We start from the raw sequence: 107,400 nt of genomic DNA, 5'->3' as shown, positions 1-107,400 counted from the left end.
GGGCGGGACAGCAGCCGCGCCCGGCTCAACTCCCCCAGCACGGCGGCGGCTTCGCAGTGCTGTGCGTACCGGGTGCGACGGCCCTCATGGCGTTGCCGGAGCTTGGACCGGCGGCCACTAACTGCTCGGGCCTCCGATGAACCCTCCGTTGCCGTTGTTGCCATTGGTGCCTGGTGACGACGACGGACTGGTCGAAGGATCGCCGGTCGGCCCGCCGGCGCCGGTGCCGCCTGGGCTGCCGCCGTTGGCGCCACCCGTGGTGCCGCATGTCCAGTCCTGCAAGGGATTGCAGGTCTGGCTCGGGTCGGGGCTGCCCGAAGGTGTGGTGGACGGCGTGCCCGACGGGCTCGAGGACGGAGTGCTGGAGGGCGTATTGGACGGCGACGCAGGCGGGCTGGAGGCGCCGCCGCCCCAGATGGCCTGGGCGTCGAGGGGCTCGGGATCAGGGAAGGTCAGCTTCGGCTTGCCCTTGAGCGCCTCCGACATGTACTTCTGCCAGATTTCGGACGGGAACGACGCACCGTGGATCGTGTCCTGGCCACCGGTGCCGTACATCTCGAGGAACCCGCGCTTATTGCCGCTCTTCTCGTTGTCGTCGAGCCGGTACATGTCGATGGCGGTCGACAACTGCGGCGTGTAACCCACGAACCACGCCGACTTGTTGCCGTCGGTGGTACCGGTCTTGCCGGCGACCTGGCGGCCGGGGAGCCGGGCGTTCTTGCCGGTGCCCTGTGGGTCGTCGACGACACTCCTCAGCACATCGGTCACATTGCTCGCGACGTCACTGGTGAAGGCCTGCTTGGGCTTGTCGTCGTGCTCGTAGACCGTCTGGCCCTTGTAGTCGACCTTGGTGACGGAGAACGGATCCATCTGCTCGCCGTTGGCCGCGAAGGTCGCGTAGGAGCCGGCCATGCGGATCGCGCTGGGATCCGAGATACCGATCGAGAAGGAGGGGACGTTCGACTTCGAGAGGGAGGAATCGAGCAGGCCTGCGGCGATAGCAGCCTTCCTGACGTTAGGAATGCCGACGTCCATGCCCAGCTGCACGAAGGGCGAGTTGGCGGAGTGGATCATGGCTTCACGCAAGTTGATGTTCTTGTACGACTCATCGCCGTCGTTGCGCTGCAGCCATTCCTTTCCTTCCTCGTTCTTCCAGACGGTGCCGTCGTAGTTCTTGATCTTGAGCTTGTTCTTGCCGTTGTACACGGTCTTGTCAGGGTCGACCTTGCGGCGGTACTCGTCCCCCTGGTCTGCAGGCTGACTCGGGTCGAGCACACCGTCCCGCATCGCCGCGGCCAGTACGAACGGCTTGAAGGTCGATCCGACCTGGGCGCCGGTCTGGTCGGCGTTGTTGGTGAAGTGTTTGGTGGCGTCCTCGCCACCGTAAATGGCGACGATCTTGCCGGTCGTCGGCTCTACCGAGGCGCCGCCGAACTGAACGAACGTGTCGGTCTCGGGGCGCTTGTCCGGCTTGATGTTGGCCGCCTGAACCTTCTTGACCGCGGCCTCGAGCTTATTGACCCTGTCCTTCTCGAAGGTCGTGTGGATCTCATAGCCGCCGCGTGCGAGGTCGTCGGCCGTGATGCCCCTGTCGTTGTTGTTGAGGAAGTTCGACTTGGCAAGGGCCACCAGATAACCGATCTGGCCCCCCAGCTGTGCGTTCTTCTTGGGCGGGGCGAGCGGCGGGAGCTTGGTGTACTTGGCGCGTTCAGCGGCACTGAGGTGGTTGTCCTTGACCATCTCGTCGAGGATCCAGTTCATGCGCGTGGTAGCGCGAGCCCTGTTGGCCGCCGGTGTCGCCGCAGGGTCGATGTCCTCGGCGCCGGCAGGGTCGAAGTAGGTCGCGCCCTTGAGGAGCGAGGCGAGGAACGCGCATTGGCTGGCGTCCAGCTCCTTGGCGTTCTTTCCGTAGTACGTGCGGGCCGCGGCCTGAATTCCGTACGCGCCGCGTCCGTAGTACGAGGTGTTCAGGTAGCCGGCCATGATCTGCGGCTTGTCCATGTCCGTGCCGACCCTTATGGAGATGAACAGCTCCTTGAACTTACGGGTCAGGGTCTGGGACTGGTCGCCGAGCATCGCGTTCTTCACGTACTGCTGGGTGATGGTGGAGCCACCCTGGGTCTGCCCGCCCTTGGCCATGTTGAACAGGGCTCGGCCGATGCCCATCGGGTCGATGCCCGAGTCGGTCCTGAACGTCTTGTTCTCCGCCGAGATCACGGCGTTCTGCATCTCAGCGGGGATCTGGTCGATGGGGACGATCTGCCGGTTGATCTCGCCACCGGTGGCCGCCATCTGGGAGTCGTCCGCCCAGTAGTAGACGTTGTTCTGCGCCTCGGCCGTCTTGTCCGGGTTGGGAACATCCACCATCGCGTACGCAATGGTCGCGGCGGCCATCAGGCTGCCGACGAAGCCCAGGCAGAGTCCGGTGGCCAGCTTCCAGGACGGTACCCACCGGCGCCATCCGTACTTGTTGTGGCGCGGGTAGTCGATCATCCGCTTCTGGGACGGCCGCCCGCCGCGACCACGGCCGGGACTGTCATGGCCCCCGCCGCCGCCTCCCCGGCGGCCGCCTCCCCGGCCTCCGTGGCCGGCGCCCGCGCCTTCGTCCACGCGCCGGCGACCACCTCCGTTGCGCTGTGCGGCACGGCGGGCCTCGGCCCGGCCGCCGTACGAACGCTCCTCGCCGGACGAAGCGGAAGGAGACCCTGAGGTGGTGCCCCGGGACGGGGCTGCGCGGCGGCCAGACGGCTGCGGGGCAGCGCGCCTGGCCGCGGCACGACCGCCACCTTGCGACTGCGGCGGTTTGCGACGGTGCTCGCTCATCGAACGACTACTCCTCGGGCAGGCGAGACGCCTGGAAGCGGCAGTTGTGTTCCGGTCCCCCCGAAATGGATACGGACCAGCCCCGCGAAGGGCTCATCCGCTGTGCATCCCCGGCGATGACGCTCTCAGGCGTCCCGTGGTTCCCGGTGGTCTGCATGGCGCACAGACTACGCACGGTCAAAACCCACCTAGGGCCAAAGTTCACCCCAAATCAGGCAACTTGCCCGCTATGAATTGACGATGTGACGCCGTTCACCATGCCCCCCCTTGTCGCAGCAGGAACGTCGTTCTATCGTGCTGATGTATCGAGTCGATACATCAGCACGACATAAGCGACCGGGACGGCGAGGGAGGCGACGATGAGCAGGCGCTCCGGCATCCTCGAATTCGCCGTGCTGGGTTTGCTCCGTGAGGCGCCGATGCACGGGTACGAGCTGCGGAAACGGCTCAATACCTCGCTGGGAATCTTCCGGGCCTTCAGTTACGGCACTCTCTACCCCTGCCTCAAGACGCTGGTCGCCAACGGCTGGTTGATCGAGGAGCCGGGTAGCGCTCCCGAGGATGCGCTCGCCGCTTCACTCGCAGGGCGCCGCGCCAAGATCGTCTACCGATTGACGGCGGAAGGTAAGGAGCACTTCGAGGAGCTGCTCTCCCACACCGGCCCGGACACCTGGGAGGACGAGCACTTCGCTGCCCGTTTCGCCTTCTTCGGGCAGACGGAGCGCGAGGTGCGGATGCGGGTGCTGGAGGGCCGCCGCAGCCGGCTGGAGGAGCGTCTGGAGAAGATGCGCGCCTCCCTGGCTCGTACCCGCGAGCGCCTCGACGACTACACGCTTGAGCTGCAGAGACACGGCATGGAGTCCGTGGAGCGCGAAGTGCGCTGGCTGAACGAGCTCATTGAGAGCGAGCGGGCGGGGCGGGATCAGCGACAGCCCGCCCCCGAGAGCTCAGCTCAGCAGGACGACACATCTGGAGAGACGGGCGGCCTGCCCCGGCACAGGGGTGCCGAGCCCTCCGGGGGAACACCCCCCGGGCACTCCACCCCGCCGGATCCGTCCGACGACACCGCCAAGTGAGGCCTTGCGGTCCGCAGGGTTTCATCCGGAATACCGAGATCAAACAGGGAGCAACCGGAATGGGTTCGGTTCGTGTAGCCATCGTCGGCGTAGGCAACTGCGCCGCCTCGCTGGTGCAGGGCGTCGAGTACTACAAGGACGCCGACCCGGCCGCCAAGGTGCCGGGTCTGATGCACGTCCAGTTCGGCGACTACCACGTCTCCGACGTCGAGTTCGTGGCCGCCTTCGATGTCGACGCCAAGAAGGTCGGTCTCGACCTCTCGGACGCCATCGGTGCCAGCGAGAACAACACCATCAAGATCTGCGACGTGCCGAACACCGGCGTCACCGTGCAGCGTGGCCACACCCTCGACGGCCTGGGCAAGTACTACCGCCAGACCATCGAAGAGTCCTCCGAGGCGCCGGTCGACATCGTCCAGACCCTCAAGGACAAGCAGGTCGACGTCCTGGTCTGCTACCTGCCCGTCGGTTCCGACGATGCTGCGAAGCACTACGCGCAGTGCGCCATCGACGCCAAGGTCGCGTTCGTCAACGCCCTCCCGGTCTTCATCGCCGGCACCAAGGAGTGGGCGGACAAGTTCACCGAGGCGGGTGTCCCGATCGTCGGTGACGACATCAAGTCGCAGGTCGGCGCCACGATCACGCACCGCGTGCTGGCGAAGCTCTTCGAGGACCGGGGCGTCATCCTGGACCGCACGATGCAGCTGAACGTCGGCGGGAACATGGACTTCAAGAACATGCTCGAGCGTGAGCGCCTGGAGTCCAAGAAGATCTCGAAGACGCAGGCCGTCACCTCCCAGATCCCTGACCGCGAACTCGGTGAGGACAACGTCCACATTGGCCCGTCGGACTACGTGGCCTGGTTGGACGACCGCAAGTGGGCGTACGTCCGCCTCGAGGGCCGTGCCTTCGGTGACGTCCCGCTGAACCTGGAGTACAAGCTCGAGGTCTGGGACTCCCCGAACTCCGCGGGTGTCATCATCGACGCCGTGCGCGCCGCGAAGATCGCCAAGGATCGCGGCATCGGCGGCCCGATCCTCTCCGCGTCCTCCTACTTCATGAAGTCCCCGCCGGTCCAGTACTTCGACGACCAGGCCCGTGACATCGTCGAGAAGTTCATCAAGGGCGAGGTCGAGCGCTAAGCGTTCGCCTGCTCGACCGAGGGGGGTCCCCTGGTAATCCGCCAGGGGACCCCCCTCGTATGTGAGGCTTGATCGCATGCCTGTCGTACGTGATCTGCGCGTACTCCTGCGCCTGAAGAACTTCCGCCGGCTTTTGGCGGTCCGGCTCCTCTCCCAGTCGGCCGACGGCGTCTATCAGGTCGCGCTCGCCACGTACGTCGTGTTCTCCCCGGAGAAACAGACCTCGCCGGCCGCGATCGCCTCGGCCATGGCGGTGCTGCTGCTGCCGTACTCCTTGATCGGCCCCTTCGCCGGCGTCCTGCTGGACCGCTGGCAGCGCAGGCAGGTCTTCTTGTACGGGAATCTGCTGCGGGCCCTCCTCGCGAGCGGAACGGCGGTGCTGATTCTCGCCTCCGTACCCGACTGGCTCTTCTACGCCTCGGCCCTGTCCGTCACAGCCGTCAACCGCTTTGTACTGGCCGGGCTCTCCGCCTCACTGCCGAGGGTGGTCGACTCCGACCGGCTCGTCATGGCCAACTCCCTTTCTCCGACGGCCGGCACACTCGCCGCGACCGCGGGCGGCGGACTCGCCTTCGCGGTACGGCTGGTGTCCACGGACTCCGACGCCGCGGTGGTCCTGCTGGGCGCCGCGCTCTATCTCTGCTCGGCCCTGTCCTCGCTCCGGATGCCACGTGAACTACTGGGTCCCGACCAGGAGTTGGTGCAGCCGCGACTGGCCGCCGCCCTGGCCTCCACCGCGCGCGGACTGGTGGGCGGACTGCGGCACCTGACCGAGCGCCGGGCGGCGGCACGCGCGATGGCCGCCATGACGCTGATGCGCTTCTGCTACGGGGCGCTGACAGTCATGGTGCTGATGCTCTGCCGGTACGCCTGGTCCGAGAAGGAGTCGGAGGGCCTGGCCTTGCTGGGCCTGGCCATCACCGTCTCAGGCGCGGGATTCTTCGCGGCGGCGGTGCTGACACCGTGGGCGGTCGGCCGGCTCGGCCAGTTCGGATGGATGATGGCGTGCGCGGCAGCGGCAGCCGTTCTTGAACCGGCGCTGGGGCTGCCGTTCGAGCCCGAGCCGATATTGGTCGCCGCGTTCATCCTGGGGCTCATCACCCAAGGCGCGAAGATCGCCACGGACACGGTGGTGCAGACATCGGTGGATGACGCCTACCGCGGCAGGACCTTCTCCCTCTACGACGTACTGTTCAACGTCGCCTTCGTGGGCGCGGCGGCCATCGCCGCGCTGATGCTGCCGCCCGACGGCCGGTCGGTCCACCTGGTGGTCGTGGTCGCGGTCATCTACGCGGCCGTCGCGGCAACCATGGCCCGTTGGTGCCGTGTTGGCGCGGCGATATAGCGTGCGCGCACCAAACGACGGATCGCGCCGGCGATGTTTCACGTGAAACATCGCCCCTTCGCTCATCGATCCGGCTCCACGTTTCACGTGAAACATGGAGCCGTTTCACGCTCAGCCCTGCGTTGCCCACCACTCCTTGAGCGCCGCGACGGCCGCATCATGCTCCATCGGCCCGCTCTCCAGGCGCAGCTCCAGCAGGAACGCGTACGCCTTGCCAATCACCGGGCCAGGGCCCACGCCCAGGATCTCCTGGATCTGGTTGCCGTCCAGGTCGGGCCTGATCGCGTCCAGCTCCTCCCGCTCCTGCAACTGCGCGATGCGCTCCTCAAGCCCGTCATAGGCCCGGGAGAGGGCGGCGGCCTTGCGCTTGTTCCGCGTGGTGCAGTCCGAGCGGGTCAGTTTGTGCAGACGCTCCAGCTGCGGCCCAGCATCACGCACGTACCGCCGTACCGCCGAGTCCGTCCATTCCCCGGCCCCGTAGCCGTGGAAGCGCAAATGCAGCTCCACCAGCCGCGAGACGTCCTTGATCATGTCATTGGAGTACTTGAGCGCAGTCATCCGCTTCTTGGTCATCTTCGCGCCCACCACCTCGTGGTGGTGGAAGGAGACCCGGCCGTCCTTCTCGAAGCGCCGCGTCCGTGGCTTTCCGATGTCATGGAGAAGCGCGGCCAGCCGCAGCACTAGATCGGGGCCGTCCTCCTCCAGATCCATCGCCTGTTCCAGGACGGTCAGAGAGTGCTCGTACACATCCTTGTGGCGGTGGTGCTCGTCACTCTCCAGACGCAACGCGGGAAGCTCGGGCAGCACATGGTCGGCCAGGCCTGAGTCAACGAGCAGCGCCAGTCCCTTGCGGGGGTGGGTGGAGAGGATCAGCTTGTTGAGCTCATCGCGCACCCGTTCGGCGGAGACGATGTCGATACGGTCGGCCATCTCCTTCATCGCGGTGACGACCTCGGGCGCCACCTCGAAGTCCAGCTGCGCGGCGAAGCGGGCTGCCCGCATCATGCGCAGCGGGTCGTCGGAGAAGGACTCCTCGGGCGTGCCCGGGGTCCGCAGGACTCGCGCGGCGAGATCCTCGAGACCGCCGTGCGGATCGACGAACTCTTTCTCCGGTAGCGCCACGGCCATCGCGTTCACGGTGAAGTCGCGCCGGGCGAGGTCTTCCTCGATCGAGTCTCCGTAGGACACCTCGGGCTTGCGCGAGGTCCTGTCGTAAGCCTCCGAGCGGTACGTGGTGACCTCGATCTGGTAGCCCTGCTTCTGGCAGCCGACCGTACCGAAGGCGATCCCAACCTCCCAGACCGAGTCTGCCCACGGACGGATGATCTTCAGCACGTCGTCGGGGCGGGCGTCCGTCGTGAAGTCCAGGTCATTGCCGAGCCGGCCGAGGAGCGCATCCCGGACTGAGCCGCCGACCAGGGCAAGACTGAACCCGGCCTCCTGAAAGCGGCGGGCAAGGTCGTCGGCGACAGGGGACACCCGCAGCAGTTCGCTCACCGCGCGGCGTTGCACCTGGCTCAGTGCAGTGGGGTTGTCTTCATTGGCGTTCGGCACAACAGAAAAGGGTACGTGCCTCGGCCGACCGCAGCGCCCCTGTTTATGACGCCGTTCCGATCATGTGGCGCACTCCGCGGCACTTCGACACAGCGCACCTCGTTACCATGCGTGGACGCAACTAGCGACACCCACCAGCGGCGGCAGACTATGAGGACGGACGAGCGCGTGGCCGAGGCGGCAGACTTCCAGGGGATGAATCCTTCTCCTGCCCGCCGGTGGCTGCGGCGCACAGCCTCCCTGATCCTCGGCGCCGGGCTTGTGGCCGGACTGCTGTGCGGCCCGGCCACACCAGCCGCGCACGCGGCCGAGGACGCCTCGAGTTCCCGCACGGTCGATGTGTCTCTCGACACTCTGACGCCGACCGCCCCTGGCAAGAGCGACACGCTCACGATCTCCGGCACAGTGATCAACAAGGGCAAGCAGACCATCACCAACGCCGAGATCGATCTACGGCTGGGGCCGAGGCTGTCCAGCAGGGCGGCCATCGACCGCGTCGCCCAGCGGACCGGCTATGCGCCAGGCACCGATGCCTCGCCGGTCGGAGACAAGTACACAGTCAAGATCCCCAGGCTCGTCTCCGACATCAGCCGCGAGTTCACGCTCTCCATCCCGGTCAATGACCTCGAACTCAACGACGACGGCGTCTACCAGCTCGGTGTGTCCCTGTCGGGCCAAACCCCGGCCGAGCCGTTCAACCAGGTCCTGGGCATCGAGCGGACCCTCCTTCCGTGGCAGCCCGAGGCTGTGCAGAAGAAGACCCAGTTGACCTATCTCTGGCCGCTGATCTCCTCGACCCACCTCACCTCGGAAACAGGATCGGACGAGCAGCAGACTCCAGTCTTCGAAGACGAGAGGCTGGCCACTGAGCTCGCCCCGGGCGGACGGCTGGACCAGCTCGTCTCCCTCGGCAGGGATCTGCCCGTCACCTGGGTCGTCGACCCGGATCTGCTGGCCAGCGTTGATGCGATGACCAGGAACTACCGGGTCAAGAACGGTGCCACCACCGTCCCGGGCAAGAACCAGGCGGTCGCCAAGCAGTGGCTGAGCGCCGTCGAGGCCGCGGTTCAGGGCCGCAAGGTGGTCGCGTTGCCGTTCGCCGACCCTGATCTGGCGTCCCTGGCGCACCGCGGCAAGAACATCTCCGGATCCCTCAGCCATCTGCAGTCGGCCACCAAGGTCGCCGAAACGACCGTGGAGACAATCCTCCATGTGAAGCCGTCCATCGACTTCGCGTGGCCCGTCAACGGCGCCATCGACTCCTCGATCGTCGATGTCGCCACCTCGGCCGGCGCCCATAAAGTGATCGCCCGCAGCGACAGCCTGCAGGACGACCTGTGGTACACGCCCAGCGCGGCGCGCCCCATCGGGGGCGGGACAACGGCAGTGGTCGCCGATGCCCGGCTCTCCACCGCCTTCCAAGGCGACATGATCAAGACCGGAGATTCCACCCTCGCGGTGCAGGAGTTCCTCGCCCAGACGCTGACGCTGACCCTCCAGGCCCCCGCCAACCAGCGGAGCATCGTCGTCGCCCCGCAGCGGATCCCGAGTGCGTCCCAGGCGCAGTCCATGGCACGCGCGCTGCAAGCCCTCGAAGCCCAGCGCTGGACGCAGCCCATCGACCTGGTTGCTGCCGCGGGCACCAAGCCCGACGCCAATGCCGCGACCAAGGTCCCCGGTACCTCTCGCTATCCCGAGCAGCTGCGCAGGCAGGAGTTGCCGCCCCAGGCATTCCGCGACATCAGGAACACGCAGAACACCCTCGACAACTTCAAGGTCATCCTCACCGCGCAGGACCGGGTGGAGACCCCGTTCGGCAGGGCGATCGACAGGGAGATGTCCACCTCCTGGCGTGGCAACCCGGTGGGGGCCCAGCTGTACCGCGACGGTGTGCGGGCCTATCTGCGGAGCCTCACCGAAGAGGTGCAGCTGATTGAGAAGTCGGCCATCACCTTGTCGGGGCGCAGTGCAACGATCCCGGTCACTGTGCAGAACAGGCTGGTCCAGGGGATCGACCGTCTGGTGCTGCGGCTGACGTCGGACAACGCCACCCGTCTCAACCTCGACCAGGACAAGGCCACCGCCCAGCAGCCGATCAAGGTCGACGGCGGCCACAGCCAGTCGGTGAAGTTCGCCGCGGCGGCCAACGCAAACGGCCCGGTGCAGATGACGGCCCAGCTCTTCACCGAAGACGGAAAGCCGTACGGCGACCCGATGAAGTTCACGGTGAAGGTCTCCGAGATCACTCCCACCGTGATGCTCGTCATCGCCGGAGGCGTGCTGCTGCTCGTCCTGGCAGGCGTCAGGATGTACACCCAACGCAAGCGGGCGGCTGCGCGAGGCGCGGCTGCGGAGGACGCGGAAGGCTCAGAGGGCTCAGAGGGCTCAGAGGGCTCAGAGGGCTCAGAGGGCTCAGAGGGCGACATCAGCAGCCCCGACCCCGGGCAGCCGAGTGACCCGACACCGGACACCGGACCGGGAAGCGGCGACCCGTCGGGCACGGGTGAGAAAGTGGACCGTTGAGCGATGTCGTGGCCGGTGGGCCGGGGACGATGAGGTGGGGTTGCAATGAACGCGCCGTACGACGGTGACCGCAGTCAGGGCGCGGACGGAGCTGTGCCTTCTCCGGGGCCGACCCCGGACCCCCGGCTGCCGGGCCAGGTTCCTCCGCCACAACCGGACCCCGACCCATACACACAGGATCCGTACGTCCAGGACGCCTACGCCCTTGATCCTTACCGGGCGCAGGATCTGTCCACCCAGGACCCCGTGACCGAGGCGCTGTACGACCGCGCGTCGCACCCGCCGCCGCCCCCCGGGACGTACCACGGGCCTCAGCCGCTGTATCAGCAGCCCCCGACACCGCAGCACGCACCGGACCCCCGCATCTGGGCGCAGACCCCGCCGCCCGAGCCCGCCGGCCCATCCCGACATCTGCCGTACGGAGACGACGCCAGGACCACCCAGTTCACGGGCGTGGACGACCTGGTCACTCGGGCCGGCGAGGAGGAGCCGGAGCCCGACGCGTTCGCACACCTCTTTCGGGACCAGCAGGCGTCCGGCCGACCCACCCCGCCCCCCGAGCCCATCCCGGCGGCACCGGCCCCCAAGAAGTCCGGCGGCCGGGCCTCCGGGCTGCTGAAGTCCAGCGCGGTGATGGCGGCCGGCACGCTGGTGTCCCGCCTCACCGGTTTTGTACGCAGCCTGGTGATCACCGCTGCCCTCGGCGCGGCCCTGCTCGGTGACACCTACACCGTCGCGTACACCCTGCCGACGATGATCTACATCCTCACCGTCGGAGGCGGCCTCAACTCTGTGTTCGTACCGCAGCTGGTGCGGGCGATGAAGAACGACGAGGACGGCGGCGAGGCCTACGCCAACCGGCTACTGACGCTCGTCATGGTGGCACTGGGCGCCATCGTCGCCATCGCGGTGTTCGCGGCTCCGCTGCTGATCCAGGTCATGTCGGAGACCATCGCCTCCAATGCGGCGGCAGACAGTGTCGCCGTCACCTTCGCCCGCTACTGCCTGCCCACGATCTTCTTCATGGGCGTGCACGTGGTCATGGGACAGATCCTCAACGCCCGCGGAAAGTTCGGCGCGATGATGTGGACCCCGGTCCTCAACAACATCGTCATGATCGCCACCTTCGGCCTGTTCATCTGGGTCTACGGCACCTCCGCCGAGTCGCAGATGGGCGTCCAGACGATTCCGCCGGAGGGCGTGCGGCTGCTGGGCATCGGCACTCTGCTGGGTCTCGCGGTCCAAGCCCTGGCGATGATCCCGTACCTGCGTGAGACCGGTTTCCGGTTCCGGCCGCGGTTCGACTGGAAGGGCCACGGTCTCGGCAAGACCGTCAAGCTGGCCAAGTGGACCGTGCTGTTCGTCCTCGCCAACCAGGCGGGCGTGCTGGTCGTCACCCAGCTCGCCACGGCCGCCGGTGAGGCGTCCGGCAGGGACGGCGCGGGCTTCATCGCGTACACCAACGCCCAGCTGATCTGGGGCATGCCGCAGGCCATCATCACCGTCTCGGTCATGGCCGCCCTGCTGCCACGGATCTCCCGCGCCGCCCACGACGACGACCCGGGGGCGGTGCGCGACGACATCTCCCACGGTCTGCGTAACTCCGCGGTCGCGATCGTTCCGGTGGCCTTCGCGTTCCTGGCTCTCGGCGTCCCGATGTCCAGTCTGCTGTTCGCCTCCAGCGGCCAAGAAGCCGCCCGCAGCATGGGCTTCATCCTGATGGCGTTCGGCCTCGGCCTCATCCCGTACTCCGTGCAATACGTCGTGCTGCGCGGCTTCTACGCGTACGAGGACACCAGGACGCCCTTCTACAACACGGTGATCGTCGCCGCGGTCAACGCCGCCGCGTCCGCCGCCTGCTACGTCATGCTGCCTGCCCGCTGGGCAGTCGTCGGCATGGCAGCCTCCTACGGTCTCGCCTACGCAGTCGGCGTAGGCATCGCCTGGCGCCGGCTCAAGAACCGCCTCGGCGGCGATCTGGACGGCGCCCACGTCATGCGTACGTACGCACGTCTCTGCATGGCCTCCATCCCCGCGGCGGCGGCCGGCGGCGCGGTCGCCTTCGTCATCGTCGAGGCGCTCGGCAGCGGCGCTCTCGGCTCGCTCGCCGCGCTGGTGGGCGGCGGGATCGTGCTGCTGGGCGTCTTCTTCGTCGCAGCGAAGCGGATGCGCATCGAGGAGCTCAACGCCATGGTCGGCATGGTGCGCGGCCGCCTCGGCCGCTAGCGGGCGCGCAGTCCCGCACAACCATCGTCGGCCGCCGTGTGTCGTGCATAGCGGCCGACTGTGGGCACAATTGGCAATGGCTGTTGGATATGCGCAACGGATGGGGAGGCAGGAACGACGGTGGCGGAACGTAGCACGGCTGCCGTCGACGTGGCCGACAACAGCGGAGACGATCCGCTGACCGCCCAGGCGGGCAAGGCCACGACCGACGGGGCGGCGGAATCCCAGGACTCGGCGGAGAAGACCGCACCGGACACGGGCAGCGAACGGCAGGGGACCGAACCCGCCATCGCCACGCCCGAACTGCACAGTGGTCACAAACTCGCCAGACGCTACCGACTTGAGGAGTGCGTCACCCGTCTGGACGGTTTCAGCAGTTGGCGCGCGGTCGACGAGAAATTGCGCCGCGCTGTCGGCGTCCATCTGCTCCCTGCCGACCATCCGCGGGCCCGCTCCGTACTCGCGGCGGCCCGCTCCTCCGCGCTTCTCGGCGATCCTCGCTTCGTACAGGTCCTCGATGCCGTTGAGGAGAACGACCTGGTCTATGTCGTCCACGAGTGGCTTCCGGATGCGACCGAGCTCACCGCGCTGCTCGCCATGGGCCCTATGGAGCCGCACGACGCGTACCAGCTCGTCGACCAGCTCTCCCAGGCGATGGCCGCGGCGCACCGTGAGGGACTGGCCCATCTCAAGCTGACGCCCGGCGCGGTGCTGCGTGCCTCGACCGGGCAGTACCGGATCCGCGGTCTCGCGGTGAATGCCGCCCTGCGCGGGATCACCGCGGATGGTCCGCAGCGCGCCGACACCGAGGCGATCGGCGCCCTGCTGTACGCCGCGCTGACTCAGCGCTGGCCGTACGAGAATGACGCATACGGCCTCTCCGGGCTGCCCAAGGGCGTCGGGCTCATCGCCCCCGACCAAGTGCGGGCCGGCGTGCACCGCGGGCTCTCGGAGCTCGCCATGCGCGCTCTGGTCAATGACGGCGCCACGGCGTCCCGCCAGGAGCCGCCGTGCACCACACCCGACGAACTCGCGAAGGCCGTCGCTGCGATGCCTCGCATCCGCCCGCCGGAGCCTGCGTTCACCTCCCCGCCCGAATACCAGCGGACCACATACCAGCAGGGCACGTATGGCCGTCCTGCCGCCCGTCCGAACGCCACGGCCCCCCAGCCAGTTCCCAGCCCGCCCGCGCCGCTCCAGAGCCGTACCGGCAAGGTCCTCAAGTGGACGGTGGCGGCTCTGCTCATCGCCGCGCTGGGACTCGGCAGCTGGCAGGTCGCCGACAAACTGATCCACCGCGACAAGGGCCCGGTCGATCCGGGCACCTCGCAGACGAACAGCGGCGAGAAGAACAGCGGGGTCGAGACCGGCAAGCCGATCGCCATCACCGGCGCCCATGACTTCGACCCGCTCGGGAGAGACGGCTCCGAGAAGCCAGCCGGGATAAAGAACAGCTACGACGGCGACTCGGCCACCTACTGGAACACCGATGGCTACCTCAGCGCGGACTTCGGCCGTTTGAAAGCAGGGGTAGGCATCGTTCTGGACCTCGGCAAGGTCCAGCAGGTCGGCACCGTGGACGTGTCCTTCCTCGGTGGCAAGACATCTGTGGAACTGCGGACCGCACCAGAGAATGCCTCGTCCGAGCCGACGACTCTCGACGGCTTCACCAAGGTCTCCTACGGATCCGGTTCGAATGTGTCGCTCAAGCCCGGCAAGCCGGTGCGGGCACGGTACGTTCTGGTGTGGCTGACCGAGCTGCCGCAGACCGACCAGGGCAACTTCCGGGGCAAGGTCTCGGAGATCAAGATCACCAGCTGACGGCATTAGGGGAGGGGGCTCACCGTTGGACGACGCGACACTCGGCGACACAAGCGACCAGGACCTTCTGGCCAGCCACGTCGCGGGGGACCCGGATGCCTTCGGTGAGCTTGTACGGCGCCACCGCGACAGGCTCTGGGCCGTCGCCCTGCGCACTCTGGGGGACCGCGAGGAGGCCGCGGACGCGGTACAGGACGCCCTGGTGTCCGCTTTCCGGGCCGCCCACACCTTCCGCGGCCAGTCCGCTGTCACCACCTGGCTCCACCGCATCACCGTCAATGCCTGTCTCGACCGGGCCCGCAAGGCGGCCTCGCGCAAGGCCTCCCCCGTCGACGACACCGAGCGCCTGGAGCAGCTTCTCGAGCCTCAGGAATCCGCCGAGGCCCCGGCGGAGCGGCAGGATCTGCACCGTGAGCTCGTCGCCGCGCTGGCAAAACTTCCCCTCGACCAGCGGGCAGCGCTGGTTCTGGTGGACATGCAGGGCTACCCGGTGGCGGAGGCGGCCAGCGTCCTCGATGTGCCGATCGGAACCGTCAAGAGCCGCTGTGCGCGCGGTCGGGCACGGCTGTTGCCGATGCTCACTCATCTGCGCAGTGATGCCGGGGATAGCACCGAGCTCAGCATGGGAAGGAACCGGACGCCGGGGGCATCCGTCCCACCGGCGTCGGGACAACGGGACGCAGGGCCAAGTGACCCTGCAGCTGTAAAGGGCGGAGGTGGGCGCGCGTGACATCCACGGCCGACACGCCTCAGCACCCGGACGTCTCGGAAATCTCCGATCTCACCGAGGGGCTACTCTCTCCGTCCCGCACAGCCGATGTGCGACAGCATCTGGACAGCTGTTCTCTGTGCGCCGATGTACGGGCGTCTCTCGAAGAAATCCGCGGAGTCCTCGGCACCCTCCCCGGCGCCCACCGGATGCCCGTCGATGTCGTCCGCCGCATCGATGCCGCGCTGGCCGCCGAAGTTCTGCTGGACTCCACCGCGCCCGAACAGACCGCGGATGTTTCACGTGAAACAGAGCCCGCCACACAGCTGGCGGAGACCGCTCCGGCCGACCGGCCGGCGGGACACGCGCGTGCTGCTACCGGTCCCGGCCGCGGCCGCCAGACCCGGCGGCGACGCAAGGCTGTCCTGGGTGCCGTCCTCGGGGCGGCGGCAGTCGGTATGAGCGCCCTGCTCCTCCAGTCGTTCCAGTCCCCAAGCAACAGCTCCGCCCAGAAGGATGCGAGCGTCAGCTCTGCAGCCGCCCACGAATTCTCTGCGTCAGGCCTCGCGGATCGCGTACAGGCGCTGGTCTCCACGGGGCCCGCCCAAGCAGAGCCACGAGTGGAGAAGGGGCCGTCCATCGACAGCCACTCCAACACCAATTCACCCAAGCGCACACCGTACGTCGTCGCGGTACCGCCCTGTATCCAGAAGGGCACCGGCCGGACCGATGCTGCGATCGCCGCGGAGCGGGGTCAGTACGAGGGCACCAATGCCTACCTCGTGGTGCTGCCGCATGCCACGAACAGCGAGCAGGTCCAGGCATATGTGATCGACGCGGCCTGCGTCGACGCCGCGCCCGCGCCCGCCGGCAAGCTGCTGCTGACGAAGTCCTATCCTCGCCGCTGACACGCGCCGCTGCGCCGCTCGGACATCCCGGGAATGCAAGCCCCGTAGGATCCGTTGGGTGGGGTGAGAGTCATTGACTTGGCCCCGTAGGCAGCAGGCAGTCCGCAGAGACGAGGAAGAAACCCGTGAGCGACGTCCGTAACGTGATCATCATCGGCTCCGGGCCGGCCGGCTACACGGCGGCGCTCTATACGGCGCGCGCTTCGTTGCAGCCGCTCGTGTTTGAGGGTGCAGTCACCGCTGGTGGTGCTCTGATGAACACGACCGAGGTGGAGAACTTCCCCGGCTTCCGCGACGGCATCATGGGTCCGGATCTGATGGACAGCATGCGCGCCCAGGCCGAGCGCTTCGGCGCCGAACTCGTTCCGGACGATGTGGTCTCCGTCGACCTCACCGGCGAGATCAAGACCGTCACTGACACTGCGGGTACCGTCCACCGGTCCAAGGCCGTCATCGTCACCACCGGCTCCCAGCACCGCAAGCTCGGCCTGCCCAACGAGGACACGCTCTCTGGGCGCGGCGTCTCCTGGTGCGCCACCTGCGACGGGTTCTTCTTCAAGGACCAGGACATCGCCGTGATCGGCGGTGGCGACACCGCGATGGAGGAAGCGACCTTCCTCTCCCGCTTCGCCAAGTCCGTGACCATCGTCCACCGCCGCGACACCCTGCGTGCCTCCAAGGCCATGCAGGACCGCGCCTTCGCCGACCCGAAGATCTCCTTCGCCTGGCACAGCGAGGTCGCCCAGGTCCATGGCGAGCAGAAGCTCACCGGTCTGACTCTGCGCAACACCAAGAGCGGCGAGACCTCTGAGCTTCCGGTCACCGGTCTGTTCATCGCCGTCGGCCACGACCCGCGCACCGAGCTCTTCAAGGGCCAGCTCGACCTGGACGACGAGGGCTACCTGAAGGTCGATGCGCCTTCGACGCGCACCAACCTAACGGGGGTCTTCGCAGCGGGTGACGTCGTCGACCACACCTACCGTCAGGCAATCACCGCTGCCGGCACTGGCTGCTCCGCCGCACTCGACGCCGAGCGCTACCTCGCCGCGCTCGCCGACAGCGAGAAGGCTGCCGAGCCGGAGAAGACCCCCGCGGCCTGACCCCCTGAACCATCCCCCCTCCCACCCCGCAAAGAAGTAAGGAGGCCGCCGTGGCCGGCGCCCTGAAGAACGTGACAGACGACACCTTCGAAGAGGATGTCCTCAAGAGCGACAAGCCCGTGCTGGTGGACTTCTGGGCCGCCTGGTGCGGTCCCTGCCGCCAGATCGCGCCGTCCCTCGAGGCCATCGCAGCCGAGCACGGCGACAAGATCGAGATCGTCAAGCTGAACATCGACGAGAACCCGGCCACCGCGGCCAAGTACGGCGTCATGTCCATCCCGACGCTGAACGTGTACCACAACGGCGAGGTCGCCAAGACGATCGTCGGTGCCAAGCCGAAGGCCGCAATTATTCGCGACCTTGAGGGATTCATCGGCGAGTAGTCCGAGCAAACACAGCTCGGTTGTTTCACGTGAAACACGAATGGGCTCATCCCTCAGGGGATGAGCCCATTCTCGCGTTCGCAGTCACAGCGGCCGCAGCACGGGCTCCTTCTGTACAGCGCCCAGCAGCCGGTCCAGAGCAAGCTCCACGTCTTCCTTCCAGGAGAGGGTGGTCCGCAGCTCCAGTCTCAGTCGGGGATACGTCGGGTGCGGACGGACCGTCTTGAAGCCCACGGCAAGCAGATGATCGGCAGGCAGCACACAAGCCGGCTCCTTCCATCGAGCATCGCCGAAGGCCTCGATCGCGCGGAAGCCTCGCCGCAGCAGATCCTTGGCCACTGTCTGCACAATGACCCGGCCCAGCCCCTGTCCCTGATAGCCCGGACTGATCCAGGCAGTCATCAGCTGGACGGCGTCCGGTGAGACGGGGCTCGTCGGGAAGGCAGTGGAGCGCGGCACATAGGCCGGAGGCGCGTACAGAACGAAGCCGACCGGCACCTCGTCGACATAGACAACCCGGCCGCAAGAGCCCCACTCCAGGAGCACGGCAGAGATCCAGGCCTCTTTCTCCAGCTCTGGCGTGCCCGCCTTTACCGCGGCCTCTCCGCTGACCGGATCAAGTTCCCAGAAGACGCACGCACGACAACGCTTGGGAAGGTCCGAAAGGTTGTCCAACGTGAGCGGTACAAGCCGACGCCCCATGAAGGTTGTTCCTCGCTTCCCTCACCTGCCGCGCTACGAGCGGCGGCCAGCGCGCTCCGCTCCTGGAGCAGGCTGCTGATAAAACCTCCGACTGCCCCAAGGCCCAAGCCTGCTGTCACCATTTGGCTGCGGCTCACCGTTCGCATTGCCTCGCCCTCCCTCTGAGGTGGATCAAGGTGGATGCGCCATACCAGAACGCATCGTATCCACCCAGCCCCGGCACGGATACTGTCCTACGGCAAAGGGCGGGTCGTGTCCGGTCAACCAGCCGGAGACGACCCGCCCTTTGCGACACTGCGCAGCCTCAGCCCTCGTCGTCCTCCTCGGGCTCTTCATCGAGTCCCTTCTCGAGGACCCGTCCCTCGCCGGGGGCGAGGGTGCCGAGGATGCGCTCCAGATCGTCTATCGAAGCGAATTCGACGACGATCTTTCCCTTCTTCTGGCCGAGGTCGACCTTCACCCGGGTCTCGAAGCGGTCAGAGAGCCGAGAGGCGAGGTCCGTGAGGGCCGGCGACAGCCGAGCTCCGGCCCGTGGGCTCTTCGGCTTGAACGTGCTCTTGGGACTCGAATTGATCAGCGTCACGATCTCTTCGACTGCCCGCACCGAGAGCCCCTCGGCCACGATCCGGTGGGCAAGCCGGTCCTGCTCCTCGGAGTCCTCCACGGAGAGCAGCGCCCGCGCATGACCAGCTGAGAGCACACCGGCGGCGACCCTGCGCTGGACGGGAGGCGACAGGCGCAGCAGACGCAGTGTGTTGGACACCTGCGGGCGGGAACGCCCGATCCGGTCGGCCAGCTGGTCGTGCGTGCAGTTGAAGTCCTTGAGCAGCTGGTCGTAGGCGGCAGCCTCTTCCAGCGGGTTCAGCTGTGCGCGATGCAGGTTCTCCAGCAGCGCGTCCAGGAGGAGCTTCTCGTCGTCCGTGTGCCGGACGATCGCCGGAATGCGCTCCAGACCGGCCTCACGGCAGGCCCTCCAGCGACGCTCGCCCATGATGAGCTCGTACCGCTCGGGCCCCAACTGCCGTACGACGACAGGCTGGAGAAGCCCCACTTCCTTGATGGACGTGACCAGCTCCGCGAGAGCGTCCTCATCGAAGACCTCACGCGGCTGGCGCGGGTTGGGCGTGATGGCGTCGAGCGGCAGCTCGGCGAAGTGCGCGCCGGCCGGCTCGGCGGGCTGTGCTGCCACCTCCGGCTCCGGTGTGATCGCCTCGGGAGCCGTGGCAGCCGCCGGTAGCGTCGTCACCTTGGCCGCTGCCACACCCCGTTCCGCGGTCAGCACCGGGGCCGTTCCCGGAGAGCTCGAAGCCCCCGAAGAGGGCACCTGCTTCTCCTGGGGAGCGGCAGGGATCAGCGCACCGAGCCCACGCCCCAATCCTCTACGTCGCTCGCTCACTGGATCCCCTCCGACATGTTCTGCTGGCTGTTCTGACTGCCCACATGGGCATGCTGCGGGTCGTAGTGAATCCCGACCCCACGCAGCGCGATCTCCCGAGCCGCCTCAAGATACGACAGGGATCCGCTGGAACCCGGATCGTAGGTCAGCACCGTCTGTCCGTAACTCGGGGCCTCCGAGATACGCACCGAGCGCGGGATGCTCGTCCGCAGCACCTCTTCACCGAAGTGGCTGCGCACCTCATCAGCCACCTGCGAGGCAAGGCGAGTTCTGCCGTCGTACATGGTGAGCAGAATCGTCGAGACATGCAGCGCCGGGTTGAGATGCCCGCGCACCAGGTCCACGTTCCTGAGCAGCTGTCCCAAGCCCTCCAGCGCGTAGTACTCGCACTGGATGGGGATCAGCACCTCAGCACCCGCGACCAGCGCATTGACGGTCAGCAGACCGAGCGACGGCGGGCAGTCGATGAGGATGTAGTCCAGCGGCTGCTCATAAGCCTGGATGGCTCGCTGCAGTCGGCTCTCCCGTGCCACCAGCGATACCAGCTCGATCTCCGCACCGGCGAGATCGATGGTGGCTGGGGCACAGAAGAGGCCTTCGACGTCCGGGACCGGCTGGACCACATCGGAGAGCGGCCGGCTCTCCACCAGGACGTCATAGATCGAGGGGACTTCGGCGTGGTGATCGATCCCCAGCGCCGTGGAGGCGTTTCCCTGTGGATCCAGGTCGACCACCAGAACGCGCGCGCCGTGCAGCGCGAGCGAGGCGGCGAGGTTGACCGTGGTGGTGGTCTTCCCTACGCCGCCCTTCTGGTTGGCGACAACCATGATGCGCGTCTGCTCAGGTCGGGGCAGACCCTCACCGGCACGCCCCAGCGCCTCCACGGCCAGCTGGGCAGCTCGGCCAATGGGGGTGTCGTCCATCGGGGGCGGTGTTTCACGTGAAACACCGCCCCCCGGCGACTCGGTACGGGGACCGGGGACCGGATCGGTCATCGGTCCCGCGATGTTGGCGTCGGACCGCAAGGATTCACTCTCCTCGACTTCAGGCTCGCAATAAGCAGAGCCTGCCATGCTTTCGGGGTCCTGAACCAGCGAGGCCCGTGGTTCTGTGGATGAATCCACCTCTGTGGACAATTCCGTAGCCCTCGCGAAGGGCTTGCGGTCCCGCATCGGGGCGGCAGCACGGCCGCGGCTGATGATTCCCTGCAGCAGTGAGCGACGTTTCACGTGAAACACGATGCACGCGACGCAGGACTACGGGCGCACGACACTCCGAAATGCGTACGTATGGAAGCTTGTATGGAGCATCGCTGATAGACAGTACGAACTGCTATGGGTCAGCGACGCCGACGGGTACGGCTGGTCCGGGCGGCCTTGGCCCGCTTCGCTGCGAAGCGCACTCCACCCGGGCTTTCCCCAACCTCCACACGCACCACGGTGGACAGCGGATCAACGAGCCCCTCACCGACATGCAGAACCGAGGTCTCCACGACGCCGAGCTTGCTCAGTGCGGCCCGGGCCCCCTGGATCTCCTCCTCGGCGGTGTCGCCCTTGAGCGCGAGCATCTCTCCGTAAGGACGCAACAGCGGCACCCCCCAGCCCGCCAGCCGGTCGAGCGGCGCCACGGCACGCGCCGTCACCACATGCACCGGAGGCAGCTTGCCCAGGACCTCCTCGGCACGGCCCCGGACCACGGTCACATGGTCCAGCCCCAGCAGCTCGACGACTTCCTGAAGGAAGTTCGTGCGCCGCAGCAGAGGTTCAAGGAGCGTGATCTTCAGATCCGGACGCACCAACGCCAGCGGAATGCCCGGGAGGCCGGCGCCCGAGCCCACATCGCAGACCGTCACACCCTCCGGTACCACCTCGGAGAGCACCGCACAATTCAGCAGATGCCGTTCCCACAGTCGCGGCACCTCACGGGGACCGATCAGGCCACGCTTGACTCCGACGTCCGCCAGCAGCTCCGCATACCGCACGGCCTCCGGAAAGAACTCTCCGAATACCGCCCGCGCCTCTTCGGGCGCCTGGGGAAGCTCTGCTTCCTCCGTCACGGGAACCGTCCTTCCGTACCGCACTGTGGACTGTGGTGGTGGCTGGCTGACTATCAGGCTGACAAAGATCGGCCCCGCCTGCGAACAGACGGGGCCGACAGAACGATGGAGGTCAGGCGGGGAGTACGACGACGAAGCGCTGCGGCTCCTCGCCCTCGGACTCGCTGCGCAGACCCGCGGCGGCGACCGCGTCATGCACGACCTTGCGCTCGAACGGCGTCATCGGGTCCAGCTTCACCGGCTGACCGGTGCCCTTCACCTCGTCAGCGGCCTTGGCGCCGAGTTCGGCGAGTTCCGTGCGCTTCCTGGCCCGGAAGCCCGCGATGTCCAGCATCAACCGGCTGCGGTCCCGCGTCTCCCGGTGCACGGCGAGCCGCGTCAGCTCCTGGAGTGCCTCCAGGACCTCGCCGTCACGGCCGACAAGCTTCTGCAGATCCCGGCTACCCGTGTCACTGACGATCGAGACCGCGGCCCGGTCGGCCTCGACGTCCATGTCGATGTCACCGTCGAGATCGGCGATGTCGAGCAGACCCTCGAGGTAGTCGGCCGCGATCTCCCCTTCCTGCTCGAGGCGGGTCAGGGTGTCGCCACCCTCGGCGGCGGCGGAGATGGTGCCTTCCGTCACGGATGGACTCCTTCTTACTTCTTGGACGACGGGTGCTTGGGCCGCTGCTGGCCCTTGCGCTGTCCGGACTTGGGCTGCTGGTGTGCGGAACCTGAGGCAGGCTTCCCCGCCGGCTTCGGCTTGGCGTCTCCCCCAGAACCTCCGGCCTGGGAGGTACCTCCGGAGCGCGCATCCTTCTCGAGCGAGGGCTTCGACTCGGAGTCGGCGGATTCGGCGCTCTTGGCCGCGCCCTGCTGCGCACCGGTGGACTGACGCTTCGATTTGGTCTGGCGCTTGGGCTGCTGCCGCCTCTGCGCGGGGCTGCCATCAGCCTCGGCGACTGCTGTGTCGCTCTTAGCCACCGTGCCGTCCGGCTGGGCGGCGAGGCCCGCCTTGGCCAGGCCCGTGATGAACCGACGCTCGTTCTCGTTGCGGTCCGTGCCCTTGGCCACGATCGCCTGGATGACATTGCGCTTGCGACGCGACCGAACCTCGCTGTGAGCGGTGACGCTCTTCAGCAGGCGCTGCAGGTAGTGGTCCTGGGCCTTGCTGCCCGGCGTCGGGTTCTGGCTGATCACGTACATCTGCTGGCCCATGGTCCACACGTTGGTGGTCAGCCAGTAGACGAGGACACCGACGGGGAAGTTGATGCCCATCACGGCGAAGATGACCGGGAAGATGTACATCAGCATCTTCTGCTGCTGCATGTACGGCGTCTTGACCGTCAGGTCGACGTTCTTCTGCATCAGCTGGCGCTGGGTGTAGAACTGCGACGCCGACATCAGGACGATCATGATCGCGGTGACGATACGGACATCGGTCAGCGAGGCGTTGAGTGCGGCGACCTTCTCCGCGCTGTCCGTGAACTTCGACGCCAGCGGGGCGCCGAAGATGTGCGCCTGACGGGCGCTGCCCAGCAGCGATTCATTGATAACACCGATGGTCTTGCCCGAGGCGATGCTGGAGAGCACGTGGTACAGGGCGAAGAAGAACGGCGACTGCGCGAGGATCGGAAGGCACGAGGAGAGCGGGTTGGTGCCCGTCTCCTTGTACAGCTTCATCATCTCTTCGGACTGACGCTGCTTGTCGCTCTTGTAGCGCTCCTGGATCGCCTTCATCTTCGGCTGGAGCGCCTGCATGTTCCGGGTCGACTTGATCTGCTTCACAAAGAGCGGGATCAGACAGATCCGGATGAGGATCACCAGCGACACGATGGACAGTCCCCAGGCCCAGCCCGTGTCAGGGCCGAAGACCGCCCCGTAGAACGTGTGGAACTGGACGATGACCCACGAAACAGGTGTGGTGATAAAGCTGAAGAGACTGGCAATCGTGTCCACTAATCAGGCTCCTTGAGCATTGGGCGAGGTCTCTGCGGCCGCACTCGGGGGTTCGGAGATCGACCCCCGGGGAGGCACATCGGCGGCGGAGTGCCCGCCCTTGCTGCCACGCAAGGCGTCGCGCAGCATTTCGTGCCATCGCGGACGCTTGCGCGGCGGCACATGATCGACGCCACCCGGCGACCACGGATTGCACCGCAGGATGCGCCAGGCGGTCAGTGCTGTGCCCTTGACCGCGCCGTGCCGGTCGATGGCCGTATACCCGTAGTGGGAACACGACGGGTAGTACCTGCAGACAGGCCCCAACAGTGGGCTGATCGTCCACTGATACAGCTTGATCAGAGCCAGCAGCGGGTACTTCATCGCGCGCCCCCTCCCAGCAGCCGCTGAAGAGCGGCATCCAGGTCTCGGGCCAGCTGTGCATAATCGGCGTCGCCCGCACCGGGCAGCGCCCGTACGACCACCAGGCTACCGGGGGGCAGCTCGGCGAGTCGGTCGCGTATGAGGTGGCGCAGTCTCCGCTTGACCTTGTTGCGTACGACCGCCCCGCCCACAGCCTTGCTCACGACGAAACCCGCACACGTCGGGGGAGCACTTTCCCCAGGCGCGTGCGGGTCCGTTGCACCGCTGCGTAGATGGACGACGAGGAGCGGGCGACCGGCCCGGCGTCCTCGGCGTACTGCGGTCGCGAAGTCCTCGCGCCGCCTCAGCCGATTCTCGGTAGGCAGCACGTCACGACCTGTACGCGATCAGGCGGACAGGCTGGCGCGACCCTTGCCACGGCGGTTCGCGAGAATCGCGCGGCCGGCACGGGTGCGCATCCGCAGGCGGAAGCCGTGGGTCTTGGCGCGACGACGGTTGTTCGGCTGGAAGGTGCGCTTGCTCACTCGGGGGCTCCAGAAATGATTCGTTGATGGCGGGACATCGCCTGGCTGTCACCGTGCGCCCACGAGTAGCTCGCGTTTACGCCCGAGTGCACCGCTTCACAATCACAGACCGTGATCTTTGCCCATCGGAGGCAGGCGGCAGCAGCCATCGACAACTCGACCTGGTCACGGTACGCGCGGCTACGCCATCCGGTCAAACCACGCTCACGCCGTGCTCCACTGTGCACAGGCTGTGGACAACAACTTGAACCGCGCGGGTCGCCCTGACTACCGTGGCTGAACTCCAATTCCTTTCCTGCCTGTCTTCCCATCCCGTCCCGAGAACCACACATTCGTGGGACCTGCGAGAGAGCGTGCCTTGTGGCTGATGTACCTGCCGATCTTGCCGCAGTGTGGCCACGAGTGCTGGAACAGCTCCTCGCTGAGGGCCAGCAGGGCATCGAGCCCAAGGACAAGCAGTGGATCGAGCGCTGCCAGCCACTCGCACTGGTGGCCGACACCGCGCTCCTCGCCGTGCCCAATGAATGGGGCAAGCGCGTCCTCGAGGGCCGCCTCGCCCCGTTGATCAGCGATACCCTCAGCCGTGAGTGCGGCCGGCCGATCCGAATCGCCATCACCGTGGACGACTCCGTGGGCGAGCCCCCGGCTCCGCAGTCACCCCCCACGCAGCCGCAGGCGCCTCGCTATCAGGGCCCACAGCACGACGAGCGGCAGAGCGACCCGTACGACGACTACGGGCACCGGCCCGACGACGACCGGTTGCCGAACGTCCGTCCTGCCTACCCCGAGTACCAACAGCACCAGCAGCAGCGCCCGGAGCCCGGCGCCTGGCCGCGTACACAGGAGGACCTCTCCTGGCAGCAGCCGCGGCTTGGCGGCTTCCAGGACCGCGACCCGTACGCCACCGCCCGGCCGCGCCAGCCCCAGCACGACTACCGGCAGCCCCCGCCGCCCGAGCGCCAGCAATACGAGCAGCCGCGCCGGGAGCGCCACGACCTTCCCGATCGGCAGGCACCCCATCGCAGCGCTCCCGGGGGCGCTCCCGGGCCGCTGGGCGCTCAGCCCTCGCCGGCGCCCGGTCCCGGTGAGCCACATGCCCGCCTGAACCCGAAGTACCTCTTCGACACCTTCGTCATCGGCGCGTCCAACCGATTCGCGCACGCCGCGGCGGTCGCTGTCGCGGAGGCGCCGGCCAAGGCGTACAACCCCCTGTTCATCTATGGGGAGTCGGGGCTCGGCAAGACCCACCTGCTGCACGCAATTGGGCACTACGCCCGCAGCCTCTACCCCGGCACCCGGGTGCGGTATGTGAGCTCGGAGGAGTTCACCAACGAGTTCATCAACTCGATCCGCGACGGCAAGGGCGACACGTTCCGCAAGCGCTACCGCGATGTGGACATCCTGCTGGTCGACGACATCCAGTTCCTGGCGAGCAAGGAGTCGACGCAGGAGGAGTTCTTCCACACCTTCAATACGCTCCACAACGCCAACAAGCAGATCGTGCTGTCCTCGGACCGGCCACCCAAGCAGCTCGTGACGCTGGAAGACCGACTGCGAAACCGCTTCGAGTGGGGTCTGACCACCGACGTACAGCCGCCGGAACTGGAGACGCGGATCGCGATCCTCCGTAAGAAGGCGGTGCAGGAGCAGCTGAACGCCCCGCCGGAGGTACTGGAGTTCATCGCCTCCCGGATCTCGCGCAACATCCGCGAGCTGGAGGGCGCGCTGATCCGGGTGACCGCGTTCGCTTCGCTCAACCGGCAGCCGGTGGACCTCGGACTCACCGAGATCGTGCTCAAGGATCTGATCCCGGGTGGGGAGGACGCGGCTCCCGAGATCACCGCTGGCGCGATCATGGCGGCGACCGCCGACTACTTCGGTCTGACTGTGGAGGATCTCTGCGGATCGTCGCGCAGCCGGGTACTGGTGACCGCCCGCCAGATCGCGATGTATCTGTGCCGTGAGCTCACCGATCTGTCACTGCCGAAGATCGGCGCGCAATTCGGCGGCCGTGACCATACGACCGTGATGCACGCGGACCGCAAGATCCGCGCGCTGATGGCCGAGCGGCGCTCCATCTACAACCAGGTCACCGAGCTCACCAACCGCATCAAGAACGGCTGAGGTCGCCACCCAAGAGGCCTTGGAGGGCGCCCCGGGACGAGGTCCTGGGGCGCCCTTCGTCGTTCCAGAGGGATCGCCGTACCTCTCCCGGGTCTCTCCTCCAGGTGTCCGGTGTTCGAATAGTCGGCGACCGGGAGGTGTTCTCCACAGCTCTGGGGACGACCTTCCGTCCACAGCCTGGGGACTGGAAAGTTGTCCAGATTGCGTCCACAGGGGCGGTTGCCGAGACATCATCACACCAGGTCAGCTGCTTGTGGATTTGTGGCCAACCGCGCTCCACAGACTGTGGACACAGAAGCCCTCCACAGGGCGCGATCAAGGTTGTCCACCGGCGGCCCACAGGCAGCGCCTCGTTGCCCACAGCTTCTCCACACCCCTGTCCACTGTTCGGCAACGAAGCACCCGTGCTCACCGTGTCGAGTGAAAGGCGTCACACCAACGAGGTCGGTTGGGCTGTGGGGAACGTGGGTAAAGCTGGGGACAGCGCTGGGGAGAAGTCCCCTCGGGCTGTGCATCGAATGTGCAGAACTTTCCGGCGTCCACAGAACCACCGGGTTGTCCACCGGCTCCGCCCACAGGCCCGGTGGACAAAAAAATGGGTCTGACCTGCGTGGATGACGTTATCCACGGTTTCCACAGGCCCTACTACTACTCCCACTTAGAGTTACCGGGGAATTCGCTTCGAAGAAGGCCCTGTGCACAACTCCAGCCCGGAGCGCCCGACACCTCTTGCCACGACTTGACCCCGACCCGCACCGACTGTCGGTGCCGTGCGTCAGACTGGTCCCCGGCGACACAGCCGACGACGAAGGCCAGCAAGGGCGAGCCAGCAACAGCAGGAGGCGGTTCCGGTGAAGATCCGGGTGGAGCGCGATGTACTCGCGGAGGCGGTGGCCTGGGTGGCCCGGAGCCTCCCGGCCCGTCCGCCGGCGCCCGTACTCGCGGGCCTTCTTCTGAAGGCGGAGGACGGCGCCCTCAGCTTCTCGAGCTTCGACTACGAGGTCTCGGCCCGCGTCTCCGTGGAGGCGGAGGTGGACGAGGACGGCACCGTCCTGGTCTCCGGCCGGCTGCTCGCAGACATCTGCCGCGCCCTTCCCAACCGGCCGGTGGAGATTTCCACAGACGGTGTACGGGCGACCGTCGTCTGTGGTTCCTCGCGATTCACACTCCACACCCTGCCTGTGGAGGAGTACCCGGCGCTGCCGCAGATGCCGACCGCGACCGGCACCGTACCCGGCGAGGTTTTCGCCTCCGCCGCGGCGCAGGTCGCCATCGCCGCCGGCCGCGACGACACGCTCCCGGTGCTCACCGGCGTACGTATCGAGATCGAGGGCGACACCGTCACGCTGGCCTCCACCGACCGCTACCGCTTCGCGGTCCGCGAGTTCCTGTGGAAGCCGGAGAACCCCGAAGCCTCCGCTGTCGCGCTGGTGCCCGCCAAGACGCTTCTGGACACCGCCAAGGCGCTGACCAGCGGTGACACGGTCACGCTCGCGCTCTCCGGCTCGGGTGCGGGTGAGGGGCTCATCGGTTTCGAGGGCGCCGGGCGGCGGACCACGACCAGGCTGCTCGAGGGCGACCTGCCGAAGTACCGGACACTGTTCCCCACCGAGTTCAACTCGGTCGCCGTGATCGAGACCGCACCCTTCGTCGAGGCCGTCAAGCGAGTGGCTCTGGTCGCCGAACGGAACACCCCGGTGCGGCTCAGCTTCGAGCAGGGCGTGCTGATCCTGGAGGCCGGTTCCAGCGACGATGCACAGGCTGTGGAGCGTGTCGACGCGAACCTGGAGGGCGATGACATCTCGATCGCCTTCAACCCGACCTTCCTGCTCGACGGTCTGAGCGCCATCGACTCGCCGGTCGCCCAGCTTTCGTTCACCACCTCCACCAAGCCCGCGCTGCTGAGCGGCAAACCGGCTGTGGATGCCGAGGCGGACGAGGCGTACAAGTACCTGATCATGCCCGTGCGGCTGTCCGGCTGAGTCCGGTTGGCCCGCCCGAGGGCTGATCCCGACGTGCCCTGCTCACGCCCGAGCGGGCCCGTCGGGCTGTCGGTACCGGCCGGGCGTAGGCTCGGATCCGGGTACGAATCGGCATACAACGCTTAAGGAATCTGTGATGGAGCTCGGTCTCGTCGGCCTCGGCAAGATGGGCGGCAATATGCGCGAGCGCATCCGCCGCGCAGGCCACACTGTCATCGGCTATGACCGCAATCCGGATGTTGCCGATGTCCACAGCCTCGAAGAGCTTGTGAGCAAGCTGAAGAGCCCGCGGGTCATCTGGGTGATGGTCCCGGCCGGAGCCGCGACCCAGTCCACCATCGACGAGCTGGCCGAGCTGCTGTCCCCCGGCGACATCGTGGTGGACGGCGGCAACTCCCGCTGGACGGACGACGAGAAGCACGCCGTAGAGCTGGGCATCAAGGGCATTGGCTTCGTTGACTGCGGTGTGTCCGGCGGCGTCTGGGGCCTGGAGAACGGCTACGCGCTGATGTACGGCGGCCATGCCGAACACGTCGCGAAGGTGCAGCCGGTCTTCGACGCGCTGAAGCCCGAGGGAGAGTTCGGCTCGGTGCACGCGGGCAAGGTCGGCGCGGGCCACTTCGCGAAGATGGTCCACAACGGCATCGAGTACGCCATGATGCAGGCCTACGCCGAGGGCTGGGAGCTGCTGGAGAAGGTCAACTCGGTCACCGACGTACGTGAGGTCTTCCGGTCCTGGCAGGAGGGCACGGTCATCCGCTCCTGGCTGCTCGACCTGGCGGTCAAGGCGCTGGACGAGGACGAGCACCTGGAACACCTGCGGGGTTATGCAGAGGACTCCGGCGAAGGCCGGTGGACTGTGGAAGCTGCGATCGACAATGCGGTGCCCCTGCCCGCGATCACCGCGTCGCTGTTCGCGCGGTTCGCGTCCCGTCAGGACGACTCCCCGCAGATGAAGATGGTCGCCGCGCTGCGTAACCAGTTCGGCGGCCACGAGGTCGAGAACAAGAAGTAGCCCTGAGCCGGGGGAGGTCGGCGTACATCCATGCACGTCACGCATTTGTCGCTGGCCGACTTCCGCTCGTATGCCCGGGTCGAGGTCCCTCTCGACCCGGGCGTCTGTGTGTTCGTGGGGGCGAACGGGCAGGGCAAGACCAATCTCGTCGAGGCGGTCGGCTATCTGGCGACGCTGGCCAGCCACCGGGTCTCCTCGGACGCGCCGCTGGTGCGGATGGGGGCCGACCGGGCGGTGATCCGGGCCGCCGTTACGCAGGGTCAGCGCTCCCAGCTGGTCGAGCTGGAGCTCAATCCAGGGAAGGCGAACCGGGCCCGTATCAACAGGTCTTCGCAGGTCAGACCGCGTGATGTGCTGGGGATAGTACGGACGGTGCTGTTCGCGCCGGAGGATCTGGCGCTGGTGAAGGGCGATCCGGGCGAGCGGCGGCGGTTCCTCGACGAGCTGGTCACTGCGCGGTCGCCGCGGATGGCAGGGGTGCGGTCCGACTACGAGCGCGTGCTCAAACAGCGCAACACCCTGCTGAAGTCGGCGGCGATGGCACGACGGCACGGCGGGCGCGCGGGGGTAACTCCCGCGACGAAGTCCGGGGGGGCGGATCTGTCGACGCTGGATGTGTGGGACCAGCATCTGGCGCGGGCGGGCGCGGAGTTGCTGGCGCAGCGGATCGAACTGATCGCGGCGCTGGAGCCGCTGGCGGAGAAGGCGTACGAGCAAGTGGCGCCAGGGGGCGGGCCGGTGGCGCTGGAGTACCGTTCCTCCGCCGCTGGCGGTGCGGGCGGAGTGCAGGGGCGCGAAGCGCTGTATGAGCAGCTGATCGGCGCGCTGGCAGAGGTGCGCAAGCAGGAGATCGAGCGGGGCGTGACGCTGATCGGGCCGCACCGGGACGACCTGGTGCTCAAGCTGGGGCAGCTGCCGGCGAAGGGGTACGCCAGCCATGGTGAGTCCTGGTCGTACGCGCTGGCGCTGCGGCTGGCCTCGTACGACCTCCTCCGGGCGGAGGGCAATGAACCCGTGCTGGTGCTGGACGACGTGTTCGCGGAACTGGACGCGCGGCGTCGGGAGCGGCTGGCGGAACTGGTGGCTCCGGGTGAGCAGGTGCTGGTGACCGCGGCGGTCGAGGACGATGTGCCGGGGGTGCTGGCGGGGACGCGGTACGCGGTGGCGGACGGGGCGGTGGAACGCGTATGAGCGAGGACCCCGGCGGCGAGCCCGGTCAGACGCCGAAGGTGCCCGAGTCGTCGGGCGTCGATCTGGCGAGGGTCGCGCTGCGCGCGGCGAAGGAGCAGGCGAAGGCGCGAGGTGCGGCGGCGCAGCAGAAGAAGCAGGCCAGGCGGGGCGGGGGGCTGCGGTCGGGGGCGCGTGCGGACGGCCGCGATCCGCTGCCGCTGGGTGCGGCGATCAACCGGCTGATCACCGAGCGGGGCTGGGAGACGCCGGCCGCGGTGGGCGGGGTGATGGGGCGCTGGCCGCAGATCGTGGGCGAGGACCTGGCGAACCACTGTGCTCCGAAGAGGTTTGACGATGATCCTGCTGAGCGCGTTCTGACGGTGCAGTGTGACTCGACGGCGTGGGCGACGCAGCTGCGGCTGCTGGCGCCGAGGCTGGTGGCGCGGCTGAACGAGGACTTGGGGCACGGGACGGTACGGCTGATCAAGGTGCTGGGGCCGGGGGGGCCGCAGACGGGGTACGGGCCGCTGAGGGCGCCGGGCAGTGTGGGGCCGGGCGACACGTACGGCTGAGGGGGAGGTGTCTCTCACCACATCCACCCCCGCGCCCCCGCTCCCGAAGCTGGGGGCTACGTCCCGGGCCTCCAGGGTTCTCCGGCCTCCGGCCCCCGGGCCTCGCGACGGCCCTGCCGCGGCAGATTCGCGCCGCGGGGCCCCCGGCCGCACGTGCTGGGGCTGCGCCCATGGAGTCCATGGCGGCCAACCCCACCCGTAACGAGCGAAACCCCCATGACGTGTGAGGTGTCTCTCATCACAGCCAGAACATAGTCGGACCGTAGCGAGTGGTTGACAGGCCGAAGCGCTCAACGCCCGTGTGAGCCTCCTGGAGCCCCTTCCTGGATATGGGGAGTCGGACCATCACGGTTCAGGGCGGCACATGCGGACTCAGCTACCGGCAAACCCCCATTCGTGTCGGCGGTACCGGTAGACTGATGGACAATCCCGCCCACTCGCGGAACATGTCGAACGACGCAGCCGCTCCCGCCTGCCCGGAGAACGGCTTGTGCTGTGCCAGAAAGGGCGCTTCGTGGCCGATTCCGGCAACCCCAACGAGAACATCCCGTCCACTCCTGCCGGTGGGAACGGCGAGGTCACCGCCTCGTACGACGCCAGCGCGATCACCGTCCTCGAGGGTCTGGACGCGGTCCGCAAGCGCCCCGGCATGTACATCGGCTCGACCGGTGAGCGTGGCCTTCATCACCTTGTGTACGAAGTCGTCGACAACTCCGTCGACGAGGCCCTCGCCGGGCACGCGAACAGGATCGACGTCACGATCCTCGCTGACGGTGGCGTACGCGTGGTCGACAACGGCCGCGGCATCCCGGTGGGGATCGTCCCGTCGGAGAACAAGCCGGCCCTCGAGGTCGTACTCACCGTGCTGCACGCCGGCGGCAAGTTCGGCGGCGGCGGCTACGCCGTGTCCGGCGGTCTGCACGGCGTCGGCGTCTCGGTCGTCAACGCCCTGTCGTCAAAGGTCTCCGTCGAGGTCAAGCGCGACGGCTACCGCTGGACGCAGGACTACAAACTCGGTGTCCCGACCGCGCCCCTCGCGCGAAACGAGCCCACGGACGAGACCGGCACCTCGGTGACGTTCTGGGCCGACGCCGACATCTTCGAGACGACCGAGTACTCCTTCGAGACGCTCTCCCGCCGTTTCCAGGAGATGGCCTTCCTCAACAAGGGCCTCACCCTGACGCTGACGGACGAGCGCGAGTCGGCGAAAGCCACCGCGGGTGCCGATGCCCCCGAGGAGCCGGACGAAGAGCCACCCGCACGCACGGTGACGTACTACTACGAAGGCGGCATCGTCGACTTCGTCAAGTACCTCAACTCCCGCAAGGGAGAGCTCATCCACCCGACCGTCATCGACATCGAGTCCGAGGACAAGGAGCGGATGCTCTCGGTCGAGATCGCGATGCAGTGGAACTCCCAGTACACCGAGGGTGTGTACTCCTTCGCGAACACGATCCACACCCACGAGGGCGGCACCCACGAGGAGGGTTTCCGAGCCGCTCTGACGGGCCTGGTCAACCGGTACGCGCGCGACAAGAAGCTGCTGCGCGAGAAGGACGACAACCTTTCCGGCGAGGACATCCGCGAGGGTCTGACCGCGATCATCTCGGTCAAGCTGGGCGAGCCGCAGTTCGAGGGCCAGACCAAGACCAAGCTGGGCAACACGGAGGCGAAGACCTTCGTCCAGAAGGTCGTGCACGAGCACCTCACCGACTGGTTCGACCGCAACCCCAACGAGGCCGCGGACATCATCCGCAAGTCCATCCAGGCGCAGACGGCGCGCGTCGCGGCACGCAAGGCCCGCGACCTGACCCGCCGCAAGGGCCTGCTGGAGTCGGCTTCGCTGCCGGGCAAGCTGAGCGACTGCCAGTCCAACGACCCGACGAAGTGCGAGATCTTCATCGTCGAGGGTGACTCCGCCGGCGGCTCGGCCAAGTCCGGCCGTAACCCGATGTACCAGGCGATCCTGCCCATCCGAGGCAAGATCCTGAACGTCGAGAAGGCGCGGATCGACAAGATCCTGCAGAACACCGAGGTCCAGGCGCTGATCTCGGCCTTCGGTACCGGAGTCCACGAGGACTTCGACATCGAGAAGCTCCGCTATCACAAGATCATCCTGATGGCGGACGCCGACGTCGACGGCCAGCACATCAACACGCTGCTGCTGACCTTCCTGTTCCGCTTCATGCGGCCGCTGGTCGAGGCAGGGCACGTCTATCTCTCGCGCCCGCCGCTCTACAAGATCAAGTGGGGTCGGGACGACTTCGAGTACGCGTACTCGGACCGTGAGCGCGATGCGCTCGTCGAGCTCGGCAAGCAGAACGGCAAGCGGATCAAGGAAGACTCGATCCAGCGCTTCAAGGGTCTCGGCGAGATGAACGCCGAGGAGCTGCGCATCACCACGATGGACGTGGACCACCGCGTGCTCGGCCAGGTCACGCTCGACGACGCGGCGCAGGCCGACGACCTGTTCTCGGTGCTGATGGGCGAGGACGTCGAGGCGCGGCGCTCGTTCATTCAGCGCAATGCCAAGGACGTCCGCTTCCTCGACATCTGAGTCGGTCTGTCGCTGACCGCTTCGAAAGGATTTTGACCAGCAATGGCCGACGAGAACACTCCCGCCACGACCGAAGAAGAAGAGCCGGTGCTGCGGATCGAGCCCGTCGGGCTCGAGACCGAGATGCAGCGCTCGTATCTCGACTACGCGATGTCCGTCATCGTCTCGCGTGCGCTGCCCGACGTACGGGACGGCCTCAAGCCCGTCCACCGGCGTGTGCTGTACGCGATGTACGACGGCGGCTACCGGCCCGAGAAGGGCTTCTACAAGTGCGCCCGCGTCGTCGGTGACGTCATGGGTACGTACCACCCGCACGGCGACTCCTCGATCTACGACGCGCTCGTACGCCTCGCCCAGCCGTGGTCGATGCGCATGCCGCTGGTGGACTCCAACGGCAACTTCGGTTCCCCGGGCAACGACCCGGCTGCCGCCATGCGGTACACCGAGTGCAAGCTGATGCCGCAGTCGATGGAGATGCTCCGGGACATCGACGAGGAGACCGTCGACTTCCAGGACAACTACGACGGCCGCAACCAGGAGCCGACGGTCCTGCCGGCGCGCTTCCCGAACCTGCTGGTCAACGGTTCGGCGGGGATCGCGGTCGGTATGGCGACCAACATCCCGCCGCACAATCTGCGCGAGGTCGCGGCCGGCGCGCAGTGGGCACTGGAGCACCCCGAGGCCACCCACGAGGAGATGCTCGACGCGCTCATCGAACGGATCAAGGGCCCGGACTTCCCGTCCGGGGCGCTGGTCGTGGGCCGCAAGGGCATCGAGGAGGCGTACCGCACCGGACGCGGCTCCATCACGATGCGCGCGGTCGTGGAGGTCGAGGAGATCCAGGGCCGGCAGTGCCTGGTGGTGACCGAGCTTCCGTACCAGACCAACCCGGACAACCTCGCGCAGAAGATCGCCGACCTGGTGAAGGACGGCAAGATCGGCGGCATCGCCGACGTCCGCGACGAGACCTCGTCCCGTACGGGCCAGCGCCTGGTCATCGTGCTCAAGCGCGACGCCGTCGCCAAGGTCGTGCTGAACAACCTCTACAAGCACACCGACCTGCAGACGAACTTCGGCGCGAACATGCTGGCGCTGGTCGACGGCGTGCCGCGCACGCTGTCGCTGGACGCCTTCATCCGCCACTGGGTGCACCACCAGATCGAGGTCATCGTCCGGCGTACGAAGTTCCGCCTGCGCAAGGCGGAGGAGCGGGCGCACATCCTGCGCGGTCTGCTCAAGGCACTGGACGCGATCGACGAGGTCATCGCGCTGATCCGGCGCAGTGACACGGTCGAGGTCGCGCGCGAGGGCCTGATGGGCCTGCTCAGGATCGACGAGATCCAGGCCAACGCCATCCTCGAGATGCAGCTGCGCCGACTGGCCGCCCTGGAGCGCCAGAAGATCGTCGCCGAGCACGACGACCTGCAGGCGAAGATCGACGAGTACAACGCGATCCTGGCCTCGCCGGAGAAGCAGCGTCAGATCGTCAGCGAGGAACTGGCCGTCATCGTAGAGAAGTTCGGCGATGACCGGCGCTCCAAGCTGGTGCCCTTCGACGGCGACATGTCCATGGAGGACCTGATCGCCGAGGAGGACATCGTCGTCACCATCACGCGTGGCGGCTATGTGAAGCGAACGAAGACGGACGACTACCGCTCGCAGAAGCGCGGCGGCAAGGGCGTACGGGGCACGAAGCTGAAGGAAGACGACATCGTCGACCACTTCTTCGTCTCCACGACGCACCACTGGCTGCTGTTCTTCACCAACAAGGGCCGTGTCTACCGCGCCAAGGCGTACGAACTCCCCGACGCCGGCCGGGATGCGCGCGGTCAGCATGTCGCCAATCTGCTGGCCTTCCAGCCGGATGAGCAGATTGCCGAGATCCTGGCGATCCGCGACTACAACGCCGCGCCCTACCTGGTGCTCGCCACCAAGGGTGGTCTGGTGAAGAAGACGTCTCTGAAGGATTACGACTCGCCCCGCTCGGGTGGCGTCATCGCGATCAATCTCCGTGAGACGGAGGACGGCAGCGACGATGAGCTGATCGGCGCCGAGCTGGTGTCGGCCGAGGACGATCTGCTGCTCATCAGCAAGAAGGCGCAGTCGATCCGGTTCACCGCGACGGATGACGCGCTGCGTCCGATGGGGCGTGCGACGTCGGGTGTAAAGGGCATGAGTTTCCGTGAGGGCGACGAACTGCTCTCGATGAATGTTGTCCGGCCCGGTACGTTCGTGTTCACTGCCACCGATGGTGGGTACGCGAAGCGGACCGCCGTCGACGAGTATCGCGTCCAGGGTCGCGGCGGCCTCGGCATCAAGGCCGCCAAGATTGTGGAAGACCGCGGTTCGCTCGTGGGTGCGCTGGTGGTCGAGGAGACGGATGAGATCCTCGCCATCACCCTCGGTGGCGGCGTGATTCGTACGCGAGTCAACGAAGTCAGGGAGACGGGCCGTGACACCATGGGCGTCCAACTGATCAACCTTGGCAAGCGCGATGCCGTGGTCGGAATCGCGCGTAACGCCGAGGCGGGTCGCGAGGCCGAAGAGGTCGACGGGACCGAAGAGGCCGACGGTGAGTCGGTCGAGGCGGTGGTCGAGGGCACGCAGCCTTCGACCGGGGAGCACGAGGAGTAAAGCGTGAGTGGAGCCACGGGCGCCGGATCGGCCGCTTCCGGAGCGAGCGGTGCCCGTGGCCCTGCCGCGGACTCCCAGGGGGTTACGGTGACGGACACCCGGGGGCACACACCCCCGTACGAGAGGTTCGATGGCGAGCAGCCGGCGCCGCAGCAGTCGGGGCAGCCGTACCACCCGCCGCAGGCGTATCCCTCGCCCCAGGGCGGTGGCGGCGTGCCGCAGGCGGGTGGCGCTGTGCGCCGGCCGCGGACCGGGGCGCGTACGACGCCGCGTACCCGCAAGGCGAGGCTGCGGGTGGCCAAGGCCGACCCGTGGTCGGTGATGAAGGTCAGCTTCCTGCTCTCCATCGCGCTGGGCATCTGCACGGTGATCGCGGCCGCGGTGCTGTGGATGGTCATGGACGCGATGGGGGTGTTCTCCACGGTCGGCGGGACGATCAGCCAGGCCACCGGCTCCAACGAGAACAATGGCTTCGACCTCCAGTCGTTCCTTTCGCTGCCACGGGTGCTCATCTTCACCTCGGTCATCGCGGTGATCGATGTGGTGCTGGCTACAGCGCTGGCGACGCTCGGGGCGTTCATCTACAACCTGTCCGCGGGCTTCGTCGGTGGCGTGGAGCTGACTCTGGCGGAGGACGAGTAACCAATTTTGGTACTGCCCCGGACGTGCGCTAATCTTCAGAGGTCAGCGCGCAGCGCGGCGGGGCTATAGCTCAGTTGGTTAGAGCGCATCCCTGATAAGGATGAGGCCACAGGTTCAAATCCTGTTAGCCCCACCAGCCGAAAGACCCCCAGGTGATGAAGCCTGGGGGTCTTTTGCATCAGTAGCTGACATCAGCCGATGAGCGGATCTTCTAAGAGGTCGGCGAGCAGGGCCGCAGCCTCGCGTCGATCGTTATCCACAACGTGTGTATAGATGTCCATCGTCATGCTGATCTGGCTATGCCGGAGGATCGCCTGGGCGACCTTGGGATGCACCTTCAGGAAGGCCAGCAGCGTCCCGCAGGTGTGACGAGCCAGCCGCACCGTGATCCGCCGAAGACCAGCTCGCTTCACCAGGGCGTCGAAGGTACGAGAGAAGCCGCGAGGCTCGATCATCCCGCCGTGCCGCTCCGAGAAAATCAAGTCTGCGTCCGTCGCTTGCTTCCAGGCATCGCCCGCTATCTTCCGCTCGAGCTCTTGCAGGTACCGCCGTTCCTCCAGCGCGCTGGCACAGAACTTGGGCAAGGGCAGCACGGCCTGAGACGACTCGGTCTTGAGGTCTTTGAGCACCAGGCCGTCGTCATCGCGCTGCACCTGCTTGACCGGCGTGAACTGCTGGCGCTCGAAGTCGATGTCCTGCCAGCGCAGGCCGAGCACTTCACTCCGCCGAAGGCCGAGGACCAAGACCAGGACACACGCCGCGTACAGCCGGTGAGCCCGAGTGGCGCGCAGGAACTCGATCGCCTCGCGCGCGGTCCACGGTTTGCCCTCCCCCTTGCTCACCTTCGGCATGTCCACCAGCTCAGCCACGTTGCGCGTCAGGAGCTCTTCCAGCCGGGCCCGATTGAGCGCGTTGCGAAGGACCCGCAGAACCTCGAAGCGAGTGGCGGCCGGCACCTGCTCGCGCTGCTCCAACGTCGTCATGAACGCGCGAACTTGAGCAGGCGTGAGCCGGACCATGGGCTTCTTGCCGAGGTGCGGCATGAGGTACAGCCGGACCTTGGATTCGTACTTCGCGTACGTGTTGTACTCGCGGTTGGGCTTCACGATGTGCTCAAGCCAATAGGCCAGCCACTCCCCGACCGTCCAGCTACGAGACGGCACCGGGACGCCGTTGCGCTCCTGGTCTTGGAGCTTGCCGAGCTTCTCGGCCGCTTCGTCGTACGTCGAGCCGTAGACGAACTTCCGCACCCGGTGGCCGTCAGTATTGGTGACGTAGGCAGCCCCCTGGTACCGACCGTCCTTGCGCTTGGTGATGGTTCCCCCGCCATTGGGGCGACGCTTGGCCATCAGGCAGCCTCCTCCAGGCGAGACGCGAGGAATGCGCGCAGGGCGTCCGCAGGGATTCGGCGACTACGGCCGATGGTCAGCGAGGGGAGACGGCGCGTCCGGATCAGGTCGTAGACCGCCGTACGGCCGACCTTGAGGCGAGCCATCACCTCCGGGACAGTCAGCAGCTCATCAGTCATCCCAGCCGTCCCCCTCCAGCTCGCTTCGGACCTCTCGGACTAGCTCGCGGTTCTGTTTGATGTCGTTGGCGATGGTCTGGGCGAGCCAGGATTCGCCGGGGGTGTGGCCGTGCCCGGCGTAGGTCCAGTGGGCGAGCACGAGCGTGGAGCCCTCCTGATCGTCGGGGTCGATGTCCGGCAGGCCGCGGGCTTGGCGTTCCTGGCGGGCGCGGTAGTCGGCGCGGACCTGGCGGAGTGCGCCGAGGGTGGTGGAGTACCGGCGGGACTTGGTGGAGAAGTGGCCGCGGAAGCCGAGCATGTGGGACCAGCGCGCCAGCAGCCGTTCCGGGTAGTCGGCGTCCAGGTCCCAGCAGGCCTCGATGAGCCGCCGGGTGTGGGTGGGCAGGTTCAGCCGGTCCAGCTCCGAGAGCTCCCCAATGCGGCGGTCGACGGTACCGGTGGTCTCGGCGGCCTTGGTGGCGTACTTGGCCACGTAGGCAGCAACTGCCTGTTCGGTCAGGTCCTCCCGGCCGAGAGCCCCAATGGCCTGCACGTCTACCTGCGTTCCCCAGCGCAGCGTTCGGGCCCGGTGGGTGCCGACCGAAGGCACCTCCACAGCCACGCGGGCGGCAGCAGCACGGATCGCGTCGTCGAGGAGTGGCACGGTGGCCCAGGCCGGAGGCTCGGTGTCCGGGCCGTCCGGACCGTCGAGGCGCACGACAGCGTGGAAGTGGACCGCGCCGCGCTTTTGGAACTCGGCGACCTTGCCGAAGGAGACCCGGCAGGCGTCGGCCAGGGCGCGTTGGGAGAGGCCCGCGCGTGCGGCGATCTCACGGCGCAGGTAGATCGTGAAGCGCTGCCAGAGCTGCCCGGCGTAGTTGTTCCAGAGGACCGCCCCGGAGTAGTCGTAGCGCTCCGGGTTCAGCGCCGTGCTAAGGGCGGGATCGTCCTCGTGGTGGGCGGTGCCGCAGCGGCAGACGCCGGAGGCCGGTCGGTTGTGCACCGGGCCGAACGAGGGTGCCGTGAGGGTGGCGAACACGCGAGGGTGATCCCGGACGGTTGAGGGCACGTCCTTGCGTTCGTCGCCTGTGATCCCGGCGCGGATCAGGTGGTAGGTGTCCCCCGCGTAGGTCCAGGCGCAGGAGGGGCAGCGGGAGGCGCGGCGGTTGCCGCAGGCGACCCGGAGCCGTCCGCCTGGCTCGGACTCGGTCGAGTAGGCGTACAGGGTCTCGGCCGTCTGGCGGTCCTTGGTGATGGTCCAGCCCTGGAGGTGGATCGGGTCGGAGCAGCCGCCCGTGCGCCGGATCTGTTCCTGCCAGCGGTCGAACCCGGGTGTGGAGGCGACGCGTAGGAGGTCGGCGAGAGTGAGCGGGTCGGTGCCCACGGCCGCCGCCACATCAGCAACGGCGGCCGGGGGAACGGGCAGACGGGTCATGCAGCCACCGCCCGAAGCCGAGCAGCGTGGACCGGGGTGGCGGTGGCGAAGAGGTGATCCAGCGCCGTCAGGTAGCCGGAGGTGAGCGGGGCCGGGCCAAGGCGGCGCAGGTGCATGACCGGGGAGAGCACCGGGACCAGGCCGTCCACCGGAGTCGAGACGAGCAAGTCGTCATCCGCCCGCACCACGTCGGCGTGCAGCCCGGAGTGCTCAGCCAGCCGGACACCGGGCACCGAGGTGAGCGAGGGGAAGACGTCAGCCAGCGTCACCGGCGACGAGCTGGCGGGGCCGACGAGACGGACCCGGACACCGGCAGCGGCCTTGTCGGCGAGCAGCGCGGCCAAGTCCCAGACCGCATCCACCAGGAACAGCGGGTTCGCCACGGCGAGGTCGATCACGCCCACGGCACCAGCCAGGGTCGAGCGCCACAGTTCGAGCGGGACGACGCTGCGGGTCGGGTAGCAGGTCACCAGTTCATCGCGAGACGTCGGCACCGACCGGTGACGCTCATCTAGCCGAGGCCACAGGTGATACGGGTCGGCGTGCAGGTGCTTCGCTGCCGCGTGAGCGTTCCTCGCGTGCGGGGTACGGCCGAGGGTGATCCAGCGCTCCACCGACTTCGGATCGACGCCGAGCCTGTCGGCCAGGCCCTCGAACGTGACATTCGCGGCCACCATCGCCCCGCGCAGCCGCTCGTTCGCGGTGATCGTCGCAGTGGTCATGCCGCCACCGCCCCGGAGACGGGAGCCAGCGGATTGCCGGTCTCCCAGTCGAAGGCAACGGCCACCGGGCACCGCTCGCGACCACGGGCGTTGTGGACGAGGACGCCGATGCCGTCCACCTTGATCCAGTCCGTACCACCCGCGATTCCGCAGGCGTGGCATGGCGAGGGGACGACCTGAGCGTCCTCGGTGCGAGACAGCGGAGCCGATAACGGCGCAGGGTGCGAGACGTAGAGCGTCACGGGCATGATGGAAGCTCCCTTCGAGGGACGAAGGAGGGCGGCGAAACTGCTTGGCGGTAGGAGCGTCGCCCTCCGGGTTTGTGGCCCTTCGACCACGTGACATAGCTTGCTATATAGCAGAGTAGATCACAAGAGGTAGTGCGGCATAGGCTGTGCTATGTCGCCCTGATCGGTACTCTCGGCTCATGACGGTTGAAGCCCACGACCCCAGGCCCAAGAAAGTGCAGATTGCCGACGCCTTGCGGGAAGAGATCGCCAGCACCCCGCTACCGGCAGGGCACCGGCTCGCATCACTCCGCGAACTCGCCGACCGCTTCAAGGTCACGACGGTGACCGTGGGCAACGCGCTGAAGGTGCTTGCTGATGAGGGCGTGATTGTCTCGGTGCCGACCCGGGGGTACTTCGTGCAGTCCCCGCTGAGCACAGGCGAAGCCGGGCAAGAAGCCAGCGGGCCCGCTAACCGAGATGAGATCAATGCCATCCACTCCGAGATTCAGCAACTTGCTGCCCGAGTAGCCGAGTTGGAGAAGCGAGCCCAGTCCCCGAGCAGTGCCTGACAGGTGATCCACCATGCGCGCTGCGCGATTGGGTAACTAGGGACAGGCGTGGTGTCACTGGGGGACAGCCTTGGTGCCAACCCCCTGTCACCCCCCGTGTCACCAGCTCCCCGAGTGCCAGACTCGAAGGCAAGCACCCCGACGGGAGGGCAGCACATGAGCGACGAACGGCCGGCATGGGCGCGACGGATTGCCTCGGAGCGAGAAGCCCGACAGTGGTCACAGGCCGAAGTGGTCGCCGCGCTGCGTGCCCACTCGCCGAAGCCGCTGCCCGAAGGCTCCAGCATGGTGCGCCAGTGGAAGCGGTGGGAGTCTGGCGAGGTCATGCCGAGCGACTTCTACAAGCCGATCATTGCGGCCACGTTCGGCACCGTGACCCACGCGATCTTCCCGGTTGTCGGGCAGCGGGACGGGAACGCCGAGATCGTTGCGGCGAGCGGCATGGAGACCCTGGACATCATCAGCCGGTTGCAGGCGTCCGACGTCGACAACGCCACGCTCGATGCCCTCCGGATCACCACCGACCGGCTGTGCTCGGAGTATCCGTACCTGCCGGGCGCACAGCTCGCGATGGAGGGACGGCAGTGGCTCAAGCGCGTCGCCGGGCTCCAGTCGCAGCGGCTCACGCTCGCTCAGCACCGTGAAGTGCTCACCCTGTCCGGATGGCTCGCGCTCTTGATCGGCTGCGTCGAGTACGACATGGGCGACCGAGCAGCGGCGGAGAGCACCCGCAGGGCAGCCCTGTCTTTAGCTCGCGAGGCTGACAACCCGGAGATCTCCGGTTGGGCGCACGAGATGCGTGCGTGGTTCGCACTCACGACCGGTGACTACCGCGGGATCCTGGCTGCGTCGCAGGCCGGGACGAACGCGTCTCCGACGCATGGGGTTGCGGTGCAGCTCGCGGCCCAGGAGGCGAAGGGATGGGCGCGACTGGGGGACCGGCGACAAACCGAAGTGGCGTTGGACAGAGGCCGAAAGCTCCTTGAAGGGATGCCGTACCCCGAGAACCTTGATCACCACTTTGTAGTGGACCCGGCGAAGTTCGATTTCTACGCGATGGACTGCTACCGACTGCTGGGAGAGGACCGCTTCGCGGAGAACCTTGCCCACGAGGTCATCCGGGCGGGCACGGACTTCGACGGCTCCGAGCGCTCGCCCATGCGCATGGCGGAGGCACGGATCACCCTCGGCGTGGTGGCAGCCCGGCAGGGCGACTTGGACCAGGCCGTCAACTACGGCGAGTGGGCGCTGAAGGGGGACCGGCAGTCTCTGCCTTCCCTGCTCATGGTCAGCCGAGAGCTAGCGGCCATCGTCAATCGCGACTACGCCACGGAGACGGCAGGCCGCGAATACCTGGATCACCTGACCGCGCTCACTCGCACCAGCTAGGGCCTGTTACAGGTTTCTCTACCTCGATCAAGGCGGCTCGCTCCGCTCGCCGCGCGCTCCCCGGCTCACCGCCGGGGACGACGCTCCTGTCTCCGCCCCGCTCCGTCCCCGGCTACGCCGGTCGCGCGGCTAGAGCGAGCCATCTTGGCTGAGGCGAAAACAGCCGGCACGTGGCTGGGGCGGTCGGCTCCACGGCTTTAGGCAGCCACCATAGGGCGAGCCTCTAAGATCATGGCCCCGATTCGGGCTATTGCGGGCAGGTCAGGAGACTGCCCGAATCGCGGCCAGCGTAAGGGGCCATGATCACTCGCCCCATGGCAGCTCCCGCCCAAAGCCGCTACACCGACCTCGCGTCGCAGTGCTGCGATACGTGCGGTGGCTGCGGCCAGTTTTCCGGCCCGGTCGTTGGTGTCGCCCAGGGTGCCGCTGCGGTCGGCGACGGGGCAGACTGATCGTCATGAGGAAACCGCCCCCCGTCATCGTCGAACCGCTGCTCCCGACCGGCGGGCGCCCCGTACGGATCAAAGGGGAACGAGTAGGCATCGCCCACAGCCCACGCGACCTGCGACACTTCCTGGACAAAGCTGGCTACGCCAACAGCGAGCTGATCCGGCTCGACGACACCACCGTCATTGAATGGGTCGGCGGCGGCGTCGAAACCTGGTAACCCTCGAGTCGGAGTGTCGGGGCCGTCGAAGGGCGCTCAGCGACTGACCAGCGAACCCCGGGCCGTTCCTGCGGCTGCGTGTCAAGCCCGGTGCTTCTCCTGACATCAGCGCCTGACACCAACAGCAGCAAACACCGGCGGTTACGGCCGATCACCAAAGATCACCGAGGCCGGTGAACCGGCCGCATCCCCTGGTGTGGCAGGGGTGTGTGACCGACCTGATAAGGATGAGGCCACAGGTTCAAATCCTGTTAGCCCCACAGTTGTGATTCGGCCCGGACGGAGCTTCTCCATCCGGGCCGATCGCTTTGTCCGGGGGTTGAGTTGGGGCGTTCGCGGGTCCCTCGCACGCCGTACGCAGGTCACCGATCGGTATCGGTCGGTGTGTATAGTCGGGCGCCAGAAGTCCTCATACGTCAAGGAAAGACGAGGTCGCGCGGTGAAGAAGCTTCTCCTGGTCGCACTGGCCGCCATCGGCGGGCTCCTCGTGTACCGCCAGATCCAGGCGGATCGCGCCGAGCAGGATCTGTGGACGGAGGCGACCGACTCCGTGCCCGCAGGTTCGGGTGTGTGAGACGCAGCAGTCTTGGTACGAAGCCCCGGTCGCCGAAGCGGCCGGGGCTTCCTGCTGCCCGCAGCCTGCCCGCTGCCCACAACCTCCTCTGCCGTTGCGTGACCGTGACAATCTTGCTCTTGAGTTCACCCAAGCAAATCATTAACTTGCAAGAGCAAACATCGAGGTCTCGGGAGGGGAACACGGGTGAAGGCACGACTGGGTCGCCGTACGACGGTGGCGGGCAAGCGGGGCGGACGGGCAGGCAGGGGAGGCGAGTCGGCCGGGGCAAGCGCGGCAGGCTGAAGCGCCGGACGGCAAGAGCGGCCTGGTGATGGTGCTCGACCCCTCCGGCTCCATGGACGACGACGGCAGCGGGCAGACCCGGATGGTCTCCGCCCGCGCGGCCGTCGGGACGGTCGTCGACGCCCCCCCGATGGCTTTCCCACCGGCCTGCGGGTTTACGGCGCCGATCAGCCCAAGGGCTGTACAGACACCCGGCTGGTCCGGCCCGTTGAACCGCTCGACCGTGCGGGCATGAAGCAGGCCGTGGGGGCACTGCGGCCAAGGGGCGACACTCGATTTCTGCATTGCCGTCACCCTGGGCGCGAAGGCCGCCGAGATCGCTGAGAACCCGCAGATCGGTGTGGTGCTGCGAGTGGCGGTGATGGGCGACGAGCTGGCCGGGCCGCAGCACAACGCGCCCGCCCTCGCGAACAAGGCTGACAAGAAGGGTGATTCGGCTATCCGCGCAGACAGTGAAGCGACCGGCGGGGCAGGATGGACCGGCACCGCGATCGCCGCAGCGGCAGGCGGGGCGGTCGTCCTGATCGCGGGGCTGGTGCTCGTACTGGTACGGCGCAAGTCGGCGACGGGCACCGCCACGAACACGACCACACCAAGGAGAAGCGCGTGAAGAGGCAGCGCGGCAGGGGCCGGGTGGCGCTGGCCGGCATGGCGGCGATGTGCGCGGTGACGGCGCTTCCCGGGCAGGCGTGGGCGGTCGGCGAGCCCAATCCGTACGCCTTCGACAGCGAGGCCAAGGTGGTGCGGGGCTCGGCGGTCAACACCGACGGCCCGCCCCTGACGGCCGGATCGACCTACAAGGACACGATCAAGCCCGGCGAGAAGCGCTACTACCGTGTCGACCTGGACGCCAAGACCAATGCGTACGTCTCGGCGGTGGCCGTCCCCAAGCTGGCCACCAAGGTTGGGTACGCGGACAAGCTGACGGTGACCATCGAGGACCGTTCGGGGACCAAGTGCGGTGACGACGACGCCCAGTTCGGCTCCGCCACGTACGCCAGGCCGGTCGCCGCGTACGCGGACCGGACGATCGACAAGGACAGCAGCAGCTGCCAGGAGGCGGGCGCGTACTACGTGCTTCTGGAGCGGTCCGGTGAGGGCACGTCGACGCCCGAGCCATGGGATGTGGAGATCCGTTTCGCTTCGGAACCGGGGCTGAAGTCCGCCGGCCCGACGGCACCGCGCGAGAACTGGCCGTCCGCGTCGCCCGCCGTGCCCGGCGGCGGCCCGGAGAAGCGGCACGGCGGCACGAGCTTCACCGACGCCACCGGCCTCACGCAGGGCGAGTGGCGGGACGAGATCACGCCCGGCCAGACGCTCTTCTACCGGGTGCCGGTCGACTGGGGACAGCAGATCTTCGCCAGCGCCGACCTCGGCACCAGCGCGGTGGACGACAGCGCGCAGGGCGTCGGCAACGCCCTCGTGCTGGCTCTGCACAACCCGGCCCGCGGGATCGTGCAGGACGCGTCGAGCGTGTACTACGACGGCAAGCAGAAGTCGCTGGCGATGGATCCGCTGCCGCCGGTGGCGTACGAGAACCGCTACGACTCCAACAGCTCGACCAGCGCCATGCGGTTCGCCGGCTGGTACTACCTCTCGGTCACGCTCAACCCGGAAGTCGGCGAGGAGTTCGGCGAGGCGGCGATCCCGCTGACTCTGCGGGTGAACGTCGAGGGCGAGGCGAACGGCGCTCCGGCGTACGCGGGGCCCGCAGGGGACTTCGAGGTCACCAAGGACGACCAGGAGGCCGCGGACAGCGGGAAGAGCGCGCCACAGGCGGCGAAGAGCGACACAATGCAGCTGGTCGCCGCCGCGGGGATCGGCGCCGGGACCGTGCTGGTGCTCGGGCTCGGGGTGTGGACGCTGCTGTCGCGGCGGCGGACGGCGACCGCGGTGGCGGGGCCGGGGGTGGCTCCGGTGCCGGGTCCTGCCGATCGGGGACAGGTGCCCGGGCAGGCGTCGGGGCCGGGGCAGTACGGGCCGCCGCCCGCCTGGTAGTTCAGGACTGGGTCAGCGCCCAGATGCCCACCGCGAAACAGAGCAGAGCAACGAGCAGCACCGGGACCGCAACCTTCGGGGGCGGTCCCGGTCGCTTTGTGGCCGCCGTCGGAATCGGTGCGTGCGGGAGCGGAACCTGCGGGCTCTGGGCGGTGTAAGCACGAGTAAGAGCTTGTTGGTACTGCACCGGTGCGGTCGGAGCGTTCTGCGAGTGCGCGGGCTGCTCGGGCGCTGGGGCGTAAAGGGGGGAGGCGCTGTGCGCCGGTACGGGTGTGGGTGTGGGGGTCGGCGTTGGCTCCGCGGCCGCAGGCATGGGGGGAGGAGTGGGCGGCTGTGCCGCGTACGGCAGTTGTGTGTTGTGCTGCTGTACGGGCGGCTGCTGCGGCGGCGGGGCCAGATGGAAACTGCCGGTCTCCGACGGGGGGAGTGGCTGCTGCACGGGAGCCTGGGCTCCCTGACCTCCCTGATGGCCTGCCTGGGGGTCTGTTACGGGACCGGTGGGGCCGAATCCCGCGGGGAGCGGCCCGATCTGGTCGAAGACCTCGACCGGCTCGTCGCCGGCCCCGGCCTCCGGCAGCATCTCGACGGACGCCGTGAGCGCCTTGCGCGCGCCCGTGGCAGTACGGAACCGGGCCTGCGGGTCGGGCTGCAGGAGACCGGCCAGCACCTGCCACAGCGGTTCCGGGATGCCCTGGGGGGCGCCGGGAGTGCCATGGCCGGCGAAGTACTCGACCAGCGCCCGGGAGTCGGGCTTCTGACCCTGGAGCAGATAGAGCGCGACCAGGCCGACCGCGAAGAGATCGGCCGTGAAGTCCGGCTCCGCGCCCATCATCTGCTCGGGCGCGAAATAACCGGGCGTGCCCACCACATAGTTGGTCTCGGTCAGCCGCGGCTCACCCTTGCGCATAGAGATCCCGAAGTCGGACAGCCGCAGATGCGGCCGTCCGGTCCCGGTAGCCTCCAGCAGGATGTTCGCCGGCTTGATGTCGCGGTGTACGACCCCCTCCGCGTGCACCGCGGCCAGGCCGGACAGCAGCTGATCGAGCAGGGTGCACACAAAACGGGGCGGCAGCGGGCCGTAATCGCCGATCACATGCGCCAGCGACCCGCCACTCACCAGATCCATGGTGAACAGCACCTTGTCGTCGTCCGCGGCCCAGCTGGCCGGGGCGAGGACATGGGGATGATCGATCCGCAAGGCCTGCTCGCGGACGAAGCGCAGCAGGGTGTGCGCATCGCTCTGCTGCAGCACCTTGGCCGCCACATAGCGACGGCGCCGGTGGTCCCAGGCGCGCCAGACCGCACCGACACCGCCGCGTCCGATCGGGTCGATCAGTTCGTACCGACCAGCGAAGACCTCACCCATTGCGCTGCGCCCGCTCCCCGTTCCCTTGTGAGGCGTCCTGCCTCGATCAGCTCTGGTGCGACTCGTAGTGGGCGACGGCGTCTGCCGTGCGCCCGGCGCCGTACACCCGGAGGAACTCTGCCAGCTCGGGGTGGCTCGGGGCGAGCGAGTCCGCCGCATCGATGATGTCGCCCGCCGCCGAGACGGAGCGCAACAGCGACTGGATCTCGCGTACGACGCGGCGCACCGTCGGCGCGCCAGAGCTGCTCGTGCTCTGGCTGGTGCCGGTCAGAACGGAGCCACCCTGCGACTTCTTGATCTCTTCCATCCGGTCGGTGGCCTCGACCGCGCTGACGCTGCCGTCGGCGACCTGACTCGACAACTCCTGCAGCGCCTGCACCCGTTGGACCACCGCAGGGTTGCCGATCTTGGCTCGCTGGCCGCTCATCAGCTGGGAGAGCATCGGCGCCGACAGCCCGAGCACCGCCGCGAGGCGGGCCTGGTTCAGACCCAGATCATCGATGAGCCGACGGAAGAGCGCCCCCAGTGGCTCTCCGTACCAGCTGCGCTGCAACTCTCTGGCTCTTGCGGTCGTTTCCTGCTGTGCGGCGTCCATCGCGTCTCCCCATCGCTTCCCCAAGCGGGCTTCGCTGCTGCGAACCTCGCCGAGCATCCTACGGAGCGTGGTCGCCGGCCGGGAGCCCCAATCCTTTTGCAGGATCACGGGGGTCACCCGGTACTCTGGTCTGCGGCGGTGGCCGAGGCACGTTTCTGCTCGGTCGTATCCACCTTTCCGGGGCCTTAGCTCAGTTGGTAGAGCGCTGTCTTTGCATGGCAGATGTCAGGGGTTCGACTCCCCTAGGCTCCACGTTTCAGTACCCCCTTTGACCTGCGGAAACGCGGTCGGAGGGGGTCCTGTGACGCTTGCCCCCGAAGACACATGAAGCCATGCGAGGGGGCGTACCCTTCGTCGCGCGCCCAGCTGCCCGTACGGCCGAGCCGGGCCTCCAGGCCGTCGAGGGCTCGCTGGATCCCGTAGGCGAAGTTGTCCTCGCGGATCTTCTGCGGATCCTTGTCCCGCTGTGCGCCTGCCCCTCCCACGGCCGTGGATGGTCCCGCACGGCCTGTTCGGCGGTAGGCCGCAAGCGTCTGGACGATCATCGAGTCGGCGAAGGACGGCCTCTCCCACCCGAGCACCCGTGCTGCTGACCTTCGCCAACGGCGGTCTGATGCTGGTGCTGACCCAGCACCCATGACGGCCTTCGTCCCGGTGGTCATCGCGGCCGGGTTCGGTGCGGTTGGGCCGTCATTGGGGCCGCCACTGGACCGTCCGGGTGGTGTTCATCCGAAGAACTGCACGGCGGCGGCGTAGATCCCCCACTTCCCAAGATGCGTACACATCATGAGGAAGGTATGTAGATCGCTCAACCCGAAAGCGAGGGGTCATGGCCGCCTTCAAGGTCAAGAATCTGTGGACCGCGTTCATCACCGCGCTCTTTGCGCTGCTTGCCTCGGTGGGGCTGACCACCGCTGCCAACGCCGCTCAGCAGCCGGCCGTGCGGACGCCTGGCGGGCTGGACCTGCCGAAGCAGGCGCGTCCGCAGGGTGTCCCGGCGATGGTGCCGGCCCCCAGTACACGATGGAGCCCCATCGCGCGCGACAGATCACTGCCACCCACCATCAAGCAGCGCATCCGCGCCGAGGCCCATGGCTCCTCACCCGCCACCAGGCACCGGCCCGTGATCGACGCCGACAGCGGGCTGAGCGTCGCCGCCTCCGCCCCCGGCACGGATCGGGCGCTGGCCGCCGCATGAGGCGCCGGGAGCTCACACTCGTCCCGGCGCCACCGGCCACAGGGGCGGTATGCGATCAGCGACGGTCGTCGCGGTCCCTAGCCTCCGCCTCGGCCTGCTTCGCCTGCACCTCAGGATCGAGATCTCCCTGTCCACTGCCGTCGACGGACGTCAGCGGTGCGCGGTCGGAGACCTCCGTGGCAGCGGGCGGTTCCACCAGCCAATCGGGGTTGGCCTGGTTGTCCCACCACTTCCATGCGGCGAAAGCTCCGCCGGCCAGCACGCCGATGATCGCGAGACCCTTGGCGAGACGTCCGGCCCTGGCCCGCCGTTCGTGCTTCCTCACCAGCTTCTGAATCTCCTTGGCCGTCACCTGTCCGCGCAGAGCGGCCAGCACGGCAGCGGAGCGAGCCGCAGCCTCTTCCCCCACGGGCTGAGCGACGGCCACCGCGTGCTCGACACGCGGAACGGTGTAATCCGCCGCCTGACGGGCGGCCTTACGTGCCCGCACCGCAGCTCGGTGTGCGGCTTTGTCGACCTTGGGCGGCACATGCGGCGCTACTCGCGCGTCGTACTGAGAACGGGCCTGATTCGCGGCCTTCGAGACTTTGGGCGCGAGCCGTACGCGAGCCTCGTGTGCGTAATACGCGGTTTGGTGCTTGGCCGTGCCGGCGTAGGGCGCCACCACTTCCGCGGCGTGCTGCACGCTCTCCTTCGCCGTACCGGTCGCGGCGCGCACGCTGTCCATGCGGGTCACGGGATCCTCCTCCTCGGTGGCGTTCTGGGGTACTGGGGTTCATCCCCAGTTGGGCACAGTTTCGCCTTTCCACCCGTTTGAAAATCATGCCTGCTGACAGCCGCCTCGGCATGTGGGGCGGGCATCCGGGTCATGTGGGGAGCTTTGCGGACGACGATGCCACGGTTCGCCCTGCAATGCGCCGGTCGTGCGACGACTCGGCGCCCTTTCTGTGTAGGCGGCTCTTCCGTGCGAGGATCGGGAGACGTCAGAGAAGACTTACGGAAGGCAGATCGTGGCCGAGCAGCTTTACGCCACCCTGAAGACCAACCAAGGCGACATCGAGATCCGGCTTCTGCCGAATCACGCGCCCAAGACGGTCAAGAACTTCGTCGAGCTCGCCAAGGGTGAGCGTGAGTGGACCCACCCGGCGACCGGCAAGAAGTCCACGGACAAGCTGTACGACGGCACGGTCTTCCACCGCGTGATCAGCGGCTTCATGATCCAGGGCGGTGACCCGCTGGGCAACGGCACCGGCGGCCCGGGGTACGAGTTCGGGGACGAGTTCCACCCGGACCTCGCCTTCGACAAGCCGTACCTGCTGGCCATGGCCAACGCCGGCCCGGGCACCAACGGCTCGCAGTTCTTCATCACCGTGTCGCCCACCGCCTGGCTGACCCGCAAGCACACCATCTTCGGTGAGGTCACGAGCGAGGCCGGGAAGAAGGTCGTGGACGCCATCGCGGTCACCCAGACCAACCCGCGCACCGACCGCCCGGTCAACGACGTCGTGATCGAGTCGGTCGTCGTCGAGACCCGCGAGGGCTGATTCCCGGATCCCCGGGTGTTATCCCTTGTGATCCCACGATGTGATCCATGTGTGATTCCCCAGGGAACCTTTTCGCCCCGCCCGTCCGTATGGATGGGCGGGGCGGTGTGTTGAGCCAGAGAGATTGTGGGGACCTCATGGACCAGGCGCCAGGCAGTCCGCAGGAGCCGCGGGGCACGCACGGCCTGCCGAGCTGTTACCGGCATCCCGGCCGCGAGACGGGCATAAGCTGCACCCGCTGCGAGCGGCCGATCTGCCCGGACTGCATGGTCAGTGCCTCGGTCGGATTCCAGTGCCCGGAGTGCGTCCGCACCGGATCCGGTACGGGATACTCCCCGACCGCCAACCAGCCGCGGACGGTCGCAGGCGGCACCGTCGAGGCCGACCCCTTCCTGGTCACCAAGATCCTCATCGCAATCAACATTGCGGTGTACGGCGTGGTGCTCGCGCTCGGTGACCGGTTCGTCGCCGAGATGGAGCTGATCGGACTCGCCCGCAGTCCACAGCTCGGCGGCGAAATCGTCGGAGTGGCGGACGACGAGTGGTACCGGCTGATCACCGCGGCGTTCCTGCACCAACAGGTGCCGCACATCCTGTTCAACCTGCTGTCCCTGTGGTTCCTGGGCAGACTCGTCGAACCGGCCCTCGGCCGCACCCGCTATCTCGCCGTCTATCTGCTCTCGGGCCTCGGCGGCAGTGCTCTCGCCTATCTTCTCGCTGCCCCCAACCAGCCCTCGCTGGGCGCCTCGGGCGCGATCTACGGCCTGATGGGCGCGTTCGCCGTGCTCGTCCGGCGATTGAACCTCGACATGCGGCCGGTCGTCGCCCTGCTCGCGCTGAGCCTGCTCTTCACCTTCACCTGGCAGAACATCTCATGGCAGGGGCACATCGGGGGCCTGGTGGCCGGCGGTCTGGTCACCGTCGGCCTCGTCTACGCGCCACGCGAGCATCGCACTCTGGTGCAGGTCGGGACCTGTGCACTCGTCTTCCTGGTGACCGTCGTAACCGTGCTGGCGAGAAGCGCCTCGCTCACCTGAGCGAGACCTTTCCCCAGAGTTGTCCACAGCGTGTGCCGGATCTTGTGCATGCTGTGTGGAACAAGCGTGCCCCTTGTCGCTGAGCTGGGTTTTCCCAGTAGAGACAAGGGGCGGGTCGCTTCACCAAGATGGCCGATGCAGTCACACCGGCGTCAATGCTCCGAGAGTTATCCACAGATCGTCCGACCTTTCCCCACCTGTGGACAACGCTGTGGATAACCTCAGGGCAGGGCTTGACAGCGGGACTGCGGAAAAGCTACTTCCACTGGGTGGAGACGCCGAAGCCGACGGCGATGAAGCCGAAGCCGGCAACGATGTTCCAGTTGCCGAAGCTCTTGATCGGCAGGTCGCCCTCGGTCACATAGAAGAGGACAATCCAGGCAAGACCGATCAGGAACAGCGCGAGCATCACGGGTGCTACCCAGTTACGGCTGGTCAGCTTGATGCTTGTCGCCTGCTTCGATGCCGGCGGGGGCGTGAAGTCGGCCTTCTTGCGGATACGTGACTTCGGCACGAGGGACTCTCCTGTCGATGCGCTGCGTTACCGCGCAGGGAACTGTGGCTGGCGCCGGGGGGTGGAGCGAGGGGGACCACTGCCTCCCCCGGGCGTCCGTTAGCGTAGTGCTTCCGCGGCGCCTGAGGAGATAAGGGTACGTTGAGCAATTCTGCCGACTCCCCCCAAGGGCCGGTCAACCGCTTCGAACGACAGGAAGGTGGGCGAGGCTCGATGAGGGGTGGTGGCCGGTTGACGGCCGGGACTGTCCGGCTGCTGACGGCTGCCGTCTTCGCCCTCGCCGGTCTGATCTTCGTTACCAGCTTCAACACCGCCAAGGGCACCAACATCCGTACGGACGCCTCGTTGCTGAAGCTCTCCGACCTGATCCAGCAGCGCAGCGCGAAGAACGGCGACCTCAGCCGGTCCACCGCGGCGCTGCGCGGGGATGTCGACGCACTCGCTCAGCGTGACGACGGCTCCACCAGGGCCGAGGACGAGAAGCTCGGCGCCCTGGAGAGGGCAGCCGGCACCAAGAAGCTGAGCGGGACCGCCCTCACGGTCACCCTCAACGACGCCCCGCCGAACGCTCAGGCCGCCCCCGGCTACCCCGAGCCGCAGGCCAACGACCTTGTCATCCACCAGCAGGACCTGCAGGCCGTCGTCAATGCCCTGTGGAAGGGCGGCGCCAAGGGCATCCAGGTCATGGACCAGCGGCTGATCTCCACCAGCGCGGTGCGGTGCGTGGGCAATACGCTGATCCTGCAGGGCCGTGTCTACTCCCCGCCGTACAAGATCACCGCTGTCGGTGACCAGGGCGCGCTCAAGAAGGCGATCGCCGCCTCCCCGGCGATCCAGAACTACCAGTTGTATGTGGACGCGTACGGCCTCGGCTGGAAGGTCGACGAGCGTGAGGCGGTGACTCTCCCCGCCTACTCGGGCACAGTGGATCTCCACTACGCGAAGCCCGTTGGGTAGCGCTTGGGAGAGTCGGTGTCGGTGCGCCTGGTCGTCAGGACCTTCAGCGAACTGTGCACCACCATCGGCACCTTGATCATCCTTTTGTGGCTTATGTGGTGTTCTGGACTGGTGTCAAGGCCGAAAGCGCCACGGACGGCCAGATCGAGCGGCTCCAGAACGAGTGGTCGCAGAGCCCTCTCGCGGCCCCCGAGCCCGAAACAGACGGTGTCGCCGACTCCGAAGGCGCACGAGGACGGCAAGCCCTTCGCCGTCATGTACATCCCCCGCTTCGGCGGGAGTTGGGACTGGCCGGTCCTGGATGGCACCAGGACGGGCACCCTCAAGAAGGGCCTGGGGCACTACGCCTCCACCGCCGCGCTCGGCGAGAGCGGCAATTTCTCGGTCGCCGGCCACCGGCGCACGTACGGCGATCCCTTCAAGGACTTCCCGAAGCTGCGCGCCGGGGACGCGGTGGTGCTGACGGACGGGACGACCTGGTTCACGTACCGCATCGAGAAGGTGCCCTACCGGACCGTGCCGAGCGACGTCGGCGTCGTCGACCCCGTCCCGCGAAAGTCCGGCTTCGACGGGACGGGGCGCTATCTGACGCTCACCACCTGCGACCCGGAGTGGGGCAGCAGCCACCGGCTGATCGCCTGGGCGCATCTGGACGCCACCCAGCCTGTGACCGACGGCAAACCGGAAGCTTTGCGCAGCTGACCCATGTGCCCCTGCCGCCCTTTAGTCTGGTGCGGTACCGAACGGAAAGGGACAGCATGTACGGCTGGATCTGGCGGCATCTGCCGGGCAACGTATGGGTGCGGGCGTTCATCTCGCTCGTGCTGGCCCTCGCGGTCGTCTACGTGCTGTTCCAGTACGTCTTCCCGTGGGCGGAGCCGCTGCTTCCGTTCAACGATGTGACGGTCGACGGAACGGGGGCGGCCCGATGAGCGCGCGCATCCTCGTGGTCGACAACTACGACAGCTTTGTCTTCAACCTCGTCCAGTACCTGTACCAACTCGGCGCCGAGTGCGAGGTCGTGCGCAATGACGAGGTCGCCCTCGAGCACGCACAGGACGGCTTCGACGGGGTGCTGCTCTCCCCCGGGCCCGGCACGCCCGAGCAGGCCGGTGTGTGCGTCGAGATGGTGCGGCACTGCGCGGACACCGGTGTTCCGGTCTTCGGCGTCTGCCTGGGCATGCAGTCCATGGCGGTGGCGTACGGCGGTGTGGTGGGCCGCGCCCCCGAACTGCTGCACGGCAAGACCTCGCTGGTCACGCACGAGAGCAAGGGTGTCTTCGCCGGGCTGCCTTCGCCCTTCACCGCGACCCGCTACCACTCGCTGGCCGCGGAGCCGGCGGAGCTGCCGGACGAGCTCGAGGTCACGGCACGCACGGCGGACGGCATCATCATGGGGCTGCGCCACCGTGAACTGGCCGTCGAGGGCGTGCAGTTCCACCCCGAGTCGGTCCTGACCGAGCACGGGCATCTGATGCTCGCCAACTGGCTGGAGCAGTGCGGCGACACCGGGGCGGTCGGGCGTTCTGCGGGGCTCGCGCCGGTGGTGGGCAAGGTCGTGGCGTGAGTGGTCCGCGCCCTGAGGACGGGTATGAGTACGACCCGCTGACGGACCCTTTGCCGCCGGGGGAGGGCGGCTCGCCGTGGTTCCGGGCGACGAGCGTTCCGGAGGAGGAGCAGTCGCCGCTGCCGCCCCCGCAGGAGTGGTCTGGCTACAGCCGGTACCCCGCAGACGACACCGCGGGCTGTCAGCGGGACTGGCATGCCCAGCCGGAAGCGGTACAGGTACAGGAACCGGGGCCAGTACCCGTAGCGCGGCCGGAGCCGGAGCCTGTGTCGATGCCGCAGCGGACAGCCGAGGCGGCGCCGGTGTCCGACCCGATTCCGGTACCGGACGAGGAGACCGTCGCTCTGCGTACGGCGGACACCCGCGGCGCGGTGGAGACCCCCGCGGGTCCCGGCCGGGCGGAGCGGCGCCGTGCGGCCAAGGCCCGGGGCCGTAAGCGCCCTGAGCCCGCCGCCTCGACGACGTCCGAGTCCGGCAGGCCCCTCTCGCGCGTCGAGGCCCGCCGTGCTGCGCGTGCGGCGAAGGACAGCCCCGCCGTCATCGCCAGCCGTGCCATCGGTGAACTCTTCATCAGCTTCGGCGTGCTGATGCTGCTGTTCGTCACGTACCAGCTCTGGTGGACGAACATCCGCGCAGGCCAGCAGGCCAACCAGGAGACGAACAAGATCCAGAACGACTGGGCGAACGGCCGCAAGCCCGGTGCGTTCGAGCCCGGGCAGGGCTTCGCCATAATGCACATTCCCAAGCTGGATGTCGTCGTCCCGATCGCCGAGGGCATCAGCAAACCCAAGGTCCTCGACCGTGGCATGGTCGGGCACTACGCCGAGGGGAAGCTGAAGACCGCGATGCCATCGGACAAATCGGGCAACTTCGCGGTCGCGGGCCATCGCAACACCCACGGCGAACCGTTCCGGTACATCAACCGTCTCAAGCCGGGGGACCCGATTGTTGTTGAGACGCAGGACGCGTACTACACGTACAAGATGACGAGCATCCTTCCCCAGACCGCGCCGTCGAACGTGGGCGTGATCGGCCCGGTGCCGCCGGGTTCCGGGTTCACGGAGCCGGGCAGGTACATCACGCTGACGACGTGTACGCCGGAATTCACGAGTACGTACCGAATGATCGTGTGGGGCAAAATGGTCGAGGAACGGCCGCGCAGCAAGGGAAAACCGGACGCGCTCGTCGGCTGAGACGCTGAAGCGCTGTGAGACTTCAAGACGGGAAAAGGTGCAGTGGCACGTGCTCGTGGCCGGATCGCCGGCGTCATCAGTGTCTTCGGCGAACTGCTGATCACTGCGGGCGTGGTGCTGGGGCTCTTCGTCGTCTACTCACTGTGGTGGACGAACGTTCTCGCCGACCGTGAGGCCTCCAAACAGGGCAACGAGATGCGCGACGGCTGGGTGAACCGCGGCCCTGGCGCCCTCGACACCAAGGACGGCATCGGGTTCCTTCACGTACCCGCCATGAACAACGGCGAGGTGCTGGTGAAGAAGGGCACCGACGTCCAGGCCCTGAACAACGGTGTCGCCGGCTACTACACCGACCCGATCAAGTCGGCGCTCCCCTGGGACGACAAGGGGAACTTCACGCTCGCCGCGCACCGCGACGGCCATGGAGCGAAGTTCCACAACATCCACAAGCTGAAGGACGGCGACCCGATCGTCTTCGAGACGAAGGACACCTGGTACATCTACAAGGTCTACAAGCGGCTCCCGGAGACCTCGAAGTACAACGTGGATGTGCTGCAGCCGGTGCCGAAGGAGTCGGGGAAGACGAAGCCGGGCCGCTACATCACGCTGACGACCTGCACGCCCCTGTACACGTCGGACTACCGCTACATCGTGTGGGGCGAGCTGACGCGCACGGAGAGGGTCGACCATGACCGTACGCTGCCGGAGGAGCTGCGCTAGCCGTACGATGAGCCGAGCCCGAAGCCGCAACTAGCCTTTGCGACTTCGGGCTCTTTCTCCGTCAGGCGTCGGCTATCGAAGTACGTCCAGCGCCGCGCCCGCGCTCCAGGCCTCCAGCAGCCCGCGGTGTACGGGGGTGATGCCGCCCTCGGCTGAGACATTGAGAGCGTCCCGGGTGAACGGGCAGATCGCCACGTAGAGCGCGACGTCTGCCTTGTGCAGCACCTTGGCGGCACCGAGGAACTTCTGGATGTCGGGGCTCGTCACGGAGTTGTGGGGTGCGAACCTCTTGCACTGGACGACAAGTGGGCGCCCGTCGGCCGTGCGCCCGGTGATATCCACGCCTCGGTCACCGTGACCGCCGCGTACGACGACGTCGGTGCAGCCGTCGCGGCGCAGCAGCTCGGCGATGTGCTCTTCGAACTCGTAGCCGTTCATGGCGTCGATGGCGGCCATGACTCCGGCGAGTGGCCGGTCTTCCCGTGGGCCCTCGAGCCTACGCAGCCGCGTGTGATGGAGGCAGAGTCTGCGTTCGACGCTCTGGACGTCCTGGCGTAGGGCGATCAGTTCCGTTCGGTGTTCGCCCGAGGTCTCAATGAGGGCGTTGAACATGGGGACGACGGCTGTGCCGAGGATATGGGTGATGCGCCGGTCGATGCGGTCGTCGAGGGAGCCGGCGGGGCTGTGGATGGAGTTTTCCACAGGGGCGGTGCGGGCGATGTACTCCATGTCGAGGAGGTACGTACGCACCTGACGTGCGACTTCGCTGTCGCGGAGCAGCATGGCGACGTTGAGGACGGCCCGGCGGCTGAAGATAGCCAGTGACGGGGTACGCGTCGGACGGGTGGAGAGCTGACTACTACTCCGCGCTGACGGCTGTGCGCCGCCCTCACTGAGGTGCGCGCCTGCGGGCGGGTTCCGGACCATGACCTGGGGGGGTGACGTCGCCCGGGCGTAGCGAAAGCCCCAGCACCCTTGGGTGGGTGCCGGGGCTTCTGGCTGTACGGAGCGTTGCCGGTCGGCTAGCTGTCGGAGCCGCCGATGAATCCGCCGCCGTTTCCGCCGCCGTTTCCGCCGCCGTTCCCGCCGACGGTCTTCACATTGACCGGCTGCTGCGGGTTGGCGGGCTGGTTGGGCTGCGGGTCCTGGGCGATGACGATGGCGTTGTCGTCGGTGGAGCCGTCGACATTGCCGAGCTGCAGGCCCGCCTGGGCGAGGAGCTGCTTGGCCTGGCCGAGGGGCTGCCCCGCCAGGTTTGGCACCTGCGTCTGCGGCGTCTGCGGGCCCTTGGAGACCGTCAGCGTGACCTGCGTGCCCTTGGCCGCGTTCGAGTTGCCCTCCGGGCTCTGCGCGATGACCTGGCCGGCAGGCTGGTTGGAGTCCGCGTCGACCCGCGCGACCGTGAACTCGAGGCCTTCGAGCTGGGCCTTGGCGGCGTCGAACTGTGCGCCCACGACCGGAGGCACGTTGATCTTGGTCTGCTTGGCCACGGTGAGGGTGACCGTTGCCCCCTTCTCTGCCTGTGTACCGCCCTTGGGGTTCTGATCGAGTACTGTGCCGGGTTCCTGGTCGGACTCGGTTTCCTTGACCTCGACCTTGAATTCCTGGCCGGTCAGCTGCTCCTTGGCGCTCGCCAGGGACTTCTCCCTGACGTCGGGGACCTCGACCTTGGGCGGGCCATCCGAGACGACCACATTGATCGTCTCGCCCTGCTGCATTTTGCCGTTGGCCGGCGTCTGGGTGCAGATGCTGCCCTTGGGCTGCTCGCAGCGCGCCGTCCCGGTCTGGGCGACCTTGACGCCCGCGTTGGTCGCGGCCGTCTGGGCCTCCGCGAACAGCTTGCCCACCAGCTGCGGCACTGGCACATTGCCGTTGCCGCCGCCGTTGCCGCTGAAGACCGCCCTGCCGATCAGCACCGCGCCGACCAGCACGAGGATGCCCGCGAGCACCAGCAGGATCGTCGAGGTGCTCGACTTCTTCTGGCGGCGGCGGTCCGGGCGGTCGTCGTAGCCGCCGTAGCCCCCGTCGTCCGGGTTCATCGGCGGGAGCATCGACGTCTGGCCGCCCGGGTCGGCCTGGCGCAGCGCCGTGGTCGGCTGGTCGTTCGGGGCGTACCCGCCGTAGCCGACCGCGCCCATCGCCGCTGTCGCCGCGACCGGCTGGCCGTCGAGGCAGGCCTCGATGTCCGCGCGCATCTCGTCGGCCGACTGGTAGCGGTAGTCGGGGTCCTTGACCAGGGCCCGCAGGACGATGGCGTCCATCTCGGGCGTGATCTCGGGGTCGAAGTTGCTCGGCGGCTGCGGCTCCTCCCGTACATGCTGATAAGCCACCGCCACCGGGGAGTCGCCCACGAAGGGCGGACGCACGGTGAGGAGCTCGTAGAGCAGACAGCCCGTGGAGTACAGGTCGGATCGCGCGTCGACCTGCTCGCCCTTGGCCTGCTCCGGGGAGAGGTACTGGGCAGTGCCGATGACGGCCGCGGTCTGCGTCATCGTCATGCCGGAGTCGCCCATTGCACGGGCGATGCCGAAGTCCATCACCTTGACCTGGCCGGTGCGCGTCAGCATGACGTTCGCCGGCTTGATGTCGCGGTGGACGATGCCGTTGCGGTGCGAGTACTCGAGCGCCTGGAGGATGCCGATGGTCATCTCCAGCGTGCGCTCGGGCAGCAGCTTGCGCCCGGAGTGCAGCAGCTCTCTGAGCGTGGACCCGTCGACGTACTCCATGACGATGTACGGGATCGAGACCCCGTCGACATAGTCCTCGCCCGTGTCGTAGACCGCGACGATCGCCGGGTGGTTGAGCGAAGCGGCAGACTGGGCCTCACGGCGGAACCGGGCCTGGAAGGACGGGTCGCGGGCGAGGTCGGCCCGCAGCGTCTTCACGGCGACGGTGCGGCCGAGCCGGGTGTCGTGGGCGAGGTAGACCTCTGCCATGCCACCACGGCCGAGCACCGAGCCCAGTTCGTACCGGCCGCCGAGGCGACGCGGCTCTTCCATAACTGTTCCAGCCCTCTCCGTCAGTCCCGACCGCACCCGTGTGTGGTCCGGCGGTGTGCTGTTCGCGCATACGCTACCGGGCACGCCGCACCTGGTCCGCCCGTGACCGTCACCTGATACCCGACCGGTATCGCAATGTGCAGGTATGAGCGCCAGACGTGATTCGCGTCACCCATTGCTGTCCAGTACCGCCTGCATCACGGCCTTGGCGATGGGGGCGGCGAGACCGCCACCGCTGATGTCGTCGCGCTTGGCCTCGCTGTCCTCGACGACGACGGCGACGGCGACCGGGGATCCGCCGTCAGCGTTCTTCGCGTACGAGATGAACCAGGCGTAGGGGTTCTTGCTGTTGTTCTCGCCGTGCTGGGCGGTACCGGTCTTGCCGCCGACCTGGACGCCGTCGATCTTGGCGTTGCCGCCGGTGCCCTGCTCGACGACGTTCTCCATCATCTCCTGGAGGAGCTGCGCGTTCTTCTGGGAGAGCGGGCGGCTCATCTCCTGTGGCTCGTTCTTCTTGATGATGTCCAGGTTGGGCGCTTCCAGCTGGTCGATCATGTACGGCTTCATCAGCTTGCCGTCATTGGCGATCGCCGCGGTGACCATGGCCATCTGGAGCGGGGTGGCGGCGGTGTTGAACTGGCCGATGGACGACAGGGCATTGCCGGGGCGGTCCATCGTCTTGTCGTAGACGGAGGCGGCGGCCCGCACCGGGGTGTCGATCTCGGGGTTGTTGAAGCCGAACTTCTGGGCCGTCTCCAGCATCTTGTCCCGGCCGACCTTGTCACCGAGGTTGGCGAAGACGGAGTTGCAGGAGACCTCGAGCGCCTGGTTCAGGCTGGCGTTCTTGCAGCCGTTGGCGTGGTTGACCATCGGAGTGCGGGTGTTGGGCAGGATGTACGGCTCCGGGGTGTCCGTCGGCGCGTTGATGTCGCCGACGGCGCCGTGCTCCAGGGCCGCGGCGGCAGTGAGCACCTTGAAGGTGGAGCCGGGCGGGTAGACCTCGCGCAGCGCGCGGTTCAGCTTGGGCTTGTCGTTGTCCCGCTCCAGCGCCAGCCACGCCGTCTCGTCCTTGCCGGAGTAGCCGGCGAAGGTCGAGGGGTCGTACGAGGGGGTGGAGGCCAGGGCCAGGATCTTGCCGGTCTGCGGGTCGATCGCTGCGACCGCGCCCTTCTTGGAGCCGAGGCGCTCGAAGGCGGCCTTCTGCGCGGCGCCGTTGAGGGTGGTGACGACGTTGCCGCCCTTCTTCTTGTCGCCGGTGAACATCGCCATCGTGCGGTCGAAGAAGAGCTGATCGGAGTTACCGGTGAGGATGCCGTCCTCGAGCTTCTCGATCTGGTTGGCGTCGAAGGCCTGCGATGCGTAACCCGTGACCGGCGCCCACATGGGGCCGTCGACGTAGGTGCGCTTGTACTTGAAGTCCGTGTCGTTCGTTTCCACGGAGCCGGTGATCGGCTTGCCGTCGACGATGATGTTCCCGCGCTCGCCGGCGTACCGCTCGATCAGGACACGGCGGTTCTTCGAGTGCGTGTTGAGTTCCTCGGCCGCTACGTACTGGAGCCAGTTCGTACGCACCAGCAGGGCCAGCACGAGGAGCCCGCAGAAGATCGCGATCCGGCGCAGGGGCTTGTTCACGGTCGGACCACCTGGGTCATCTCGGCGTCGGGGGACGGAGCGGGCGCGGGAGCGGGACGGCGGGCGGTGTCGCTGATGCGGATCAGGATGCCGACCAGGGCCCAGTTGGCGATCACGGACGAGCCGCCGTACGCGACGAACGGCATGGTCATACCGGTCAGCGGGATGAGACCCATCACACCGCCGGCGACCACGAAGACCTGGATGGCGAGGGCGCCGGAGAGGCCGATCGCGAGGAGCTTGCCGAAGGGGTCGCGGGCGGCGAGGGCGGTGCGTACGCCGCGCTCCACGATCAGGCCGTAGATCAGCAGGAACGCCATCATCCCGGCGAGACCGAGTTCCTCGCCGAAGGTGGAGAGGATGAAGTCGGAGTTGGCGGCGAAGCCGATGAGGTCGGAGTCACCCTGGCCGAGGCCGGTGCCGAGCGTGCCGCCCGAGCCGAACGACATCAGGGCCTGGCCGATCTGCTCGCTCTGCTGCCAGGTCTTCTCGGCGAAGGGGTTGAGCCAGAACTCGACGCGCTGCTGGACGTGCGGCTCGAAGGAGGCGACGCCGACCGCACCGACCGCGGACATCAGCAGGCCGAAGACGATCCAGCTGGTGCGCTCGGTGGCGACGTACAGCATGATCACGAACAGGCCGAAGAACAGCAGCGAGGTACCGAGGTCGGTCTCGAAGACCAGGATCAGGATCGACATCACCCAGACCACGAGAATGGGTCCGAGGTCACGGCCGCGCGGCAGATACAGGCCCATGAACCGGCGGCTGGCGAGCGCCAGGGCGTCTCTCTTCACCATCAGATAGCCGGAGAAGAAGATCGCGATGATGATCTTTGCGAACTCACCGGGCTGGATGGTGAAGGGGCCGAGGCTGATCCAGATCTTCGCGCCGTTCACCGCGGGGAAGAACACCGGCAGGATCAGCAGGACCAGCGACACCGCCATCGAGATGTAGGTGTAGCGCTGCAGGATCCGGTGGTCCTTGAGCAGGATCAGTACGCCGACGAAGAGCCCGATGCCGATCGCCGAGTACAGCAGTTGCTTGGGGGCGTCGGGGCTGAAGGCCCCGAAGTACGTCTCGGCCCGCCGGATCAGCCGGGGCGACTGGTCGAGGCGCCAGATCATCACCAGACCGAGGCCGTTGAGCAGGGTGGCCAGCGGCAGCATCAGCGGGTCCGCGTATCTGGCGAACTTGCGCACCACGAGGTGGGCAACGCCGGCGAGCAGGCCGAGGCCGAGACCGTATCCGAGCAGTCCGGCAGGCACTTCGCCGTTCAGAGCGAGGCCGACGTTGAGATACGCGAACACCGGGATGACGACGGCGAAGGCGAGCAGCGCCAGCTCGGTGTTGCGGCGGCTCGGTGCTTCGATCGCGCCGATCGTGGTGGTGTTGGTGACAACGCTCATGGTGGAGAAGGCCCCTTACGGCCGTTACTGCTTTCCGCAGTTCGAGGCCAGCTTCTGCTCCTCCTCCGAGAGGGTGGGACCCGGAGAGGGAGTAGCTGCGGTCGGCTTGGTCTTGGCGTTCTGGGTGGTCGGCTGGCCGGTGGTGGTGCCCTCGGGCGGCGGGGTGCTCGCGCGGTCGGCCGCTGCACGGCGCTGCTCGTCCTTCTTGCAGGCGCCTGCCTGGACGGCGAGCTCGTTGATCTTCGTGCGTGCCTTGCCGAGGCTGTCGGCGGTGATCGTCGCCTCTACCTGCTTGCGCTGGTAGGGCGGGAGGTACTTGAGTTCGATCTCGGGATGGTCCTTCTCGACCTTCGAGAGCGAGACCCAGGCCAGGTCCTGGCTGATGCCCTGGTAGAGGGCGACGTTCTCATTCTGTGAGCCGACGTAGTACTGGGTCTGGGTCCAGCGGTAGCCGCTGTACAGACCGCCGCCGACAACCCCCAGGGCGAGCACGATGTAGAAGGATCTCTTCAGCCATTTACGGCTGCCGCGCGGCTTGACGAAGTCCTCGTCGGTGTACGCCCCGAGGCTGCCCTCGGGCGGCATACCGCCGTATCCCATGCCGTCGCCGCTGCCGGGCGGGCCGAAGCTGCCGTTCGGCTGCGGGGGCACGGGGCGGCCGAGACCGGCCGCGCGCCCCGCCGGGGTCTGCATGGCGCCGCCGTCGTTCAGCTGGAGTTGGTTCTCGGCGACCGCGCCGACGACGACCGGAGTGTCGTTGAGCTGCCCGGCCAGGGTGTCGTTGGAGTCGGTGTCGAGGACGTCGGCGACGATGCAGGTGATGTTGTCGGGGCCGCCGCCGCGCAGCGCAAGCTGGATCAGGTCCTGGACCGTCTCCTGCGGGCCCTGGTAGCTGGCGAGGGTCTCCTCCATCGTCTGGTGGGAGACGACGCCGGACAGTCCGTCGGAGCAGATCAGATAGCGGTCGCCGGCGCGGACCTCGCGGATGGAGAGGTCGGGTTCGACATGGTCGCTGCTGCCCAGCGCGCGCATCAGCAGGGAGCGCTGCGGGTGGGTGGTGGCTTCTTCCTCGGTGATCCGGCCCTCGTCGACGAGGCGCTGCACCCATGTGTGGTCCTGGGTGATCTGCGTCAGCACGCCGTCGCGGAGCAGATAGGCGCGCGAGTCGCCGACATGGACGAGGCCGAGGCGCTGGCCGGTCCAGAGCAGGGCGGTGAGCGTGGTGCCCATGCCTTCGAGCTGGGGGTCCTCCTCGACCATCAGCCGCAGCTGGTCGTTGGCGCGCTGCACGGCCGTACCGAGCGAGGTGAGGATGTCCGAGCCGGGCACGTCGTCGTCGAGCGTGACGAGCGTGGAGATGACCTCCGAGGAGGCGACCTCGCCGGCGGCCTGGCCGCCCATGCCGTCGGCGATGGCCAGAAGGCGGGGGCCGGCGTAGCCGGAGTCCTCGTTGCCCTCCCGGATCATGCCCTTGTGTGACCCGGCGGCGAAGCGCAGAGACAGACTCATGCGCACCTCGCCCGTCGGCTCGGGGTACAGCCGGTCTCGAGCCACACTGCCCACCCTCCGGTCGGGAGCCCGTCCCGGTCCGCTGTCGGGACCGCTGCGGCTCGCTCGCTCCGCTCGCTCATTGTCGTACTACTTCCGCAGCTCGATGACGGTCTTGCCGATGCGGATCGGCGCGCCCAGCGGAATCGGTGTCGGGGTGGTGAGTCGGGTCCGGTCGAGATATGTGCCATTGGTGGACCCGAGATCCTCGACGATCCACTGGCCGTCACGGTCCGGGTAGATCCTGGCATGCCTGCTGGACGCGTAGTCGTCGTCCAGCACGATCGTGGAGTCGTGCGCCCGGCCCAGCGTGATGGTCTGGCCCTGCAGGGCCACCGTGGTGCCCGTGAGGGTGCCTTCGGACACAACCAGTTTGGTGGGCGCCCCACGACGCTGGCGGCCGCCGCCCGCCTGCTGGCGCTGCTGCGGCGGCGCGGCGGTCTGGCGCGTCTGCTGGGGACGTGCGTCGGCGTTGCGGCGTGAGCCGCGCTGCGTGACGCGCGTACCGAACAGGTCACTGCGGATGACCTGGACGGCCACGATCACGAACAGCCACAGAACGGCCAGGAAACCTAGCCGCATGACCGTCAGGGTCAGCTCTGACATTGCCCCCGCTTCACCCTTCGGCTTGCCGGTAAACGATGGTGGTGTTGCCCACGACGATCCGCGAGCCGTCGCGGAGCGTAGCGCGGGTTGTGTGCTGCCCGTCTACCACGATGCCGTTGGTAGACCCGAGATCCTGGATCGTCGAGGGCGTTCCGGTCCGGATCTCACAGTGCCGGCGCGATACACCGGGGTCGTCGATCCGCACGTCGGCGTCGGTGCTGCGACCCAGCACCAGCGTCGGGCGGGAGATCTGATGGCGGGTGCCGTTGATCTCGATCCAGCGTCGTACTTGAGTACTCGGCATCGGGCCTGGGCCGGGTGCCGGGCGGCGGTCCGCGACGGGCGCGGGCCCGGGTCGGCCGGCGCCCGGAGGCGGCGCGGCCGGCATGGGAGGTGCACCGGCGGGCGGGTAGCCGTAGCCACCGCGGGCGCCGCCTTGCGGGGCTGCGGCCGGCCCGGGGCCGGCTGCGGCCCGCTCGGGCGACTGTGACGTACTCGACGCGAGGGTGCGGCTGCGTACCCGGTACAGACCGGTGTCGAGGTCTTCCGCCTTCTCCAAGTGAACCTTGATGGGCCCCATGAAGGTGTAGCGCTGCTGCTTGGCGTAGTCGCGGACCAGGCCGGAGAGCTCGTCGCCGAGCTGGCCGGAGTACGGGCTCAGGCGCTCGAAGTCGGGCGCGCTGAGCTCCACGATGAAGTCGTTGGGGACGACTGTCCGCTCGCGGTTCCAGATCGTCGCGTTGTTGTCGCACTCGCGTTGGAGCGCGCCCGCGATCTCGACGGGCTGGACCTCGGACTTGAACACCTTGGCGAAGGTGCCGTTGACCAGACCTTCGAGTCGCTGCTCGAACTTCTTCAGGACTCCCATGAGGCACCTCCTCCGTCGTTGCCGTCCTGGTACTGCTTACTGATCGTATCCACGCGTCGGGAAATCGGCTGGTTCCCCTTGTCTGCCCCGTCGATGAGTGTCACCTCTCACACGGATCGTAGAGGCGGCCTCCTGACAGTGTCCCGCACCCAGGGTGCACCCAGGAGGAGTGGGGGGCGGCCGCCCTCCGTTCCCTGTTCCTTCGTCCACTCTGCCGAAACAATCGAGTGTGAATGCACCCTGTGCACCGTGCTAATCTTCTGGATGTCGCCAGGGGGTCGCACCGCACGGGTGGGACCCAAGGTGACAACACCCAATGCGCGGGTGGCGGAATAGGCAGACGCGCTGGATTCAGGTTCCAGTGCCCGAAAGGGCGTGGGGGTTCAACTCCCCCCTCGCGCACAGATCGGAAGCCCCGTAGGTCATCGACCTACGGGGCTTCTGTGTTGCCGTCATCCCGCCGGGGGTGCCCTCGGGGCGCGCTGCCGGAGTGTGGGATGTGCGACTGTGCGACGTTCGTCGCTCCGGGGCGAGACGACAGTGGCCCGTGGGCGGCGGGGCGGGCTGCTTAGGGTGCGGGCGCGAACGCGTCATCGACGATACGGGCCGGCTGGACGTGGCTGACGGCACCCCAACTGTGGTCGCGGAGGAGGACCGCCGGCGAGGTGGTGCTCGCGCTGGTGCTCGGCTTCATGGCCGCCGGAACCGAGGGACTGACCGGCAGCGCGGGGCTGCGGCTGCTCGTCGTCGGGGTGGCGGCCGCGCTGCTGGCGCTGCTGCGGCGCCGGATGCCCGCGCCGGTGCCGACGGTCACCGGGGCGCTCTCGCCGCTGCTGAAGGTCGTGGGCTGGTCGGCGGGGCGCAGGATCGTGGGCGCCGGGCGGGCGCTGGCCGCGTTCACTGTCGCGTACGGCCTCTTTGTCGGCACCATGCTCGTCGACACCTGGTCGCAGCAGACGCCGACGACGCTGGTGCTGCTCAGCACCCTGTACTTCCTTGCGACTGCGGTCGTACCGGGGCTGGCCAGCCGTTACTGAACGCAGCGCCGGACCCCGCTGCACGCCCTGCAGCAGCGCAACGTCCAGCTGTTGCGCGAGCGCGCGATGGTGGCGGGGCAGGCGCGGCTGCGTGAGCGCCAGCGGATCGCCCAGGACATGCACGACAGCCTCGGTCACCAGTTGGCGCCGATCTCCGTGCACACGGGCGCGCTGGAGGTGGATCCCGAGCTGACGCCGCGGCAGCGGGAGGCGGTCGGGGTGCTGCGGGACGCTTCGGTGAGCGCGATGCATGGGCTGCGTGAGGTCGTCGGCATTCTGCGGGACGGGGTCGAGGGGCCGGCGCCGGTTGACGAGTCGGGGCGGGTCGCGCGTGGGACGGCCGGTATCGAGGGGCTCGTTCAGGTGGAGATCGGGGCGCCCGAGGAAGAGGTGCGCGACCGGCTGCCGAGCGGGGACACGATCACGACGACCGGGCTGAGCGGCATGGGCCCGAAGGAGCCCCCGGGCTCCAAGTGCCTGGTGCTGATGTCCTCGGAGGTTGGGGGACAGCATCGAGACCGCCTGCCGGTGTTCCCGGGCTGAGCGTGCGCGAGCGAGAGGTGCTGGCGCTGCTCGAGGATGGGCTGTCCAACGCGGACGCCGGGAGGCGGCTGCATATGAGCGAGGCCACGGTGAACACGTATGTGAGCCGCATCCTGGCGAAGCTGGAGTGTGAGAACCGGGTGCAGGCGGCACTGCTGGCGCGGGACGCCGGGTTGGACGGTGGGTGATGAGCGGGGGGCGTGGGGCCTGTATGCGGCGGGCAGCCTGGCGGGGCTGTGAGCAAAGGGCCCGGGGCCCTTTGAGTGTGCGGGCCGGTGTGAGCGGGCTGCGTGGGGGCCGGCGGGCTTTGAGCGTGGGGGCGTCCTGCGGGCTGTGGGCGCCCTGACGGGTTGACGAGTCACGTGGAACATCCGCGTTGACTGTTTCACGTGAAACGCCCGCGGAGGTGGAGCCTCCGCGGGCGTTCGCATGTCGTGTGCGCTGGGCGCGCGGCACCTGTGGTCAGGCGGCGAGACGGGCAGCCAGGGCCATGCCCGGGAGGCGTCGGCGAGCGGAACAGCTCCGCCGTCTCGGACTGGGAGCGTGCCATCGCCAGCTCGGGGGCGATGAGTCGACCTCAGCGCCGAGGGAGACGGCGGAGTCGAGGTGCAGCAGCGTGACCATGAGGTCCTTCATGAGGGGGGTGGAACTTGCTGAAATTCCGTATGCACCTATGGAAAGCATAGGTGCTTACTCATCGTAAGTTCATGGGGTTAGCGCAGTACTTTGGAGGCATGGCGGAACACAGCGACGAGACGTGCAAGAGGGTCGATAGGGGCATTACGCGCGTCTTCGAGCTGCTCGGCAAGCGCTGGACCGGGCCGATCGTCTCGGTGCTGATGCAGCGCGCGGTGCACTTCGCGGAGCTGCGGCGGGCCATCCCAGGCATCAGCGAGCGCATGCTCTCGGACCGGCTGACCGAGCTGGGGGCGGCGGGGCTGGTCGTGCGAGAGGTCGACGCGGGGCCGCCGCTGCGTGTCGCGTACCGGCTGACCGAGGCCGGGGCGGCGATGGAGCCCGCGCTCAAGGAACTGGCGCTGTGGGCCGACACGTATCTGGCGAAGGGCGAATAGGACCCCTGTGAGCGGGGCTACCGGCTCGGGCGGAGGCTCAGGTGCCGGGGCTGGGTGCTTGATCCTTGCAGGCGGCGGAGTTGCGCAACGTTATCCACAGGGGGAGGCGGTTGCCGGGCAGCGGCGGTACGGTCGTTGGCAGTTGATGTTGAAGTCATACGACGACGGGGAAGGCTGCGCGTCATGGGCGAGGCTGAGACGGTGATGCCGGTGCAGCAGGTCGGGGTCGGGGCAGGGGCGACGTGCGGGGAGCGCATTCCGGTGGTGCCGGGCTTCGCACGGCGTCCGGGGCAGGCAGCGCCCGGCGCTGCGGACCGGTCGCTGAAAGAGGTGGGGAAGGCGCTGCGGGACCGGGTGCCGCGGGCCTCGCACGACTCGCTGGTGCTCGCGGTGGCGCGGCCCGACGCGGTCGAGGCCGTCGAGGAGTCCAGCCGCGACCGGGTGCCCGAGCTCACGCCGATACGGGTGGGCCGGATGGCCGCCTCGCCGTTCGCATTTATGCGCGGCTCGGCGGGGTTGATGGCCCACGACCTGGTGGGCACTCCGGTCACCGGGGTGAGCGCGCAGATCTGCGGCGATGCGCACGCGGCGAACTTCGGGCTGTACGGCGATGCGCGCGGCCGCCTCGTCATCGACCTGAACGACTTCGACGAGACCGTCGTCGGCCCGTGGGAATGGGATGTCAAGCGGCTCGCCGTCTCGCTGGTGCTGGCCGGGCGGGTGGCGGGCGCGGACGAAACTGTCTGCCGGGCGGCCGCGTTCGACGCGGTGGGCGCGTACCGGCGCACCATGCGACTGCTGGCCAGGCTGCCCGCGCTGGACGCGTGGAACGCCATCGCCGACGAGGAGCTCGTCTCCCACACGGACGCGCGCGATCTGCTCGGCACGCTGGAGCGGGTCTCGGAGAAGGCCCGCAACAACACGAGTGCGCGCTTCGCCGCCAAGGCGACGGAGGAGTGTGGCGACGGGGGACGGCGCTTCGTGGACGCGCCGCCGGTGCTGCGGCGGGTGCCGGACGCGGAGGCGGCGGCCGTCGCCACGGCACTTGAGGAGTATCTGCGCACGGTGTCGGTGGACCGGCTGCCACTGCTCGCGCGGTACGCGATCCACGATGTGGCGTTCCGGGTGGTGGGGACAGGGAGTGTTGGCACGCGGTCCTATGTGGTGCTGCTGCTCGACCACCGGGGCGACCCACTGGTGCTTCAGGTGAAGGAGGCGCGGGCCTCGGCACTGCTGCCGTATCTGCCGGCCGCCGGGTTCCAAGTGGCGGAGGCGGAGCACGAGGGGCACCGGGTGGTGCTCGGCCAGAAGCGGATGCAGGTGGTCAGCGACATTCTGCTCGGCTGGACGACGGTCGACGGACGGCCTTTCCAGGTAAGGCAGTTCAGGAACCGCAAGGGAAGCGTGGACCCGGCGGCGCTCGCGCCCGACCAGCTCGACGACTACGGGCGGATGACCGGCGCGCTGCTGGCCCGGGCGCACGCGCACAGCGCCGACCCGCGGCTGCTTGCCGGGTACTGCGGGAAGAAGGAGGAGTTGGACGAGGCGGTGGCCGGCTTCGCCATGACGTACGCGGACCGTACGGAAGCGGACCACGCGGAGCTGCTGGCAGCGATCAAGAGCGGGCGGATAGCCGCTGAGCTGGGGGTGTGACGGGGTGCTTCGCCGCGCCCGTAGGCTGGGCGGGTGACCCAGGATGCATCCGGCGGGCCGACGACCCGGAACGACGAAGAGCAGGACGCGCAGCCACGGCCCGAGGCCCGGCTGGAGAAGGCGGTGTGCGCGGCTGAGCAGGCGCTGATCGAGTTTGAGATCGCGTTGGAGACGTTCCGGGTGGAGGTGGAGAACTTCTCCCGGCTGCACCACCAGAAGCTCGGCCCGATGTACGCGCGCCTGGACGAGCTGGACGCGCAGATCGCGGAGGCCCGGGCCGCCCGTAGCGGCGACCCGGAGGATCTGCGCAAGGCGCAGGAGGCGCGGGCAATGGTGATGCCGATGCCCGGTGTCGACGAGTTGTTCCACGACTGGATGGACTCCGAGGGCCTCTCCCCCGAGGCCGCCGCGATGCTCAACGACCAGCCGGTGCGGGCGCCGAAGCGGGTGCGTCCCAGTGAGGAGGCACGCAAGCTCTACCGCGAGCTGGCCCGCAAGGCGCACCCGGACCTGGCGCAGGACGAGGAGGAGCGGACACGGCGCGACGAGTTCATCGCGCGCGTGAACGCCGCGTACGGGCTCGGCGACGCGACGCGGCTGCGGGAGCTGGCCGAGGAGTGGGCGGCCGGGCCTGAGCCCGCCGCACAGCCGCTCAGCGAGAGCGAGGAGCTCTACGCCCGGCTCGAGTGGCTGTCGCGGCGCAAGGAGCTGCTGACCGCGGTCGCGCAGGAGCTGGAGGAGAGCGCGATCGGCGCGATGCTGAAGATGGCGCCCGAGGACCCGGACCGACTGCTGGAGGAGATTGCCGAGCAATTGCTCGTGCAGGTCGCCGAGCGTGAGAAGGAACTGTCCGGACTGGTGCAGTAGGTTTCCTGAGGTCCTCAGGGGCCGGGAACCTGCCGCGTATGTTCGAGATGTATGAGATGTGCGAGATGCACGAAAGAAGGCATGACCCATGAATTTCGCCCCGCTGCCCTCGGTGGACGCCGCGGCGGTACCGTCCGATGGCCTGGTACTGGACGTTCGGGAGGACGACGAGTGGGCGGCCGGGCACGTCGAGGGCGCGCTGCATGTCCCGATGAGCGACTTCGTGGCCCGCTTCGGTGAGGTGACCGAGGCCGTGGCCGACGGGGGCCGGGCATATGTGATGTGCCGGGTCGGCGGTCGGTCCGCGCAGGTGACCCAGTACCTGGTGCAGCAGGGCATCGACGCGGTGAACATCGAAGGCGGCATGCTCGCCTGGGACGGCGCCGGCCGTCCCATGGTCACCGACACCGGCAACCCGGCGTTCGTCCTCTGAGACACCGGGCCAGGGGGCCGGGTGGCTTGGAGCGGCTGCTGAGCCGCTGAGCCGTTAGCCGAGGGGGTAGGCGGCCAGCAGGTCGCCCAGGGCCTCCTCATGGGCCGCGGCCGGGCCGAGTGAGAGCTCGAGCTGCTTGGCCCAGGCGTGGTAGCGGTGCAGCGGGTAGTCGGTGTCGGCGCCGAAGCCGCCGTGGAGATGCTGCGCGGTCTGGACGACGCGGCGTACGCCCTCCGAGGCCAGTCGCTTCCATCGCGCGCAGATCGATACCCGCGCCCGGGGTGAGCGCGGGGCTCGGCACTCCGTCGGGCGCGACGCCCGAGAAGGCCGCCTTCGCGGCCTCGACCGCCGCCTGCTGCTCCTCGGTGAAGGTGAAGTCCACTGCCCTGTCCTCCCACCACCGGTGCTGCCCTGAATCCTTATCTGACGGACCATCAAGATAGAACAGGTTCTTGAAAAAGAACACAGCGTGGGCGGCGCCCCCCGGGGGCCGGTTCAGCGGTCGAAGTCCAACTCCACTTCCGGTGTGGCCGGATGGGACTGGCAGGCCAGGACATAGCCCGCCTCGGTCTCCTCCGCCTCCAGCGCGAAGTTGCGGTTCATGCGCACCTCGCCCGAGACCAGGAAGGCCCGGCAGGTACCGCAGACCCCGCCCTTGCACGCGTACGGTGCGTCCGAGCGGCTCCGCAGTACGGTCTCCAGCAGTGACTCGCCTTCCCGCACCGGCCACTTGCCGGAACGGCCGTCCAGGGTCGCGGTCAGTTCGGCGTGGGCCGGCGCGGTGACCGGCGCTGGGCCGGGCGCCGAGCCGTCGTCGACATGGAAGATCTCCTCGTGGATACGGCTCCGGTGCACCCCGAGCCCGCGCAGCGCGCGCTCGGCGGCCTGGACCAGGCCGAAGGGACCACACAGGAACCAGCCGTCCACCTCGGCCACCGGAAGCAGGGCGGGCAGCAGCCCGGTCAGCCGCTCCTGGTCCAGCCGTCCGGACGGCAGACCCGACTGCTGTTCCTCCCGGGAGAGCGCGGTGACCAGCTGAAAACGGTCCGGGAAGCGGTCCTTGAGGTCGGCGACCTCGTCCAGGAACATCGTCGACGCCGCGGTGCGGTCGCTGCGTATCAGACAGAACCGGGCCTCCGGCTCCTGCGCCAGCAGAGTCGCCGCCATCGACAGCACCGGGGTGATGCCGCTGCCGCCGACGACCGCCGCGAAGTAACCAGGGCGCGGCGCGAGGAGGAAGCGGCCCATCGGTGGCATCACCTCGACGGCGTCGCCGACGCCGAGCTCCTTGAGCGCGAACGACGAGAACTCGCCGCCGTCGACCAGCCGGATACCCACGCGCAGTACCGGATCACCGTCGGCCGGGGCGGCCGGGGCACAGATCGAGTACGTACGGCGGATCTCCTCGCCGTCCACCAGCCGGCGCAGGGCCAGGTGCTGGCCGGGGGTGTGGCGGAAGGTCTCACGCAGCTCGGGAGGCACCTCGAAGGTGACGGCCACCGAGTCGTCCGTGAGTTGTTCGACCTCGCTGACCCGGAGCGGATGGAACATCTACAACTCCTTGAAGTGGTCGAAGGGTTCGCGGCAGCTGACGCAGCGTCGCAGTGCCTTGCAGGCGCTGGAGGAGAACCTGCTCAGCAGTTCGGTATCGGTGGAGCCGCAGTTCGGGCAGCGTACGGAGAGCGTGAGCGGCACCGGCCCCTCCGCCGCGTGCGGGCGGGGCGGGGCTATCCCGAACTCGGCGAGCTTGCGCCGTCCTTCCGCGCTGATGTCGTCCGTCGACCAGGCCGGGGAGAGGACCTTAACTACCGAGACGTCCGGTATCCCATGGTCGTGCAGTACCTGCTCGATGTCCGAGGCCATGGCCTCGATCGCCGGGCAGCCGGTGTAGGTCGGGGTCAGCTGCACCTCGACCCTGCCGGGCGCGAGGATCTGAACCCCGCGAAGCACGCCGAGCTCCTCCAGCGTCAGCACCGGCAGCTCAGGGTCGGGCACGGAGCCGGCGAGCATGCGCAGCTCCGCCTCCAGCCGCGTCTCACGTACGGGCCCGCTCTCGCCGGTGGCCACGGAGGTGTCACCAACGGTTACGGCGGTCCCGCCCGGCACGTCACGCATGTCAGTCACGTCGGTCACCATGACGCCCCCGGGTGGCTGCGGTGCAGATGCTGCGTCTCCGCCAGCATCCGCCCGAAGGACTCGGTGTGCAGACCCTGCCGTCCCGCGCCCGCCGCCCAGCCGCCTGCCCGCGGCCCGGCGGGCATGGTCAGCGTCGCCCGCTCCAGGACGGCGGTGACGGCCTCCAGCCAACTGGCCCCCAGCGCCTGCCAGTCGACGTCCAGCCCTTCGACCGGCTGGAACATCTCGCCGGTGAACCGCCACAGCGCGTCGCACGCCCGCTGCATCCGCTCATGGCTCTCGGCCGTGCCGTCGCCGAGCCGCTCGGTCCAGTGCTCGGCGTGGTCCTGGTGGTACGCCACCTCCTTGACCGCCTTGGCCGCGAGCCCGGCGAACTCGCCGTTCCCCGCCGCCAGCTGCGCGTACAGCAGTCGCTGATAGAGGGAGAAGTAGAGCTGGCGGACGATGGTGTGGGCGAAGTCGCCGTTTGGCTGCTCGACCAGCTGGAGATTGCGGAACGCCCGCTCCTCGCGCAGATACGCCAGCTCGTCCTCGTCCCCGACGAGGGAGAGCAGCACCCGCGCCTGTCCCAGCAGGTCCAGCGCGATATTCGTGAGGGCGACCTCCTCCTCCAGGACGGGCGCATGGCCCGCCCACTCCCCCAGCCGGTGCGAGAGCACCAGCGCATCGTCGCCGAGGGCGATTGCCGCGGCATTGGCCGTCGCGGTCACAGGTGCTTCACCCCTTCCGGGATCTCGTAGAAGGTCGGGTGACGGTAGGGCTTGTCGCCGGCCGGCTCGAAGAACGAGTCCTTCTCGTCGGGCGAGGACGCGGTGATCGCCGTGGAGGGGACCACCCAGATCGACACGCCTTCGTTCCGCCGGGTGTACAGGTCGCGGGCGTTGCGCAGGGCCATCTCCGCGTCCGGGGCGTGCAGGCTCCCCGCGTGGGTGTGGGACAGCCCGCGGCGCGATCGCACGAAGACCTCCCACAGCGGCCAGTCGGTCGAGCTGCTCATGCCGTCGCCTCCCCGGGCTTCGCGTGCTGTGCCTGATGCTTCGTGGCGTACGCCGCAGCCGCATCCCGGACCCAGGCCCCTTCTTCGTGGGCCCGGCGGCGCTGCGTGATCCGCTGTTCGTTGCAGGGGCCGTTGCCCTTGAGGACGTCCTGGAACTCGGCCCAGTCGATCGCGCCGAAGTCGTGGTGGCCCCGCTGCTCGTTCCATCGCAGATCGGGGTCCGGGAGCGTGAGTCCGAGGGTTTCGGCCTGTGGGACGCAGATGTCCACGAAGCGCTGGCGCAGCTCGTCATTGGAGTGCCGCTTGATCTTCCAGGCCATGGACTGCGCCGAGTGTGCCGACTCGTCGTCCGGCGGACCGAACATCATCAGCGACGGCCACCACCAGCGGTTCACCGCGTCCTGCGCCATCTCGTGCTGGGCCGGCGTCCCCCGGGAGAGGGTGAGCAGCAGCTCGTACCCCTGGCGCTGGTGGAAGGACTCCTCCTTGCAGATCCGGACCATCGCGCGAGCGTACGGACCGTAGGAGCAGCGGCAGAGCGGTACCTGGTTGGTGATTGCCGCGCCGTCCACCAGCCAGCCGATCGCCCCGACATCGGCCCAGGTCAGCGTCGGGTAGTTGAAGATCGATGAGTACCTCTGGCGGCCGGCGTGGAGCTTGCCGAGCAGCTCCTCGCGGCTGGTGCCCAGGGTCTCGGCGGCGCTGTACAGATACAGCCCGTGGCCCGCCTCGTCCTGGACCTTGGCCATCAGGATCGCCTTGCGTCGCAGCGAGGGCGCCCGCGTGATCCAGTTCGCCTCCGGCTGCATCCCGATGATCTCGGAGTGGGCGTGCTGCGCCATTTGGCGGACGAGCGTGGCCCGGTAGGCGTCGGGCATCCAGTCGCGCGGCTCGATGCGCTCGTCCGCGGCCACGGCGGCGTCGAAAACCGCCTCGTACGTATCCGCAGTCACTGCCGTCATCCGGGCTCCCTACCGACCGATCGTTCGGTTCATTGACTTCAATGGTGGGTCGACGGCCCGTAGGGTGTCAACCCTGTGGATAACTGAGGTGGACCGATGGGGATCGGGGCGGGATGGACTCCTACGAGGACGAGGACGTCAACGGTGCCAGGGGCCTGAGCTCCGAGCCGCGGCCCGGCCGCGTCCCCAAGGCCCGTACGCAGCCCGAATCCCAGCCCAAGGCTCAGCTCCCGGCCCAGGGCGCGCCCGCCCCCGCCTCCCGGACCGAGCCGCGGCCCGAGTCCGAGGGCCAGCACCAGTTTCCGCCGGTCGCGCCCCTCGAGGCCTCCGAGCCCGTCCCCGTCCCCGTCCCCGTCCCCGTCCGCGGCATGGCGGCGCTGTCCCTCCCTTACCAGTTCGCCGCCGCCGTCTCGCTCGCGATCATCGGCGCACTGGCCTGCGTCCACCTGGCCATGGTGTTTCTGCACGTCGCCCCGTCCAACACCGTCACCAAGGAGTACGGCAAGGCGGTCGACGGCTGGGTCTACCCCGAGTTCGAGCAGAACTGGAAGCTCTTCGCCCCCAACCCGCTCCAGCAGAACGTCGCCGTGCAGGTGAAGGTCGAGTTCACGGCCCCCGACTCCAGCCGCAAGACCACCGACTGGATCGATCTCACCGCCGAGGACGGCGAGGCGATCCGCGGCAATCTCCTCCCCAGCCATGTGCAGCAGAACGAGCTGCGCCGTGCGTGGGACTTCTACCTCAACTCCCACGACAACGAGAACCGCGCGAACGGCGTGCGCGGCCAGCTCTCCGAGAGCTATGTCCGCAGGATTGTGATGATGCGCCTTGACGCGCACGACCTGGGTGGCCCGGTCGAGCGCATCCAGCTCAGGTCCTCGACCCGCTCGGTCAAGGCTCCGGAGTGGAGCGACGAGAAGATCGACACCCGCCCCGCCTACCGGGTCCTGCCCTGGTGGATGGTTACCGCCGCGGATCTGCCCGAGGGCGTCAGCAATGGCCGGACGGAGGCGGGCATGTGAACGACACCGCCGACCGCAGGATCGCGCGGGCTTTCCAGCGCATCACCTCCACGGCCCTCGGTCCGTACCAGAGCGCCGTCGTCCGGATCGGCTTCGCCGCCACCTGGCTGCTCTTCCTGCTGCGCGAGCTGCCCAATCGCCATGAGATGTACGGCCCCAACGGGCCGTGGAGCTGGGACATGGCGCGGCAGCTCATAGCGGGCAATGACGCCTTCACCGCACTCATGTGGTCGGACACCACTCTTTGGTTCGAGGTCGTGTACGGCCTCGCCGTGCTGTCCAGCGTGCTTCTGATACTCGGCTGGCGTACCCGCACCATGTCCGTGCTCTTCATGATCGGCGTGCTCTCGCTGCAGAATCGCTCCATCTTCATGGGCGACGGCGGCGACAACGTCATCCATCTGATGGCGATCTACCTGGTCCTGACGCGCTGCGGGCAGGTCTGGTCCCTGGACGCGCGGCGCGCGGCGCGAGCGGTGCCGGGGGTGGCGGCCGTACCGGGCGCACAGGGGATGCCGGAGGGGGTACCGGGCGGGCCGTCCCGCGACCGGATCGGCCCCGTGCTCTGGGCGGTGCTGGGACTCGCCCTGATCACCGCCACGTTCCTGAACCAGACCGGCTGGCTCGTACTGCTTTTTGTCGGGGTGCTCTGGGTGGGGCTGGGGCTGTGGTGGGTGGTGAGCCGATACGCGCCGTGCAGCGAGCTGCGGACCTTGCTGGACGTTCTCGCCAACCTTGCGCACAATGCCGCTCTCGTCGTGATCATGGCCGAGGTCTGTCTGATCTACGCCACCGCTGGCTGGTACAAGATCCAGGGCTCCCGCTGGCAGGACGGCACCGCGCTCTACTACCCGCTCAAGCTCGATTACTTCACGCCCTGGCCGGCCCTCTCCGACCTCCTCGCCTCCGGCGGCGTGATGGTGATGGGGCTGACGTACGGCACGGTCATCGTGCAGGTCGCCTTCCCGTTCACGCTCTTCAACCGGCGCGTCAAGAACGTCCTGCTGGTCGCCATGATGCTGGAGCACGCGGCCATCGCCGTACTGCTCGGGCTGCCCTTCTTCTCACTCGCGATGATCGCCGCCGATGCGGTCTTCCTGCCCACCGCCTTCCTGGTCTGGCTCGGCGGGCGGGTGGCACGCGGGCGGGACCGGCTGTTCTCGCGCACGGAGGCCGCGGGGCGGCTGGAGCAGCGGCGGGACAGCCCGGACCAGCCCCGTACGCTCGTCGGGTGAGTACCACCGAAGAACCGATTCAGTACGACGACGCCTACCGTCCCGAGGTCGGCGTCGGGCCGCATCCGCTGCCGTGGCCGCAGGACGCGCGGTACGACCCCCAGCTGCTGGCCGAGGGCGACCGCCGCAATGTGGCCGACCACTACAGGTACTGGACGCGTGAGGCGATCGTCGCCGACCTGGACACACGGCGGCACGGGTTTCATGTGGCCGTGGAGAACTGGGGGCACGACTTCAACATCGGGTCGGTGGTCCGTACCGCCAACGCCTTCCTGGCGAAGGAGATCCACATCGTGGGCCGACGGCGCTGGAACCGCCGCGGGGCAATGGTTACCGATCGGTACCAGCATGTGCGCCACCACCCGGACACGGCCTCGCTGACGGCGTGGGCAGCGGCGGAGGATCTGCCGATCATCGGCATCGACAACCTGCCGGGAGCGGTGCCGCTGGAGCGTACCGAGCTGCCGCGGCGCTGCGTACTGCTCTTCGGGCAGGAGGGCCCCGGGCTGACGGAGGAGGCGCGCAAGCACGCGACGACGGTGTGCTCGATCGCGCAGTTCGGCTCGACGCGCTCGATCAACGCGGGCGCGGCGGCGGCGATCGCCATGCACGCGTGGGTGCAGCGGTACGCGGAAATCCCTCACCCGTGAGCGACAGCGCGGCTGTAGGGCGGACCCCGCGTGCGTGCCGACAGCATGGTCCTCGCCGTCGGCACGCACGCGCAGATCGCCGAAGTCTCACGCCTGGCGGCGGACCTCCACCACCCGGAAGCGGTTCGAGACGAACGCCCCGTCGCACAGCGCGGCATTCGCGGCCGGGTTGCCGCCCGAGCCGTGGAAGTCGGAGAACGCCGCCGTCTGGTTGACGTACACCCCGCCCGTCAGGTTCAGGGAGAGCTGCGCCGACTCGTCCAGACAGACGTCCTCGATCGCGCGCTCCGCCTCCGCCGACGTGGTGTACGCGCCGACCGTCATCGCGCCCTTGTCGCGGACCGTGCGCCGCAGCAGCTCCAGCGCGTCCGCCGTGGAATCCACGGCGACTGCGAAAGACACCGGGCCGAAGAACTCCGACAGATACGCCGCCTCAGCGTCGGCCCCTTCCCAGAATTTCCGCGCGCCGTCGAGCTTGACGATCACTGGCGTGCGGACGACAGCATCCGGGAATTCCGGGTTGGCGATCTTCCGAGAGGGCAGGGCCACTTCGCCCAGCCCGGCGGCACCGTCCAGGCGTGCCTTCACATCCGGGTTGACCAGTGCGCCCAGCAGGGCGTTCGCCCGGGCGTCGTCGCCGAGCAGGCCGCCCACCGAGGCCGCAAGGTCGGTGACCACCTCGTCGTACGACTTGGGGCCGGCGTCAGTCGTGATGCCGTCCCTCGGGATGAGGAGGTTCTGCGGGGTGGTGCACATCTGGCCGCTGTACAGGGACAGCGAGAAGGCCAGGTTGGACAGCATCCCCTTGTAGTTGTCCGTGGAGTCGACGACGACGGTGTTGACGCCGGCCTTCTCGGTGTAGACCTGCGCCTGCCGGGCGTTGGCCTCCAGCCAGTCGCCGAAGCTGGTGGAACCCGTGTAGTCGATGATCTTGATCTCTGGGCGTACCGCGAGGGTCTTGGCGATGCCCTCGCCCGGTCGCTCGGCGGCCAGGCAGACCAGGTTCGGGTCGAAGCCCGCCTCGGTCAGCACCTCGCGGGCGACCCGCACCGTGAGCGCGAGGGGCAGTACCGCGCGGGGGTGCGGCTTGACCAGCACAGGGTTGCCGGTGGCCAGGGAGGCGAACAGCCCCGGGTAGCCGTTCCACGTGGGGAAGGTGTTGCAGCCGATCAGCAGGGAGATGCCGCGTCCCGCCGTGGTGAAGGTCTTCCGCAGCTCCAGAGGGTCACGCTTGCCCTGCGGCTTGGACCAGTCGGCGGCCGCGGGCGTGCGGGTCTGCTCCTCGTAGGCATACGCCACGGCCTCCAGGCCGCGGTCCTGGGCGTGCGGGCCGCCCGCCTGGAACGCCATCATGAAGGCCTGCCCGCTGGTGTGCATCACCGCGTGCGCGAATTCATGGGTGCGGGCGCTGATCCTCGAAAGGATCTCCAGGCAGACCAGGGCCCGAATCTCCGGACCGGCCTCGCGCCAGGCGGCCATGCCCGCGCGCATCGCGGGCAGCAGGACGTCGATGTCGGGGTGGGGATACTCGATACCCAACTCCGGGCCGTACGGCGAGACTTCGGTGCCTGTCCAGCCGTCCGTGCCCGGCTGGTCCAGCTCGAAGCGGGTGCCGCGGAGGGCCTCGAACGCCGCGAGTCCGTCGGCCGGCGCGCTCTCGCCGTACGCCTTGGGGTGCTCGGGATGCGGGGACCAGTAGGCGCGTGTGCGGATGACGTCGAGGGCCTGGTCGAGCGTCGGCCGGTGGGTCTCGGTCAGCTGCATGAAGGACCAACTCCTCGTCGAGCTGGGCAGGGAAGGAATGACAGAGTTAGAGTAACCGAACGATCGGTCGGTACAAGGGGGCCTGTCAAGCCTGTGGATAACTCATCGGGGAGGATCGCTCCATGACCGCCATCGATCAGAGCCGTACCGTCGCCGTGGTCGGCACCGGCACCATGGGACAGGGCATCGCCCAGGTCGCCCTCGCCGCAGGCCATCCCGTACGCCTCTACGACGCCCTTCCCGGACGGGCCGGCGAAGCCGCGGACGCCATCGGCGCGCGCCTCGACCGGCTGGTCGAGAAGGGCCGGATGGACGCCGCCGAGCGCGACGCGGCACGGGCCCGTCTGCACCCGGCGGCGAACCTCGCCGAGCTGGCCGATGCCGCGCTCGTCGTCGAGGCGGTTCTCGAGCAACTGGCGGTCAAGCAGGAGCTGTTCACGGCGCTGGAGGAGATCGTCGCCGACGACTGCCTGCTCGCCACCAACACCTCCTCCCTCTCCGTCACGGCCGTCGCGGGCGCCCTGAGGCACCCCGGCCGTTTCGTCGGGCTGCACTTCTTCAACCCGGCGCCCCTGCTCCCCCTCGTCGAGGTCGTCAGCGGCCACGCCACCGACGAGGCGACCGCCACGCGCGCGTGGGCGACGGCCGCCGCCTGGGGCAAGACCCCGGTGCGCTGCGCCGACCTGCCCGGCTTCATCGTCAACCGCATAGCCCGGCCCTTCTACGCCGAGGCCCTCGCGGTGTATGAGGAACACGGCACCGATCCCGCCACCATCGACGCCGTCCTCAGGGAATCCGGCGGCTTCAAAATGGGCCCCTTCGAGCTCACCGATCTGATCGGCCAGGACGTCAACGAGGCAGTCACCCGCTCCGTCTGGCAGTCCTTCTTCCACAGCCCCAAGTTCCTCCCTTCCCTAGCGCAGCGCCGTCTCGTCGAGTCGCGCCGCCTCGGCCGGAAGTCCGGCCACGGCTGGTTCTCGTACGCCGAAGGTGCGCCGAAGCCCGTACCGCACACTGCGGAGCCTCAGGAGGCCCCTGAGTACGTCGTGGTCGAGGGTGATCTGGAGCCGGCCGGAGAGCTGATCGCGATGATCCGGGAAGCGGGCATCGAGGTGCGGCAGAAGGACGAGGACAAGGGAACGCGGCTGGTGCTGCCCAGCGGCGGTCAGCTGGTGCTCGCCGACGGCCAGACATCCGTTGAATTCCGCGATGTCGTCTACTTCGACCTGGCACTCGACTACCGGGCCGCCACCCGGATCGCCCTGTCCGCCGCCGACGACGCCGGGGACGAGACGCTCGGGCAGGCGACCGGCCTCTTCCAGGCGCTCGGCAAGCAGGTCAGTGTCATCGGTGACGTACCGGGCATGATCGTCGCCCGTACCGTCGCGATGCTCGGGGACCTGGCGCTCGACGCGGTCGCCAAGGGGGTCGCGACCAAGGAGGACATCGACACGGCGATGCGCCTGGGGGTCAACTACCCTCTGGGGCCCATCGAATGGAACGACAGCCTGGGGCGCGATTGGGCGTGGGAACTGCTCGGCAATCTCCATGAGAGTGTGCCCACCGGACGCTACGCGCGGTCCCCAGCGCTCCATCAGTGGTCGTACGCGACCTCCCGCGAGGACGCCTCATGACCACCGCCAAGCGCGATACGTACACCCCCGAGACCCTGCTGACCGTCGCCGTACGGATCTTCAACGAGCGCGGCTACGACGGCACCTCCATGGAGCATCTGTCCAAGGCCGCCGGCATCTCCAAGTCCTCGATCTACCACCATGTGGCGGGCAAGGAGGAGCTGCTGCGCCGCGCCGTCAGCCGGGCGCTCGACGCGCTCTTCGCGATCCTCGACGAGCCGGGAGCCGTCCGCGGGCGGGCCATCGAGCGGGTCGAGTACGTCACCCGGCGCACCGTCGAGGTGCTGATGGCCGAGCTGCCCTATGTGACGCTGCTGCTGCGCGTACGGGGCAACACCAAGACCGAGCGGTGGGCCATGGAGCGGCGCCGGGAGTTCGACCAGCGGGTCGCCGATCTGCTGAAGGCTGCCGCGGCGGACGGCGATCTCCGCGCGGACATGGACATCCGGCTGGCCACCCGGCTGCTCTTCGGCATGGTGAACTCCCTGGTCGAGTGGTACCGGCCGCACCCGGGCGGCGGCTACGACGGCGACCAGGTCGCCGAGGCGGTCGTCAGGCTCGCCTTCGACGGCCTGCGCACGGACTCCTAGAGACTCCTGGAGCTGTCGGCGTCTCCTCCCGCTGCCGGGGGCTGCTACAGCGGTTCGGCGTCCGGAGAGGGCGGCGGAATCGGACCCTGCCCCGGCCCTGGGTCGAGATCCGTCTCCTCGAAGACCAGCAGCGTGCGGGTGGACAGTACCTCCGGGATCGATTGGAGCCTGGTCAGGACGAGCTCGCGCAGGGTGCGGTTGTCCGGTGTGTGCACCAGCAGCAGTACGTCGAAATCGCCGCTGACCAGTGCGATGTGGGCAGCTCCGGGCAGGGCCTGCAGTTGCTCGCGCACCGTGCGCCAGGAGTTCTGCACGATCTTGAGCGTGATGTAGGCGGATGCGCCCTGACCTGAGCGTTCATGGTTCACACGAGCACTGAAACCGCGGATCACGCCGTCGTCGATGAGCCGGTTGATCCGGGCGTACGCATTGGCGCGGGATACATGGACCCGCTCGGCCACGGAACGTATCGAGGCGCGACCGTCCGTCTGCAGGATGCGCAGGATGTCTCGGTCGATGGCGTCGAGCGGGCGCGGCAGAGGGGTCTGCTCCGCCCGGTCCCCGCCCTCGGCCATTTGTTCAGCTGCCATATCCCCCCGCCTTCCTAGCATGGACGACCTGTCTCTATCCCAGGCTGTGGAGAACCGTTTGTCCACAGGCTGAGGGTGCCTGTAGCCAAAATGCGTCCACGACCGAACAATCGGTAGGTGAGGCGCGCCACGCTCGGGCCGCTTCGTCGTCGCTCCCACGAGGAGGTGCTCGCGTTGAGAAAGAGCAGCATGACGGTTCAGGAGCTGCCCGGTGCCGCCGCCTACCGGCCCACCCCGCCCCCGGCGTGGAAGCCCCGTACCGACCCCGCACCACTGCTCCCGGACCCTGAGCCGTACCGCGTGCTCGGCACGGACGCAGCAGCCGGGGCCGACCCCGAGTTGCTGCTGCGGCTGTACTCGCAGCTGGTACGCGGCCGCAGGTACAACGCCCAGGCCACGGCCCTGACCAAGCAGGGCCGACTCGCCGTCTACCCGTCGAGCACCGGGCAGGAGGCGTGCGAGGTGGCGGCGGCACTGGTGCTGGAGGAGCGGGACTGGCTCTTTCCCAGCTACCGCGACACTCTCGCGGCCGTGGCGCGCGGCCTCGACCCCGTGCAGGCCCTGACCCTGCTGCGCGGCGACTGGCACACTGGCTACGACCCGCGTGAGCACCGCATAGCGCCGTTGTGCACCCCGCTTGCCACCCAGCTGCCGCACGCCGTGGGCCTGGCACACGCCGCCAGGCTCAAGGGGGACGATGTCGTCGCGCTCGCCATGGTCGGCGACGGCGGCACCAGTGAGGGCGACTTCCACGAGGCGCTGAACTTCGCCGCGGTCTGGCAGGCCCCGGTCGTCTTCCTCGTGCAGAACAACGGCTTCGCGATCTCGGTGCCGCTGGCCAAGCAGACGGCCGCGCCGTCGCTCGCCCACAAGGCCGTGGGGTACGGCATGCCGGGCCGACTCGTCGACGGGAATGACGCGGCCGCGGTGCACGAGGTGCTCGGCGAGGCCGTCGCGCGAGCCAGGCGCGGTGGCGGTCCGACGCTGATCGAGGCAGTGACGTACCGGATCGAAGCCCATACGAACGCTGACGACGCGACGCGCTACCGAGGCGAGGGCGAGGTCGAGGCCTGGCGTGCGCACGATCCGATCCGGCTGCTGGAGCGGGAGTTGACGGAGCGAGGACTGCTCGACGAGGACGGCAAACGGGCGGCGGCAGACGCGGCCGAGACGATGGCCGCGGATCTGCGCGAGCGGATGAACGCCGACCCGGTGCTCGACCCGATGGACCTGTTCGCGCATGTCTACGCCGAGCAGACCAGTCAGCTGCGGGAGCAGGCGGCGCAGCTGCGGGCCGAGCTGGACGCGGAGGGAGAGGCACGATGACCACGGCCGCGGTGAAGCCCGCATCCATGGCACAGGCATTGCAGCGCGCGATGCGCGACGCGATGGCCGCGGACCCGGCCGTTCACGTGCTGGGGGAGGACGTCGGCACGCTCGGCGGGGTCTTCCGGGTCACGGACGGGCTCACCAAGGAGTTCGGCGAGGACCGCTGTACGGACACGCCGCTCGCCGAGGCGGGCATCCTCGGCACGGCCGTCGGCATGGCGATGTACGGGCTGCGGCCGGTCGTCGAGATGCAGTTCGACGCCTTCGCGTATCCGGCGTTCGAGCAGCTGATCAGCCATGTGGCGCGGATGCGGAACCGAACGCGGGGCGGGATGCCGCTGCCGATCACCGTGCGCGTGCCGTACGGCGGCGGAATCGGCGGCGTGGAGCACCACAGCGACTCGTCAGAGGCGTACTACATGGCGACTCCGGGGCTCCATGTCGTCACGCCGGCCACGGTCGACGACGCGTACGGGCTGCTGCGGGCCGCGATCGCCTCCGACGATCCCGTGGTCTTCCTGGAACCGAAGCGGCTGTACTGGTCGAAGGCAGCGTGGTCGCCACAGGCGCCGACGGCGGTCGAGCCGATAGGCCGGGCCGTGGTCAGGCGCCCGGGGCGCAGTGCCACGCTGATCACATACGGGCCCACCGTGCCGGTCTGCATGGAGGCGGCGGAGGCCGCCGCGGCCGAGGGCTGGGACCTGGAAGTCGTCGATCTGCGCTCGCTGGTGCCCTTCGACGACGAGACGGTCTGCGCGTCCGTGCGGCGTACGGGACGGGCGGTCGTCGTCCATGAGTCGACGGGCTTCGGAGGGCCGGGCGGGGAGATCGCGGCGCGAGTGACGGAGCGCTGCTTCCACCATCTTCAGGCACCGGTGCTGCGGGTGGCCGGGTTCGACATTCCCTATCCGCCGCCGATGCTGGAGCGGCACCATCTGCCCGGAGTGGACCGCGTGCTGGACGCCGTGGCGCGGCTGCAGTGGGAGGCGGGAAGCTGATGGCTCAGGTGCTGGAATTCAAGCTCCCGGACCTCGGGGAGGGGCTGACCGAGGCCGAGATCGTGCGCTGGCTTGTGTCGGTGGGTGATGTCGTCGCGATCGACCAGCCGGTCGTCGAGGTGGAGACGGCCAAGGCGATGGTGGAGGTGCCGTGCCCGTACGGGGGCGTGGTGACCGCGCGCTTCGGCGAGGAGGGCGCGGAACTGCCGGTCGGTGCACCACTGTTGACGGTTGCGGTGGGGGCGGTGGAGTCCGGTGCCACTGGCTCTGCGGGCTCCTTGGGCTCGTCGGGGTCCTCGAACGAGTCGTCCGGCAACGTTCTCGTGGGCTATGGGACGGGGGCGCCTGCCGCCCGCCGTCGCCGGATCCGGCCTGCCGCGCCCGCCGCGGATGTTCCCGCCGTGGTCCCGGCTCCGGCACCGGCTGCGGGTCCTTCGCAGACGGCGGCGGCCCCGGCTGAGGCTGGGGAGCCCGAGTCGCGGGCTGTGCGCGCGGTGGCGGTCGAGAACACGGCGCGGGGCGGGCCCGTGCCCGTAATATCGCCGCTCGTCCGCCGACTCGCCCGTGAACACGGTCTCGATCTGCGTAAGTTGACGGGGTCCGGGCCTGACGGCCTGATCCTGCGGGTCGACGTCGAGTCCGCGATGCGGGCCGCCGAGGCACCTGCCGCGCCCGAGCACGTTGTCGCCGCAGCCCCGGCCTCCGCCGCGTCGCGCGGTGAGCGGATACCGCTGCGCGGCGTACGCGGAGTCGTGGCCGACAAGTTGTCCCGCAGCCGGCGTGAGATACCTGACGCCACCTGCTGGGTCGACGCGGACGCGACCGAGTTGATGGCCGCGCGGGCCTCGATGAACGCTGCGGGCGGTCCGAAGATCTCGCTCCTGGCACTGCTCGCCCGGATCTGCACGGCCGCCCTCTCCCGCCACCCGGAGCTCAACTCCACAGTGGACATGGAAGCCAGGGAGATCGTGCGCCTGCCCGAGGTGCATCTCGGGTTCGCGGCGCAGACCGAGCGGGGCCTGGTCGTCCCCGTAGTACGGGATGCGCACCGCCGTTCGGCCGAGTCGCTGAGCGCGGAGTTCGGACGGCTGACGGAGGCGGCCAGACAGGGGACGCTGACTCCGGCGGATCTGACGGGAGGGACGTTCACCCTGAACAACTACGGCGTGTTCGGCGTCGACGGCTCCACGCCGATCATCAACCACCCGGAGGCGGCGATGCTCGGGGTCGGCCGGATCGTGCCGAAGCCGTGGGTGCACCACGGCGAACTGGCCGTCCGCCAGGTCGTTCAGCTCTCGCTCACCTTCGACCACCGGGTGTGCGACGGCGGCGCGGCGGGCGGATTCCTGCGCTATGTCGCCGACTGTGTCGAGCATCCGGCGGTGCTGCTGCGCGGCCTGTAGGCCGACAGCGCAAGAAAAAGTCCACGAGAAGGTCTGCAGAAGAGATCCCTCGGTGCAAGAGAGATCCACTCGGGGCTCCCCGCCCACGCGATCGCGGCCCATACTTCAGGCATGACCGCGTATGACGCCATAGTGCTCGCCGGAGGTGCCGCGAAGCGGCTGGGCGGGGTCGACAAGCCGTCGGTGAGTGTGGGCGGGCGGGCCCTGCTCGACCGTGTCCTCGGAGTGTGCCGCGACGCGGGACGCACCGTTGTCGTCGGGGGGCGCCGGGCCACCGCGCGCCCGGTGGTCTGGGCGCGCGAGGAGCCCCCTGGCGGCGGGCCGCTGGCCGCGCTGGACGCGGGGGTGCGGCAGGTCGAGGCGCAGGCTGTTCTCGTGCTCTCGGCCGATTTGCCGTTCCTGGGGGAGCGGACGGTGCGGCAGCTGATCGGCACGCTCGGCACCAGCGGGCGTGAGGCGGCGGTGCTCACCGATGCGGGCGGCCGCGACCAGCCGCTCGTGGCCGCGTACCGCACCGAACCACTGCGACGTGAACTCGCTCTCCTCGCCACCGAGTACGGAAGTCTTACCGGCCTGCCACTGCGTCTGCTGACGCAAGAACTTGACCTCGCCCGGATCGACTCGGAGCCGCTCGCCTCCTTCGACTGCGACACCTGGGAGGACGTCTCCGCAGCCCGGGCCCGGATACGGGAGCATGGGAACGTGCTGGACGAATGGATCACCGCAGTCAAGAACGAACTCGGGATCGAACTCGACGTCGACACAGGCGTCCTGCTCGACCTCGCCCGGGATGCCGCGCACGGCGTTGCCCGCCCCGCGGCGCCGCTCACCACGTTCCTGGTGGGGTACGCGGCGGCCCAGGCAGGCGGCGGCGGCCCGGCGGCGGTCGCGGAGGCCGCCCGTAAAGCGGCCGCGCTCGCCGCGCGCTGGGCGGAGGAGGCCGAACAAGCCACCCCGGAAGCGGGCCCCGGCAAGCCCGGCAAGCCCGGCAAGCCCGGAAAGCCCGGAAAGCCCGCCAAGCCCGGCGAGCAGGACCAGGCCGACGCCGGATGAACGGTCGGGACCACGACTTCGACGCGGCGGACGGATCAGATGTGACCGGTGCCCCTCTCAGCGGGAGCGACGAGACCGAGTCGGACGGCGTGGAGGAGGCCCTCGCGCTGGTCGGCCAGACGCGCCAAGAGCCCGCCCACGCCCCGGGCGGCGGTCCCCCGACAGCTCGGCACCGGGCGACTGCCTGGCCCGATGCCCGCGCGCTCGCCGCGCGCATCGGGCGCTCCGCCCCACCCCGTACTCAGCGTGTGCCCCTTGATCAGGCCCTCGGGCAGGTGCTCGCGGAGCCGCTTGCCGCGCTCTGCGATCTGCCCTCCTTCGACACCTCCGCCATGGACGGCTGGGTCGTCGCGGGCCCCGGGCCATGGACCATTCAGGTGGGCGGCTCGATTCTCGCGGGGCAGGGCGCAGCCCCGCCGCTGCCCGACGGGGCTGCGGTACGGATTGCCACCGGTGCCCGTATCCCGCCCGAGGTCACAGCGGTAATTCGCAGCGAGCATGCCCGTACCGACGCGGACAAGCGCCAGCTGTACGCCGAGCGCGAGGTGATCCCCGGTCAGGACATCCGCCAGCGAGGCCAGGAGTGCCGCGTGGGCGACCAACTCCTGCCCGCCGCCTCCCTGGTGACCCCCGCAGTGCTCGGCCTCGCCGCGGCTGCCGGCTACGACGAACTGCTCACCGTTGCCCGGCCGCGCGTCGAAGTCCTGGTCCTCGGCGATGAGCTGCTCACTGCCGGACTCCCCCACGAGGGCCTCATCCGCGACGCCCTCGGGCCGATGGTCGGTCCCTGGCTGTGCGCCCTCGGCGTCGATGTCGTTGCCACACGCCGCCTCGGTGACGACTCCGAGGCCCTCCACCGTGCCGTCACCACCTCCGATGCGGATCTCATCCTCACCACCGGCGGTACGGCCGCGGGCCCGGTCGACCATGTCCACCCGGTCCTGCGGAAGGCGGGCGCCGAGTTGCTGGTCGACGGCGTCGCCGTACGCCCCGGCCATCCGATGCTGCTGGCCCGGCTCGCCGCGGACGGCGACCTCCCGGTCAGGCACCTGGTGGGTCTGCCCGGCAATCCCCTGGCCGCGGTCTCCGGGCTCCTCACGCTTGCCGAGCCGCTGCTGCGTGGACTCGCGGGCCGCCCGGCGCCCGTCCCGTATCGCGCGCCCGTACGTGATGAGGTGCACGGGCATCCGTACGACACCCGCCTTGTGCCGTTCGTGCACCGCGCCGACCGCCTTGCGCCGCTGCACTACAACGGGCCGGCCATGCTGCGTGGTATCGCCGCTGCTGATGGACTCGCCGTCGTGCCGCCGGGCGGGGCACAGGCCGGTGACGAGTTGGAGGTCCTCGATCTGCCGTGGACGTCTTGGACACCCTCGCTCGCCGAGGAAGGGCGTTTCACGTGAAACTTCCCGGCCATGACGCCATGGCCAGGCAAGCCGACGAGCAACTGGTCACCAGCCGGGTGAAACTCCCCCGCCGCGTCGTCGAGCGCCCGCTGCTCCAGGTCGGCAAACGCCTGCTGATGGCTCTGGCGGTGCTCTCTCTGACGGTGCTGCTCGTCTGGGTCGACCGAGACGGCTACCACGACAACGCTGACGAATCCGTCGACTTCCTCGACTCCGTCTACTACGCGACGGTCACCCTCTCCACCACGGGATACGGCGACATCGTCCCGCACAGCGCCGGGGCACGGCTCACCAATGTGCTGCTCGTGACGCCGCTGCGCGTGCTCTTTCTGATCATCCTGGTCGGCACCACTCTCGAGGTCCTCACGGAGAGAACCCGGGATGAGTGGCGGCTGAACCGCTGGAGGCTTCGCTTGCGTGATCACACCGTCGTCGTCGGCTTCGGCACCAAGGGCCGGTCCGCGATCCAGACGCTGACCGCCACGGGCCTGGAGAAAGCACAGATCATTGTCGTAGACCCCAGCAGCACAGTGATCGAAACCGCGAACGCCGAGGGCTTTGTGGGAGTGGTCGGCGATGCGACCCGCAGCGATGTGCTGATCCGCGCCGAGGTGCAAAGAGCGCGTCAGATCGTCATCGCGACGCAGCGCGACGACACGGCGGTGCTGGTCACGCTGACCGCGCGGCAGCTCAACCGTGGAGCGAAGATCGTCGCCGCGGTGCGCGAGGAGGAGAACGCGCCGCTGCTGCGCCAGTCCGGCGCCGACGCGGTGATCACCAGCGCCAGCGCGGCGGGGCGGCTGCTGGGTCTGTCCGTGCTCAGCCCCAGCGCGGGGACGGTGATGGAGGACCTGATCCAGCAGGGCAGCGGGCTCGATCTCATCGAGCGGCCAGTGATAAAGGCCGAGGTGGGGCGTAGCGTGCGGGAGACGGACGACCTGGTGGTGTGCGTGCTGCGGGGGCACCGGCTGATCGGATACGACGATCCTGCGGCCAGTCCATTGCAGTTGACGGACCGCCTCATCACTATCGTGCGCGCCGAGGAAGATGCATCCCTCAACCGCCCTGAATAGGGCCGCTCCGGAGTAGCCTCGCGGCCATGTATGCGATCACGATTCCCGAACCTGGCGGCCCCGAGGCGCTTGTGTGGGCCGAGGTGCCCGATCCCGTACCCGGCGAGGGGGAGGTCCTCGTCGATGTCGTGGCGAGCGCCGTGAACCGCGCCGATCTGCTGCAGCGGCAGGGTTTCTACGACCCGCCGCCTGGGGCGTCGCCGTACCCCGGCCTCGAATGCGCGGGGCGCATCGTCGCCCTGGGGCGGGGTGTCTCCGGGTGGGCCGTGGGCGACGAGGTGTGCGCGCTACTGTCCGGCGGCGGTTACGCGGAGAAGGTCGCCGTGCCGGCGGGGCAGCTGCTGCCGGTGCCGGAGGGGCTGGACCTGGTCACGGCGGCGGCGCTGCCGGAGGTGACCGCGACGGTGTGGTCGAACGTCTTCATGATCGCGCACCTGCGGCCGGGTGAAACGTTGCTGGTGCACGGGGGTGCGAGCGGGATCGGCACGATGGCGATCCAGCTCGCCAAGGCGGTGGGTGCGCGGGTGGCCGTGACGGCGGGCGGGCCCGAGAAGCTGGCGCGGTGCGCGGAGTTGGGCGCGGACATCCTGATCGACTACCGCGAGCAGGACTTCGTGGAGGAGCTCAGGAAGGCGACGGAGGGGGCGGGGGCGGACGTCATCCTCGACATCGTCGGCGCGAAGTATCTGGACCGAAATGTGCGGGCGCTGGCGGTCAACGGCCGGCTGGCCGTGATCGGGCTGCAGGGCGGCGTCAAGGGTGAGCTGAACCTGGCGGCGCTGCTGGGGAAGCGGGCGGCGGTGACGGCGACGTCGCTGCGGGGGCGGCCGCTGGGCGAGAAGGCGGCGATCGTGGCGGCGGTGCGGGAGCATGTGTGGCCGTTGATCGAGGGGGGCCGGGTGCGGGCGGTCGTGGACCGGAAGGTGGGGATGGCGGATGCGGGGGAGGGGCATCGAGTGCTGGAGTCCGGGGAGAATGTCGGCAAGGTGCTGCTGGTGGCGCCTGCGGGGGGCTGAGCGCACCCGCGGTTGACGTGCGGGCTGCGGTGCGGTGCGCGGCGGGGGTCCAGGGTGCGGGTTGGTTGTCCCACCGCCCGCCCTTGAAAGTGGGGGCACTGCGTGCCCCACGCCCCGGCTGCCGCCCCGGCTGCCGTGCCGGCTTCGCCGCAGTCTCCGCCCCCTGAACGTGGGGGACACCCCCTGAACGTGGGGGACACCACGTGCCCCACGCCCGGCTTACCGTGCAGGCTTCGCCGCACGGTGCGGGCCACGCCTTAAGGACGCCGGCGCGGGCTTCGGCCCGGCCCGCCCTGCCGGCTCGGGCTGAGTCTGGCGGCGCGGCCACGTTGAAGGGTGGCGGCGAATGCCCCCTCGCCCGCCTTGTCGGAGCAGTTGGGGATCTCGCTGCGGGTCTGACCCTGCCTGCCTGCCGTCGCGGGCCATGCTCGAGGGGGTGCCGGGCGCGGGCCTCGGGCCCCGTCCGCCCTGGCGGCGGGGGCACGCTCGAGGCTGCCGACGGGGGCCCGCGCCCGCCCTGGCGGCGTGCGCTGAGAGTGGTGGCGCGGACGTGTGACCCCCGCCCGCCCTGGCGGCTGGGGCTGTCAGTACCGTCGCGAAACTGGCCGCCCGGCGCTGGGGGTACGCCGTACCCCCAGCGGGGTACGGTACGGCGTACCCCCGTGGGGTACGCCGTACCTCCGCGCCCCTACAAATACGGCCCGGAGCGGATCGCCCCGTGCTGGCCGCCCTCGTCGTCCTCGTGCGGGGCTCCCGGGGGGAGCGCTCTGCGCATCTGTTCGAGTTGGGCGCGGGCGGCCATTTGCTGCGCGAACAGGGCCGTCTGGATTCCGTGGAACAGGCCCTCCAGCCAGCCCACCAACTGGGCCTGCGCAATCCGCAGTTCGGCCTCGGAGGGGATTGCCTCGTCGGTGAAGGGGAGCGAGAGGCGTTCGAGTTCCTCGACGAGTTCGGGGGCGAGGCCGTCCTCCAGCTCCTTGACCGAGCTGGCGTGGATCTCCTTGAGACGGACCCGGCTCGCCTCGTCCAGAGGTGCCGCTCTGACTTCCTCCAACAGCTGCTTGATCATGCTGCCGATACGCATGACCTTGGCAGGCTGTTCCACCATTTCCGTCACCGGGACCTCGCGCGACTCGTCGTCACTGCCACCGCCACCGCCGCCGAGTGCCATCCCGTCCTGCCCCACGACAAGAACGTGGGGGCTCTCCTGCGACCGTTCATTCCTCGGCATCTCCATGCCGCCATTCTCTCGCATATGTGCCTCACCACACGGTGTGCCCCCGTACGAGGGTGATCCACCCTCGTACGGGGGCACAAAGCCGCTGGATATGGCCGGATATCCTTGATACGCCGATCAGGTGGCTTCGCGGCGGGACAGCGCGCCTCGCGAGCGGGTCACCAACGCCGCCAGCAGCGCCGCGCCGACCGGGACCGCGACGAGCAGCGCGGCCAGGGTCTCCCAGGGCACGATGATCGGTACGTGCGGCACCGAGTTGAGCGAGCCGTAGCCCTGGTCCACCGCTTCCTGGTACCACTTCATCTGGTCGCGCTTCTCGGTGAGCCGCAGCCCGATCGCGGGCAGAACACCCGCCGCCGAGCCGAGGACCACACCCATCGCGGCCACCACACCGCACTGGAATCCGCTGAGCGTCCTGCGGACCCGTGGCGGCGCGCCCACAGCCGCCAGCGTCTTCAGATCGGCTTCGGCATCGGCCTGGGCGAGGCCCGTGGCGATACCGGCCGCGCCGATCGTGATCAGCCCGGCGAAGACGGTCAGCGCCAGCAGGGTGATGCTGTTCTCGCTGGTGTAGCCCTCCTCGACATGGAGGTTGAAGTCCGCGCCGGTCTTGTCGAGCTCGCTGTCCAGCCGCTGGCGCTGCTCGCTGCTCGGCATCTTGTCCGTCGAGTAGTACGCCCCGAACGGCACGGTGCTCATGCCCGCCGACTTGGCCGCGGCAGGCGGCAGGATCATCGCGACGCCGTACGAATTGGGCTCACCCGCGATCTGGTGTGCGGTAAAGCTCTTGATCTCGCCCGGCGCTTCCTTGCCCTGCTGCGCGGCCTCGTCGGCCTTCCTGGTGTCGGTGATCAGACGGATGCCGATCTTGCCCTTGGTGTCGATGCTGCGCTTGTCGAACGACACGATCTGCCCGGCCGCCAGCGCCTTCTCGGCCGCAGCGTCGTTGATCGCGAGGACCTTCAGCAACTTCGCGTCACCGACCAGCACACCGCCGTCGACATAGCTGCCGCCGCCCGGGAACCCCTTGCAGCGCCAGTCGTCGGCGAGTTTGCGGCGCTCGGCCGTGGTGAACTTTGACGCGGGGTCCTCGTAAGGGTTGGCCGGGTCGGTCATCCACAGCGGGCACTGGTTGGCCTTGGGCACGACTACCTCGTAGTGGCCGCACCCCTCTCCGCCGCCGTACATCGAGCAGTTGGCCTTGCCGACCGAGATCCGGTCCACATCGGCCCGTAGGTCGATGGGCAGCATCTTCTGCACGGTGGCGCGCACTGCCGGGACGTCCCGGCCACCGGCCTCGTCGAGCATCACCGAGACCGCGCCGTGCGGGAGGCGTGCCTCGTACTCCGCCCTGCTCTGGGCGTCCTGGCTGGCGGCGTATGTCGCCACGGCCACGGTGCCCGCGACGGCGGCCAGCACCGCGGCCACGGCGGGAGCCGTGCGGCCACGGTTGCGTACCGCATCCCGCAGCGCGAGCCGCGGGGAGAGCGGAAGGATGCGTCCGGTCCGGCCGAACAGGCCCACCAGGGCGGGGGTCAGCGCGACCACGCCCAGTTCGGCGAGGGCGCTGCCGCCCGCGACGACGATGAACTGGTCGGTCATCACCGAACCGTAGAGCGCGATCGCCGCGCCAAGACCGACCGCGATCAGGCCGATCACCGGCAGTACGCGGCTGCTCTTGCGTACGCCCCGACGGCCGGTCAGCGAGGCAAGCACGGACTGGCGGGACGAGGTGATGGCCGGGACGATCGCGGCCATCAGGCCCGTGAGCACGGCGAGCAGCCCGATGCCGAGCAGTTCCAGCGGGCGTACGTCGAAGCTGCCGAAGCGCTTGCCTATGAAGTCCTCGAGCAGCGGCTGCAGCGCGAAGGTGAGAAGCAGGCCGAGGACCGTGCCGACCACCGCCGCGGCGATGCCGATCACCAGGCCGCCGGCGAGGACGATGGCGCGGATGTGGCGGCGGTCGCCGCCGTTCGCGCCCACCAGGCCGAGCTGGCGGCGGGAGCGCCGGGCGCCGACCGCGAAGGCGGGCCCTGCCAGCAGGCAGATTTCCAGCATCGCGAGGCCGACGACGGTGCCGATCGCGGCGAGCGCCGCGGCCTTGGCGGCCGTGCTCTCCTCGTAGTTGCCCCAGCCCCCTTGGTGGTAGAGCGGAACGTCGGAGTCGGCGGGCGGGTCGAGGGCCACGGCGCGCGACTTGACCATTACGCCCTTGGCGTTGGCCTCCTTGACCATGTTCCACGTGAAACCACCGGGAATGCTCACCAGATGCGTGGTGCTTGCCCCGGTCACGGGCAGCCCGGCCGTTTCCAGGGCCTTGTCGAGCGGGGCGAGGAGCGCGCCCGGCAGCGCGTTGACCTGGTCGATGTCCAGTGCGTCGGGGAGTTCGTACGCACCGACGATCTTGTACTCGCGGTCGAGTCCGCGGGCCGTGAGCGTGGAACCCACCTTCAGACCGCTGGTCTGAAGGAAATGCGTGGTCGCGGCGACCTCGTCGGCCTTCTGTGGGAGCCGGCCCCGGTCGACGACCACGATGCCCTTGGCCATCGGGTGCGAGGCCTCCAGCTCACGGATCTCGGCGTTCAACAGACCGTGCGTGGTGCGCAGCTTGCCCCAACCCAGCGAGTCCGTCAGGGACTTGGCGCCGGTGGGCAGTGCCTTGGCGACGTCGGTCCTGCCCTCGGGAAACGGCTTGTTCTCGAAGTCTTCCACCGGCTTTGCGCCGTTGCCGTCGGGGGCCTGCATGATGGGCACGCCGCCCATGCCGAAGTCTGACATCTGTGCGTCGGCGGCGCCCAGCGAGCGCTCGAGGCTCTGCTCGGTCGACAGCTCGGCGCTGCGCAGGGTCAGATCCGTGGCGCTCACGCCGAGGATGGGCAGGGCGATCATGGCGAGGACGAGGAAGCTGCGTCCCTTGGATCGCCAGGCGTCGCGGCGGGCGATCCGGATCGCGGCCCGCCAGGAGTGGTACCAACTGTTCACAGTTCGGCCGCCTGGCCTGAGAGCAGCGAGTCGGCCTGGCTGCGGAAGGTCTGGTCGACGACGGCGCCGTCGCGCAGGAAGACCACACGGTCCGCCCAGGCCGCGAAGCGCGGCTCGTGGGTGACGAGAATGCCGGCCGCGCCGCTGTCGCAGCGGGAGCGCAGCAGGGCGAGGACGGACTCGCCGGTCTCGGAGTCCAGGGCGCCGGTCGGCTCGTCGGCGAGGACGAGCCGGCGCTCGCCGACCAGGGCGCGGGCGATGGCCACGCGCTGCTGCTGGCCGCCCGACATCTCGTCGGGGAAGCGGTCGGCGAGATGACCGAGCTCCATCTCCTCCAGCGCGGCGACGGCCTCGGTACGGGCCTTGCGTGCGGAGATGCCGTCCAGCTCGCGCGGCAGGGAGACGTTCTCGGCGGCGGTGAGCGCCGGGATGAGGTTGTAGTCCTGGAAGACATAGCCGATGCTGCGGCGGCGCAGGGCAGCGAGCGTCTTGCGGTCGGCGGTGGTGATGTCGGTGTTCTCGACGATCACACGCCCCGAGGTGGGGGTGTCAAGTCCGCCCGCGATGGTGAGCAGCGTGGACTTGCCGGAGCCGGACGGGCCCATGACGGCGACGAGTTCGCCGGGGAAGACATCGAGGTTGATGCCGCGCAGGGCATGCACCTCGGTGGCGCCGCTGCCGTGAACTCGGGTGAGTTGCTGGAGTTGCAGCACTGGCTGCTGTGACTTCTGTGACTGGTGGTCGGACATGGATGGGTCCCCCCTTGGACGGTCGGTCTACGAGCGGGCGATGCCGCGAGCGGATGTACGGAGGTTGGGTGAGCTGGGTCTGTTGGTGAGCTGGGTGAGCTGGACGTTTCGGCGGACTACGTCGGCGGCGTTTTGCGGACTACGTGGGCGGCGCGGGCCGTGCGCGCGCCGGGCCTGACGGCGCCGCCGGAGATGCCGGGCCCGCCTCGCCTGCCGATGGCGGCCCCGTCGGAGGCGCAGAAGACGCCCGCCCCGCCGGGGTACCGAGCAGGGACGCGGCCGTCGTGTGCTCCGCTCCGCGGTCGGCTCCCCGGCCGGCCGCCGCGGAGAGCCGGATGAGCCGCACCTCGCAATGGTCGAGCCAGCGTGCCTCGGCCTCGGTCTGGAAGATCAGCTGTTCCAGCACGAGCAGCCAGGCCACGTCGTCGCGTTCCTGCGAGCCCCCGCTCTCGATCGCGGCCAGCGCCTGCGCTTTGAGCCGGGTGTAGTCCTGCATCGCCTTCACAGTGTGGTGGCGCTGGGACTGGATGACGGCACGGATGTCCACACCGGGCGCACCCACCGCCATCGCGAGCTTGATCGCCAGCTCGTCACGGGGCGGGCTGCTGCGGTCCACGGGCGTCGCGAACCAGCTCTTCAGCTCGGTGCGTCCGGCATCGGTGATGGCGTAGAGCGCATGTCCCGCGTCGTCCTCGCCGCCCTGGACGACCATTCCGTCGCGCTCCATGCGGTTGAGGGTCGTGTAGACCTGACCGACGTTGAGCGGCCAGGTGGCTCCGGTGCGCGACTCGAACTCCGTACGGAGCTGGGAGCCGTAGCGAGGGCCGTGCTCGAGGAGGGCAAGGAGCCCGTGGCGGATGGACATACTCGGTATGTATACCGGGTATGCCGACCGCCGCCAACCATCGAGAGGCGGAGGCTGCGCGTCCATCCTGAGGAGGACGAGAAGATCAACGACGCCGGAGCCGCACCCCGAGGAAGCCGATTCCGAGTCCCATGAGCGCCATCCCGACCCCCAGTGACAGCGGGGAGATCTGGTGCACGACAGGCTCGGGTACGGCCTGGGGTGCCTGGTCACGTGCGGCGGCGGGTGGCGTCGGGCTGGGCGTGGGCGCCGGGAACTCCTCGGCCTCCTCCTGTCCCTCCTGCTCCTGCTCCTCCTGCCCCTCCTCCTCCTCCTGCCCCTCCTCCATTTCCTCCTCCCGCTCCTCCGTCTCGAGTGCCTCGTCCTCTCCAGGAGAGTGCTTCGGCGCGGAGGGTCGCGTACGGGACGAAGTGGCCGACGCGGAATCGGACGCGGAATCGGACGCGAAGGGCTTACGGTCGGGGCGGTCCTCACCGTCCGGGCTCTCGGACTCGTCCGGGCTGGGCGACTGGGGAGTCCGTCCGGGCCGCTGCCGCCCCTCCCCAGCCTGCCGCCCCGCGAGCGAAGCGGAGGCGGAAACAGTCGGCTTGGCGATAGGCGTGGCGCTCGGGGTGCGCTCGGGGGCCTCGGACTCCTCGGCGTACGCAAGGGGCGTGGCCAGTAGCAGGAGCGAGGCGACCGCGATCGCGCACCGTGTGCGGAGCATTGGAGTCACGGCGTGACCCCCTCCCGTGCCGAGTCGCCGAGATGGCGCCGATATCGGACTCAGCGTCACATGCCGTGACACTTCCGGCATCCCGGGGGAGGGAATGGGGAGGGGAATGGGTGACGGCCCGGCACGCGCAGTGCGTGCCGGGCCGTCACCGACGAAGCCGTGCGGACCGGGCTACGACGACTTGCCCGTTGAGACCTGCAGCTCGAACTCCTGGTTGCCCGGCACTACGGCCTGCCCCTGGCTGGGGTACTGCTGGACCACTGCGTCCTTGGGGTACTGAGGGTTGTCCACCTCGGTCACCTTCCATGTCCACCTTACGGCCCCCAGACACTCCTTCACCGACAGCAGGTCCTTGTAGAGGAGGTTGGGGGCCTGGACCTTCGCCGGGTCCGTGCCGTCCTCCGTGGCGTCCGAGCACTCCGTCTTGTCGATCGTCCGGGTGCGGTCCGGAGCCAGCCCCCCCGACTCCGCCGACTGGCTCGAGGTCGGGTCGCCGCCCGCGTTGTCCCCCGTCCCGGGGTCCTTGTTCAGCGCGATCGCCGTGATCAGGCCGCCGATCGCCAGCAGCGCCACCACTATCGCGCCCACGATGACCGGCATGTTCCGCTTGCCGCCGCCACCGCCGCCGCCCGAAAGCCCCGTCTGGGGCGTGATGTTGTACGGCGGCGGCGTCGACGCCACCGGCCCAGGAGTCTGGTAGACGGGAGGGGCCGTGTGCGGGTACCCGTACTGCGGCGCCGGAGCGTGGGCCTGCATGGGCGACGGAGTCGGCGGGCCGTACGGACCCGGCTGGTACGGCGTCTGCACGCTCTGCGGCGCCGGAGTCGACTGATCCAGCGGCGGGAACACCGCGGAACCCACCCCCGCGCCGCTCGTCGCCGGAGCACCGCCGATGATCACCGGCGCGCCCGTCTGCCCGGCGCTCGCCACCCGCGCGCACTCGTAGCGCATCGCGGCCGCGCTCGGGAAACGCTCGTTCGGGTTCTTCTTCAGCGCCCGCGCGACCAGCGCGTCCATCGCCGGGGTGACGGAGCGGTTGATCGTGGACGGCGCGACCGGCTCCTCCTGCACATGCGCGTACGCGATCGCCAGGGGCGAGTCCGCGTCGAACGGGATCCGCCCGGTCAGCAGCTGGAACAGCATGATGCCGACGGAGTAAAGGTCGGAGCGCGCATCGACGCCGCGCCCCAGCGCCTGCTCGGGTGACAGATACTGCGGAGTGCCGACCACCATGCCGGTCTGCGTCATCGAGGTGACGCCCGACTGCATGGCGCGCGCGATGCCGAAGTCCATCACCTTGACGATGCCCCGCTTGGTCATCATCACGTTGCCGGGCTTGATGTCCCGGTGGACCAGGCCCATTTCATGGCTGGTCTCCAGCGCGGCCAGCACATCGGCCGTAACCTTCAGCGCCTTGTCGGCCGGCATCGCGCCGTACTGCTGAATGTCCGCCTGCAGTACGGATCCGAGCGGCTGGCCCTCCACGTACTCCATGACGATGTACGGCATCAGAGAGCCGTCGAGCTCGTCCTCGCCGGTGTCGAAGACCGAGACGATATTGGTGTGCGACAGCTTGGCGACCGCCTGCGCCTCGCGTCGGAACCGCTCGCGGAAGGACTGCTCCCGCCCCAGTTCCGTATGGAGTGTCTTGATGGCGACCTGGCGGTCGAGCGCCGAGTCGTACGCCAGATACACGGAGGCCATGCCGCCCTGGCCGAGCAGGTCGCGAAGTTGATACCGGCCGCCCGCCACGGAACCACCCGCATAGCGGCCCTGTGCGCCGTCCTGGCTCATGACTGTGCATCCCCCTCGGCGCGAAGGCCCGATGGCCCGCGATGATCCCGTTGCTCTTTGATCCGTGCGCTGTGTTGCGCGGTGCTCTGTGTTGCGCAGCGTTCTGTGTTGCGCAGTGTTCTGTGTCCGGATCCGTATTACGTGATCCGTATTACGGGGCAAGTCTGCCCGAGGGGTCCGGCACGTCAAGCCAGGTGCCCGTTCCGTGACCGTACGCACAGGAAGAGTCTCGGAAGCGTTACAGGAAAAGCATGGAATTTGCATGGCCGCACGGGCAGCAGGTTTGATGGCCGGTCCACATCGAAAGGGGCCACTCGCGCGAAGGCTGTAGCGTGACGTGGCAGAGCACTCTGAGGACAACAGCGAACACCCGCACGCACAGTGCGCACGCGGACAGATTACGACGGCGAGGACTGATGGCACCCGAACCCGAAGCAGGCGGCGGCGGAGTGCCGGATGCGGCGGACTCCTGGGGCATCGGCGGACTGGTCGGCGACGGCCGCTACCGCCTGACGCACCGTCTCGGACGCGGCGGCATGGCCGAGGTGTTCGCGGCGGAGGACGTACGGCTCGGCCGCACGGTCGCCGTCAAGCTGCTCCGTTCCGATCTCGCCGAGGACCCGGTCTCCAAGGCCCGCTTCACGCGCGAGGCGCAGTCGGTCGCCGGCCTCAACCACCACGCCGTGGTCGCGGTCTACGACTCCGGCGAGGACGTGGTGGGCGGCCAGACCGTCCCGTACATCGTGATGGAGCTGGTCGAGGGGCGCACCATCCGCGATCTGCTGGTCAATGCGGAGGCCCCGCCGCCCGAGCAGGCGCTGATCATCGTCTCCGGTGTGCTGGAGGCGCTCGCCTACTCGCACCAGCACGGCATCGTGCACCGCGACATCAAGCCGGCGAACGTCATCATCACCAACTCCGGTGCGGTGAAGGTGATGGACTTCGGCATCGCGCGCGCCCTGCACGGCGCGCAGTCGACGATGACCCAGACCGGCATGGTCATGGGCACGCCGCAGTACCTCTCCCCCGAGCAGGCGCTGGGCAAGGCCGTCGACCACCGCTCCGATCTGTACGCCACGGGCTGTCTGCTCTACGAACTCCTCGCCCTGCGGCCCCCGTTCACCGGTGAGACCCCGCTCTCGGTGGTCTACCAGCATGTCCAGGACATCCCGGTGCCGCCGTCGGAGGTCTCCGACGCGGTGCCGCCGGAGCTCGACGGGCTGGTGATGCGCTCGCTCGCGAAGGACCCGGACGACCGGTTCCAGAGCGCGGAGGAGATGCGCGGTCTGGTCCAGTACGGGCTGCAGATGCTGCAGCAGCAGGGCAGCCACAACGGCACCTGGGGCACCGGTCCGGTCGAGACGCACGACGGCGGATTCACCCCGGCGATGGGGACGACCGGACCGACCGCGATGCACCACCCCGTGCACGGCGAGACCTCGCAGAGCCCGATCCTGCCGCCGATGAACCCGAACGACGGGGGATACGACGGCGGTCACCGGGACGGCCGGGGCGGCAAGGGCGGCGGCCGCGGAAAGATGTGGCTGTTCGCCGTGTTCGCGGTGATCGCCATAGCGGCGGGCATCGCCTTCGCGCTGGACAGGGCGGGCAAAACCGACAACCGCCCGAACGACAACACCACGGTCTCCCAGACCCCGTCGACGCCGGACGCCTCGCCGACGCCGACCGAGGAACAGACGCAGCAGAGCGAGGAGCCGCCCCCCACGCGCGACAATCAGCAGCCGTCCTGGACGCCGTCCGACACTCCCTCGTTCACGCCGAGTGATCCGCAGACGCCGACGGACGCCCCGACCACGGCCGACCCGACGCAGCCGACCGACGGCCCGACGGACCAACCGACCACCGCCGATCCCACGGCGCCGACCGACCCCCCTTCGCAGTCGACGGGCAACCCGGGCGACCCGGGAGCCAGCACCGGCTGACGGGGCCGACGGTCTCACCCCGCGAAGGCCTCGCACACCGCCTCGTACTCCCTCGTCCACCACACCGCCAGGGCCGACGCCGCAGGAAACTGCGGGTCGGCCCTTCGGTCGTGCAGCTGGTAGCGCCAGCGCAGGATCCAGAAGTCGTTGAGCCGCTCCCACCACACCCGGTGCACCGCCGCCGCCAGCTCCGCCGCGTCCGCGCGGGCCGCCCGCCGGTAGGCCTGTGCGTATGCCCGTACCTTCGTCAGCTCCAGCTCCCCGGCCGGCTGGACGAAGAAGATCGCCGCTGCCCGTACCGCCTCCTCCGCGCGCGGGAGCACCCCCAGCCGGTCCCAGTCGACGATCGCGGCCGGCTCCGCGCCCCGGTAGAGCAGATTCAGCGGGTGGAAGTCGCCGTGCACCCAGCAGCCCGCGGAGGCCGGCGGCGGTCTGCGGTCGGCATGGCGCTCCAGCAGGGCGCGCCGTTCGAGCAGCCGGTGCTCGGCGAGGCCGTCGAAGGCGTCCCGGGGCCGCGCACTGCGCGCCAGCCTCAGCAGTTCGTCGATGAGCGCGAAGGTCTCCTCGGGGTCGGCGCTCTCGTACTCCCGGCACGCTGCGGCGTCCACCGCCATGACCCGCTCCAGACAGGTGTGTACGAGGCCAAGGAGTGAGCCGAGCCGCCGCGACTGGAGGGTGGTCAGCTGCGCCCCGTCGCGGTGCCGTCCGTCGATCCAGGGGTGCAGGGCGTAACACCGTCCGCCGATGACCGCGACCGTGTCGCCGTACGCGTCCTCGACGGGCGGCGCGACCGGCACACCGAGCGTCTGGAGCCGCTGGGTGGCCCGGTGCTGGCGGGCGATGGCCTCGCGGTCGCCGTCGAGGTGGTGCTTGAGGAAGTACGCGCCACGGGTGGTGGCGAGCCGGTAGCCGCGGTTGAGGAGCCCCTGGGTGACGGGCTCGCAGGAGACGGGTTCGCCCGGGTCGGCGTAGCGGCGCAGCAGCGCATCGACGGGTGGGGCAGTTGCAGATGAGCGCGGCACCCGCCAGATGGTAGATCACGCAGCGTGGCCGAGCGGCAGCCCTTGCAGATAGTGCCAGCGTGTGCATGGTGACAAACTAGGGCGAAACGTGCATATGCTCCGGATTGAGGTCCTGGCCGTCCATACGGTGGGGTGCGGGACCGAAGAGCAAAGGTCGTGGACGCCACGCCGGACGACATCGTGGTCCCCAAAGCCAGGAATAGAATGATTTTTACCTCTTCGCGCAAGAAGGCGGCCTCACGCATCTACTCTTCCCGTGTCCGGGGTGCCCGGGATAACGTGCCCGTGTTCCGGCGGCCTGCAAGGCTGTGACCAGTGGTTGTTCCCGAATTTCTCGATTTACTTGGAAATCCAAGCAAAATCGCAGGTCAAATGAGGTTTCGCAGTAATGCTTCCCACTGGGTAACGTGCCATTGGCAGGGCGCTCGCCGGGGCACCTGTCACGCCTGATTCCCGCCGAGCGGCACCCACCCCGTGCACGGGTACGGGAAACAGGCGAGCCGCACTGGCCAACCGGCGAACCCGGGGCCGGACCGACGGAGGAGCACGCACGTGACCGTGGAGAGCACTGCCGCGCGCAAACCGCGACGCAGCAGCAAGCGCGTCAGCGCCGCGAAGAAGCCACAGAGTTCCGAGCCCCAGCTCGTACAGCTGCTGACGCCCGAGGGTGAGCGCGTCGAGCACCCGGAGTACGAGATCGACCTGACCCCCGACGAGCTGCGCGGGCTTTACCGGGACATGGTCCTGACCCGCCGCTTCGACGCCGAGGCCACCGCTCTCCAGCGGCAGGGCGAACTCGGCCTGTGGGCGTCGCTGCTGGGCCAGGAGGCCGCACAGATCGGCTCGGGCCGTGCGCTGCGCGACGACGACTATGTCTTCCCGACCTACCGCGAGCACGGCGTTGCCTGGTGCCGCGGGGTCGACCCGACCAATCTGCTCGGCATGTTCCGCGGTGTGAACCACGGCGGCTGGGACCCGAACAGCAACAACTTCCACCTGTACACGATCGTCATCGGCTCGCAGACGCTGCACGCCACCGGCTACGCGATGGGCGTGGCCAAAGACGGTGCCGACTCCGCCGTGATCGCGTACTTCGGCGACGGCGCGTCCAGTCAGGGCGACGTCGCCGAGTCGTTCACCTTCTCCGCGGTCTACAACGCCCCGGTCGTCTTCTTCTGCCAGAACAACCAGTGGGCGATCTCCGAGCCGACCGAGAAGCAGACCCGCGTGCCGCTCTACCAGCGCGCCCAGGGCTTCGGCTTCCCCGGGGTCCGTGTCGACGGCAACGACGTGCTCGCCTGCCTGGCCGTGACCCGCTCGGCGCTGGAGCGGGCCCGTCGCGGCGAGGGCCCGACGCTGATCGAGGCGTTCACCTACCGGATGGGCGCGCACACCACCTCGGACGACCCGACCAAGTACCGGGCCGACGAGGAGCGCCAGGCCTGGGAGGCCAAGGACCCGATCCTGCGGCTCCGTACGTACCTGGAGAAGGCCGGCCTCGCCGACGAGGCGTTCTTCACGTCCCTGGACGAGGACAGCGAGACGCTCGGCAAGCGGGTGCGTGAGGCCGTACGGGCCATGCCCGACCCCGACCACCTGGCGATCTTCGAGAATGTCTACGCCGACGGGCACGCGCTCGTCGACGAGGAGCGCGCCCAGTTCATCGCGTACCAGGCGTCCTTCGCCGAGGAGGGCAACTAACCATGGCTGTACAGAAGCTCCCCATCGCGAAGGCACTCAACGAGTCGCTGCGCAAGGCGCTCGAGACCGACCCCAAGGTCCTGATCATGGGCGAGGACGTCGGCAAGCTCGGCGGCGTCTTCCGGGTCACCGACGGACTGCAGAAGGACTTCGGCGAGGACCGGGTCATCGACACCCCGCTCGCCGAGTCCGGCATCGTCGGCACGGCGATCGGTCTCGCGCTGCGCGGCTACCGGCCCGTTGTGGAGATCCAGTTCGACGGCTTCGTCTTCCCCGCGTACGACCAGATCGTCACGCAGCTCGCGAAGATGCACGCCCGCGCGCTCGGCAAGATCAAGATGCCGGTTGTCATCCGCATTCCGTACGGCGGCGGCATCGGCGCGGTCGAGCACCACAGCGAGTCCCCCGAGTCGCTCTTCGCGCATGTCGCGGGCCTCAAGGTGGTCTCGCCGTCCAACTCCTCCGACGCGTACTGGATGCTCCAGCAGGCGATCCAGAGCGACGACCCGGTCATCTTCTTCGAGCCGAAGCGGCGGTACTGGGACAAGGGCGAGGTCGACACCGAGGCCATCCCCGGCCCGCTGCACAAGGCTCGCGTCGCGCAGGCCGGTGCGGACATCACGCTCGTGGCGTACGGTCCGATGGTGAAAGTCTGCGTCGAGGCGGCGGCAGCGGCCGCCGAAGAGGGCAAGTCGGTGGAGGTCATCGACCTGCGCTCGATGTCCCCGATCGACTTCGACACCATCCAGACGTCGGTGGAGAAGACAGGCCGGCTGGTCGTGGTGCACGAGGCCCCGGTCTTCTACGGTTCCGGCGCGGAGATCGCCGCCCGGATCACCGAGCGGTGCTTCTACCAACTGGAGGCCCCGGTGCTGAGGGTCGGCGGCTTCCACGCGCCGTACCCGCCGGCCAGGCTCGAGGAGGAGTACCTCCCGGGTCTTGACCGGGTGCTGGACGCCGTCGACCGCTCGCTCGCGTACTGAGGAGTGCCGTGACCATGACTGACACTTCCACTCGCTTCCGTGAGTTCAAGATGCCCGATGTGGGCGAGGGGCTGACCGAGGCCGAGATCCTCAAGTGGTACGTCCAGCCCGGTGACGCGGTCACGGACGGCCAGGTCGTGTGCGAGGTCGAGACGGCGAAGGCGGCCGTCGAGCTGCCGATCCCGTACGACGGCGTGGTGCACGAGCTGCGCTTCGAGGAGGGCACGACCGTCGACGTCGGCACGTCGATCATCACGATCGATGTGGCGCCGGGGAGCGGTGACGCGCCTGCCGCGCCCGTTGTCCAGACGTCGGCCGCACCCGTCGCTCCCGCCGTCGAGGAGGCCGAGCCGAAGAGCCGCCAGCCCGTCCTCGTCGGCTACGGCGTCGCCGAGACCTCCACCAAGCGCCGCGCCCGCAAGGGGACGGCGGCGGTGCCGGAGCAGGCCGCCGCGGCAGCCGCGGTCCAGGCCGAGATGAACGGCCACGGCCACAGCGGCACGGCGACCGCGACCGCGGCGCGCCCGCTCGCCAAGCCGCCGGTCCGCAAGCTCGCCAAGGACCTGGGCATCGACCTGGCGACGGTCACCCCGACCGGTTCCGACGGCGTCATCACCCGGGAGGACGTCCACGCGGCGGCCGCTCCGGCGACGGCGCCCGCGCCCGCGCCTGCGGCCGCCCCCGTCCCGCCGCAGCCCGTGGCCGAGGCCCCGGCCCCCGTCACGGCGGGCGCGCGCGAGACCCGTATCCCCATCAAGGGCGTACGGAAGGCCACCGCGGCGGCGATGGTCGGCAGCGCTTTCACCGCGCCGCACGTCACGGAGTTCATCACGCTCGACGTGACGCGGACGATGAAGCTGGTCGACGAGCTCAAGGCCGACAAGGACATGGCGGGGCTGCGGGTCAATCCGCTGCTGCTGATCGCCAAGGCGCTGCTGGTCGCGATCAAGCGCAACCCGCAGGTCAACGCCGCCTGGGACGAGGCCAATCAGGAGATCGTGCTCAAGGAGTACGTCAACCTGGGCATCGCGGCCGCCACCCCGCGCGGCCTGATCGTCCCGAACATCAAGGACGCGCACGCCAAGACGCTGCCCGAACTGGCAGCGGCGCTGGGCGAGTTGGTCTCCACCGCCCGCGAGGGCACGACGACCCCGGCGGCGATGCAGGGCGGCACGGTGACCATCACCAACGTCGGCGTCTTCGGCGTCGACACCGGTACGCCGATCCTCAACCCCGGCGAGTCCGCGATCCTCGCGGTCGGCGCGATCAAGCTCCAGCCGTGGGTCCACAAGGGCAAGGTCAAGCCGCGCCAGGTCACCACGCTCGCGCTCTCCTTCGACCACCGCCTGGTCGACGGCGAGCTCGGCTCCAAGGTTCTCGCGGATGTCGCGGCGATCCTGGAACAGCCCAAGCGGCTGATCACCTGGGCCTGACCGGCCCGCGACCGGCCTGACGGCAGCCGCCCCGTTCCACGCTGCGGAACGGCTTCCACAGGTACACCGTGTCGCCGAAGATCGCGGGCCCGGCCTCC

96 protein-coding genes, 3 tRNA genes and 3 pseudogenes are annotated in these 107,400 nt (G+C 68.6%); 60 read left to right on the top strand and 42 right to left on the bottom strand.

Features of this window, described 5'->3' with window-relative positions; translation table 11 throughout:
- Window positions 1–117: 117 nt before the first annotated feature.
- A complete protein-coding gene (locus ACWDO5_RS04295) occupies window positions 118–2,823 on the bottom strand; it encodes a transglycosylase domain-containing protein (protein WP_450528224.1) in 2,706 nt (901 codons plus the stop codon).
- Between the two features lie 359 nt (window positions 2,824–3,182).
- On the opposite strand from ACWDO5_RS04295, the gene ACWDO5_RS04290 reads away from it, so the two are divergent.
- From ACWDO5_RS04290 to ACWDO5_RS04280, 3 genes are all read left to right on the top strand, one after another.
- A complete protein-coding gene (locus ACWDO5_RS04290) occupies window positions 3,183–3,899 on the top strand; it encodes a helix-turn-helix transcriptional regulator (RefSeq protein ID WP_450528222.1) in 717 nt (238 codons plus the stop codon).
- A 59-nt stretch (window positions 3,900–3,958) separates the two neighbouring features.
- Window positions 3,959–5,041: an inositol-3-phosphate synthase gene (locus tag ACWDO5_RS04285; RefSeq protein WP_450528221.1), complete on the top strand. Its 1,083-nt coding sequence runs from the start codon at window positions 3,959–3,961 to the stop codon at window positions 5,039–5,041.
- A gap of 76 nt (window positions 5,042–5,117) precedes the next feature.
- Window positions 5,118–6,386, top strand: a complete 1,269-nt coding sequence (locus ACWDO5_RS04280; RefSeq protein WP_450528219.1) for an MFS transporter — start codon at window positions 5,118–5,120, stop codon at window positions 6,384–6,386.
- A gap of 111 nt (window positions 6,387–6,497) precedes the next feature.
- On the opposite strand, the gene ACWDO5_RS04275 is transcribed toward ACWDO5_RS04280, so the two are convergent.
- Window positions 6,498–7,940, bottom strand: coding sequence for a CCA tRNA nucleotidyltransferase (locus tag ACWDO5_RS04275; protein WP_450528217.1), 1,443 nt, complete (start codon window positions 7,938–7,940; stop codon window positions 6,498–6,500).
- Between the two features lie 168 nt (window positions 7,941–8,108).
- Here ACWDO5_RS04275 and ACWDO5_RS04270 point away from each other — a divergent pair, with 168 nt between their 5' ends.
- The 7 genes from ACWDO5_RS04270 to trxA all read left to right on the top strand — a co-directional run bounded on the left by ACWDO5_RS04270 (window position 8,109) and on the right by trxA (window position 17,610).
- Window positions 8,109–10,463 carry a DUF6049 family protein gene (locus ACWDO5_RS04270; RefSeq protein ID WP_450528215.1) on the top strand — a complete coding sequence of 785 codons (2,355 nt, stop codon included), beginning with the start codon at window positions 8,109–8,111 and terminating at the stop codon, window positions 10,461–10,463.
- A 45-nt stretch (window positions 10,464–10,508) separates the two neighbouring features.
- Entirely contained in the window at window positions 10,509–12,689 is a 2,181-nt protein-coding gene (murJ, locus tag ACWDO5_RS04265) for a murein biosynthesis integral membrane protein MurJ (RefSeq protein ID WP_450528213.1), read from the top strand.
- 120 nt (window positions 12,690–12,809) lie between these two features.
- Window positions 12,810–14,510: a protein kinase family protein gene (locus ACWDO5_RS04260; RefSeq protein ID WP_450528211.1), complete on the top strand. Its 1,701-nt coding sequence runs from the start codon at window positions 12,810–12,812 to the stop codon at window positions 14,508–14,510.
- Between the two features lie 25 nt (window positions 14,511–14,535).
- The gene (gene sigM, locus ACWDO5_RS04255; RefSeq protein ID WP_450528209.1) at window positions 14,536–15,240 is read left to right on the top strand and encodes an RNA polymerase sigma factor SigM; all 705 of its coding nucleotides are present in this window, start codon (window positions 14,536–14,538) and stop codon (window positions 15,238–15,240) included.
- Window positions 15,237–16,127 carry a hypothetical protein gene (locus ACWDO5_RS04250; protein ID WP_450528208.1) on the top strand — a complete coding sequence of 297 codons (891 nt, stop codon included), beginning with the start codon at window positions 15,237–15,239 and terminating at the stop codon, window positions 16,125–16,127. Before sigM ends, ACWDO5_RS04250 begins: the two co-directional genes overlap by 4 nt.
- Window positions 16,128–16,252: 125 nt before the next feature.
- Window positions 16,253–17,227: a thioredoxin-disulfide reductase gene (gene trxB, locus ACWDO5_RS04245; RefSeq protein WP_450528206.1), complete on the top strand. Its 975-nt coding sequence runs from the start codon at window positions 16,253–16,255 to the stop codon at window positions 17,225–17,227.
- 50 nt (window positions 17,228–17,277) lie between these two features.
- Complete coding sequence (trxA, locus tag ACWDO5_RS04240; RefSeq protein WP_356223338.1) at window positions 17,278–17,610, top strand: thioredoxin; 333 nt, start codon at window positions 17,278–17,280, stop codon at window positions 17,608–17,610.
- Window positions 17,611–17,694: 84 nt separating this feature from the next.
- On the opposite strand, the gene ACWDO5_RS04235 is transcribed toward trxA, so the two are convergent.
- From ACWDO5_RS04235 to rpmH, 9 genes are all read right to left on the bottom strand, one after another.
- Window positions 17,695–18,312, bottom strand: coding sequence for a GNAT family N-acetyltransferase (locus ACWDO5_RS04235; RefSeq protein WP_142214726.1), 618 nt, complete (start codon window positions 18,310–18,312; stop codon window positions 17,695–17,697).
- Window positions 18,313–18,616: 304 nt separating this feature from the next.
- Window positions 18,617–19,708 (bottom strand): ParB/RepB/Spo0J family partition protein, encoded by a 1,092-nt coding sequence (locus ACWDO5_RS04230; RefSeq protein ID WP_450528205.1) that lies wholly within the window; start codon window positions 19,706–19,708, stop codon window positions 18,617–18,619.
- The gene (locus tag ACWDO5_RS04225; RefSeq protein WP_450528230.1) at window positions 19,705–20,781 is read right to left on the bottom strand and encodes a ParA family protein; all 1,077 of its coding nucleotides are present in this window, start codon (window positions 20,779–20,781) and stop codon (window positions 19,705–19,707) included. Before ACWDO5_RS04225 ends, ACWDO5_RS04230 begins: the two co-directional genes overlap by 4 nt.
- A gap of 266 nt (window positions 20,782–21,047) precedes the next feature.
- A complete protein-coding gene (rsmG, locus tag ACWDO5_RS04220) occupies window positions 21,048–21,764 on the bottom strand; it encodes a 16S rRNA (guanine(527)-N(7))-methyltransferase RsmG (RefSeq protein WP_450528203.1) in 717 nt (238 codons plus the stop codon).
- A 112-nt stretch (window positions 21,765–21,876) separates the two neighbouring features.
- Window positions 21,877–22,389, bottom strand: coding sequence for a Jag family protein (locus ACWDO5_RS04215; RefSeq protein ID WP_450528202.1), 513 nt, complete (start codon window positions 22,387–22,389; stop codon window positions 21,877–21,879).
- Between the two features lie 14 nt (window positions 22,390–22,403).
- Window positions 22,404–23,705, bottom strand: a complete 1,302-nt coding sequence (yidC, locus tag ACWDO5_RS04210; protein ID WP_450528200.1) for a membrane protein insertase YidC — start codon at window positions 23,703–23,705, stop codon at window positions 22,404–22,406.
- Window positions 23,706–23,708: 3 nt separating this feature from the next.
- Entirely contained in the window at window positions 23,709–24,068 is a 360-nt protein-coding gene (yidD, locus tag ACWDO5_RS04205) for a membrane protein insertion efficiency factor YidD (RefSeq protein WP_450528199.1), read from the bottom strand.
- Window positions 24,065–24,436, bottom strand: coding sequence for a ribonuclease P protein component (gene rnpA / locus ACWDO5_RS04200; RefSeq protein ID WP_307662332.1), 372 nt, complete (start codon window positions 24,434–24,436; stop codon window positions 24,065–24,067). The genes yidD and rnpA overlap by 4 nt, the downstream gene beginning before the upstream one ends.
- Window positions 24,437–24,454: 18 nt before the next feature.
- A complete protein-coding gene (gene rpmH, locus ACWDO5_RS04195) occupies window positions 24,455–24,592 on the bottom strand; it encodes a 50S ribosomal protein L34 (RefSeq protein ID WP_006381191.1) in 138 nt (45 codons plus the stop codon).
- Between the two features lie 360 nt (window positions 24,593–24,952).
- Between rpmH and dnaA the strand changes: the two genes are divergently transcribed.
- The 9 genes from dnaA (at window position 24,953) to ACWDO5_RS04150 (ending at window position 37,424) form a co-directional block, all read left to right on the top strand.
- Window positions 24,953–26,716, top strand: a complete 1,764-nt coding sequence (dnaA, locus tag ACWDO5_RS04190; protein ID WP_450528197.1) for a chromosomal replication initiator protein DnaA — start codon at window positions 24,953–24,955, stop codon at window positions 26,714–26,716.
- An 851-nt stretch (window positions 26,717–27,567) separates the two neighbouring features.
- Window positions 27,568–28,698 (top strand): DNA polymerase III subunit beta, encoded by a 1,131-nt coding sequence (dnaN, locus tag ACWDO5_RS04185; protein ID WP_355823249.1) that lies wholly within the window; start codon window positions 27,568–27,570, stop codon window positions 28,696–28,698.
- 136 nt (window positions 28,699–28,834) lie between these two features.
- Window positions 28,835–29,713: a phosphogluconate dehydrogenase (NAD(+)-dependent, decarboxylating) gene (gene gnd, locus ACWDO5_RS04180; RefSeq protein WP_450528196.1), complete on the top strand. Its 879-nt coding sequence runs from the start codon at window positions 28,835–28,837 to the stop codon at window positions 29,711–29,713.
- A 30-nt stretch (window positions 29,714–29,743) separates the two neighbouring features.
- Complete coding sequence (recF, locus tag ACWDO5_RS04175; RefSeq protein ID WP_450528194.1) at window positions 29,744–30,904, top strand: DNA replication/repair protein RecF; 1,161 nt, start codon at window positions 29,744–29,746, stop codon at window positions 30,902–30,904.
- Complete coding sequence (locus ACWDO5_RS04170) at window positions 30,901–31,455, top strand: DUF721 domain-containing protein (protein ID WP_450528193.1); 555 nt, start codon at window positions 30,901–30,903, stop codon at window positions 31,453–31,455. Before recF ends, ACWDO5_RS04170 begins: the two co-directional genes overlap by 4 nt.
- A gap of 490 nt (window positions 31,456–31,945) precedes the next feature.
- Complete coding sequence (gyrB, locus tag ACWDO5_RS04165) at window positions 31,946–34,012, top strand: DNA topoisomerase (ATP-hydrolyzing) subunit B (RefSeq protein ID WP_450528191.1); 2,067 nt, start codon at window positions 31,946–31,948, stop codon at window positions 34,010–34,012.
- A gap of 42 nt (window positions 34,013–34,054) precedes the next feature.
- The gene (gene gyrA / locus ACWDO5_RS04160) at window positions 34,055–36,646 is read left to right on the top strand and encodes a DNA gyrase subunit A (RefSeq protein WP_450528190.1); all 2,592 of its coding nucleotides are present in this window, start codon (window positions 34,055–34,057) and stop codon (window positions 36,644–36,646) included.
- A gap of 87 nt (window positions 36,647–36,733) precedes the next feature.
- Complete coding sequence (locus ACWDO5_RS04155; RefSeq protein ID WP_450528188.1) at window positions 36,734–37,288, top strand: DUF3566 domain-containing protein; 555 nt, start codon at window positions 36,734–36,736, stop codon at window positions 37,286–37,288.
- Window positions 37,289–37,347: 59 nt separating this feature from the next.
- Window positions 37,348–37,424, top strand: a tRNA-Ile gene (locus tag ACWDO5_RS04150).
- 55 nt (window positions 37,425–37,479) lie between these two features.
- Here the strand turns inward: ACWDO5_RS04150 and ACWDO5_RS04145 are convergent.
- From ACWDO5_RS04145 to ACWDO5_RS04125, 5 genes are read right to left on the bottom strand one after another with little or no spacing between them, the layout of a single operon-like run.
- On the bottom strand, window positions 37,480–38,637 hold the full coding sequence (locus ACWDO5_RS04145; RefSeq protein ID WP_450528186.1) for a tyrosine-type recombinase/integrase: 1,158 nt from the start codon (window positions 38,635–38,637) through the stop codon (window positions 37,480–37,482).
- Window positions 38,637–38,816, bottom strand: coding sequence for a helix-turn-helix domain-containing protein (locus ACWDO5_RS04140; RefSeq protein ID WP_175290811.1), 180 nt, complete (start codon window positions 38,814–38,816; stop codon window positions 38,637–38,639). Before ACWDO5_RS04140 ends, ACWDO5_RS04145 begins: the two co-directional genes overlap by 1 nt.
- Window positions 38,809–40,230 carry a replication initiator protein RepSA gene (gene repSA / locus ACWDO5_RS04135; protein ID WP_450528185.1) on the bottom strand — a complete coding sequence of 474 codons (1,422 nt, stop codon included), beginning with the start codon at window positions 40,228–40,230 and terminating at the stop codon, window positions 38,809–38,811. The genes ACWDO5_RS04140 and repSA overlap by 8 nt, the downstream gene beginning before the upstream one ends.
- Complete coding sequence (locus tag ACWDO5_RS04130; protein ID WP_450528183.1) at window positions 40,227–40,952, bottom strand: hypothetical protein; 726 nt, start codon at window positions 40,950–40,952, stop codon at window positions 40,227–40,229. The genes repSA and ACWDO5_RS04130 overlap by 4 nt, the downstream gene beginning before the upstream one ends.
- Window positions 40,949–41,200 carry a hypothetical protein gene (locus ACWDO5_RS04125; protein ID WP_450528181.1) on the bottom strand — a complete coding sequence of 84 codons (252 nt, stop codon included), beginning with the start codon at window positions 41,198–41,200 and terminating at the stop codon, window positions 40,949–40,951. The genes ACWDO5_RS04130 and ACWDO5_RS04125 overlap by 4 nt, the downstream gene beginning before the upstream one ends.
- Before the next feature lie 179 nt (window positions 41,201–41,379).
- Between ACWDO5_RS04125 and ACWDO5_RS04120 the strand changes: the two genes are divergently transcribed.
- The 7 genes and pseudogenes from ACWDO5_RS04120 to ACWDO5_RS04090 all read left to right on the top strand — a co-directional run bounded on the left by ACWDO5_RS04120 (window position 41,380) and on the right by ACWDO5_RS04090 (window position 46,664).
- Window positions 41,380–41,751, top strand: coding sequence for a GntR family transcriptional regulator (locus tag ACWDO5_RS04120; protein ID WP_450528178.1), 372 nt, complete (start codon window positions 41,380–41,382; stop codon window positions 41,749–41,751).
- A gap of 156 nt (window positions 41,752–41,907) precedes the next feature.
- Complete coding sequence (locus ACWDO5_RS04115) at window positions 41,908–43,140, top strand: XRE family transcriptional regulator (protein WP_450528176.1); 1,233 nt, start codon at window positions 41,908–41,910, stop codon at window positions 43,138–43,140.
- Between the two features lie 457 nt (window positions 43,141–43,597).
- Window positions 43,598–43,807: a hypothetical protein gene (locus tag ACWDO5_RS04110; protein WP_450528174.1), complete on the top strand. Its 210-nt coding sequence runs from the start codon at window positions 43,598–43,600 to the stop codon at window positions 43,805–43,807.
- Between the two features lie 439 nt (window positions 43,808–44,246).
- On the top strand, window positions 44,247–44,381 hold the full coding sequence (locus ACWDO5_RS04105; RefSeq protein WP_003958712.1) for a DLW-39 family protein: 135 nt from the start codon (window positions 44,247–44,249) through the stop codon (window positions 44,379–44,381).
- Window positions 44,382–44,567: 186 nt separating this feature from the next.
- Window positions 44,568–44,939, top strand: a pseudogene (locus ACWDO5_RS04100) (hypothetical protein); the annotation flags it as partial.
- Between the two features lie 67 nt (window positions 44,940–45,006).
- Window positions 45,007–45,276: a hypothetical protein gene (locus ACWDO5_RS04095; protein WP_450528173.1), complete on the top strand. Its 270-nt coding sequence runs from the start codon at window positions 45,007–45,009 to the stop codon at window positions 45,274–45,276.
- On the top strand, window positions 45,273–46,664 hold the full coding sequence (locus ACWDO5_RS04090; protein ID WP_450528172.1) for a hypothetical protein: 1,392 nt from the start codon (window positions 45,273–45,275) through the stop codon (window positions 46,662–46,664). The genes ACWDO5_RS04095 and ACWDO5_RS04090 overlap by 4 nt, the downstream gene beginning before the upstream one ends.
- A gap of 1 nt (window position 46,665) precedes the next feature.
- Here ACWDO5_RS04090 and ACWDO5_RS04085 read toward each other — a convergent pair whose 3' ends face one another.
- Together ACWDO5_RS04085 and ACWDO5_RS04080 are read right to left on the bottom strand one after the other, a co-directional pair.
- A complete protein-coding gene (locus tag ACWDO5_RS04085) occupies window positions 46,666–48,030 on the bottom strand; it encodes a serine/threonine-protein kinase (RefSeq protein WP_450528170.1) in 1,365 nt (454 codons plus the stop codon).
- Between the two features lie 46 nt (window positions 48,031–48,076).
- Window positions 48,077–48,625 (bottom strand): helix-turn-helix domain-containing protein, encoded by a 549-nt coding sequence (locus ACWDO5_RS04080; protein WP_356223380.1) that lies wholly within the window; start codon window positions 48,623–48,625, stop codon window positions 48,077–48,079.
- Between the two features lie 179 nt (window positions 48,626–48,804).
- Here ACWDO5_RS04080 and ACWDO5_RS04075 point away from each other — a divergent pair.
- Both ACWDO5_RS04075 and ACWDO5_RS04070 read left to right on the top strand, forming a co-directional pair.
- Window positions 48,805–48,877, top strand: a tRNA-Ala gene (locus ACWDO5_RS04075).
- A gap of 577 nt (window positions 48,878–49,454) precedes the next feature.
- A complete protein-coding gene (locus ACWDO5_RS04070; protein ID WP_450528168.1) occupies window positions 49,455–49,823 on the top strand; it encodes a DUF6344 domain-containing protein in 369 nt (122 codons plus the stop codon).
- 55 nt (window positions 49,824–49,878) lie between these two features.
- On the opposite strand, the gene ACWDO5_RS04065 is transcribed toward ACWDO5_RS04070, so the two are convergent.
- Window positions 49,879–50,559 (bottom strand): DUF5324 family protein, encoded by a 681-nt coding sequence (locus ACWDO5_RS04065; protein ID WP_450528166.1) that lies wholly within the window; start codon window positions 50,557–50,559, stop codon window positions 49,879–49,881.
- Window positions 50,560–50,833: 274 nt separating this feature from the next.
- Here ACWDO5_RS04065 and ACWDO5_RS04060 point away from each other — a divergent pair, with 274 nt between their 5' ends.
- Together ACWDO5_RS04060 and ACWDO5_RS04055 are read left to right on the top strand one after the other, a co-directional pair.
- Window positions 50,834–51,367, top strand: coding sequence for a peptidylprolyl isomerase (locus ACWDO5_RS04060; RefSeq protein WP_450528165.1), 534 nt, complete (start codon window positions 50,834–50,836; stop codon window positions 51,365–51,367).
- A 137-nt stretch (window positions 51,368–51,504) separates the two neighbouring features.
- Window positions 51,505–52,404: a rhomboid family intramembrane serine protease gene (locus ACWDO5_RS04055; RefSeq protein ID WP_450528164.1), complete on the top strand. Its 900-nt coding sequence runs from the start codon at window positions 51,505–51,507 to the stop codon at window positions 52,402–52,404.
- A gap of 256 nt (window positions 52,405–52,660) precedes the next feature.
- Here the strand turns inward: ACWDO5_RS04055 and crgA are convergent, their stop codons facing one another.
- Window positions 52,661–52,918 (bottom strand): cell division protein CrgA, encoded by a 258-nt coding sequence (crgA, locus tag ACWDO5_RS04050; protein WP_450528163.1) that lies wholly within the window; start codon window positions 52,916–52,918, stop codon window positions 52,661–52,663.
- 141 nt (window positions 52,919–53,059) lie between these two features.
- On the opposite strand from crgA, the gene ACWDO5_RS04045 reads away from it, so the two are divergent.
- The 6 genes from ACWDO5_RS04045 to ACWDO5_RS04020 are packed head-to-tail and all read left to right on the top strand — an operon-like array spanning window position 53,060 to window position 57,355.
- Window positions 53,060–53,875 carry a DUF881 domain-containing protein gene (locus tag ACWDO5_RS04045; protein ID WP_450528161.1) on the top strand — a complete coding sequence of 272 codons (816 nt, stop codon included), beginning with the start codon at window positions 53,060–53,062 and terminating at the stop codon, window positions 53,873–53,875.
- A 15-nt stretch (window positions 53,876–53,890) separates the two neighbouring features.
- Window positions 53,891–54,577, top strand: coding sequence for a class E sortase (locus tag ACWDO5_RS04040; RefSeq protein WP_450528160.1), 687 nt, complete (start codon window positions 53,891–53,893; stop codon window positions 54,575–54,577).
- 56 nt (window positions 54,578–54,633) lie between these two features.
- Complete coding sequence (locus ACWDO5_RS04035; protein ID WP_450528159.1) at window positions 54,634–54,807, top strand: hypothetical protein; 174 nt, start codon at window positions 54,634–54,636, stop codon at window positions 54,805–54,807.
- On the top strand, window positions 54,804–55,442 hold the full coding sequence (locus ACWDO5_RS04030; RefSeq protein ID WP_450528158.1) for an aminodeoxychorismate/anthranilate synthase component II: 639 nt from the start codon (window positions 54,804–54,806) through the stop codon (window positions 55,440–55,442). The genes ACWDO5_RS04035 and ACWDO5_RS04030 overlap by 4 nt, the downstream gene beginning before the upstream one ends.
- Window positions 55,439–56,635, top strand: coding sequence for a class E sortase (locus ACWDO5_RS04025; RefSeq protein WP_450528157.1), 1,197 nt, complete (start codon window positions 55,439–55,441; stop codon window positions 56,633–56,635). The genes ACWDO5_RS04030 and ACWDO5_RS04025 overlap by 4 nt, the downstream gene beginning before the upstream one ends.
- A 42-nt stretch (window positions 56,636–56,677) precedes the next feature.
- Entirely contained in the window at window positions 56,678–57,355 is a 678-nt protein-coding gene (locus tag ACWDO5_RS04020; protein WP_450528156.1) for a class E sortase, read from the top strand.
- Between the two features lie 72 nt (window positions 57,356–57,427).
- On the opposite strand, the gene ACWDO5_RS04015 is transcribed toward ACWDO5_RS04020, so the two are convergent.
- The 7 genes from ACWDO5_RS04015 to ACWDO5_RS03985 all read right to left on the bottom strand — a co-directional run bounded on the left by ACWDO5_RS04015 (window position 57,428) and on the right by ACWDO5_RS03985 (window position 66,414).
- Window positions 57,428–58,282: a restriction endonuclease gene (locus ACWDO5_RS04015; RefSeq protein ID WP_450528154.1), complete on the bottom strand. Its 855-nt coding sequence runs from the start codon at window positions 58,280–58,282 to the stop codon at window positions 57,428–57,430.
- A gap of 95 nt (window positions 58,283–58,377) precedes the next feature.
- The gene (pknB, locus tag ACWDO5_RS04010) at window positions 58,378–60,354 is read right to left on the bottom strand and encodes a Stk1 family PASTA domain-containing Ser/Thr kinase (protein ID WP_450528152.1); all 1,977 of its coding nucleotides are present in this window, start codon (window positions 60,352–60,354) and stop codon (window positions 58,378–58,380) included.
- Window positions 60,355–60,522: 168 nt separating this feature from the next.
- On the bottom strand, window positions 60,523–61,986 hold the full coding sequence (locus ACWDO5_RS04005; protein WP_450528151.1) for a peptidoglycan D,D-transpeptidase FtsI family protein: 1,464 nt from the start codon (window positions 61,984–61,986) through the stop codon (window positions 60,523–60,525).
- Window positions 61,983–63,392 (bottom strand): FtsW/RodA/SpoVE family cell cycle protein, encoded by a 1,410-nt coding sequence (locus tag ACWDO5_RS04000; RefSeq protein WP_450528149.1) that lies wholly within the window; start codon window positions 63,390–63,392, stop codon window positions 61,983–61,985. The genes ACWDO5_RS04005 and ACWDO5_RS04000 overlap by 4 nt, the downstream gene beginning before the upstream one ends.
- A 24-nt stretch (window positions 63,393–63,416) precedes the next feature.
- Window positions 63,417–64,901 carry a Stp1/IreP family PP2C-type Ser/Thr phosphatase gene (locus tag ACWDO5_RS03995; RefSeq protein ID WP_450528147.1) on the bottom strand — a complete coding sequence of 495 codons (1,485 nt, stop codon included), beginning with the start codon at window positions 64,899–64,901 and terminating at the stop codon, window positions 63,417–63,419.
- 129 nt (window positions 64,902–65,030) lie between these two features.
- Entirely contained in the window at window positions 65,031–65,546 is a 516-nt protein-coding gene (locus ACWDO5_RS03990) for an FHA domain-containing protein FhaB/FipA (RefSeq protein WP_307662304.1), read from the bottom strand.
- 10 nt (window positions 65,547–65,556) lie between these two features.
- Window positions 65,557–66,414, bottom strand: a complete 858-nt coding sequence (locus ACWDO5_RS03985) for an FhaA domain-containing protein (protein ID WP_450528145.1) — start codon at window positions 66,412–66,414, stop codon at window positions 65,557–65,559.
- A gap of 318 nt (window positions 66,415–66,732) precedes the next feature.
- Here ACWDO5_RS03985 and ACWDO5_RS03980 point away from each other — a divergent pair.
- From ACWDO5_RS03980 to ACWDO5_RS03945, 8 genes and pseudogenes are all read left to right on the top strand, one after another.
- A tRNA-Leu gene (locus tag ACWDO5_RS03980) sits at window positions 66,733–66,816 on the top strand.
- A gap of 263 nt (window positions 66,817–67,079) precedes the next feature.
- Window positions 67,080–67,451, top strand: coding sequence for a hypothetical protein (locus tag ACWDO5_RS03975; protein WP_450528143.1), 372 nt, complete (start codon window positions 67,080–67,082; stop codon window positions 67,449–67,451).
- A gap of 66 nt (window positions 67,452–67,517) precedes the next feature.
- Window positions 67,518–67,994, top strand: coding sequence for a histidine kinase dimerization/phosphoacceptor domain-containing protein (locus ACWDO5_RS03970; RefSeq protein WP_450528228.1), 477 nt, complete (start codon window positions 67,518–67,520; stop codon window positions 67,992–67,994).
- Window positions 67,982–68,182: pseudogene (locus tag ACWDO5_RS03965) on the top strand (response regulator transcription factor); the annotation flags it as partial. The gene ACWDO5_RS03970 and the pseudogene ACWDO5_RS03965, both read left to right, overlap by 13 nt.
- Window positions 68,183–68,728: 546 nt before the next feature.
- Window positions 68,729–69,067: a winged helix-turn-helix transcriptional regulator gene (locus ACWDO5_RS03960; RefSeq protein ID WP_450528141.1), complete on the top strand. Its 339-nt coding sequence runs from the start codon at window positions 68,729–68,731 to the stop codon at window positions 69,065–69,067.
- A gap of 183 nt (window positions 69,068–69,250) precedes the next feature.
- Complete coding sequence (locus ACWDO5_RS03955; protein ID WP_450528140.1) at window positions 69,251–70,720, top strand: DUF2252 domain-containing protein; 1,470 nt, start codon at window positions 69,251–69,253, stop codon at window positions 70,718–70,720.
- A gap of 33 nt (window positions 70,721–70,753) precedes the next feature.
- Window positions 70,754–71,587: a J domain-containing protein gene (locus tag ACWDO5_RS03950; protein ID WP_450528138.1), complete on the top strand. Its 834-nt coding sequence runs from the start codon at window positions 70,754–70,756 to the stop codon at window positions 71,585–71,587.
- Between the two features lie 88 nt (window positions 71,588–71,675).
- Window positions 71,676–72,020, top strand: coding sequence for a rhodanese-like domain-containing protein (locus tag ACWDO5_RS03945; RefSeq protein ID WP_450528137.1), 345 nt, complete (start codon window positions 71,676–71,678; stop codon window positions 72,018–72,020).
- A gap of 54 nt (window positions 72,021–72,074) precedes the next feature.
- Here the strand turns inward: ACWDO5_RS03945 and ACWDO5_RS03940 are convergent.
- The 6 genes and pseudogenes from ACWDO5_RS03940 to paaA all read right to left on the bottom strand — a co-directional run.
- A pseudogene (locus ACWDO5_RS03940) lies at window positions 72,075–72,260 on the bottom strand (acyl-CoA dehydrogenase family protein); the annotation flags it as partial.
- 255 nt (window positions 72,261–72,515) lie between these two features.
- Window positions 72,516–73,571 carry a 2Fe-2S iron-sulfur cluster-binding protein gene (locus ACWDO5_RS03935; protein WP_450528136.1) on the bottom strand — a complete coding sequence of 352 codons (1,056 nt, stop codon included), beginning with the start codon at window positions 73,569–73,571 and terminating at the stop codon, window positions 72,516–72,518.
- Window positions 73,572–74,030 (bottom strand): 1,2-phenylacetyl-CoA epoxidase subunit PaaD, encoded by a 459-nt coding sequence (gene paaD, locus ACWDO5_RS03930; protein ID WP_450528227.1) that lies wholly within the window; start codon window positions 74,028–74,030, stop codon window positions 73,572–73,574.
- A 119-nt stretch (window positions 74,031–74,149) separates the two neighbouring features.
- Window positions 74,150–74,866, bottom strand: a complete 717-nt coding sequence (paaC, locus tag ACWDO5_RS03925) for a 1,2-phenylacetyl-CoA epoxidase subunit PaaC (protein ID WP_450528134.1) — start codon at window positions 74,864–74,866, stop codon at window positions 74,150–74,152.
- Window positions 74,863–75,153, bottom strand: a complete 291-nt coding sequence (gene paaB, locus ACWDO5_RS03920) for a 1,2-phenylacetyl-CoA epoxidase subunit PaaB (protein WP_254372136.1) — start codon at window positions 75,151–75,153, stop codon at window positions 74,863–74,865. Before paaB ends, paaC begins: the two co-directional genes overlap by 4 nt.
- Window positions 75,150–76,115: a 1,2-phenylacetyl-CoA epoxidase subunit PaaA gene (paaA, locus tag ACWDO5_RS03915; RefSeq protein ID WP_450528132.1), complete on the bottom strand. Its 966-nt coding sequence runs from the start codon at window positions 76,113–76,115 to the stop codon at window positions 75,150–75,152. The genes paaB and paaA overlap by 4 nt, the downstream gene beginning before the upstream one ends.
- A 113-nt stretch (window positions 76,116–76,228) precedes the next feature.
- Between paaA and ACWDO5_RS03910 the strand changes: the two genes are divergently transcribed.
- From ACWDO5_RS03910 to ACWDO5_RS03900, 3 genes are read left to right on the top strand one after another with little or no spacing between them, the layout of a single operon-like run.
- Entirely contained in the window at window positions 76,229–77,137 is a 909-nt protein-coding gene (locus ACWDO5_RS03910; protein WP_450528130.1) for a DUF5819 family protein, read from the top strand.
- Window positions 77,134–78,372, top strand: coding sequence for an HTTM domain-containing protein (locus ACWDO5_RS03905; protein ID WP_450528129.1), 1,239 nt, complete (start codon window positions 77,134–77,136; stop codon window positions 78,370–78,372). Before ACWDO5_RS03910 ends, ACWDO5_RS03905 begins: the two co-directional genes overlap by 4 nt.
- Complete coding sequence (locus tag ACWDO5_RS03900) at window positions 78,369–79,022, top strand: TrmH family RNA methyltransferase (RefSeq protein ID WP_450528128.1); 654 nt, start codon at window positions 78,369–78,371, stop codon at window positions 79,020–79,022. Before ACWDO5_RS03905 ends, ACWDO5_RS03900 begins: the two co-directional genes overlap by 4 nt.
- Window positions 79,023–79,109: 87 nt before the next feature.
- On the opposite strand, the gene paaN is transcribed toward ACWDO5_RS03900, so the two are convergent.
- Window positions 79,110–80,786 (bottom strand): phenylacetic acid degradation protein PaaN, encoded by a 1,677-nt coding sequence (gene paaN, locus ACWDO5_RS03895; protein ID WP_450528126.1) that lies wholly within the window; start codon window positions 80,784–80,786, stop codon window positions 79,110–79,112.
- A 122-nt stretch (window positions 80,787–80,908) separates the two neighbouring features.
- On the opposite strand from paaN, the gene ACWDO5_RS03890 reads away from it, so the two are divergent.
- Together ACWDO5_RS03890 and ACWDO5_RS03885 are read left to right on the top strand one after the other, a co-directional pair.
- The gene (locus tag ACWDO5_RS03890; RefSeq protein WP_450528124.1) at window positions 80,909–82,420 is read left to right on the top strand and encodes a 3-hydroxyacyl-CoA dehydrogenase; all 1,512 of its coding nucleotides are present in this window, start codon (window positions 80,909–80,911) and stop codon (window positions 82,418–82,420) included.
- On the top strand, window positions 82,417–83,010 hold the full coding sequence (locus tag ACWDO5_RS03885) for a TetR/AcrR family transcriptional regulator (protein WP_450528123.1): 594 nt from the start codon (window positions 82,417–82,419) through the stop codon (window positions 83,008–83,010). Before ACWDO5_RS03890 ends, ACWDO5_RS03885 begins: the two co-directional genes overlap by 4 nt.
- 44 nt (window positions 83,011–83,054) lie before the next feature.
- Here the strand turns inward: ACWDO5_RS03885 and ACWDO5_RS03880 are convergent, their stop codons facing one another.
- Window positions 83,055–83,585, bottom strand: a complete 531-nt coding sequence (locus ACWDO5_RS03880) for an Lrp/AsnC family transcriptional regulator (RefSeq protein WP_450528225.1) — start codon at window positions 83,583–83,585, stop codon at window positions 83,055–83,057.
- A gap of 204 nt (window positions 83,586–83,789) precedes the next feature.
- On the opposite strand from ACWDO5_RS03880, the gene pdhA (ACWDO5_RS03875) reads away from it, so the two are divergent.
- The 7 genes from pdhA (ACWDO5_RS03875) to ACWDO5_RS03845 all read left to right on the top strand — a co-directional run bounded on the left by pdhA (ACWDO5_RS03875) (window position 83,790) and on the right by ACWDO5_RS03845 (window position 91,878).
- Window positions 83,790–84,926 (top strand): pyruvate dehydrogenase (acetyl-transferring) E1 component subunit alpha, encoded by a 1,137-nt coding sequence (pdhA, locus tag ACWDO5_RS03875; protein WP_450528121.1) that lies wholly within the window; start codon window positions 83,790–83,792, stop codon window positions 84,924–84,926.
- Entirely contained in the window at window positions 84,923–85,927 is a 1,005-nt protein-coding gene (locus tag ACWDO5_RS03870) for an alpha-ketoacid dehydrogenase subunit beta (RefSeq protein WP_450528120.1), read from the top strand. Before pdhA (ACWDO5_RS03875) ends, ACWDO5_RS03870 begins: the two co-directional genes overlap by 4 nt.
- Complete coding sequence (locus tag ACWDO5_RS03865) at window positions 85,927–87,330, top strand: dihydrolipoamide acetyltransferase family protein (protein WP_450528118.1); 1,404 nt, start codon at window positions 85,927–85,929, stop codon at window positions 87,328–87,330. Before ACWDO5_RS03870 ends, ACWDO5_RS03865 begins: the two co-directional genes overlap by 1 nt.
- 111 nt (window positions 87,331–87,441) lie before the next feature.
- Window positions 87,442–88,383 (top strand): NTP transferase domain-containing protein, encoded by a 942-nt coding sequence (locus ACWDO5_RS03860; RefSeq protein ID WP_450528117.1) that lies wholly within the window; start codon window positions 87,442–87,444, stop codon window positions 88,381–88,383.
- The gene (locus tag ACWDO5_RS03855; RefSeq protein ID WP_450528115.1) at window positions 88,380–89,786 is read left to right on the top strand and encodes a molybdopterin molybdotransferase MoeA; all 1,407 of its coding nucleotides are present in this window, start codon (window positions 88,380–88,382) and stop codon (window positions 89,784–89,786) included. Before ACWDO5_RS03860 ends, ACWDO5_RS03855 begins: the two co-directional genes overlap by 4 nt.
- A complete protein-coding gene (locus ACWDO5_RS03850) occupies window positions 89,783–90,862 on the top strand; it encodes a potassium channel family protein (protein ID WP_450528114.1) in 1,080 nt (359 codons plus the stop codon). The genes ACWDO5_RS03855 and ACWDO5_RS03850 overlap by 4 nt, the downstream gene beginning before the upstream one ends.
- Before the next feature lie 26 nt (window positions 90,863–90,888).
- Complete coding sequence (locus ACWDO5_RS03845; protein ID WP_450528112.1) at window positions 90,889–91,878, top strand: NAD(P)H-quinone oxidoreductase; 990 nt, start codon at window positions 90,889–90,891, stop codon at window positions 91,876–91,878.
- Window positions 91,879–92,566: 688 nt separating this feature from the next.
- On the opposite strand, the gene ACWDO5_RS03840 is transcribed toward ACWDO5_RS03845, so the two are convergent.
- The 6 genes from ACWDO5_RS03840 to ACWDO5_RS03815 all read right to left on the bottom strand — a co-directional run bounded on the left by ACWDO5_RS03840 (window position 92,567) and on the right by ACWDO5_RS03815 (window position 100,220).
- Window positions 92,567–93,115, bottom strand: a complete 549-nt coding sequence (locus ACWDO5_RS03840; RefSeq protein WP_450528110.1) for a bacterial proteasome activator family protein — start codon at window positions 93,113–93,115, stop codon at window positions 92,567–92,569.
- A 117-nt stretch (window positions 93,116–93,232) separates the two neighbouring features.
- The gene (locus ACWDO5_RS03835; RefSeq protein ID WP_450528108.1) at window positions 93,233–96,097 is read right to left on the bottom strand and encodes an FtsX-like permease family protein; all 2,865 of its coding nucleotides are present in this window, start codon (window positions 96,095–96,097) and stop codon (window positions 93,233–93,235) included.
- On the bottom strand, window positions 96,094–96,846 hold the full coding sequence (locus tag ACWDO5_RS03830) for an ABC transporter ATP-binding protein (protein WP_450528107.1): 753 nt from the start codon (window positions 96,844–96,846) through the stop codon (window positions 96,094–96,096). Before ACWDO5_RS03830 ends, ACWDO5_RS03835 begins: the two co-directional genes overlap by 4 nt.
- Window positions 96,847–96,985: 139 nt before the next feature.
- A complete protein-coding gene (locus ACWDO5_RS03825; RefSeq protein WP_450528105.1) occupies window positions 96,986–97,711 on the bottom strand; it encodes a helix-turn-helix transcriptional regulator in 726 nt (241 codons plus the stop codon).
- Window positions 97,712–97,796: 85 nt separating this feature from the next.
- Window positions 97,797–98,417: a hypothetical protein gene (locus tag ACWDO5_RS03820; protein ID WP_450528104.1), complete on the bottom strand. Its 621-nt coding sequence runs from the start codon at window positions 98,415–98,417 to the stop codon at window positions 97,797–97,799.
- A 180-nt stretch (window positions 98,418–98,597) separates the two neighbouring features.
- Window positions 98,598–100,220, bottom strand: coding sequence for a protein kinase domain-containing protein (locus tag ACWDO5_RS03815; RefSeq protein ID WP_450528102.1), 1,623 nt, complete (start codon window positions 100,218–100,220; stop codon window positions 98,598–98,600).
- Window positions 100,221–100,636: 416 nt separating this feature from the next.
- Between ACWDO5_RS03815 and ACWDO5_RS03810 the strand changes: the two genes are divergently transcribed.
- Window positions 100,637–102,163, top strand: coding sequence for a protein kinase domain-containing protein (locus ACWDO5_RS03810; RefSeq protein ID WP_450528100.1), 1,527 nt, complete (start codon window positions 100,637–100,639; stop codon window positions 102,161–102,163).
- A gap of 14 nt (window positions 102,164–102,177) precedes the next feature.
- Here ACWDO5_RS03810 and ACWDO5_RS03805 read toward each other — a convergent pair whose 3' ends face one another.
- Entirely contained in the window at window positions 102,178–103,185 is a 1,008-nt protein-coding gene (locus ACWDO5_RS03805; RefSeq protein ID WP_450528099.1) for a phosphotransferase, read from the bottom strand.
- A 552-nt stretch (window positions 103,186–103,737) separates the two neighbouring features.
- Here ACWDO5_RS03805 and pdhA (ACWDO5_RS03800) point away from each other — a divergent pair.
- Genes pdhA (ACWDO5_RS03800) through ACWDO5_RS03790 form a run of 3 tightly spaced genes read left to right on the top strand, consistent with a single transcriptional unit; the run spans window position 103,738 to window position 107,302 of the window.
- Window positions 103,738–104,886, top strand: coding sequence for a pyruvate dehydrogenase (acetyl-transferring) E1 component subunit alpha (gene pdhA / locus ACWDO5_RS03800; protein ID WP_450528097.1), 1,149 nt, complete (start codon window positions 103,738–103,740; stop codon window positions 104,884–104,886).
- 2 nt (window positions 104,887–104,888) lie between these two features.
- Window positions 104,889–105,869, top strand: a complete 981-nt coding sequence (locus tag ACWDO5_RS03795; protein ID WP_450528095.1) for an alpha-ketoacid dehydrogenase subunit beta — start codon at window positions 104,889–104,891, stop codon at window positions 105,867–105,869.
- Between the two features lie 14 nt (window positions 105,870–105,883).
- On the top strand, window positions 105,884–107,302 hold the full coding sequence (locus ACWDO5_RS03790) for a dihydrolipoamide acetyltransferase family protein (protein ID WP_450528094.1): 1,419 nt from the start codon (window positions 105,884–105,886) through the stop codon (window positions 107,300–107,302).
- Window positions 107,303–107,400: the final 98 nt, after the last annotated feature.

The organism is Streptomyces sp. NPDC000880 (assembly GCF_053599675.1).
The sequence above is the reverse complement of the archived record's forward strand: the minus strand, read 5'-3'. Positions and strand labels throughout refer to the sequence as shown.

Excerpts from the sequence above, each read along its gene's own strand:
- ACWDO5_RS03880 (WP_450528225.1), bottom strand. The coding sequence starts at position 83,585 with ATGGCCGAGGGCGGGGACCGGGCGGAGCAGACCCCTCTGCCGCGCCCG.
- ACWDO5_RS03890 (WP_450528124.1), top strand. The coding sequence starts at position 80,909 with ATGACCGCCATCGATCAGAGCCGTACCGTCGCCGTGGTCGGCACCGGC.
- ACWDO5_RS03855 (WP_450528115.1), top strand. The coding sequence starts at position 88,380 with ATGAACGGTCGGGACCACGACTTCGACGCGGCGGACGGATCAGATGTG.
- gyrA (WP_450528190.1), top strand. The coding sequence starts at position 34,055 with ATGGCCGACGAGAACACTCCCGCCACGACCGAAGAAGAAGAGCCGGTG.
- ACWDO5_RS04145 (WP_450528186.1), bottom strand. The coding sequence starts at position 38,637 with ATGGCCAAGCGTCGCCCCAATGGCGGGGGAACCATCACCAAGCGCAAG.
- ACWDO5_RS04280 (WP_450528219.1), top strand. The coding sequence starts at position 5,118 with ATGCCTGTCGTACGTGATCTGCGCGTACTCCTGCGCCTGAAGAACTTC.
- ACWDO5_RS04125 (WP_450528181.1), bottom strand. The coding sequence starts at position 41,200 with ATGCCCGTGACGCTCTACGTCTCGCACCCTGCGCCGTTATCGGCTCCG.
- ACWDO5_RS04235 (WP_142214726.1), bottom strand. The coding sequence starts at position 18,312 with ATGGGGCGTCGGCTTGTACCGCTCACGTTGGACAACCTTTCGGACCTT.
- ACWDO5_RS03885 (WP_450528123.1), top strand. The coding sequence starts at position 82,417 with ATGACCACCGCCAAGCGCGATACGTACACCCCCGAGACCCTGCTGACC.
- ACWDO5_RS03860 (WP_450528117.1), top strand. The coding sequence starts at position 87,442 with ATGACCGCGTATGACGCCATAGTGCTCGCCGGAGGTGCCGCGAAGCGG.
- gnd (WP_450528196.1), top strand. The coding sequence starts at position 28,835 with ATGGAGCTCGGTCTCGTCGGCCTCGGCAAGATGGGCGGCAATATGCGC.
- ACWDO5_RS03955 (WP_450528140.1), top strand. The coding sequence starts at position 69,251 with ATGGGCGAGGCTGAGACGGTGATGCCGGTGCAGCAGGTCGGGGTCGGG.
- ACWDO5_RS03815 (WP_450528102.1), bottom strand. The coding sequence starts at position 100,220 with ATGAGCCAGGACGGCGCACAGGGCCGCTATGCGGGTGGTTCCGTGGCG.
- ACWDO5_RS04115 (WP_450528176.1), top strand. The coding sequence starts at position 41,908 with ATGAGCGACGAACGGCCGGCATGGGCGCGACGGATTGCCTCGGAGCGA.
- yidD (WP_450528199.1), bottom strand. The coding sequence starts at position 24,068 with ATGAAGTACCCGCTGCTGGCTCTGATCAAGCTGTATCAGTGGACGATC.
- ACWDO5_RS04295 (WP_450528224.1), bottom strand. The coding sequence starts at position 2,823 with ATGAGCGAGCACCGTCGCAAACCGCCGCAGTCGCAAGGTGGCGGTCGT.
- pknB (WP_450528152.1), bottom strand. The coding sequence starts at position 60,354 with ATGGAAGAGCCGCGTCGCCTCGGCGGCCGGTACGAACTGGGCTCGGTG.
- ACWDO5_RS03960 (WP_450528141.1), top strand. The coding sequence starts at position 68,729 with ATGGCGGAACACAGCGACGAGACGTGCAAGAGGGTCGATAGGGGCATT.
- murJ (WP_450528213.1), top strand. The coding sequence starts at position 10,509 with ATGAACGCGCCGTACGACGGTGACCGCAGTCAGGGCGCGGACGGAGCT.
- ACWDO5_RS03985 (WP_450528145.1), bottom strand. The coding sequence starts at position 66,414 with ATGGGAGTCCTGAAGAAGTTCGAGCAGCGACTCGAAGGTCTGGTCAAC.
- ACWDO5_RS03820 (WP_450528104.1), bottom strand. The coding sequence starts at position 98,417 with ATGCTCCGCACACGGTGCGCGATCGCGGTCGCCTCGCTCCTGCTACTG.
- ACWDO5_RS03830 (WP_450528107.1), bottom strand. The coding sequence starts at position 96,846 with ATGTCCGACCACCAGTCACAGAAGTCACAGCAGCCAGTGCTGCAACTC.
- paaN (WP_450528126.1), bottom strand. The coding sequence starts at position 80,786 with ATGCAGCTGACCGAGACCCACCGGCCGACGCTCGACCAGGCCCTCGAC.
- ACWDO5_RS03840 (WP_450528110.1), bottom strand. The coding sequence starts at position 93,115 with ATGGAGATGCCGAGGAATGAACGGTCGCAGGAGAGCCCCCACGTTCTT.
- repSA (WP_450528185.1), bottom strand. The coding sequence starts at position 40,230 with ATGACCCGTCTGCCCGTTCCCCCGGCCGCCGTTGCTGATGTGGCGGCG.
- ACWDO5_RS03845 (WP_450528112.1), top strand. The coding sequence starts at position 90,889 with ATGTATGCGATCACGATTCCCGAACCTGGCGGCCCCGAGGCGCTTGTG.
- ACWDO5_RS03935 (WP_450528136.1), bottom strand. The coding sequence starts at position 73,571 with ATGTTCCATCCGCTCCGGGTCAGCGAGGTCGAACAACTCACGGACGAC.
- ACWDO5_RS04225 (WP_450528230.1), bottom strand. The coding sequence starts at position 20,781 with ATGGCAGGCTCTGCTTATTGCGAGCCTGAAGTCGAGGAGAGTGAATCC.
- ACWDO5_RS04080 (WP_356223380.1), bottom strand. The coding sequence starts at position 48,625 with ATGGACGCCGCACAGCAGGAAACGACCGCAAGAGCCAGAGAGTTGCAG.
- ACWDO5_RS04070 (WP_450528168.1), top strand. The coding sequence starts at position 49,455 with ATGGCCGCCTTCAAGGTCAAGAATCTGTGGACCGCGTTCATCACCGCG.
- ACWDO5_RS04015 (WP_450528154.1), bottom strand. The coding sequence starts at position 58,282 with ATGGTCCGGAACCCGCCCGCAGGCGCGCACCTCAGTGAGGGCGGCGCA.
- ACWDO5_RS04285 (WP_450528221.1), top strand. The coding sequence starts at position 3,959 with ATGGGTTCGGTTCGTGTAGCCATCGTCGGCGTAGGCAACTGCGCCGCC.
- ACWDO5_RS04130 (WP_450528183.1), bottom strand. The coding sequence starts at position 40,952 with ATGACCACTGCGACGATCACCGCGAACGAGCGGCTGCGCGGGGCGATG.
- recF (WP_450528194.1), top strand. The coding sequence starts at position 29,744 with ATGCACGTCACGCATTTGTCGCTGGCCGACTTCCGCTCGTATGCCCGG.
- ACWDO5_RS04110 (WP_450528174.1), top strand. The coding sequence starts at position 43,598 with ATGAGGAAACCGCCCCCCGTCATCGTCGAACCGCTGCTCCCGACCGGC.
- ACWDO5_RS03945 (WP_450528137.1), top strand. The coding sequence starts at position 71,676 with ATGAATTTCGCCCCGCTGCCCTCGGTGGACGCCGCGGCGGTACCGTCC.
- paaD (WP_450528227.1), bottom strand. The coding sequence starts at position 74,030 with ATGCTCGCCGGCTCCGTGCCCGACCCTGAGCTGCCGGTGCTGACGCTG.
- ACWDO5_RS03865 (WP_450528118.1), top strand. The coding sequence starts at position 85,927 with ATGGCTCAGGTGCTGGAATTCAAGCTCCCGGACCTCGGGGAGGGGCTG.
- ACWDO5_RS03810 (WP_450528100.1), top strand. The coding sequence starts at position 100,637 with ATGGCACCCGAACCCGAAGCAGGCGGCGGCGGAGTGCCGGATGCGGCG.
- ACWDO5_RS03795 (WP_450528095.1), top strand. The coding sequence starts at position 104,889 with ATGGCTGTACAGAAGCTCCCCATCGCGAAGGCACTCAACGAGTCGCTG.
- ACWDO5_RS03970 (WP_450528228.1), top strand. The coding sequence starts at position 67,518 with ATGGTGGCGGGGCAGGCGCGGCTGCGTGAGCGCCAGCGGATCGCCCAG.
- ACWDO5_RS03910 (WP_450528130.1), top strand. The coding sequence starts at position 76,229 with ATGGACTCCTACGAGGACGAGGACGTCAACGGTGCCAGGGGCCTGAGC.
- ACWDO5_RS04170 (WP_450528193.1), top strand. The coding sequence starts at position 30,901 with ATGAGCGAGGACCCCGGCGGCGAGCCCGGTCAGACGCCGAAGGTGCCC.
- ACWDO5_RS04055 (WP_450528164.1), top strand. The coding sequence starts at position 51,505 with ATGGACCAGGCGCCAGGCAGTCCGCAGGAGCCGCGGGGCACGCACGGC.
- ACWDO5_RS03790 (WP_450528094.1), top strand. The coding sequence starts at position 105,884 with ATGACTGACACTTCCACTCGCTTCCGTGAGTTCAAGATGCCCGATGTG.
- ACWDO5_RS04120 (WP_450528178.1), top strand. The coding sequence starts at position 41,380 with ATGACGGTTGAAGCCCACGACCCCAGGCCCAAGAAAGTGCAGATTGCC.
- ACWDO5_RS03990 (WP_307662304.1), bottom strand. The coding sequence starts at position 65,546 with ATGTCAGAGCTGACCCTGACGGTCATGCGGCTAGGTTTCCTGGCCGTT.
- ACWDO5_RS03825 (WP_450528105.1), bottom strand. The coding sequence starts at position 97,711 with ATGTCCATCCGCCACGGGCTCCTTGCCCTCCTCGAGCACGGCCCTCGC.
- ACWDO5_RS04035 (WP_450528159.1), top strand. The coding sequence starts at position 54,634 with ATGTACGGCTGGATCTGGCGGCATCTGCCGGGCAACGTATGGGTGCGG.
- ACWDO5_RS03995 (WP_450528147.1), bottom strand. The coding sequence starts at position 64,901 with ATGAGTCTGTCTCTGCGCTTCGCCGCCGGGTCACACAAGGGCATGATC.
- pdhA (WP_450528121.1), top strand. The coding sequence starts at position 83,790 with ATGACGGTTCAGGAGCTGCCCGGTGCCGCCGCCTACCGGCCCACCCCG.
- ACWDO5_RS04085 (WP_450528170.1), bottom strand. The coding sequence starts at position 48,030 with ATGGGTGAGGTCTTCGCTGGTCGGTACGAACTGATCGACCCGATCGGA.
- ACWDO5_RS04290 (WP_450528222.1), top strand. The coding sequence starts at position 3,183 with ATGAGCAGGCGCTCCGGCATCCTCGAATTCGCCGTGCTGGGTTTGCTC.
- ACWDO5_RS03870 (WP_450528120.1), top strand. The coding sequence starts at position 84,923 with ATGACCACGGCCGCGGTGAAGCCCGCATCCATGGCACAGGCATTGCAG.
- paaA (WP_450528132.1), bottom strand. The coding sequence starts at position 76,115 with ATGACGGCAGTGACTGCGGATACGTACGAGGCGGTTTTCGACGCCGCC.
- ACWDO5_RS04140 (WP_175290811.1), bottom strand. The coding sequence starts at position 38,816 with ATGACTGATGAGCTGCTGACTGTCCCGGAGGTGATGGCTCGCCTCAAG.
- paaB (WP_254372136.1), bottom strand. The coding sequence starts at position 75,153 with ATGAGCAGCTCGACCGACTGGCCGCTGTGGGAGGTCTTCGTGCGATCG.
- ACWDO5_RS04030 (WP_450528158.1), top strand. The coding sequence starts at position 54,804 with ATGAGCGCGCGCATCCTCGTGGTCGACAACTACGACAGCTTTGTCTTC.
- ACWDO5_RS04000 (WP_450528149.1), bottom strand. The coding sequence starts at position 63,392 with ATGAGCGTTGTCACCAACACCACCACGATCGGCGCGATCGAAGCACCG.